The organism is Chthoniobacterales bacterium (assembly GCA_039930045.1).
In the GTDB taxonomy this organism is placed as follows: Bacteria; Verrucomicrobiota; Verrucomicrobiia; order Chthoniobacterales; family DASVRZ01; genus DASVRZ01.
This window is the reverse complement of the sequence record JBDSQB010000007.1, coordinates 1-97,732: the sequence shown is the minus strand read 5'-3', so window position 1 is coordinate 97,732 and position 97,732 is coordinate 1. Positions and strand designations below refer to the sequence as shown.

General features: G+C 57.7%; 70 protein-coding genes and 2 tRNA genes. 47 read left to right on the top strand and 25 right to left on the bottom strand.

What is annotated here, in order from left to right:
* Positions 1 to 155: 155 nt before the first annotated feature.
* The 4 genes from ABIT76_06700 to ABIT76_06685 all read left to right on the top strand — a co-directional run bounded on the left by ABIT76_06700 (position 156) and on the right by ABIT76_06685 (position 3,544).
* Entirely contained in the window at positions 156 to 914 is a 759-nt protein-coding gene (locus tag ABIT76_06700) for a hypothetical protein (GenBank protein MEO7932829.1), read from the top strand.
* Between the two features lie 197 nt (positions 915 to 1,111).
* Complete coding sequence (locus tag ABIT76_06695) at positions 1,112 to 1,498, top strand: hypothetical protein (protein ID MEO7932828.1); 387 nt, start codon at positions 1,112 to 1,114, stop codon at positions 1,496 to 1,498.
* An 888-nt stretch (positions 1,499 to 2,386) separates the two neighbouring features.
* Positions 2,387 to 2,596, top strand: coding sequence for a hypothetical protein (locus tag ABIT76_06690; protein MEO7932827.1), 210 nt, complete (start codon positions 2,387 to 2,389; stop codon positions 2,594 to 2,596).
* Between the two features lie 546 nt (positions 2,597 to 3,142).
* Positions 3,143 to 3,544 (top strand): hypothetical protein, encoded by a 402-nt coding sequence (locus tag ABIT76_06685; protein ID MEO7932826.1) that lies wholly within the window; start codon positions 3,143 to 3,145, stop codon positions 3,542 to 3,544.
* Between the two features lie 570 nt (positions 3,545 to 4,114).
* Here ABIT76_06685 and ABIT76_06680 read toward each other — a convergent pair.
* On the bottom strand, positions 4,115 to 4,654 hold the full coding sequence (locus tag ABIT76_06680; protein MEO7932825.1) for a transposase: 540 nt from the start codon (positions 4,652 to 4,654) through the stop codon (positions 4,115 to 4,117).
* 51 nt (positions 4,655 to 4,705) lie between these two features.
* A complete protein-coding gene (locus ABIT76_06675; GenBank protein ID MEO7932824.1) occupies positions 4,706 to 5,140 on the bottom strand; it encodes a transposase in 435 nt (144 codons plus the stop codon).
* 365 nt (positions 5,141 to 5,505) lie between these two features.
* Between ABIT76_06675 and ABIT76_06670 the strand changes: the two genes are divergently transcribed.
* Positions 5,506 to 5,880, top strand: a complete 375-nt coding sequence (locus ABIT76_06670; GenBank protein MEO7932823.1) for a hypothetical protein — start codon at positions 5,506 to 5,508, stop codon at positions 5,878 to 5,880.
* 165 nt (positions 5,881 to 6,045) lie between these two features.
* Here ABIT76_06670 and ABIT76_06665 read toward each other — a convergent pair whose 3' ends face one another.
* Complete coding sequence (locus ABIT76_06665; protein ID MEO7932822.1) at positions 6,046 to 6,735, bottom strand: response regulator; 690 nt, start codon at positions 6,733 to 6,735, stop codon at positions 6,046 to 6,048.
* Positions 6,736 to 6,871: 136 nt separating this feature from the next.
* Here ABIT76_06665 and ABIT76_06660 point away from each other — a divergent pair, with 136 nt between their 5' ends.
* The 4 genes from ABIT76_06660 to ABIT76_06645 are packed head-to-tail and all read left to right on the top strand — an operon-like array spanning position 6,872 to position 11,417.
* The gene (locus ABIT76_06660) at positions 6,872 to 8,479 is read left to right on the top strand and encodes a POTRA domain-containing protein (GenBank protein MEO7932821.1); all 1,608 of its coding nucleotides are present in this window, start codon (positions 6,872 to 6,874) and stop codon (positions 8,477 to 8,479) included.
* Between the two features lie 8 nt (positions 8,480 to 8,487).
* Positions 8,488 to 10,293, top strand: a complete 1,806-nt coding sequence (locus ABIT76_06655) for a DUF2341 domain-containing protein (protein ID MEO7932820.1) — start codon at positions 8,488 to 8,490, stop codon at positions 10,291 to 10,293.
* The gene (locus ABIT76_06650) at positions 10,294 to 10,695 is read left to right on the top strand and encodes a biopolymer transporter ExbD (GenBank protein MEO7932819.1); all 402 of its coding nucleotides are present in this window, start codon (positions 10,294 to 10,296) and stop codon (positions 10,693 to 10,695) included.
* Between the two features lie 2 nt (positions 10,696 to 10,697).
* Complete coding sequence (locus tag ABIT76_06645) at positions 10,698 to 11,417, top strand: TonB C-terminal domain-containing protein (protein ID MEO7932818.1); 720 nt, start codon at positions 10,698 to 10,700, stop codon at positions 11,415 to 11,417.
* A 6-nt stretch (positions 11,418 to 11,423) separates the two neighbouring features.
* Here ABIT76_06645 and ABIT76_06640 read toward each other — a convergent pair whose 3' ends face one another.
* Positions 11,424 to 11,864, bottom strand: coding sequence for a hypothetical protein (locus ABIT76_06640; protein ID MEO7932817.1), 441 nt, complete (start codon positions 11,862 to 11,864; stop codon positions 11,424 to 11,426).
* On the opposite strand from ABIT76_06640, the gene ABIT76_06635 reads away from it, so the two are divergent.
* The 5 genes from ABIT76_06635 (at position 11,863) to ABIT76_06615 (ending at position 27,819) form a co-directional block, all read left to right on the top strand.
* Positions 11,863 to 13,563, top strand: coding sequence for a putative porin (locus ABIT76_06635; GenBank protein MEO7932816.1), 1,701 nt, complete (start codon positions 11,863 to 11,865; stop codon positions 13,561 to 13,563). The two genes, ABIT76_06640 and ABIT76_06635, sit on opposite strands and share 2 nt — an antisense overlap.
* 5 nt (positions 13,564 to 13,568) lie before the next feature.
* Positions 13,569 to 14,183, top strand: a complete 615-nt coding sequence (locus tag ABIT76_06630; protein MEO7932815.1) for a phage major capsid protein — start codon at positions 13,569 to 13,571, stop codon at positions 14,181 to 14,183.
* Positions 14,184 to 14,255: 72 nt separating this feature from the next.
* Complete coding sequence (locus ABIT76_06625; protein MEO7932814.1) at positions 14,256 to 25,976, top strand: filamentous hemagglutinin family protein; 11,721 nt, start codon at positions 14,256 to 14,258, stop codon at positions 25,974 to 25,976.
* A gap of 112 nt (positions 25,977 to 26,088) precedes the next feature.
* The gene (locus ABIT76_06620; GenBank protein MEO7932813.1) at positions 26,089 to 26,871 is read left to right on the top strand and encodes a tetratricopeptide repeat protein; all 783 of its coding nucleotides are present in this window, start codon (positions 26,089 to 26,091) and stop codon (positions 26,869 to 26,871) included.
* Positions 26,872 to 26,946: 75 nt separating this feature from the next.
* Positions 26,947 to 27,819, top strand: coding sequence for a tetratricopeptide repeat protein (locus ABIT76_06615; protein ID MEO7932812.1), 873 nt, complete (start codon positions 26,947 to 26,949; stop codon positions 27,817 to 27,819).
* Between the two features lie 12 nt (positions 27,820 to 27,831).
* Here the strand turns inward: ABIT76_06615 and ABIT76_06610 are convergent, their stop codons facing one another.
* From ABIT76_06610 to ABIT76_06590, 5 genes are all read right to left on the bottom strand, one after another.
* Complete coding sequence (locus tag ABIT76_06610; protein ID MEO7932811.1) at positions 27,832 to 28,329, bottom strand: hypothetical protein; 498 nt, start codon at positions 28,327 to 28,329, stop codon at positions 27,832 to 27,834.
* A 78-nt stretch (positions 28,330 to 28,407) separates the two neighbouring features.
* Positions 28,408 to 30,018: a hypothetical protein gene (locus ABIT76_06605; GenBank protein ID MEO7932810.1), complete on the bottom strand. Its 1,611-nt coding sequence runs from the start codon at positions 30,016 to 30,018 to the stop codon at positions 28,408 to 28,410.
* A gap of 84 nt (positions 30,019 to 30,102) precedes the next feature.
* A complete protein-coding gene (locus tag ABIT76_06600; GenBank protein MEO7932809.1) occupies positions 30,103 to 30,864 on the bottom strand; it encodes a PEP-CTERM sorting domain-containing protein in 762 nt (253 codons plus the stop codon).
* 687 nt (positions 30,865 to 31,551) lie between these two features.
* Positions 31,552 to 31,779: a type II toxin-antitoxin system RelE/ParE family toxin gene (locus ABIT76_06595; GenBank protein MEO7932808.1), complete on the bottom strand. Its 228-nt coding sequence runs from the start codon at positions 31,777 to 31,779 to the stop codon at positions 31,552 to 31,554.
* Between the two features lie 7 nt (positions 31,780 to 31,786).
* On the bottom strand, positions 31,787 to 32,065 hold the full coding sequence (locus ABIT76_06590) for a type II toxin-antitoxin system ParD family antitoxin (GenBank protein ID MEO7932807.1): 279 nt from the start codon (positions 32,063 to 32,065) through the stop codon (positions 31,787 to 31,789).
* A 267-nt stretch (positions 32,066 to 32,332) separates the two neighbouring features.
* On the opposite strand from ABIT76_06590, the gene ABIT76_06585 reads away from it, so the two are divergent.
* Positions 32,333 to 32,902, top strand: coding sequence for a hypothetical protein (locus ABIT76_06585; protein MEO7932806.1), 570 nt, complete (start codon positions 32,333 to 32,335; stop codon positions 32,900 to 32,902).
* Between the two features lie 486 nt (positions 32,903 to 33,388).
* Positions 33,389 to 33,805, top strand: coding sequence for a hypothetical protein (locus ABIT76_06580; protein ID MEO7932805.1), 417 nt, complete (start codon positions 33,389 to 33,391; stop codon positions 33,803 to 33,805).
* 80 nt (positions 33,806 to 33,885) lie between these two features.
* Here ABIT76_06580 and ABIT76_06575 read toward each other — a convergent pair whose 3' ends face one another.
* Positions 33,886 to 34,410: a YetF domain-containing protein gene (locus ABIT76_06575; protein MEO7932804.1), complete on the bottom strand. Its 525-nt coding sequence runs from the start codon at positions 34,408 to 34,410 to the stop codon at positions 33,886 to 33,888.
* A gap of 28 nt (positions 34,411 to 34,438) precedes the next feature.
* Complete coding sequence (locus tag ABIT76_06570) at positions 34,439 to 34,714, bottom strand: heavy-metal-associated domain-containing protein (protein ID MEO7932803.1); 276 nt, start codon at positions 34,712 to 34,714, stop codon at positions 34,439 to 34,441.
* A gap of 270 nt (positions 34,715 to 34,984) precedes the next feature.
* On the opposite strand from ABIT76_06570, the gene ABIT76_06565 reads away from it, so the two are divergent.
* From ABIT76_06565 to ABIT76_06535, 7 genes are all read left to right on the top strand, one after another.
* Positions 34,985 to 35,947: a DMT family transporter gene (locus tag ABIT76_06565; GenBank protein MEO7932802.1), complete on the top strand. Its 963-nt coding sequence runs from the start codon at positions 34,985 to 34,987 to the stop codon at positions 35,945 to 35,947.
* A 104-nt stretch (positions 35,948 to 36,051) separates the two neighbouring features.
* Positions 36,052 to 37,227 (top strand): beta-galactosidase, encoded by a 1,176-nt coding sequence (locus ABIT76_06560; protein ID MEO7932801.1) that lies wholly within the window; start codon positions 36,052 to 36,054, stop codon positions 37,225 to 37,227.
* 138 nt (positions 37,228 to 37,365) lie between these two features.
* Positions 37,366 to 38,619, top strand: a complete 1,254-nt coding sequence (gene hpnH, locus ABIT76_06555) for an adenosyl-hopene transferase HpnH (protein ID MEO7932800.1) — start codon at positions 37,366 to 37,368, stop codon at positions 38,617 to 38,619.
* Positions 38,577 to 40,535, top strand: coding sequence for a squalene--hopene cyclase (gene shc / locus ABIT76_06550; GenBank protein ID MEO7932799.1), 1,959 nt, complete (start codon positions 38,577 to 38,579; stop codon positions 40,533 to 40,535). The genes hpnH and shc overlap by 43 nt, the downstream gene beginning before the upstream one ends.
* Positions 40,536 to 40,587: 52 nt before the next feature.
* Entirely contained in the window at positions 40,588 to 40,986 is a 399-nt protein-coding gene (locus ABIT76_06545) for a hypothetical protein (protein MEO7932798.1), read from the top strand.
* On the top strand, positions 40,983 to 42,827 hold the full coding sequence (locus ABIT76_06540) for a hypothetical protein (GenBank protein ID MEO7932797.1): 1,845 nt from the start codon (positions 40,983 to 40,985) through the stop codon (positions 42,825 to 42,827). The genes ABIT76_06545 and ABIT76_06540 overlap by 4 nt, the downstream gene beginning before the upstream one ends.
* Positions 42,828 to 42,848: 21 nt before the next feature.
* Complete coding sequence (locus ABIT76_06535; protein ID MEO7932796.1) at positions 42,849 to 43,727, top strand: MBL fold metallo-hydrolase; 879 nt, start codon at positions 42,849 to 42,851, stop codon at positions 43,725 to 43,727.
* Here the strand turns inward: ABIT76_06535 and pheT are convergent.
* The 8 genes from pheT to ABIT76_06495 form a co-directional block, all read right to left on the bottom strand.
* Positions 43,711 to 46,050: a phenylalanine--tRNA ligase subunit beta gene (gene pheT, locus ABIT76_06530; GenBank protein ID MEO7932795.1), complete on the bottom strand. Its 2,340-nt coding sequence runs from the start codon at positions 46,048 to 46,050 to the stop codon at positions 43,711 to 43,713. The genes ABIT76_06535 and pheT overlap by 17 nt on opposite strands.
* On the bottom strand, positions 46,047 to 47,060 hold the full coding sequence (gene pheS, locus ABIT76_06525) for a phenylalanine--tRNA ligase subunit alpha (GenBank protein ID MEO7932794.1): 1,014 nt from the start codon (positions 47,058 to 47,060) through the stop codon (positions 46,047 to 46,049). The genes pheT and pheS overlap by 4 nt, the downstream gene beginning before the upstream one ends.
* 96 nt (positions 47,061 to 47,156) lie before the next feature.
* Positions 47,157 to 47,540: a 50S ribosomal protein L20 gene (gene rplT, locus ABIT76_06520; GenBank protein MEO7932793.1), complete on the bottom strand. Its 384-nt coding sequence runs from the start codon at positions 47,538 to 47,540 to the stop codon at positions 47,157 to 47,159.
* Positions 47,541 to 47,700: 160 nt separating this feature from the next.
* Positions 47,701 to 47,910 (bottom strand): 50S ribosomal protein L35, encoded by a 210-nt coding sequence (rpmI, locus tag ABIT76_06515; protein MEO7932792.1) that lies wholly within the window; start codon positions 47,908 to 47,910, stop codon positions 47,701 to 47,703.
* 106 nt (positions 47,911 to 48,016) lie between these two features.
* Complete coding sequence (locus ABIT76_06510; GenBank protein ID MEO7932791.1) at positions 48,017 to 48,889, bottom strand: polyphosphate kinase 2 family protein; 873 nt, start codon at positions 48,887 to 48,889, stop codon at positions 48,017 to 48,019.
* A gap of 36 nt (positions 48,890 to 48,925) precedes the next feature.
* A complete protein-coding gene (xseA, locus tag ABIT76_06505; protein ID MEO7932790.1) occupies positions 48,926 to 50,263 on the bottom strand; it encodes an exodeoxyribonuclease VII large subunit in 1,338 nt (445 codons plus the stop codon).
* A gap of 144 nt (positions 50,264 to 50,407) precedes the next feature.
* Positions 50,408 to 51,358, bottom strand: coding sequence for a phosphotransferase (locus ABIT76_06500; protein MEO7932789.1), 951 nt, complete (start codon positions 51,356 to 51,358; stop codon positions 50,408 to 50,410).
* An 8-nt stretch (positions 51,359 to 51,366) separates the two neighbouring features.
* Positions 51,367 to 52,302 (bottom strand): nucleotidyltransferase family protein, encoded by a 936-nt coding sequence (locus ABIT76_06495; GenBank protein MEO7932788.1) that lies wholly within the window; start codon positions 52,300 to 52,302, stop codon positions 51,367 to 51,369.
* On the opposite strand from ABIT76_06495, the gene ABIT76_06490 reads away from it, so the two are divergent.
* Entirely contained in the window at positions 52,303 to 53,019 is a 717-nt protein-coding gene (locus ABIT76_06490; GenBank protein MEO7932787.1) for an acyloxyacyl hydrolase, read from the top strand. It abuts the gene before it with no gap.
* 57 nt (positions 53,020 to 53,076) lie between these two features.
* Positions 53,077 to 53,153 (top strand) — tRNA-Pro (locus ABIT76_06485).
* Between the two features lie 37 nt (positions 53,154 to 53,190).
* On the opposite strand, the gene pbpC is transcribed toward ABIT76_06485, so the two are convergent.
* The gene (gene pbpC / locus ABIT76_06480) at positions 53,191 to 55,413 is read right to left on the bottom strand and encodes a penicillin-binding protein 1C (GenBank protein ID MEO7932786.1); all 2,223 of its coding nucleotides are present in this window, start codon (positions 55,411 to 55,413) and stop codon (positions 53,191 to 53,193) included.
* Positions 55,410 to 61,052, bottom strand: coding sequence for an MG2 domain-containing protein (locus ABIT76_06475; protein ID MEO7932785.1), 5,643 nt, complete (start codon positions 61,050 to 61,052; stop codon positions 55,410 to 55,412). The genes pbpC and ABIT76_06475 overlap by 4 nt, the downstream gene beginning before the upstream one ends.
* A gap of 64 nt (positions 61,053 to 61,116) precedes the next feature.
* Between ABIT76_06475 and ABIT76_06470 the strand changes: the two genes are divergently transcribed.
* The 3 genes from ABIT76_06470 (at position 61,117) to ABIT76_06460 (ending at position 65,457) form a co-directional block, all read left to right on the top strand.
* A complete protein-coding gene (locus tag ABIT76_06470; protein ID MEO7932784.1) occupies positions 61,117 to 61,728 on the top strand; it encodes a sigma-70 family RNA polymerase sigma factor in 612 nt (203 codons plus the stop codon).
* Positions 61,729 to 61,848: 120 nt separating this feature from the next.
* Positions 61,849 to 64,098, top strand: a complete 2,250-nt coding sequence (locus ABIT76_06465; GenBank protein ID MEO7932783.1) for an SUMF1/EgtB/PvdO family nonheme iron enzyme — start codon at positions 61,849 to 61,851, stop codon at positions 64,096 to 64,098.
* Between the two features lie 249 nt (positions 64,099 to 64,347).
* Positions 64,348 to 65,457, top strand: coding sequence for a DNA topoisomerase IB (locus tag ABIT76_06460; GenBank protein MEO7932782.1), 1,110 nt, complete (start codon positions 64,348 to 64,350; stop codon positions 65,455 to 65,457).
* On the opposite strand, the gene ABIT76_06455 is transcribed toward ABIT76_06460, so the two are convergent.
* Complete coding sequence (locus tag ABIT76_06455) at positions 65,454 to 67,640, bottom strand: glycoside hydrolase family 3 C-terminal domain-containing protein (protein MEO7932781.1); 2,187 nt, start codon at positions 67,638 to 67,640, stop codon at positions 65,454 to 65,456. The genes ABIT76_06460 and ABIT76_06455 overlap by 4 nt on opposite strands.
* 86 nt (positions 67,641 to 67,726) lie before the next feature.
* On the opposite strand from ABIT76_06455, the gene ABIT76_06450 reads away from it, so the two are divergent.
* The 13 genes from ABIT76_06450 (at position 67,727) to ABIT76_06390 (ending at position 86,580) form a co-directional block, all read left to right on the top strand.
* Positions 67,727 to 70,207: a glycoside hydrolase family 2 TIM barrel-domain containing protein gene (locus tag ABIT76_06450; protein ID MEO7932780.1), complete on the top strand. Its 2,481-nt coding sequence runs from the start codon at positions 67,727 to 67,729 to the stop codon at positions 70,205 to 70,207.
* A gap of 52 nt (positions 70,208 to 70,259) precedes the next feature.
* On the top strand, positions 70,260 to 71,990 hold the full coding sequence (ispG, locus tag ABIT76_06445; protein ID MEO7932779.1) for a (E)-4-hydroxy-3-methylbut-2-enyl-diphosphate synthase: 1,731 nt from the start codon (positions 70,260 to 70,262) through the stop codon (positions 71,988 to 71,990).
* Positions 71,991 to 72,015: 25 nt separating this feature from the next.
* Complete coding sequence (locus tag ABIT76_06440) at positions 72,016 to 72,558, top strand: L,D-transpeptidase family protein (protein ID MEO7932778.1); 543 nt, start codon at positions 72,016 to 72,018, stop codon at positions 72,556 to 72,558.
* Between the two features lie 9 nt (positions 72,559 to 72,567).
* Positions 72,568 to 73,008 carry a thioredoxin family protein gene (locus tag ABIT76_06435; protein MEO7932777.1) on the top strand — a complete coding sequence of 147 codons (441 nt, stop codon included), beginning with the start codon at positions 72,568 to 72,570 and terminating at the stop codon, positions 73,006 to 73,008.
* Positions 72,914 to 74,209 (top strand): sulfite reductase subunit alpha, encoded by a 1,296-nt coding sequence (locus ABIT76_06430; GenBank protein ID MEO7932776.1) that lies wholly within the window; start codon positions 72,914 to 72,916, stop codon positions 74,207 to 74,209. Before ABIT76_06435 ends, ABIT76_06430 begins: the two co-directional genes overlap by 95 nt.
* A complete protein-coding gene (locus ABIT76_06425) occupies positions 74,206 to 75,633 on the top strand; it encodes a glycosyltransferase family 39 protein (GenBank protein MEO7932775.1) in 1,428 nt (475 codons plus the stop codon). The genes ABIT76_06430 and ABIT76_06425 overlap by 4 nt, the downstream gene beginning before the upstream one ends.
* Complete coding sequence (locus ABIT76_06420) at positions 75,630 to 76,523, top strand: alpha/beta fold hydrolase (protein ID MEO7932774.1); 894 nt, start codon at positions 75,630 to 75,632, stop codon at positions 76,521 to 76,523. Before ABIT76_06425 ends, ABIT76_06420 begins: the two co-directional genes overlap by 4 nt.
* Before the next feature lie 92 nt (positions 76,524 to 76,615).
* Positions 76,616 to 77,413, top strand: coding sequence for a hypothetical protein (locus ABIT76_06415; GenBank protein ID MEO7932773.1), 798 nt, complete (start codon positions 76,616 to 76,618; stop codon positions 77,411 to 77,413).
* A 23-nt stretch (positions 77,414 to 77,436) separates the two neighbouring features.
* Positions 77,437 to 77,862: a hypothetical protein gene (locus ABIT76_06410; GenBank protein ID MEO7932772.1), complete on the top strand. Its 426-nt coding sequence runs from the start codon at positions 77,437 to 77,439 to the stop codon at positions 77,860 to 77,862.
* A 151-nt stretch (positions 77,863 to 78,013) separates the two neighbouring features.
* Positions 78,014 to 83,188 carry a DUF1800 family protein gene (locus ABIT76_06405; protein MEO7932771.1) on the top strand — a complete coding sequence of 1,725 codons (5,175 nt, stop codon included), beginning with the start codon at positions 78,014 to 78,016 and terminating at the stop codon, positions 83,186 to 83,188.
* A gap of 18 nt (positions 83,189 to 83,206) precedes the next feature.
* Positions 83,207 to 84,763 (top strand): DUF1501 domain-containing protein, encoded by a 1,557-nt coding sequence (locus ABIT76_06400; protein ID MEO7932770.1) that lies wholly within the window; start codon positions 83,207 to 83,209, stop codon positions 84,761 to 84,763.
* A 15-nt stretch (positions 84,764 to 84,778) separates the two neighbouring features.
* Positions 84,779 to 85,324: a hypothetical protein gene (locus ABIT76_06395; GenBank protein MEO7932769.1), complete on the top strand. Its 546-nt coding sequence runs from the start codon at positions 84,779 to 84,781 to the stop codon at positions 85,322 to 85,324.
* Positions 85,325 to 85,407: 83 nt separating this feature from the next.
* Complete coding sequence (locus tag ABIT76_06390) at positions 85,408 to 86,580, top strand: hypothetical protein (protein MEO7932768.1); 1,173 nt, start codon at positions 85,408 to 85,410, stop codon at positions 86,578 to 86,580.
* Between the two features lie 29 nt (positions 86,581 to 86,609).
* Here the strand turns inward: ABIT76_06390 and ABIT76_06385 are convergent.
* Positions 86,610 to 86,682, bottom strand: a tRNA-Lys gene (locus ABIT76_06385).
* A 121-nt stretch (positions 86,683 to 86,803) separates the two neighbouring features.
* Between ABIT76_06385 and hisH the strand changes: the two genes are divergently transcribed.
* The 6 genes from hisH to ABIT76_06355 are packed head-to-tail and all read left to right on the top strand — an operon-like array spanning position 86,804 to position 92,940.
* Positions 86,804 to 87,406, top strand: coding sequence for an imidazole glycerol phosphate synthase subunit HisH (hisH, locus tag ABIT76_06380; GenBank protein ID MEO7932767.1), 603 nt, complete (start codon positions 86,804 to 86,806; stop codon positions 87,404 to 87,406).
* The gene (gene hisA / locus ABIT76_06375; GenBank protein MEO7932766.1) at positions 87,406 to 88,173 is read left to right on the top strand and encodes a 1-(5-phosphoribosyl)-5-[(5-phosphoribosylamino)methylideneamino]imidazole-4-carboxamide isomerase; all 768 of its coding nucleotides are present in this window, start codon (positions 87,406 to 87,408) and stop codon (positions 88,171 to 88,173) included. The genes hisH and hisA overlap by 1 nt, the downstream gene beginning before the upstream one ends.
* Positions 88,170 to 89,729: a nickel pincer cofactor biosynthesis protein LarC gene (gene larC, locus ABIT76_06370; GenBank protein MEO7932765.1), complete on the top strand. Its 1,560-nt coding sequence runs from the start codon at positions 88,170 to 88,172 to the stop codon at positions 89,727 to 89,729. The genes hisA and larC overlap by 4 nt, the downstream gene beginning before the upstream one ends.
* A gap of 1 nt (position 89,730) precedes the next feature.
* The gene (gene ilvA, locus ABIT76_06365) at positions 89,731 to 90,936 is read left to right on the top strand and encodes a threonine ammonia-lyase (protein MEO7932764.1); all 1,206 of its coding nucleotides are present in this window, start codon (positions 89,731 to 89,733) and stop codon (positions 90,934 to 90,936) included.
* 4 nt (positions 90,937 to 90,940) lie between these two features.
* On the top strand, positions 90,941 to 92,167 hold the full coding sequence (locus ABIT76_06360; protein MEO7932763.1) for a hypothetical protein: 1,227 nt from the start codon (positions 90,941 to 90,943) through the stop codon (positions 92,165 to 92,167).
* Positions 92,158 to 92,940 (top strand): hypothetical protein, encoded by a 783-nt coding sequence (locus ABIT76_06355; GenBank protein ID MEO7932762.1) that lies wholly within the window; start codon positions 92,158 to 92,160, stop codon positions 92,938 to 92,940. Before ABIT76_06360 ends, ABIT76_06355 begins: the two co-directional genes overlap by 10 nt.
* Before the next feature lie 261 nt (positions 92,941 to 93,201).
* Here ABIT76_06355 and ABIT76_06350 read toward each other — a convergent pair whose 3' ends face one another.
* Together ABIT76_06350 and ABIT76_06345 are read right to left on the bottom strand one after the other, a co-directional pair.
* Positions 93,202 to 95,136: a hypothetical protein gene (locus ABIT76_06350; GenBank protein ID MEO7932761.1), complete on the bottom strand. Its 1,935-nt coding sequence runs from the start codon at positions 95,134 to 95,136 to the stop codon at positions 93,202 to 93,204.
* The coding region (locus tag ABIT76_06345; GenBank protein ID MEO7932760.1) for a type ISP restriction/modification enzyme at positions 95,133 to 97,732 on the bottom strand (2,600 nt) is incomplete at its 5' end. The genes ABIT76_06345 and ABIT76_06350, both read right to left, overlap by 4 nt.

The following is a 97,732-nucleotide window of genomic DNA, read 5'->3' as shown; positions in this document are numbered from 1 at the left end:
CGTCCAAATGATGCCACCGCAATCGCCTAACCAAGCGCTGCAGCGAACACTCCGGGCGTGTCACGAGCTGTGCTGTCGCACATCTCCCGCCACTTTCCTACGTGTCGCTGAGCTTGTTACGTTAGGCGTTGCTCGCGCACACAACTAATCGAACAATGAACTGGGGCGTGATTGCATTCATTGATGTCCTTGGATTCAAAGGCATCTGGAATCGCGGCCACAGTGCTGACGAAATCCTTTCGACGCTTGAAACCGTTCGGAAGTTCGCCACCGAACTGAAGGAGCAACAAAACCAAATGTCTGGAGGAGATTTGTGGGAGAATCTTTCCTTGGATACGCGAATGTTTTCGGACACGTTAGTTATTTCCTGCCATCTTCCGCAGGGCCGCATCGAGCCTGACTGGCAAGAGGACTATGAGAGTATTCGGCGCTACGTGTTGCTTCGATATGTTGTCTTGATGCTCAGCAGTCTCGTCGCCGCCGCTGCGAACGGGGAGTGTCCCTTACTCTATCGCGGCTGCGTGGCGACGGGTCTGTTCGCGATGAACGACTTTGCCATGCTTGGTCCAGCAGTGGATGAGGCCGGTAGTTTTTTCGAGAGCGCAGACGGCGCATTTGTATTTCTGTGTCCTTCTGCCGCCAAGACATACGAGCAGCGCCCAGGGCTTTTGTCCCGCGCAACCTTTCCATACTTCCTCGAATACGATGTGCCGCTCAAGGAAACCAAGACGCTGCCCACATATACAATCAATCCACTGCTACGCGCCCCGCATGAGATGCGTCCTGATATATCTGCGGCCTTGATGTCCACCTTCGGGCCTGCCACAGAGATACCTCACGCATTGCTGACCAAGCACACCAATACTCAGCGTTTTCTCCATCACGCACAGAAGTCTTTGCCTCCATCATGGTAGTTTTCAACCAAATACCCGCAACGCCTAACCATGCGCTGCAGCGAACGGCTCCGCGTGTCACGGCGCGTGCTTTCTGCGAGCGTAGCGCCATCTACATTTTGGCGTCCTCCGTTCGTTCCACGGTTGGGCACGCGCCGCGCCACGCTCCGCCGTCGCTGAGCTTGGGGTCGTTAGGCATTCTACGCGCACCCTGAATCATGGAACCATTTGACAGCATCGAAAAGCTAATCAACGAGCATGGCTCGGCGGCAATTTTACGCGAGCGGATAGAACTCGCGAAAGAGCAGCACATTGCGCTGGCGAATCGCGTGACAGAACTCACCAAGGAGCTTGAGACGGTCAAGGGCCATAACGAGCTATTGCGCCAAAAGCTTCTCAAGGTTTCCGTGCCAGATGAGTTTTTTCGACAGAACGGATTACTGTGGCGGCGCTCTGATTCCGGTTTCGAGTCTGCACCATACTGCCCCAAGTGTAAGATAGTCATGTTCGATTTTCCTCCTCGGAGACGGATGTTTTGGAACTGCTCTGTATGTGAGATGACGGCGGGTTGGCAGCTCGCGCCCACGGAGCCAGGAGCAGCATGACCGCTTCATTTGTAGCCACAACCTTTGTTACTATGGCCAGAACTTCCGGCGTAAGCTCATGCTCCATATATTCCTTTTCGCCGAGTCGCACATGAGTCATAAAGCATCCTCCAAATTCGACCGATGCCTAACCATGCGATGCAGCGAACGCTCCGGGCTTGTCACGTCCGATGCTAAGGCATCGGGCCGAGCCAAGCCCTGCGCGTCGCTGATCTTGAGGTCGTTAGGCGACTAGCCACGCTGCGTGAAAACTCGCCACTATTTTCCAGACGTTGTTAGTTCGATGGCGGCTTTCATCGTGGGTCTGTCTCTTGCGTATTATCTCCACCAACGATGGTATTACCATGGTTGGATGTCTTGGTTCGGGGATCCACCCGCAGATAATCCGGCATACGCTCGCTTTGCTGATCTTTTTGTTTCGCTCCCGTATTTCACCACTGGCTTAGTGGCAGGACTGCTTTCAGGCTTTGGTCGTTCACATCCGAGTTCCATCGCAATCCGGTCTTGTGGGCTTCTCACGCTCTTTCTCGTTCTCGGTTCCCGGAATTCGCTTCTGACTGTTACTACCTTTTTGCCTATCGCAGTTGCGTCATTTGTGGTCTCGTTCGCATTGTCATTACTGCATCTACGACTCCCCTTTCATGCACCAAAATCCACCGTCGCCTAACCAAGCGATGCAGCGAACACTCCGAGCTCGTCACGAGTTCTGCTTGCGCAGCCCTCGCGCCGTTCCTACGTGTCGCTGATCTTTGTCTCGTTAGGCCCAGCTCGCGCACTATGAAATCAAAGGGCAGAATTATCGGACTGAGTTGCCTCGCTATTTTTGTAGTGTTCGGAGGACTGACTGGTTACTCGTATCGACGTATGCTTGCATTTGAGCACCAGATCATGCCGAACATCACGATGTTATCGACGCGACATGTTCGCGAAGTATCATTTGACGTATTCGCATGGACCGTGACCTATCGCGAGAAGCCGGTGACAGACACCGCTTATACCGACCCCTCGCTCACAATCGATCTGTTTGGGCGTATCGCCGATTCTGCCTCCAAAGGTGTTGCTGATGCGATTGGCACTTACGAACTGCGACACAAATGACCGCTATGCCTAACCAAGCGCTGCAGCGAACACTCCGGGCGTGTCACGTCGGCTGCGAAGCAGCCTTGGGTGCCACTTCCCTCCGTGTCGCTGAGCTTTTACTCGTTAGGCGACTGCGAGCGCATATTCTGCGGATGAACTAAGACAATCGATCTATATGAATGTTCCTAAATGCTTACGGTGCGAGACGGAGATGGAGGACGGCTACATTCCAGACCTCCATCAGGGAGGATCACGGCGGCAGCCCACTTGGGTTCCGGGGCCTCCCCAACGCGCCTGGTGGATGGGGCTCAAGCTCCCGGATCGGCAGATTCCTGTCCGGACGTTCCGTTGCCCTCAGTGCGGAAGACTCGATTCATTTGCGCTTTAGCCGGCATGCCCTCACTATTCATTGATCACTCCCCAAAATCGAATGTCGCCTAACCAAGCGATGCAGCGAACACTCCGGGCTCGTCACGAGTTCTGCTTACGCAGCCCTCGCGCCGTTCCCTACGTGTCGCTGATCTTTGTCTCGTTAGGCGACTCGCACACGGCAATCTCACGCTGATGAAAATTCCCTGGATAAAGCTTATTGTCGCGGCAATCACTGCGGAAGTTACCGCAATTTTAGTCCTCGTGTGCTTGGTCGCTATCTTTGGGCCTAAGGAAGCCAGTCAAGCACAGGTTTACGCCGAGAAACTCGGCTGGTGGGTGGGACCGATTGCCGGAACCGTTCTCAGCTTCATTGGAGCGTTTTGGATTACTCGCCGATTAGCCAACGATCATCTCGTTCAAGGATCCCTCTTTGGATTAATTTATTCTTTGATCGATGTCGCCCTTATTATTGCTATGCAACCACCATTTGAGTGGATTTTCGTCGTCTCAAACGCCGGCAAGATTACCGCGGGGGTTTTGGGAGGTCTTGTTGCTGGCCGATGCCATCGCCGTAATCTCCCTTCAAGCACCTAGCATGTCATTCTCACCGTCGCCTAACCATGCGCTGCAGCGAACCGCTCCGTGCGTCACGGCACCTGCTTCCGCCGCCGCCTTGCCGCCCGCCATGCAGGTGCCGCGCCGCACTCCGCGGTCGCTGAGCTTTTACTCGTTAGGCGTTTTTCCTCTCCGTATCATTTGACTATGCGTTGCTCTGATTGTGGATCGAGAGAGATACTTTTCCGGGGCCGTCGTTATTCCTTTTATCCGTTTTGGCTCTTGGCACTTCTTGGCGTGACTCTTTCGATATTGCATCAAGCTTCTTTGCCGTTTCGCTATCGTTGCATGTCATGTGGCCGCGATTTTTCTCGGACATCCTTTCTCACCGGACTCGTTCGAGGCGGCTTTTTCTTTCTCCTTTTTTGCGCTGCTGCTACTATTCTCCTCAGTCTGCTAGCTGCCCTCCGTTCCTGACCATGTCGCATCACCACACGCCTAACCAAGCGATGCAGCGAACACTCCGGGCTCGTCACGAGCTGTGCTGTCGCACATCTCGCGCCGTTCCCTACGCGTCGCTGATCTTTTTCTCGTTAGATACTCACTTGATTAGCAAGGGGTAAGTGTTGGGTTTGGTTGGTAAAAGAGGAAGGGATTGAAGGGTTGTTGATGGTGGAGGATGCCCCACATGGAATGCAGCAGTTTGCGCATGATGGCGATGACGGCCACTTTTGGTTTCTTGCCGTGAGCCAGCAGTGCTTTGCAGCAGGCTTTGATTGGCGCACTGCGCCGGATGGCAACTAACGCGGGAAGGAAGAGGGAGGCACGGAGGTGGGTGTTGCCGGTCTTCGAGAGGCGGCGCGGTTTGTTGACTGAGGTGCCGCTTTCAAAAGGTCTTGGATCGAGTCCGGCGTGCGCCACCCATTGCGGCGCTTTCAGTCCAGAGGGAAGGACTAACAGTTCTCCTAACAAGCGCAGTCCGCTCTTGTGTGCGATGCCAGGGATGGTGGTAATCAACTCCAGTGGCCGGGCTAGAAGAGGACTGGATTGGGCGAGCTGGAGGGCGGCTTTTTCCATGGTGGCGATGCGGCGTTCCAGATGGGCGATGTTGAGTTTCAGATCGCGTGCGATGATCTTCTGCGTGGGCACTAGCGCGATGGCGTGCAGGCGGTTTTGCTCACGGGTCTTTTCGCCCTTGAGCTAGGTGAGTCGGCGGGTGATCTGCTGGAGGCTGAGCACGTCGGCAGCAGGTGGTGTCCAGGGCACAAAGGGCATGCGGCGCAGGTAGTCGAGGATGCCGAGGACGTCGACGCGGTCAGTCTTGGCCCGGGTCATGGTGGCGCGGATGAAGTCTTTGATCGCGCGTGGGTTGACGATCATGACTTCGATCTGGGGATGGCTTTGCAGGTGCAGGGCGACGCCCAGACCATAGACGCCGGTGCTTTCGAGTGCGACCCGGTTGCGGTCGCCCTGGCGAGTGAGCTGAAGCAGGAGCTGCCGGTGCCCGGTAGCGGTGTTGGGATGGGTTTTAATCGACGGCGGCTGGGGATCGGCGTTGGCGATGGCGACGACTAGCTCGCTGGCACTGACGTCGATGGAAGCTAATAACAATGGAGACTTGTCTTGTTTTTTCATGGGTTTGGATTTAGGTCTGACTCCGGTTCCCCGACCTTGTGCAAATGACCTCGCCCGACCTTGTGCAAATGACCTCGCCCGACCTTGTGCAAATGACCTCGCCCGACCTTGTGATGCAGGCTCACACCGAAAGGTGCGGCCTTCGATACTCTGCGGGATGGATCAAAAAGGCGGGGAGCCAATCTAACGATCAAGGTCAACGCACGAACTTGCGCCCGTGCAAAGCCTTCAGGCGCTTGCGGCTTCCCCAGAGTCATTGCCAACCTTGTCCCTTCACCACTCTGCTGTCGCTTTCCTTTCATCGCTTTGTTCAGATACAAGGCCAATGATGTTGCCGTGCTACTGAAAGCGATGAACAATACGACATGAGGTTGCAAACCCACTCATGGACTTTTCGCATTACAGTTTTTGCGGCATTCTTGTTTCTGTCGATTCCAGTTTTGGCAGATGTTCTATATGCGTTGGACGAAATGAGTGGCGAGACCAACGTGTATCTCCATGTTTATGCAGGTGTGCTCACAGCACTTGTGGCATTTCCAGCAATGCTCATTCAGGTTATGATTTCTAGCGATCCCACGCACCAGATTACGTTTAAAACGGCACTCGTGATTGAGAACATTATCTATGTGCTTTTTGGTGCAGCACTCGGTGCCATTATCGGCCTAGTAGTGCAGGCGTTAACTTTTTCCACAAGCACTCCACATGCTGACTCGTATGGAGTGCTTTTCGAAAAAAGCTGAGGTAGTTTTCTATTTAGGCCATAAAGCGATTTCCATTTCGCGGTGAGAAATGATTTTCCGACAGGCCCTGGAATTGGTTTATCGTTCGAAGAACGTGCCGCTTTACCACATTTGCTCTGACTAAAGCCCTCTATCTTAACCACTCCAAATTGAAAGTATATTGAATCACTGATCAATCTCCAGATTCACCCGATAACCAAAGCCTCTAACAGTCTGCAAATAGCTGCCGTATTTTCCTAGCTTTTCGCGCAAGCGTCGCATGTGGGTATCCACGGTCCGACTGTCCATCTTCGCTTCGTAACCCCACACATCGGCAAGTAAGCGGTCGCGGCTTTGCACTATACCCTGTCGTTCGACTAAGGTCGAGATCAGCTTGAACTCCGTCGCCGTGCAATCAATTACTTTGCCTGCTACTTCGACCGAGTGCTTCATCAGGTCCACAGTGACCTTGCCTGCGACCAAGCGGTTCGGTTTTGTCTCAGCCCGGTTTCTGCGCACCACGGCATCGACTCGCAGCACGAGTTCGCGCGGGCTGAAGGGTTTAACCACATAATCATCCGCACCCAGCTCGAATCCCACGATCCGATCCGTTTCCCCGGCTTTGGCTGTTAGCATAATGATCGCTATGCGCGCGGTGTTGGAATCGCCTTTTAGGGTCCGGCAAATCTCTAACCCGGAGATGCCCGGCAGCATCAGATCCAGCACCACCAACGCGGGCATCTCGGCGCGAATCGTGGCCAATGCCTCCACCCCATCGGCGACAGTGGACACCTGGTAGTTCGCTTTTGTCAGGTGAAAAACTATGAGTTCGGCCAGGTCCGTTTCGTCATCGACGACTATTATTTTCTCATTCATATCAGGTCGCTGGTGTCCCGATATAGATGGGGTTGGGACATCCGCAATGGCTGTCACGCAATTGTAACGGTAATCCTTTTGCCGCTCTGACGGTTGGTTCGTAACGTGGCGACCCTCGAAAATTTATCGGGGCTTCATGCAAAAAAACGGACAACGCAAACGACTAATGTTTCATCTCCTGATGGCGATCTTCGCCTTCAGTGGAAGCGTTCTGTCCGCCGCGCAGACTTCGCCGGAGCCGGGGGCTGGGCCGATGTATATCCGGGAATATCGTGTTTCTGGGGCGCAAGTCTTGCCGCGCATTGAGGTGGAAAAAGCGGTCTATCCGTTCATGGGTCCGGGGCGTTCGGAGGAGGATGTCGAGCAGGCGCGGGCGGCGCTGGAGAAGGCTTACAAGGACAAGGGCTACCAGACCGTCGAGGTGCAGGTGCCGCAGCAAACCGGACGCGGCGGAGTGGTTTTCCTGAAAGTTGTCGAAGGAAAAGTCGGGCGTCTGCGTGTGAATGGCTCGCGCTATTTCTCCCTCGCCCAGATTAAGCGCATGGCTCCGTCACTGGCCGAGGGAAAGGTGGTGAACTTCAACGACGTTACCCGCGACATCGTGGCACTCAACCAGCTTCCTGACCGACGCGTAACTCCCGCTTTGCGCGCCGGGATCGAGCCTGGAACGGTGGACATTGACCTGGAAGTGAAGGACACGTTTCCGCTCCACGGCAGCTTGGAACTCAACAACCGTTACAGCGCCAACACCAGCGAGCTGCGCGCGAATGGCTCGATCAGTTACAACAATCTCTGGCAGCTCGGGCACTCTGCCGGATTGAGTTTTCAAATCGTTCCGCAGGAGCCGGATGAAGCCAAAGTCATCTCAGGTTACTATCTAACTCGACTCGAAAAAACGCCCTGGCTCAGCTTCATTTTGCAGGGCACCAAGCAGGACAGCAATGTCTCCACATTAGGTGGCGCGGCAGTGGCCGGACGTGGCGAAATCATCGGCGCGCGGGCCATGATCACGTTGCCACCGGGAAAGGACTTCTACCATTCCGTCAGCCTCGGGCTCGACTACAAACACTTCGACCAAAACGTGAACCTCGGCACCGGCCAGATCCAGTCGCCGGTGAGTTATTATCCGATCAGCGCCGCCTACACCGCGAGCCGGGTGGGGAAAAATTCGCAGACCGAGTTCAATGCAGGCGTCACCATGCATGTTCGAGGCACTGGCAGCAGCGAGGAGCAATTTTCCAACAGCCGCTTCAAATCCGACGGGAGTTTCATTTATATCCGGGGCGACCTTTCGCACACCCACGAATTCCTCGGCGGCAACCAAATCTACGGCAAAATCCAGGGCCAACTTTCCGACCAGCCACTACTCAGCGCGGAGCAATTCAGCGGCGGCGGAGTGGGCACCGCACGCGGCTATCTGGAGTCCGAAGTGCCGGGTGACAACGCCCTTTTTGGCACGCTGGAACTGCGCACGCTGAATCTCTTCAAAGTCCTCCCGTGGCTGCGGGATCGCGGCAACGAATGGCGCGTTTACGCCTTCGTGGACAGCGGGCTCCTTACCATTCACGAGCCGCTGCCCGCGCAGGAATCGCGCTTCGAACTGGCCTCCATCGGCGTCGGCACGCACATGCAACTGGCCGACCATTACAACGGCTCCATCGACCTGGCCATGCCGTTGATTAGCCAGGGCCAGACGCAGGCGCACGATGTCCGGCTCAACTTCCGTTTGTGGGCCGACTTCTAACCTTTTTTATGAAAACCTTCCTGCTAACCATTCTCGCGATCATCGCCCTTTCCAGTTCATCCCATGCCTGGTGGAAACCGGAGTGGACCCTTCGCAAAAAAATCACCGTTGATACGAGTTCCAATGCTATCAGCGAACCGATTGGAACTGCGCCCGTGTTAGTTCGCCTGCACGACGGCAACTTCCAGTTTCTGGCGGCGAAAGAAGACGGGAGTGACATTCGATTCGTGGCCGGTGACGACAAGACTCCGCTAGCCTTTCACATTGAGAAATACGACTCGCTCCTGAACGAGGCCTTTGTCTGGGTGAAGATCCCCGAGCTCAAACCTAACATTGCGACTAACATCTGGCTCTACTACGGAAACGCTGCCGCAGAGAAATCTGGTGACGCCAAGGCGACCTACGACGCGGACACCGTTCTCGTTTGGCACTTCGCGGAAAAAGGCTCTGCCCCGGCCGATTCCTCGGCATCGGCCATCACGGCCAACACCTCGGGAATCCCCGTGGAAGGTTCGATCATTGGCAGCGGATTGCGGCTCGACGGAGCGAAGGATATTAGCATCCCGGCGGCACCGCAGTTGAATACGACTGAGGGCGGAAACCTCACTTGGTCCGCTTGGATCAAGCCGTCCACACTGGCCCCCAGCGCTGTCATTTACAGCCGCAAAGACGGCGTGAACGCTCTCTTGATTGGCGTGGACAACGGCGTTCCCTATGTCGAGGTGAGCAATGCCGCCGGCACCCAGCGCAGCGTCGCCACAGGCCAGCCGCTGGCTGTTAACATCTGGCGCCATCTCGCGATTGTGGCGGGCGGTTCACAGATCACGCTCTCTCTCGACGGCGAAAGTTACGCCATGCTCGGCGCGGCGCTTCCGGCCTTGACCACGGAGTCTTTATTAGGTGAGGAAAAAACCAGCGCGTCTCCTGGATTCATTGGCGAACTCGACGAACTCGAAATCTCCAAAGTCGCGCGGCCCGTCGGCTTTCTGAAGCTTGCCGCCATTTCCCAGAGCGGCAGCGACAAAGCGGCGAAACTGTTAGTCACCGCACCCGACGAAGCCAACGAGCACAGTGAAAACGAACTCACCAAACAGCTCTCGCTCATCACCGACATCTCGAAATCGCTCACGCCCGACGGCTGGATTGTCATTATTCTCTGCGCGATTCTTGCCGCCATCGGCTGGTGCGTGACCATCGTCAAATTTCTCTACCTCGGCAAAATCAAGAAGGCGAACAACGTCTTCCTGAAACAATGGGGGCACATCGCCGGCGACCTCACCGCGCTCGACCACGGCAACAAGGAAAACATCCAGAGCATCGGCGGCAAGGCCAATCCGAAGTCGCAGCGCCTCATGCGCCAGTCGCCGCTCTACCACATTTACCATGTAGGCTCCGAGGAAATTCATCAGCGCGCCAGCAAGGCCGACTTCAAGGGACTCACCGCGCGCTCCATGCAATCGATCAAGGCCGCGCTCGACGGCGGGCTGACCCGTGAAGTGCAGGATCTGAATAAGAGCCTCATCTTCCTAACCATCGGCATCGCGGGTGGGCCCTACCTCGGATTGTTAGGAACCGTCATCGGCGTCATGATTACCTTCGCGGTCATTGCCAAGACCGGCCAGGTCGAGGTGAACTCCATCGCGCCGGGTATTGCAGGCGCTTTGTTAGCAACGGTGGCCGGCCTGGTCGTCGCCATTCCCGCGTTGTTTGCCTATAGCTTTGTTAGTTCCAAGATCAAGGATGTCGTCACCGAGATGCAGATCTTCATCGACGAGTTTCTCGCCAAGATCGCGGAGTTTTACCCTGAGAAATAGATGCAGGCCGGCGACAACAAATCCTACGACGACATCAACGTCACTCCGATGGTGGACCTCTATCTGGTCCTCCTTCTCATCTTCATCATCATGACGACCGCGGGCGTGCAGGGCGTGAAAGTGAACCTGCCCAAGGCCAGCAAGGCGCCTCCGATGAAGGAGAAAAAAATGCAGGCCATCACGATTGATTCCGAGGGCAAGATCAAGCTCAACGCCACCCCGGTTTCGCTGGCCGATCTGGAAACGCAGCTCACCGCATTGAAGGCCAGCAACCCCGACATGCCGGTCGTGGTTCGCGGCGACAGCGCCACGCAATACCAGGGCGTGATGAACGTCCTCGACGTGCTTGGTCGCCTGAGCATTTCCCAAGTCGGTCTCGCCACCCAGGGACCGAAGAAATAGCGATGTCCAGAGGCGAGTTCCATTCCAATGACGACGACGAAACTTTCTGGGAAAAGTATCGGGCGCTGATCATTATCGCGATGCTAGTACTAGCAGTCGGCGGATGGATTCTTTCGCAGGTTCTCGTACACAAGAAAGCCGCGCCCGCGAAGCTGGAGACCTTCACCATGGTCACGCTTCCGCCCCCCCCTCCACCGCCGCCGAAGCCAACGCCTCCTCCGCCACAAGCCACGCCGCCGCCGGTGGATCAGAAAATGGACCAGCGCCCGATGGAGCCGCAGGAGGAAGTTAAACCCGACGAGGCTCCGCCCAAACCCGACACGCCCCCCGATCAGCCGCTGGGTACTAACAACACTGGCCCCGGTCCCGGCGACAATTTCGGACTCGGCGGCCCCGGCGGCAGCGGTGGTTTTGGCGGCGGCGGCAAAGGCGGCTCGGGCAGCAAATATGGTTGGTATGCCGGGCAGGTGCAGCGGCGCGTTTCCGATGCGTTGCAAAAAAACCGCGCCACCCGCACCGCGAGTTTGCGTGTCGAGGTTCGCATCTGGCCCGACTCCACGGGCCGCGTGACGCGGGCGGAAATGAAGACTTCCACCGGCGACGCAGCGCTCGATGCCGCCATCCAATCCAACGTCCTGAATGGACTGCAACTCGACTCACCGCCGCCCTCCGGCATGCCGCTGCCGATCGTTCTCCGCCTGACCGCCCGCAAAGCGATCTAACTCCGCTCACTTTCTTATGTCCACACACCCGCTCTTACTCATCGCCGCCTGCGCCATGGCCCTCAGCCAGGGGTCAACTTTTGCCGCCGATCCCTCAAAGTCTGCCTCTCCTGCCCTAACGTCGGCCTCTGACGCTCCAACGGCGACCTCTCTTTCCCCAACGGCGACCCGCGACGTTCCAACGGGGGGCTCCGACACCCCAACGGAGACCAGCGATGTCTCAAAGTCGAGAAGCGGCCTCTCAACTTTGAGAAGCGCCCCCCTAACGACAGCCGTCGATGTCTCAAAGTTGAGAAGCGATGATCCAACGGGTAGCGTAGGCGTTCCAACGGCAAGCGCCGATAGCCCAACTGAAGGCGTGGGTAATGCAACGACGGGTGCTGTCTCGGCATCATCGGCGGCAAAAAGCCCGTCGACCAATGTCACGATCAACCTGATCAATCGCATGGTCGAAAAAGGGCTCCTGACCAAGGAAGATTCCGCTGATTTGATCAAACAGGCCGAGGCCGATGGGGCGATAGCCCGTGAGCAAACTGAAGCCGTGCAGGCGGCTGTCCAGCAGATTGCCTCCGTGCAAAATGTGCCCACCGATTCGTATGCAACTCCGCCCCAGCTCGATCCGTCGATGCCGCAGCAGGAGCTGCCCGCAGCCTATCCGGGGCCCGACGACACGATGCGCGTTTCCTACATTCCCGAGTCGGTGAAGGACGAGATGCGCGAGCAGATCAAGGCCGATGTGCTGGCCCAAGCGCGCGACGAAAACTGGTCCTCGCCCCGGATGTTTCCCGACTGGCTGACGCGCTTTCGTTTGCTGGGAGACTATCGCATTCGCTATCAGTCGGATCGGTTTTCCACCGGCAACGACAACACGGGCGCGTTTCCTAACTTCAACGCGATTAACACCGGCGCGCCTTTCGATGTGAGCGGGACGGTTTTTTCGCCGCAGCTCAATGTGGATGAAAACCGCAGCCGCTTCCGTTTGCGCGTGCGTTTCGGGGCCGAGATTAGTCTGCGCGACAACTTCACCGCTGGCATCCGCATCGGCACGGGGGAAAACAATTCGCCCGTCTCGCAGAACCAGACGCTGGGGGCTGCTAACAATGGACAGGGTGGCAATTTTTCCAAATACGCCATCTGGCTGGACCGCGGATTTCTGCGCTACGACTTTACGGGAGTTCCCAACCTGAGCTTGTCGCTGACGGCCGGGCGCTTCGACAATCCATTCTTCGCGACGACGATTTTGTGGGCGAAGGATCTAGCCTTCGATGGCTTTGTTTTGAAAGGAAAATACAAGTTAGGCGATGGCGCGGTGACGCCGTTCCTAACGGTGGGCGCGTTCCCGATTTTCAATACCGATTTCACCTACTCGTCGAACCAATCGGCGAAGTTTAAGAGCCAGGACAAGTGGCTCTACGCCGTGCAAGCCGGGCTCGATTGGAAGATCGCGAAAGACTTCACCGCGAAGATGGCTGTGGCCTATCTGGACTACGACAATGTGGAGGGAAAACTCTCCAGTCCCTTCACTCCGTTAACTTCTTCTGACCAAGGTGATACCGATGCAACTCGACCCGCTTTTGCGCAGAAAGGAAACACGTATTTTGCGCTTCGGAACATTGTGCCAAACGCGTCTAACAACTTCGGGACGACGAACCAGTTTCAGTATTTCGGACTCGCCTCGAAGTTCACCCAAGTCGCGCTCACGGGGAAACTGGACTACAGCCACTTCGAGCCGTTTCACGTGATTCTGAGCGGCGAATACGTCAAGAACACGGCCTTCGACGCGCAGGACATCGAGGCCAAGGCGGTGAACAATCGCGGTCCGTCCGCGTCAGGTCCGGGCAAGTTTGAAGGCGGCGATGTTGCCTGGATCGTGAATCTTCGACTCGGCAGCCCAACTCTGGAAAATCGCGGCGACTGGGCGGTCGAACTCGGCTATCGCCACGTTGAAAGCGACTCTGTGGTCGATGGATTTACCGACTCCGATTTCGGCGGCGGTGGCACGAATTTGGAAGGCTATACCTTTGGCGGCATCATCGCCCTCTCGCCCGATGTCACCCTCGGTCTGCGCTGGATGAGCGCGAAGGAAATCGCCGGTCCGCCACTAAAGACGGACGTCCTGCAACTCGATGTTAACAGCAAGTTCTAACTCTCATGCGCTACTTCCTTCTCCTAACATTCCTAACGACTTTCATTCCACTGCAAGCCCAGCAAACGGCTGATCCGGCTGTCACCCGCCTGCGCGAGACTTTGAAAAGCACCATGCTGCAACTGCGCTCGGCACAGACCGACCTTGCCACTGCGCAATCCGACAAGGCCGCCTTCGAAACCGAGAAGCAAACGCTGACGGATCAAGTCGCCACGCTCACCAAACAAGCTATTGCCGACAAGGACGCCAGCACCAAGTCCATCGAGGAGTTGCAGTCGAAAGTCGCCGCGCAGGAAAAGGAAATTACCGCGCAAAAGGAGGCCATCGCGCAATGGAAAGTAGCCTTGGAAAAAATGACCTCCACCGCGCAAAGCACCGAGGCCGCGCGCGCCAAACTGGCCGCCCGCGTCATTGTATTAGACAGGCAGGTTGCCGATCAAAAACTGAAAAACACCGAGATGTATAAGATCGGCAGCGAGGTTCTTACCCGTTACGAGAAGTTCGGTCTAGGCGACGCCCTCACCGCCCGCGAACCCTTCGTCGGACTCACGAGAGTTAAATTTGAAAACCTCGTCCAGGATTACTCCGACAAGCTGAAGGACCAAACCATTCGTCCGTAACGTCTTTGTGACGCAAACGTAACGTGAGTTAACTTCTCTCGCAGGGCATGATGTTGGCCGCACTTTTGCCCGATGGGTCACCTCAAAAACACCTCCCCTTTCCACTCGATAACGCTCGCCGTTAGCCTTGCGCTGGCCGCCGTTCCGTCGTCTTGGGCGGGTGATATTTTGCGCGGAGGCACGCCTGCCGCACAGGCCAATGCGCCGGCCGCCACCTCTGGAAACACCACGGCGCAAGCAGCCAGGGCGCAGGCCAATGCAGCCGATGCTCTGGCCCGCACGACAGCGGCGATTCGTTCCGTGCAGGCCATGCAGGCGAGTGCGCGAAAAGTGGCTCTCACTGGTTCTAACAATTTTGGACGGAACCCAAATTTCCCCGGTCAGACGCTGCCAAATGTTCCCAACGGGCTAGGCGTGGGCGCACTGCAAGTCGCCCCTGGCGTTCCCATCAATCTGACGCATCCGACTGTGGCCGAAAATCCCGCGCTCTGGACCGGAGCCCGGCTCCCGACGCAGACAGTTTTCGGTGGCAAAACGCGGGTGACTATCGTCCAGACGCAATCGCAGGCATTGCTGAATTGGAAAACCTTCAACATCGGCAAGAAAACCGCCGTCACCTTCAACCAAACCGCTGGCGGCAAGGACGCCAACAAATGGATCGCCTTCAACCAGATCAACGATCCGACCGGCAACCCAACTCAAATCCTCGGGAGCCTCGACGCCGTCGGCCAGGTTTATCTCATCAACCAAAACGGCATCCTCTTCGGCGGCAGCAGCCAGGTAAATACCCGCAGCCTGATTGCGTCCGCTCTGCCGATCAACAGCAACTTGGTCAATCAGGGGTTGCTTAACAATCGCGACGCGCAGTTTCTATTCTCTGCGCTGCCTCTGGCCGGTGGAGCGAGTGGCACGCCCGCCTTCAATCCTATTACTAGCGATCCTGATTTTACCGCATCTTCGATAGATCCTACTTATGTCTTTCAACAAAAGGTCGCGCTAACTAGTTCTAAAGCTCTGGTCGCCGCTCCGATGCTCAGTTTCCGGGCGAGCGACGGTCGGAGTTCCAAACTTATCGCCGGGACAGATTATCAGGTTAGCACCGATCCGGTTCTAACTCGGGCTTCAGTCACATTCACCTCGGCGGGACTCCTCAAGATAGATGGAGCTGCGGTCACAGTGACTTACACTCCTACAATGGCGAAATCCGGAAATATTTTTGTGCAATCCGGCGCACAACTCTCCAGCCCTGTCACGGCGGAAGGCAATGGCGGACGCATCATGTTAGTCGGTGCCAATGTGACCAACGCTGGCAGCATTTCCACTCCTGCCGGACAGACCATTTTGGCTTCGGGTCTGCAAATCGGAATCAGCGCGCACGCCTCCTCCGATCCGAGTTTGCGTGGGCTCGACGTCTCGGTCGGAGCCGTCGGTGATCGCGCAGGCACGACGCTCAATTCCGGGCTGATCTCGGTCGAGAGCGCCTCGGCTATTTTGACCGGAAAAACCGTCAGCCAGCAGGGAATCATCAGCGGCACAACCTCGGTCGGACTGAATGGACGGATTGATCTCAGAGCCAGTTACAACGCCGTCACCAACACGACTTACGATCCAATCGTTCGGCCCGATAACCCGCCTTTTCTTTTCAAAAACAGCGGCAACGTTACCCTCGGTGCGGGCAGCGTGACGCAGATTCTCCCGGAACTGGCCAGCACGCAGACTCTCGCCAGCACGACGCTGCCATTGCGCTCGCAAATCAACCTGCAGGGCGCGGCCATTCACCTCGCGCCCGACTCGTCGATTCTCGCGCCAAACGCCATCGTCTCGTTGCGCGCCGGACTCTGGGACTATCAGGAGGTCGCTGGCAACCAGACGGCCAATTTCATCTTCACCAGTGCACCCGGCATTGCGCCCCAGATTTTCATTGATCGCGACGCCACGATCAATGTCGCCGGAAGCGCGGGTGTCTCCGTTTCCACGACGAAAAACATCCTCTCCGTCGATGTGCGCGGCTCGCAGTTGGCCGATTCACCACTGCAACGCACCGGGCCTATTCGTGGCACCACACTCGCCGTCGATCTCCGCGTTCACGGGCCTTGGGACGCGACGCTCAACGACGGCGCGGGCGATTACACCTGGGTCGGCACGCCGCTGGCCGACGCGCGCGGCTATCGCGATCTGATTCAAAGATCCGTGGGCGAACTCACCACCGGCGGCGGCTCGGTGGAGTTGAAAGCGGGCGGTTCTGTCGTCTTGCAAACCGGCTCACTGGTGGATGTTTCCGGCGGCTCGATTAGCTATGAAGGCGGCGCGGTTCAAACCAGCCGACTGCTAACCAACGGTCAACTACTGGATATTTCCCAAGCCACACCGGATCGAGTTTACGACGGATTTTACACCGGCCAGTTTCAGCAGATTTATCAAAAATACGGCATCGCCCAGATCTTCAGCCACGCGCTGGCTCTCACAGGCTCGCACTACGAGGCGGGTTACGTCGAAGGCGCGCGCGGCGGCAGTATTAGCATCACCGCCCCGGCAATGGCGTTGGATGGGAAATTGCTGGGAGCCACCTCTGCGGGTTCGCGTCAGAGAAATGAAGCTCCCGCCCCTGGCTCGCTGTCACTTTCCTTTCAGCAGCAGGATGCTAACATTCAGCACTTCAGTTTTTCGCCAACGCCGCCCGTCATCACCTTTCAAACATCCAGCGCTCTGCCCGCTGTGCGCTATGGAATGGATGAACTCGGCAACCCGCTTTTGTTAGATCCGCGACGTGCGAGTCAGGTCGTTCTCTCGCCGGAGCTGCTAACCACCGGCGGCTTTGGAAAAATCTCCATCGAAAACTCCGATGGCGACATCGTTGTTCCAGAAGACGTCTCACTAACGGTCGCAGCGGGTCGCGGTGCGGGGGCTAGCACGATCTCGCTCACCGCCAAAAATATCACCATCGATGGGCGCGTTTCCGCTCCGGGGGGCAGCCTGAACTTCGTCGTTTACGACACCACGCCATTCCGCTCGCACTTCTATCCGCCGTCCGACGTGATTCCTCCCGACCCGTCTGTGGACTTCATGCGGGGAAATTTCCAATTGGGTTCCAATGCCATCCTGGACACTGCCGGGCTGGTCATTGACGACCGCTCGAACCGCTACCAACTAGCACTTCTCAACACCGTGGGAGGCAGCGTCTCGATCGACACCTTCAGCGCGAACCTCGCAGCCGGCAGCATCATCGACGTTTCCGGCGGCGTGAACATCAGCACCACCGGACAGCGAACTTACGGCAAGGCCGGCTCGATCAAAATCAAGACCGGTCAGGACCCGAAATCACCGGCGCTTACGGGCGGATTGCTAACATTGGGTTCGGATTTGCGAGGCTATTCGGGCAGCCAGGGCGGCAGCCTGAGTTTGCAGGCGACTTTGATTCAAATCGGAGGCAAGGCTCCTAACATCGTCCTCAATGAAGGAACCCGGATGCTCGACTTCGACGGGACGCTGGTTCCGCAAAACGCGTTTCTCCTGCTGCAGCCGGAATTCTTTAACTCCGGCGGATTTCAAAACTTCAGCCTCACCGGTATCGGCATGGCAGGTGGCGCAGTGGATGCTTTTCTGCCAGCGATTTCGATTGCGCCCGGAACGCTCCTGCAGCCTCAAGCCCGCAGCCTCGTCGCCAGCATTTTCCCCGATTCGTCAGAGAAAACCAGCCTTTCTTCGACGCTTTTGCCGCAGGCACAAAGATCGGGCGTGGGTCTCACTTTCATCGCGCAGGGAGCCACCGATTTTTCTGGAAGACTGGTCGTTCGCGGCGACTTCGTACTCGGAGCGAATGCAAAAATCGTGAGCGATCCTTTCTCCGCTCCCTCCCGCGGAGTTAGCATCTCCGCGCAGACGGCGGACATCCTCGGTTCCATTAGCGCTCCGGGCGGCAAAATTAGCATCTCGGGCGGGACAAATTCCTCCACGCTCTTCACCGTGGCCGGCGCCGACCGGGCTGTGGCCACCGTGCATCTGGGTCGCCAAAGCGTCCTGTCTGCGGCTGGAGCATCCTCCATTTACGAGGATGGCCTGGGTTATCGCACCGGGTCGGTTTTCGACGGTGGAATCATTCAGCTTACGGGAAATATCATCGCGGAAAATGGATCGCTGCTCGATGTCTCTGGAACGAGCGACACGCTCGACCTCTCGCCACAATACACTCAAACTCGACTGGAAACGGGCGGCATCAACCCGCTCAATGGCTCCTTCTTTGGACGACCGCGCATCGCGACCACCGTGGCAAGCAATGCCGGCTCCATCGTTCTGCAAGGCGGGCAGCTTCTGTATTCGGACGCGACTTTGTTAGGAGCCTCGGGCGGCGAACGCGCGCTGGGTGGATCGCTAAGCGTTTCTTCTTCGATTTTCCCTGATCCCAATATCCCTCAAACTCCGCTGGACGTGACTCTGACCGTTCAGCAAAACGGACGTGTCCTGCCGCAGTCTGCTCACATCGGCCAGCCGGTGGTGAATGTTGCCGGGCCCGCCTCCGGTGGAGGTCATCTAGCGGTCTCCAGTTTTGATCGCGGCGGCTTCGACTCCGTCACTCTGGGAGGTGTGGTGTCCTTCCAGGGACCCGTCTCCATTTCCGCAGGCCATGAACTGCATGTGGGCGACGGCGGCGTGATTTTTGCCAACGACCAAGTGCGCCTGAAGGCTCTCTACGTCTCGCTTGGAATGGCATTTCAAACGCCTCAAACCGTCGCCCAGCAGGATCAGGTTCAATCGATTTTCACCCTGAATGGCCCCTACTTTTTCAGCCCAACGTATGGGGCGGGTCACCTTACTGTCACTGCCAATTTGATCGATGTCGGTAGCCTGTCTTTGCAGGGAATCGGAAAGCTCGATCTGATCGCAAACAACGGCGACATCCGAGGCAATGGCATCCTCGATGTGGCGGGCGACATTCGCCTCCAATCGGCCCAGGTTTACCCCACCACCGCGTCCAGTTTCACGATTGCCGCCTATGATAAAAACATCGTCGTGGCGGCGAGTTCCACGGGCACGAATCGAGTCACACTCGCCTCCAGCCAGTTGCCTCCAGGCTTCGGAGTTGGCTCCGCTTTGTTAGGTTCCACCGTCGCGAGCATCGACGGAACTACAGTCACGCTTCAGGGTCATGCAAGCGCCACGATTGCCACGAATACCCCGGTGGTGTTAGCGCCCGGTTCTGGATCGGTCAGGATCGTTGGCTCTGGGCAGGCAGCGCTGCCGCTCTCTGCGGGCGGCACCCTCAGCATCTATGCTTCTAACATTCAGCAAGGTGGCGGTTTGTTTGCACCCGGAGGCACGATCAATCTCGGATGGAATGGCCAGGGTGCGACTCCGCAGGATCTCATCTCAGGTGCAGGTCTGGCCGGAAACGGATCGCTGCAGTTGCACGCGGTAAACATCACGCAGAGTCTGGCTCTTCTACGCGGCAGCACGACTTCGGTTTCGTTGGCCGGAGCACTGGTTCCATTTGGGTTAAATGCGAATGGAAGTCGCTGGATCGATCCTTCGGGCACAGACATTACCGCTGGCGGTTTGCCAGCCAAAGCGATCCATTTGTCCAGTCTGCAAATCAACGACCAAGCCGGCTCGATCCTTGATCTTCGCGGCGGCGGCGACTTGTATTCCTATCGCTGGGTGCCGGGTATTGGCGGAAGCCGGGACATTCTCGACAGCACCTCGGTCTTCGCGATCATCCCCGGTTACGGCTCCGATTTTGCGCCCTACGCGCCGTTCAATGCCAATCCCTCCACCGACAATCTCGGCGGCGATCCGGGTTATGTGAGCACGTTGCGCGCGGGTGAAAAAATCACACTGCAAGGTGGTGGCGGATTGCCTGCCGGGACTTACACGCTGCTACCGGCCCGCTACGCGCTCCTCCCCGGAGCCTTTCTCGTGAGTCCCCAAAGTGGAACGCCGGTTGGCAGCTTCGCCATGCCGGAGGGCTCCCGTTTTGTCTCCGGCTATCGCAGCGGACAATCCCTTCTCCAGCGGTTCGAAATCGCTTCGTCCGGCGTCGTTCGCGGGCGAGCCGAGTATCAGGACTTTCTCGCGGGCGATTTCCTAACCAACGGGGCGCTGACTAACAATGCTCCCGCTCCGAGACTGCCGCAGGACGCGGGTTATCTTCTTTTCCAAGCCAGCAACGATCTCGCTCTGCAAGGCTCTGTTCTCGCCACCGGTGCGCACGGATTCCATGGCGGTCAGATCGATATTAGCAGCTCCTCCGACATTCTTATTTCGGGAGGCAAAACCGATGCGGGCGGCATTGTACTCGATGCCAAAAAGTTGTCGCAGTTTGGCGCGGAGAGTTTGCTGATCGGTGGCGAGCGCACTTTCGATGCGGGGAAAGTTTTCGTCACCACGACGACCGGCCATCTCACCATCGATAACGCCGGGTCGCCCCTGCGGGGCTCCGATATTATTCTCACCGCAAGTGGGCAACTCACGGTGGCCGACGGGGCCAGAATTATCCAATCGAGCAGACCGGCAGGTTCCGCCGACACTCTCCGTCTCGGCGATGCCACCCAGCCTGGCAGCGGCGATGGCGTGTTACTCAGGGTCAGCAGTGATTCGGACGCACAAATCGTTCGCCTGGGGTTGAGTTCCAACCAAATCACACATCCCGGCCTCACCGTCGGCTCGCGCGCGAAACTCTCTGGATCGAGTGTGATTCTCGATTCCACAGACTCCATGACGCTCGATCCGCAAACGCGAATCCAGAGCGACCATGTGACGATCGACGCAGGCCAGATTGCGATCCAACTCGACTCTACTTCTGCGCCCCTCACCGGACTGGTCCTGCGCGGCGCTGTGCTGCAAAACCTGGAAACTTCCCAATCTCTTTCCCTGCTGAGTTACGGCTCCATCGACATTTATGGCAGCGGAACTTTTGCCCTCGACGGCACACTTTCCCTGCACACTTCGGAGATTCGTGGCTTCGAGGCTGCCGATGGAATCGCCCGTTTGCAGGCCACCAGTATCCTAGTGGACAATGCCGCCAATCGCATGGTTAGCAACGTGCCATCGGTAACGTTCGCGGGCACTTTGCAGCTCGATGCGAATACGATCCAACTCGGCTCTGGCGCAGTGCGGATCGATCAATTCGACACGCTGAATCTAACAGCGTCCGAGCGCCTCGTCTTCACCGGCAGCGGCAGCCTCACCACCAGCGCTTCCATCGGCGGCACCACGCCGCTGATCACGGCGGCGAACAAAGTTAGCTATTCCCTAATTTCCACGCAGGCTCTCACCTTCAACTCCAGCAGCGGAAAAGAATCCAGCTCAGAGGGACTGGGCGCGAGATTGAATCTTCAGGGTTCCAGCGTCACCGTGAACAGCGACGTCATTCTTCACAGTGGATTGCTCTCCATTTCGGCCACCGGTGGATTGGCTTCAGATGGAGTTTTCATCGGTGGAAAACTGGATGTCAGCGGCACAGCGCGACGGTTTTTTGACCTGATTCGTTACACGACCGGCGGCGAGATCGAACTAACATCGCAGACAGGCGACATCGTGGTAGATAGCGGTTCCGAGCTAAACATTTCGGCTGAAGGAAATGCCGGGACGCTGTCTGTGAGTACTCCGAAAGGGAATTTCTTGCTGGCTGGAAAACTTCTGGGAACTGCTGGAAGTGGCGCGACCTCCGGCTCGTTCTCTCTCGATGTTAGTGAAATGCCAGACGCGGATTTGCTCTCGGCCAGCCTCGATGTGGGAGGTTTCGCCAACTCGCGCTCCTACCGCGTGCGCAATGGCGACGTGACGCTCGGCGGCTTCGTGCGGGCGCAGTCCTACTCGCTCTCCACCGATCACGGCTCGATCTTCGTTAGCGGCTCTGGGGAAATTGATGCATCGGGCACTATCGGCGGTTCCATTCGACTCGTCGCTTCCGAGGATGTCGTGCTCGAAAGTAGCTCACTTCTAACCGTCGAGGGCGACACGTTTAACCATGCTGGCAAGGGCGGCTCCATTTCATTGGAAGCCGGCTCGGGCGTGCTAACCAACGGCGTTTACACGCAGTCCGGCACGGGTACTGTCCAGATTCAGAACGGCGCAATCCTGAACCTCGGTGTGAAGGCCACTTACAACGCCGATGGCAGTGTGAGTGCCATGAAAGTCAGCGAAGCCGCCACACTGGGGAACTTCACCGGCACGCTTCATTTGCGCGCGCCACAAAATGTCGCGGGCACCGATCTCGGGGTCGATCCATTGTTAGGCACACTGTTGGGTTCCCCGAGCAGCATCGTGGTCGAGGGCTTCCGCATCTATCAACCTGCTGGAGGCCAGATCGACAATGCCGAAGGCGACATCTTTAATAACGCAAGCCAGTTCACCAGCAACAGCGCCGCCATTTCCCAGCGAATCTTCGGCGGCGCGGCCCCTTTCGCGGCAGTCATCACCGCAGGCGCGGAGATTGTGAACCCCGCGGGCGACCTGACTCTTTCCAACGACTGGGATTTGTCCTCCTACCGATTCGGTCCACGCAATGCCGCCGGAGTACTAACGATGCGTGCGGCGGGAAATCTGGTCTTCAATGGTGCGCTGAGCGACGGCTTTGATGTGAATCTCGCCACGGAAATCCCCGTTCTCTACGCGGCTCCGCTCATGGCCTACAACAGCCAGTTGCCGGCCAACGCGCAGTCGTGGACCTATCATTTGTCCGCCGGTTCCGATCTCAGCGCGACGGATTTCCATCAGGTAAAGTCGCTCGCCAGCCTGTCTCCTAACATGGGCTCACTCCGCCTCGGACAGGACTACACCCGACTTCCAAACGATCCAGAAAACCTAACCTTAATCGCGCTGCTGGAGCAAAATGTCTATCAAGTCATTCGCACCGGCTCGGGCGACATCGACGTCGCCGTGGGTCGCGACGTGCAGCTTCTGAATCCGTTTGCCACCATCTACACGGCTGGTACCCAGTTGGCCAACGCCACCCAAGTCGCAGCGGCGGGAGATTTCGAACTGCCGACTCCATTTGTGGTTTCTCAGGGCGAATTGGGAGCTTACCAAGAGCCGGCTTGGGCTCCCCAGTATAGCTTGGGAGGCGGCAATGTAACTATCACCGCGCAGAGGGACATCCGACATCAAACATCCACGGGCCAGGCTGATTCCGAGCGGCAGATTCCCACCAACTGGCTCTATCGACGCGGCTACGTGCAAGCCGATGGCCGATTTGGCCGGAGCCCATTTGGAGAAATCGCCTCCACAACTTGGTGGATCGATTTTAGCAATTTCTTTGAGGGTATCGGCACCCTTGGCGGCGGTAATGTGAGTTTAGTCGCTGGCCGCAATGTCGAAAATGTGGATGCTGTCGTGGCCACGAATGCAAGGGTCGCGGGAAAAAATTCCACTGGAGCCATCCTAGCTGCGAATGCTCCGATGGTGGAACTCGGCGGCGGCGATCTTCTGGTCAACACCGGTGGCAACATTGATGCCGGAATCTATTATGTGGAGCGCGGCCAGGGCATCCTTAATGCCGGCGGAAGCATCACGACCAACTCCACCCGCGCACCGTCCAGTGCCGTCGTCAGCGGAGTTCCAGTGAAATCTCCCGAGACCACCTGGCTGCCGACGACGCTTTTCCTTGGCAAGGGAAGTTTTGATGTGGCTGCTAACGGCGACATTCTGCTTGGGCCTGTCGTCAATGCGTTCCTCGCCCCGGGAGGAGTCTCGAATAACTATCAATACCGCACCTACTTCTCCACTTATGCCCAAGATGACTCGGTGGAAGTGTCATCTCTCGGCGGAAATATCGATCTGCGGGAGAATGTCTTCATGGGTTCCAGCCAGCCCGTTCTTCTAGCCTGGCTGCGTCAGGTCTCGCTGCTGCAAGTCGGAGCCACAGGTCCCACGGCGGCCTACTCGGAGCCTTGGATTCGCCTGGATGAAACCAATCTTCTCCCTTTCTCCACGGTGCTCTCGCTTCTGCCCGGCACTCTGAAGGCCACCGCGTTTACGGGAAGCATCAACATCGCGGGAAATCTCACTCTCTCTCCATCTGCGCGAGGCACATTGGAAATGGTGGCCGGGGAAGCGATCAATGGACTGCGTCCGCAGGGAAACAATATTTTCTACACCATTTGGAACTCCAGTCAGATCAACCTCTCAGACGCCGACCCTTCCCGGCTGCCGGGCATATACACTCCGCTATCGGCCCAGGCAATAGCCGTCCTCGCCGGCTCGTCACCTCAGGAAACGAGGGGAGCAGTCCTCCTGCCACTCGATGCCTTGTTTGCTGAATCGGGATCCACCGTGGGCAATCGCGCCGTGCTCCAATCCAAACTCTCGCTGCACGACGCCACCCTCCTGCACGCCGGCGACACCGAGCCGCTGCGTCTGTATGCCAGCACAGGCAACATCGCTGATTTCACCATTTTCAGCCCCAAGGCAGCCCGCATCCTGGCAGCCAATGATGTCACCGACATCGGCCTCTATATTCAGAATCTAACGGCGCAAGACACCTCCGTCGTTTCTGCCGGGCGCGACATTGTGGCCTACAATCCCAACGCTCCGCTTTTGCAGGAAGCCCAGCAAGTCGGCAATTCCACTCTGCTGGCTTTCAATAATTCCAATTCCGCGCAATCGGGTGACATTCAAATCGGCGGGCCCGGTTCACTGCAAGTGCTCGCCGGGCGCAATCTCATCCTCGGCAATGGGCGCAACGCCGATCTCGCCAGCGATCTGGGCATCGGAGTTAGCACCATCGGCAATCAGCGTAATCCGGCGCTGCCATTCGATGGCGCCCGCATTCTTCTAGCTGCGGGAATGGGCGGGCCGTCAGACCTGGCGGGTAGCCGTCTCGATTTTGCCAGCTTTGTTAGTAACATGCTTACTACGGCAAACCTCGCGTTGTATCTGCCGCAGCTTGCCACCGCAGATTCCGATCTAACTCCGCTCAGTTTCTCGAAACTAACATCGGAGGAACAGGCTGGCATCGCGCTCGACATTTTCTACCTCATGCTTCGCGATGCGGGCCGCAGCCACAACGACCCGGCCAGCCCCGACTTCGACACCTATGCACCGGGTTATGCAGCCATTCAAAGCCTCTTCCCCACCTTGGGTCTCGCGGGCGACATCGACCTTTCCTCGCGCAGTGTGAAAACCATCGCCGGGGGTTCCATTGATATCCTGGCGCCCGGCGGCGGACTTACCCTTGGCTACGACATCCCCGGTCCCAACGAAGTCCCGCCGGGCATCATCACCGAGGCTGGCGGCAGCATTTCCATCTTCACCGACCAGAGCGTGCAAGTGGGAGCGCTACGCATCTTCACCTTGCGCGGCGGCGACGAAATCATCTGGTCCACCAATGGTGACATCGCTGCGGGCAACGCCTCGAAAACTGTCAAAACAGCGCCGCCGACGCGCGTCGTGATCGACGCACAAACGGCCACCGTGGAAACCGATCTCGCGGGTCTGGCCACGGGCGGCGGCATCGGTGTTCTGGCCTCCGTTAGCGACGTCGCGCCGGGCAACGTCGATCTCATCGCACCCACCGGCACCGTGGATGCGGGCGACGCTGGCATTCGTGCCACCGGTAATTTGAACATCGCCGCCGTTTCCGTCCTGAACGCGGATAATATCCAAGTTACCGGTAGTAGTGGCGGTGTGCCCAATGTCGTCGCACCGACGGTGAATCTCGCGGGACTCGCGGCAGCTTCTAACACTACGGCGGCCTCTAGCAGCGCCGCCAGCGACACGGCCAAGGCTGGGCAAACGCAAGGCCAGCAGGAGGAGTTGCCCTCCATTATATCGGTCGAGGTTTTGGGCTACGGCGGATAAAGTTTTGTCGCGCAGTTGTGACGGGATGGGTACAGAGACGTAACGTGTTAGTAGCGGGCGATCTGCTCTAGTGAATTTCGGGAAAACCGCAGGGTCTTTCCGACCTCATTCTATGAAGATTCGTTTCCGTCTTTTTCTGCTCCTGATTGGTTCTGCTAACATCGCTCAGGCTACCAGCCTGCTCGCGGATGATCCGATGTTAATCACAGCCCATCCGGCTTCTTTGTTAGACGCTTCCAACTCGTTTCCCACCGATACCGCCGCCCAATACGATCTGGCCCGCAAGCTTCTGAAGAGCGACAGCCAGAAAGCTTTTACCCTCATGAAAGCCGCGGCCGACCAGGGCTACGCCGAGGCATTTGCCGGCATGGGTTTCTTCCACGGCAGCGGACTTGTGGTGGAAAAAGATACTGCCGCCGCTCGGGAATGGTTTCAAAAAGGAGCCGACCGGGGCAGCGCCAGGGCGCAACTCAATCTCGGTATGCTGCTGCTGGATTCAGCGACGACTGCCAACGACAAAGCAGCCGCTCTGAAATGGGTGGAAGCCGCCGCCAGCCAGCAGCTTCCGCAGGCCCAAAATGCGATGGGTGAAATGCTGGAAACCGGCACCGGCTGCGAGAAGAACACCACTCGCGCCATCGAGTACTATCGGCAGGCGGCGCAACGGGGATTTTCCCCGGCGGCCAGTCATCTGGGGAAAATCCTCGATCCGGCCACCAACCCCGACCCGGCGCAAAGAGTGGAAGCCATTTCCTGGCTGATGATCGCCGCGAGCTGCCACGATCCCGCCTCGGAGGAAGCGCTGGCCAATCTTCCCTTCAAATCCCACGAGCAGGAAATGTCGGAAGCCCGCAAAAAGGCCGTCGCATTGTTAGCAGGGCTCGCTGGAAATTAGCCGCCGATCCGGGTGATTGGTCTGTCACCCAAATGTAACGTGATCCGCCTCGCAGGTGACGTTTATTAACTGCGTATGTTTAGATCGATACTTTGTCTGGCCGTGTTTCCGCTCTCCATTGCAATGGGACTCGATTCAAAAAATACCCCCGTTGCGACGCCCTTCGAGCTAGGTCGCGCTTACGCAAGGGGCGAGGGAGTCGCAAAAGATGAGGCCCAGGCGATCGAGTATTTCAAACAGGCGGCGGCGCAAGGGGATGCGCGTGCCTGTGTGCAGTTGGGGGCGATCTATACCGCGCCGAGCCATCTGCTGCAGGACGATGTGGAGGGGTTTTCGTGGTTCAAAAAAGGGGCCGACCTCGCCGATCCCGTGGCCCAATACAATCTCGGCTGGTGCTATGCCGGTGGCCGCGGCGTGAAGCAGGATTTCGCGAAGGCGGTGCAGTGGTATCGCCGCGCCGCCGAGGCTGGCCAGGTGCAGGCGCAATTCAAGCTCGGCACGATTTATTTCAATGGTGAAAACGGCCAGCCTCGCGATCTGGAACAGGCCCGGAGGTGGTTCAGCCAGGCTGCCGAGGCAGGAAATGCGCCCGCCCAAAATAGTCTGGCGGTGCAATATGAGATGGGCTTGGGGGGAGAGAAAAACTTTGCAGAGGCCGTGCGCCTGTATCGCGCCGCCGCCGAACAGGGAGAAAAACAGGGCGAGGCGAATCTGGCTCGCATGTATGAATACGGATTGGGCGGTCTAAAGAAGGATTACCAGCAGGCTCTGCTCTGGTATTCGCTCAGTGCCAGGCAGGAGGAGATCACTGCGATCAAGGGCCTCAATGGACTGGTGGAAGCCGGAGCCGTGACGAAGGAGCAGGTGGAGGAAGGGAAATGGATGGCGGAGGAATATATCAAGACTCATCCGACCGCAGCCGGGCCGAAGCCACTGCCAGGGAACTGATGAAAAATCCCTCTACTGACCCGGCTGGTGGAGCTTATTAAAATCATCGGGCCCGAGATAGGCCATGAGTTTTTGATCGGCGAGTTCCTGTTCCTTTAACCAGCGCTCCAGATAGAGTGCGCTGGAGGGGCTGCCCGCAGTTTGCATGGCTTTTTGGAATTCTTTCTGGACGGCTTTGACGGCCACTACCTGCTCCGGTTTTAGAAAACGCCAGGGTTGCTCCTGTTGTAAGGCGACGGGCAGCGCGGCCAGGATCTCTGGCTCATCCTCTTGTTTGGATGGATGCAGATCAGCGTCTGAGGCTTCGAAATAACGGCTTTGGCTCGAGGGCTGACCAGCGGATGAATGGGCTGCAGCCGCCTGATGGGAAAGGTGATTGGGTGGTAACTCGACTTTACCTCGCAAGGAGTCGTCGCTTTCTTCAGAAGTGAAGCGGCATAGAATAAGGGCGATTAGAATCAGGGTGGTAAGGAGGCCCGCAATGGCGGCCCATGCTTTGGAGTAGATCATTCCGATGGTCTTTCTAAAACGAAAAGGCTGGTGCAGACATTTTCATCCGCACCAGCCCTCATCGTTATGTAACTGGTATTAGTAGCTGATCGGACCGCCTTCGACAGAGCGGGTTGCGTGCATCGTGCTCAACGAGATGGTGCCGCCCGGTGCGCTCTGGGCCAGGATGTTTGCTGCGATGGCGTCCAGCACCGTGTCGGTGGCGCCGCCGTCTGGAATCGTGGCTTTCTTGAAGAAATGCTCAAATTCCCACGCTTGGTAGTTGCCCTCGCGCACTGCGGTGTCGTTGTAGCCGCTGACTGGTGTGCCATCGACGTTGAAGCTTGTGCCATTCCAGTCTTGCTGACCGTTGAAGGTGAGACGCTTGGCTGTGTTTTGGCCAAATGTTCTGGCGCAGGCGTCGCGAGCGTCGTTGCGTCCGAGATAGCCGATCATCCAGCCGGGATTGAATCCGCTCAACGTAGCCGCGTCCATGGTGGCCGAGGTGCTGCCAGGAGAGCTTAACGCTCCCGCCAGATCACCACCACCTGTGTAGCCACTTTGGCCCGAGGTATAGACTACGCTCAGGACACTCTCAGTCGGCCATTTTTTAAGTCCAGTCACCAAGTTGCCAGGAGCGCCACCTTTGCCGCTGCCCGGACCGGCAGGAGTGAAAGTGGGCTGCAAGTGGAACGAGGGGCGCGCCGTGATGCCACGACCGCTCTCTCCAAGGAAGGAGATGCGTGTGCCTGAATCCGCATTGCGTCCATAGAGATAGACCCCGACGCCCGCGTCACTGGCATTGCCGGTGAAGAGGGAAAGCTTGCCACCGCCCTGCGCCAACTGGTTGGCTTGGTTGGCGGTGATGTTGCTGATGGGAGCCACAGCCGTATCTGCCGAGCTGATGGAGGTGAGAGTCGCGGTGTTGGCTGCAGTGGTGTTGGCGGAAATCGTCAACACAGTGCCACTGTCAGCCGTGATGGTCGTGCCAATGGGGATGCCTGCTCCGGCAATCACCCGTCCGATGTTGCCAGTGGTGAGATCGCCTGCTTTCGACGCGTAGGTGATTTGATTGGAACCCGAACTAAAAGTAGGAGTCACATACTTGGTCACCGAACCCGGAGTGACGCCGTTGCAAACAACGAAATCAAATGGAATGACGCCGATTTTACCTGTGGCAGTATCGGTTCCTAGACCGACTGCGTCACCAGCCGCACCACCGAGTGCGGAAGCTTGGAATGCGTCGGAGAAAGCAGCCACCGGCTTGGCGGCCCCTGCTCCCCGTTCAAAGGATTTCGCACCTGAGCTATCAGCGGCCAAGATGGTAAAGTTGGTGCTGTCTTCCGTTCCCGCAAAGATCACAGGACTGCCGGCCACGCCATTGCCCGCTGGCAGCGCGGTGTCTGGAATCCAGCCCAAAACACCCGGCTGACTGTCGATGTTGAAGGTCGTGGTGGATTGAATCAATTTAACGCCACCCACAGAGCCGCCCCATGCGGCCTTGATGGTTACCACACCCAAGCCTGGGTTGGCTACGGACGTGCCGCGGAAGGCTACATTGGCCGCATTCGATTCACTGGTCACACCGGTTTTCGCCCCGTAAATGGCGACGTAACCGCCGTCGAGGAACGATTTGAAGGCAGAGATCGCCGGACCGCGATAGGCGGTGGCTCCGGTGATGTAAACAGTCACGTCCGCGTGGGCTGACATTGAGAAAGCTATTGCGGAGGCAACAGCCAGGATAATTTTTTTCATATTAGTATTTTAAGATTGGGATTTAAGTAGTGATTGAAGTTACGCGGCGTTCTTGTTGCGGCGAGTGGCTTTGAAGAGAAGTCCAAGGGCACCCAGTCCGAGCAGGGCGTAAGTGGAGGGCTCTGGGACTGCCGTGAAGCTGAGGTTGCCATTGGCAGTGTTGAACGTGAAATTACCAAGGTAGGTGGCATTCCCTGTTCCGTTGATGGTCGCCGCATACAGATCTAGAGTCTGCGAAAGTGAGCCCTCTGGATTAGTGTAGCGCTCGTAAGCTTGGGTTGGACTCAGAGAACCAAAAACGAATTTCCCGTAACTCGCATCATCACCAGTGCTCTGCGAAAAGCTATTGGATGCAGTCGTGGTCGTGGCAGTAGTCCCTAGACTCAGGAACATTTGCAGCATATCGCCGTTGGCGCCGCCCGTGGATCCATTGCCAAAAGCAACTGACTGCGTGCCGCTGCTAGTACGAGCTTTGCTCAAGGTCAGGCTGCTATCGTCGAAGTTAGCGCTTTGGATGCTGAAGGTGGCCGTGCCTAAAGAAATGCTGGCAGCAGCTAGATCAGCGAGATACGCGCTACCTTGTCCGGCATTCACCACATGTGTGCCAGTGGCATAAGCACCCGCGCCAATGAAGTCGCTCAGGTTTCCAAAATCCACCAAATAGGTGTTTCCGGTGTGAGGCACCGTAGAGCTGGTGCTGAAGGCGATGACTAGGTCATCGGAGTTGTAAGTAAGAGCAGCGAAGCTGGTGGAGCCGGAGACGGCTGCGGCAGCCAAGGCTGTGATAATAAATTTTTTCATAGTTAGTTAGCGATTAAGGGGAAGCAGCCCGCCTGTGCTAACTGACCACTCGGTCACTCACTCCAGCTCGGCTGATTCGTCCACCAGAGTAAGGACGGAAAACATCCAATCAACCTCGCTAATGTAACAATCACGTAACGCCTGCTATTCTTATAATGCATTGCGATACAAGCACTTACAGATCGAGCAAATAAAAAGTTCTTTGTTTTGAAAAAAACACCACGGCGTTGTAACGCAACTGTCATCTAACTGTAACATGTGATGCGAAGCTTCCACCAACAGAGATACACTGCCGCTTTCCAAATGGGTGCGAAAATGATGCCTCTAGCTTGGCTTTCTCGCTAATTCACAATATTAAAAAACCCGACCAAGCTAAGAGCTTGATCGGGAAGTATTAAGGGAGAAGACCCGCTGCTTTGAAGGAGAAGAATTTCCTGCGTCCCACAATGACGTGATCGTGCAGGTGGACGCAAAGAATCCTACTGCCCTCCACGAAGCGTTTTGTCATGATTCGGTCTGCATCGGATGGCTCTGGATCACCGCTGGGGTGGTTATGCATCAATACGATGGCATAGGCACCACCGATAACGGCGGCGCGAAATACTTCTCGCGGTTGCGCCATAGTCTCGCACGCTGACCCGATGGAGATCATTTGATGTCCTCGAATGCGGTTCTTGACGTTTAAGATCAAGACCGCGCAACACTCATTTTCTGGTGAGAAATGCGGTGCTGTCGCAGATTGGTCGCGAGTTCTTCGACGGTTTTGCCCAAATGAGGTTGCATCGAGAGCGAGGTAAAGATCTCGTCAAACGTTTCCAGAAGATGGTCGGCGGCGGGCGGATTATCTCGGGCGATGTAAGCCCATATTTCCACCGCGTCTCTTTCCGCTTGGGCAGAACGAATAATCTGAGCCATTCGGAATTTAGGCAGCCGCCTGCTGGCTGGCCAGTAACGCCCGACCTTTGGCTTTCACTTCATCGACATTCCAAACCGCGCTTTCGCCCCGATCGAGTTCATCAATTCCCACTTGGATTTTCGCCTTGAGACTGGCGAGGCGTTGCTTGCGAATTTCCTCTTGCACCTTGAATCCTGCCAGAGCGTCAGCCACCACTTCGCTCTCCGTCAAATAACGCCCGGATTTTACGACGGTTTCGATAAAGCTCTTGTCCTCGTCTTGCAGTGTGATGCTCAAGGTTGTCATACCATCAGAATATCAGACTCCCCTCATACCGGCAAGCGCTGCCTCGTGTGCCACCTGTTCATTTCCTCTGTCTTTTGTGATAAAATCATTGCAGTGGCTCCACCTGCGGAATTTCGGAAAGAGGCAGCCTTTATTATTCGCTAATTTAATCATCATGAATGATCCCATTTCGGAAGGCTTCGGCACTGTTCCGAACGCTTCCGAACCCTTCGGAAAGCTGCCGAAAGAACCGGACACCACACTCTCAGTGTTCGGGAAGTAGCTCGGATGTTTGAGCAAGCGGGTGTGCCAAGAACGGAACGCAGCATCATCAACTGGTGCCAGCATAACCGACAGGGTATCGCCCGGTTGGATGCTTTTTTTGACACCAATGAACGCAGGTATCTCATAACCGAGCAGAGCATCCACCTCGCCATCAAAGAGGAGCAAGCCAAGGCATCGGCAAACGGGCACCCATCGAATCAGCCAGAAAAACAGGCATATCAGAGTCCGAAAGCTGCGGAAAGCGAGACGAGACGTGCGGAAAGAAACGAGGACTCGGACAGCCTGGAATACAAGTTGCGTGATTTGGAAATTTCCAATCGCGCCAAGGATTACTTCATCGAACAACTTCAAAAAGAGCGGGACACTTTCAACGACGAGCGACAGCAATATGTGGAGAAGCTGATCGGCTTTAGCCGAAAAGTCGGGGAGCTTGAAACTCAGCTTGTCCAACTTGATTCACCCATAACGGAGAACAGGAAATCGCTTCCCTTAAGTTCTGAACCCTTCGGAAAGAAGGATGCGGAAAACCATGCAGACATCCTGTTCGCAACAGAAATCCATCCGAACGAATAAGTGGGATAAATATTGGAAATTCAAGGAGTTACGGAGTTGTTTGCAACTGACAAAAGCCCAACAAAATCCTATTCTGACTCAGGTGTTGGATTTTGGGACGACCGGCGAGGATCTTAACCTAAAAACTGGATAATCTTCTTCTGATTGTTGGGCGCGATTGGCCGACGATTACATTCCCATCTTTGGATTGTTTGGTAAGCCACACCCATGATTTCAGCGACTTGCACATTGCTTAGTCCCATATCGACGCGCTTCCGCCTCAAATGCTCGCCCAAAGTCTTTGGGGCATTGAGGACACCTCGCAGCATTCGTCGGTGAAGTGAAATTTGTGGAATATTCACGACTAATGTCCGATGACAAATACCCAGCAGTCCCAACGTCGGCTGCGGAGCAGCCTTTGGCGCCACTCCCAGAGCGTCGCTGAGCTTTTACTCGTTAGATACAAGGCCACTCAGATTACATACATCCTATCCACCAACAGCAACTATGCGCAAAGCACCTCTTTTCATCCGAATCATCAGTTACTTCTTCATCTTCATGGGTATCGTTGCCATTGGCACGCTGGGAGTGGCAGGGTCGAACCCAAGTGAAACCCAAAAAATGAGCGTCAGCTTTCTTACCAACTCATTTTCCTACAACCAGAATCCGACTCTTTTTGCCGCCACGTGCTTACTGTTCGTATTCGCAGGGATTACCGGACTCGCTATCGTTTTTCGGCGCTCATACGCATACGATCTGGGGATAGTCTATTGCGTTTGTAGTCTGGTGTTCTTCACCACGCTAATCATTCTTAGGGTCGGCCTCATCAATCATCCAGCGATTAGCATTACAATACAGTTTTTGCTATTTGGCGGCTTTCTGGCTTACCTGATTCGCAATCGCTCTAAATGGAAAAACGCCTAACTCCTATGAAAGGTGTCTAGTTCAGTTGTTGTATGAGATTCCCTTTCTCCGCAAGGCCATTGTTTAAGTAAGGTTGTTAGTCAGTGCCCGGACACGATGGAGATGCGCCCGTTGCGCTCCAGGTTGGCGAGGGCGATTTTGGCAATGTCGGGCGGCTCGCCTTGCTGGCGGAGCGCCTCGTGCAGGTCGTGCTCGGTGATCTGGCATCGCCTCATGGCGTCCACTTGCGCGATGCCCTCGCGGACTAGCAGCGTGGGATGGCCTTTCCAGAAGTATCCCAGGCGATGCGAACGACAGGCGAGGGCCGACGCGATCCAATGGCAGGCGACGAGGACGCACGATGCGGCGAGGGTTTGCACGAAGGGCGCGGCGCCATTGATCGCCCGGCTGAGGACGGAGCCAAAGACGATGCCCAGCATGGCGTCCATGACGGTGCTGTGGCCCATGAAACGTTTGTTGGCCAGTCGCATGAGAACGATGGCGAAGAGGAAAACGACGACCGTGCGCGTGCAGGTCTGCCCGATGGTGAGGGTATCGACTTTCTGGTGCAGGCCGAGGGCGTGATCGAGGAGGGTGTCGAGTGTGGAAAGAAGGGTCGTCGGCATGTTACCGGAATGGCTGAGGAGAATTGGGCTAGTCGGCCACGGTGCCGTCGGCCTGATAGCCGGCTTGGAGGATAGTCTCGTGAAGCAGCGCGACGTCCGTTTTTCGAGAGTCGAAGGTGATGACGACGCGGGCGTTTTCCGGTTCGGCGCGGACTTCATCCACGCCATCGCGGCCCTCGAGCAGTTCGCGGATTTTGCGGGCGTGCGCGTCCGGTTGCGCGCCCTCGGTGGCGATGAGGATGGTCTGGAGAATCTCGTGTTCCGGGCTGGCGAGATTGTGAGGATCAGCGGGGTCTGGTTGCATACTAGGAATAACGAAATGCCGTCGCCATGAAGAGGTCAGGGCCGGGCCTGATACGATTGGAAGTCGAATGGCTATGGAACTATCGACTATGCGGTCTGTGAGTTGGACTCCCATCAGAGGATCATCAGCCCATAACGTCCGCCGACGGGCCGCCCGCGCTCTCCGCGCCTGGACGTTCCTTTGTCGCTCCGAGTCTGGGACGGTCGCGTCACTGCAACATCGGATTTCGCTGGAAATGCAAGGGGCGGGAAAGCAAGTTCCTCCACCGCCATGACTGACCAACGCCGCGCCTCTCTTTACCTCATCGGGGCGACGCTTTTCTGGGGATTGAGCTTTCCCCTCACCCGCGCGCTAGCGGTGGCCCAGCAGGCAAATCTGCCGCTGGCCTCGACCTGGTTTCTGACCGCGCTGACGGTGGCCGTGCGTTTCGGGGTGGCGGGGGTGGTGATGCTCGGCCTGGCGCTGCGCGGCGGGATGCGGCCGACGCGCTCGGAGTGGGTGCAAGGTCTAGGACTGGCGTTTTTTGCCAGCGGCGGGCTCATTTTTCAAAACGACGGGCTCTTTCGCACCACGGCCTCGGTCTCGGCGTTTCTCACGCAGTCGTATTGCGCCATTTTGCCGCTCTACACGGCGGTGCGGCTGCGGAAATGGCCGCGCGCGGTGGAGATATTTGCCCTCGGGCTGGTGATCGCGGGGGTGGCGATCCTCTCGGGGGTGCGCTGGGGCGACTTGCATCTGGGTCGGGGCGAAATCGAGACGCTGGTCTGCTCGGTTTTCTTCGCGGGCCAGATTTTGTGGCTGGAACGGGCGGAGTTTCAGTCGAATCGTCCGGTGGTTTTCTCGACGATCATGTTTCTCGCGATCGCGGCGGCGATGTCGGGTGTGACGGGGCTGACGATGGCGCAGGCGTCGGATTTCTTCCAGGCTTTCCACGGGTGGCCGAGCTGGTTTCTGGTGGCGGCGCTGACGGTGGGCTGCACGCTGGTGACGTTTACGGCGATGAATCGCTGGCAGCCCCACGTGTCGGCGACGGATGCGGGGCTGATATACTGTCTGGAGCCGGTGTTTGCGGCGGTGTTTGCGCTATTTTTACCCGGCGCTCTCGCGATATGGATGGAACTCGACTTGGAGAATGAGCTTTTTACGAGCGCGCTAGTGCTCGGCGGCGCGGCAATCCTGCTGGCGAATCTGGCGGTGTTGCTGGCTCCGAAAAGCAGGCTGGAAGTTCCTTGAAAACTTCTTTAACGTCCCTACGCTGCCCACAGGTTTGCGCCTGATCCCGTGCCCACCGATTAGTAAGCACGCAATGGTTAGGCGAGCGCCGAATGACAAGGGAAATGATGTCGCCGCCTTCCACAAATTCCTCGCAAAACCTCATTCCCGGCTTCCTGATGGGCGGCTTTGAATGCTCCACCCACCGCCTCGGCTCGGGGCGGCGGCTGGATCTGATCGCCTCGACGAAGCACGATAAATTTGTCCGAGAGGATTACCAGCGGCTGCGCGAGATCGGAGTGCAAGTCGTTCGCGACGGGCTCCGCTGGCACAAGATCGAGCCGGAGCCGGGGCAATATGATTTCTCGTCGGTGCTGCCGATGCTCCAGGCGGCGGAAGAGACGGGTTTGAAAGTAATCTGGGATGTGTGCCACTACGGCTGGCCGGACGATGTGGCGATCTTCAAGCCGGCCTTTGTCGAGCGGATGGGGAAATTTACCCAGGCTTTTGTGCGGATGCATCTGGAGGTGACCGGGCGCGCACCGTGGATCGCGCCGGTGAACGAGATTTCGTTCTTCGCCTGGGCCGGGGGTCAGATAGCGATGTTCAACCCCGGCAGCCGGGGACGGGGCGACGACCTGAAGGCGCAACTGGTGCGTGCCACGATTGCCAGCATCGAGGGCGCTTGGGAAGTTTCCCGCGAGACGCGCATCGTTCATACCGATCCGCTGATCCGTGTGCTGGGCGATCCCCAGAGCAAGCGCGCCCAGAATCGCGCCGACGCCTATCACCAGGCGCAGTATCAGAGTTTTGACATGATTTCCGGCCGCTGGAAACCGGAGTTGGGCGGCAAGCCGGAGTATCTGGACATCATTGGGTTGAATTATTATCCAGCCAATCAATGGATGGTCCACAAGAGTGCGCCGGGGAAGAAAAACCCGCCGCAATTGCGCTTGGGGCACCCGGCTTACAAGCCACTGCGCGAGTTGCTGGCGGAGAACTGGCAGCGTTATCAGCGACCGCTCTTTCTGGCGGAGACGGGGACGGAGGGAGACTTCCGTCCGAAGTGGTTTCGCTATGTCTGCGACGAAGTGGCCGCAGCCATCGAGGCGGGTGTGCCGGTCGAGGGCCTCTGCTGGTATCCCATTGTCAATCATCCCGGCTGGACGAACCACCGACATTGCCACAACGGACTCTGGGATTATGCCGACAAGTCGGGCGAACGGGAAGCCGCCGAGTCACTGCTGGAGGAATGGGGTGAGCAAAAGGAGCGGTTCGACCGGCTCCTGGCTGGAATCTGAATCCTGGAAATCGCGTCGCGTCCGGCCTCTTTTACGACATGATCCAGCGGGATAAATTCTAGGTAACTGTCTGCAACGCATCCACTTTCGCCGTTGACACCTCTGACCTCCCCCATACCGTTTGCACAATCGTAACCCATGAGATTTCCTCTGCCGCTGACTCTTAAATTCGCTTCCCACATTGTCCGGCACAAGCTTCGCAAAACTCCGAAGTTCGCCACCGTGCTCCAGCTCGAGCCGCTCCACACCTGCAACCTTTCCTGCACCGGCTGCGGGCGCATTCGCGAATATTCCACGTCGATGAAAGACGTCATGCCGCTGGCCGACTGCCTCGCCGCAGCGGCGGAATGCGACGCGCCGATGATCTCCATCTGCGGCGGCGAACCGCTGATTTACCCCGAGATCGAGCAGCTGGTCGCAGGATTGCGCGAACAGAACCGGATCGTTTACATCTGCACGAACGGCGTCTTCATGCGGAAGAAAATGCGCCAGTGGCTCGCGGCTGAATTCGTTCGCCGCCCCGATTGGGTGAACCAGCGCATCGCGGAACTCCTCACCTCGCAACTCATCAGCGACGACGAGGCGACTTCCATTCGACTCGGACCGAAAAAATTCAACTCGCCCACCATCGCCCCGAGCGGCTGGCTCTATTGGAATGTCCATCTCGATGGATTGGAAGCCACGCACGACATCATCGTGGAACGCGAAGGTGTTTTCAAGGAATGCATCGCCGCGATTCGCATGGCGAAATTGTTAGGTTATCAAGTCGCTACTAACACAACCGTCTATCAAGAAACTAACATGACCGAGATCGAGGATTTGTTTGCGTTTCTAGCCACGCTGGGCGTCGATGGACACACCATCAGCCCCGGCTATGAATACGACGCGGCGAAGAAGGACATGCAGAAACGACTCGGACTCGCCCCCGAGGATTTCTTTCTTACTCGCAAGCTAACCATCGAGAAATTCCAGAACATCGAACGCTGGGCGCGGGAGTATAATTTGCTGGGAACTCCCATTTACTTCGAGTTTCTCAGCGGCAAACGCCAGTTGCGCTGCTCGGCCTGGGCCATCCCCACGCGCAACATTCGTGGCTGGAAAGCGCCATGTTATCTGATGACCGACGGCCACTATCCTAGCTATCAGGAATTGCTCGACAAAGTTCAGTGGGAAAAATACGGAGTGGTCGATGGTCAGGCCCGCGATCCGCGCTGCGAGAATTGCATGATGCATTGCGGCTACGAACCTTCCGCCACTTTAGGCATCGACTCTCAACCCGGCGACAACTGGAAGAACATCAAATTCAACTTCGGCGCGAAGCCTAATCCAATTCCGCGCGAGGTGAATCCGTGGAAACCCGTCTCGCAACCGACTCTGCTGCCGCATCCATGAACGCCGCCGGGCGGCAGGCTGCTAACAACGAACCTGCCAGTCTTTTCCCGATTGATGAGGCCATTGCCGCCGCGCAAGATTACCTTCTAACTCGACTGCAACCCGAGGGTTATTGGATTCACGAACTGGCCGTCGATGCCACGCTTTGCGCTGACTGGATTCTCTATCTGCATTGGTCGAATCGAATGGAACTCGACTTGCAAACGAAGTGCGCGGACCATGTTAGGAGTCGCGCTCTCGAGGGTGGCGGCTGGAATATCTATCACGGCGGTCCGCCGGAAATCAACGCGACGATCAAGGCTTACTATGCACTCAAGCTGGCAGGCGATTCGCCTGATGCGCTGTGGATGACCGAGGCGCGCAATCAGATTTTGCGGCTCGGCGGCATCCCGGCGATGAATACTTACAGCAAGCTCTACCTCGCCTTGCTGGGACAATTCCCGTGGGAATATCTCCCAGCCATTCCGCTGGAGATCATGCTTTTTCCCGACTGGTTTTTCTTCAACCTGCACAAGGTCTCCGCCTGGAGCCGCACGATGTTAGTGCCGCTGGCCATCATCAATCATTTCAAGCCCGTGAGAAATCTTCCGGCGCACTTGCAACTGCACGAGTTGTATCCGGTCGGCCACGAAAACACCGATCTCTCACTCCCGCGCGACCGCAAGCTCCTCGCCTGGCGCAACTTTTTTCTCTTCTGGAATCGCGCACTCAAGCTCACCGAAAAACTGCCCCCGCCACCCTGGCGTGAGTCCGCCCTAACTCGTGCCAAAAACTGGATGATCGAGCGCATGGGCGAAGGTTCCGACGGACTCGGCGCGATTTTCCCAGCGATGCTGAACTCGATGATCGCCCTGCAATGTCTCGGCTACGAACGCGATCATCCCCTCGCCCGCAAAGCCGACGCCGACATGCGCGGACTCTTCATCGACGAACCTAACAACTTCCGCATCCAGCCGTGTCTCTCGCCAGTTTGGGACACTGCGATCAATCTCATCGCCTTGCGCGAATCGGGCATTTCGGAGAATGATCCGCGTCTAACTCGCGCTGTGAATTGGTTAGTTTCTCGCGAGGTTAGATTCGCGGGCGATTGGGCGAAGCGCATTCCTAACATTGAGTCCGCAGGCTGGGCCTTTGAGTTTTCTAACATCTACTATCCCGACACCGACGACACCGCGATGGTGTTGTTAGCACTCGCCCGTTTCCCAGAATGGGATGGAACTCCGCTCACGGCTCGCGCGATGGATTGGTTACTGGCTTTTCAATGTCGCAATGGCGGCTGGGCGGCCTTTGATCGCGATGTTACCGATCGCTGGCTGGAGGAAGTGCCGTTTGCGGATCACAACTCCATCATCGACCCCGAGTGCAGCGACCTCACGGCACGAGTCCTGGAAGTGTTAGGACATTGCCCTGATACGGATGGAACCCGGATCAAAAAGGCCATTGCCTATCTGCGCCGCACGCAGGAGGCCGATGGCTCGTGGTATGGACGCTGGGGCGTGAACTACATTTACGGCACGTGGCAAGTCCTCCGCGGTTTGGCCGCCTTTGGCCACGACATGCGCGAACCGTGGCTTGTCCGTGCGCGCGACTGGCTGGAGAGTTGCCAGAACGAAGACGGGAGTTGGGGAGAAACGGCGGCGTCCTATCTCGATCCCACCACGCGCGGCAAAGGCACCGGCACCGCCTCACAAACCGCTTGGGCGCTAATGGGACTCTGCGCCGCCCACGAGCCCGACCGTTCCCGCATCCTGCGCGGCGCGCACTGGCTCCTCCGAACCCAGCAACCCGCCGGCGACTGGCACGAACCCGACACCACCGGCACCGGTTTCCCCGGCGTCTTCTACCTGCGCTACGATTCCTACCGCATCAACTGGCCGCTGCTTGCGCTGGCCGAAGTGCGGCGCATTTTAGTCTGAACAACCGGATTGCCACCCGGTGCCACGTTGGCTACTTTGGTTTCATCCCCTCATGTCACGCAGAGCCAGTTCTAAAATTCATCCCGGCTGGATCGCCGCCAGCGTCTTGCTGGTGGTGCTCGCCATCGCCGGCGGTCTCACCCTTTTCCGCAATGTGCAGGACCCGTATCGCACGACAGCGATCCTCGACACGCAGCTCTATCTCGAAAATGCCAATAGTCTGCGCGGCAACACTTATCGCGTAACGGGCACGATCCGCAATTTCATTCGCGGCAACCGCTCCGGGCGGCTCTTTTCCATCGATGTGGACGATGCCAATAAAAGTGTGCTGCCGGTGCTCGTGCCGCAGTCGCTGAACAGCATGAACATCCAGCGCGGGCAGACCTTTGCCATTCGATTGACCGTCGATGAAAACGGCATTCTGCACGTGGACGAACTCCGAAAAGTATGAAAGTCGCCCCCGTTTTTCTAGGTTCGAGTTGGATGCTGATGGCGGTCGTTTTCGCTCAGGCTCCCTTGGAGGCTCCGCCGGCCCAGCCTGCGCCTGCCGCACAATCCGCCCCGGCTTCCGGCGGAGCGAGCAGCGCTCCGAAAGGCAACGGCGACATCCCCAGCTTCGATCCGCACACGGAGGTTTTTTCATGGAATGGGAAGTCGTGGAACATCAACGACAACCGGCTCTTCAACGCCCGCTTCGAGAAATATCTCAATGCCCCGGAGGAAACCACGGAGGCGGACAAGAAATATCAGGCGATTCTGGCCTCCATCCTCGACAAGCTCGCCCCGTCCAAAGTCAATCCGCAGAGTCTGGATGAGGCGTTTCGTTTGCTGCCGCAAGCGAGTGCCTTCGACACCGACGCGCGGCTTTGCGACTCGATAGCGGACGCAGTTTATTCAGCTTGGAGCGCGCAAAATGAGCGCCAGCGTCTGCAACAGGCCAATGATGCCCTGCTGACGGAGCAAAAAGCCGTGGAATGGAACGCCGGCATGGCTTCCCAGATGGCCCTCACCGATGCGCCGCCGACCAGCGCCAATGCCGCGACCCAGGAGGTTTACAAAAAAAATCAGGACATGAAACGCGATACGCGGATGCAGCCGTATGTGACGCGGCTCGCCGAGATCAAGGCGCTCGTGCTGGCGAATCAGGCCAAGAAGGAATTGTCGGCGTTGCAGGCGAAGATCGAGATGCAATCGCTCTGCGCTCAGTTGTTTTTTCAGCGGCGGTATCAGCATGTCCTGATTGCGACGCGGTTTTATCGCAATGTTTTCCGCGATGGCGACACGACGATGCGAATGGGCAAAGACGCCAAGAATCTATTCTCCAAAACGACCGGGATGCCGCCGACGGTGGGCACGCTCGATAGCATGGCCAACGAAGCGATCCGCGACTGCCGGGAAAGCATTCAGGCGTATGAATTTCTTCTGACGAAAGACGAGCTGGAAAGCGCCACCAAACGTCTCGGCGAGGGCTTTATCGTCGGCGAGTACATGCCGGAGTTCCGCACGCTTTCCCGCGATAAAAAACGGCAGGCGCTGAAGTTTAGCCAGTCGAGTTATCAGCTCGTCTCCGCGCTCGATGTGAAGGATTACGCGCTGGCCGAAAAGCTTGTGAAGGATCTCGAAACGATGGCGCACGACTTCGATTCCTCGAAGCCGATGGCTGCCATCCAGACCGCCAAGACCGTCGCCGGAATGCATCTCGCCAAGGCCAAAAACGCCGCCGCGAGCGGTGATCGCGTGACGCTGGAGTCGGAGCTCAAGGAGGCGACCGAGCTTTGGCCGCGCAACCCTGCGCTCGCCGAGGTTTCCGGGATCATCTTCAAACAGGCCGACGTGCAACTCGAGGCGCTCGACCTCCTCGACGAACTCCTTGGCCGCAAGGAATATCGCCGGATTTACGACGACCGCGTCCGCTTCATCGCCGCCGCCGCGCTCTATCCGGAGCGTCAGAAACAGCTCCAGGAAGTGCTCGACGCCATGCAAACCATCGAGGGCGCACTCATGAGGGCCGAGGAAATCGAGAAGCGCGGCGACTACGCTGGAGCCTGGGAAAACGTCGAGCAGGTTTACCAGAAATATCCCAATGACAATAAACTCAACCAAGTCCGCGCCAACCTCACCACCGAGGCCTCGGACTTCGTGAAAACCCTCCGCACCGCTGAGCAGCTCGAGAAACAAAACCAGCCCGGCTCCAGTCTTTCGTGGTATCTCAAGGCGCAAAGCCTCTACCCCGGCAGCGATTATGCCCGCGCCGGCATCGACCGCCAGGCCGCGCTCATTTTGCCCGAGTAAGTGTGCTAGGTTGCGCCGCCCATGGCCCGCACCCGCATTCTTCGCCAGCTTTTTCTCGACAGTTTTCGCTCCGTTCCACCCGCGCCGCATCGTCCCACGCCGGCGTCGTGGTCGAATGAGAAAATCACCGGTGCCTGCCTCGGCCACTCCACCGTTTTGCTGAATTTCCTCGGCTCCTGGGTGCTTACCGACCCGGTTTTTTCCATGCGAGCCGGACCCGGCTGGAGCCCGTTCGTTCTCGGTCCGAAACGCTATTTGCGCCCTGCTCTCTCCATTCGCGAACTCCCCAAGATCGATCTCATCGTCCTCAGCCACGCGCATTTCGACCACTTCGATCTCTCCAGTTTGCGGCACTTTCCGCGCGACACGCAGATCGTCACCGCCCGTCACACGTCCGATCTCCTGCGCCGTTTCCACCACGTCCACGAGTTGCATTGGAACCAAACCCTCACGCTCAAGTTACAGTCGGGTTCCATCGCCATCACCGGCATCGAGGTGAAACATTGGGGAGCGCGGATGTTGCGCGACGAGCATCGCGGCTACAACGGCTATGTGTTGGAGAAATCCGGCCGCCGCGTCTTTTACTCCGGCGACACTGCGATGACCGACGCCTTCCGCCACCTCGGTGCCAATGGCCAAAATATCGATCTCATCCTCATGCCCATCGGCGCTTACGACCCGTGGATTCGGGCGCATTGCAATCCCGAGCAGGCTCACGCCATGGCTGAGGCTGCGGGCGCGAAACACTTCGTCCCCGTCCACCACCAAACCTTCAAACTCAGTTCCGAGCGGATGGACGAACCGGCCCACCGCATCCGAGCCGCCTTTGCCAGCGAGCCCGAGCGCCTCCTGTCCGTCGATGTCGGCGAGACGTTTGTCGTGCCTATTCCCGCAGCGTGACGCCGCACGATTCCACCAGCCGATTTTTCAGCCGGGCGTGGGCGGTATTGACTTCGTCCTGGGTGAGGGTGCGGTCGTCGGCGCGGTAGGTGAGCGAGTAGGCGAGCGACTTTTTATCCGCCGGAATTTTGGCTCCAGTCGAGTCGGTGAAGAGATCGAAAATGGCGACATCGCGAAGCAACGGATCGTTGGCCCCGAGCAATGCGGCTTCGACTTCGGAATGCGTCAGCGTCAGCGGAGCTAACATCGCAATGTCGCGCGTGACTGCCGGATATTTTGGCAACGCAGAAAATAGCCGCGTCGCGGGCAACGCTCCTAACAATGCGGCCAGATCGATCTCCGCCACGTAAACGGGAGTCTTCACACCGGAGTCGCGAACGAGTGCGGGTTGAAGCTGTCCGATCCAGCCGATTTTTTTTCCGGCGATGGAAATGTCTGCGGCGAGAACGGCTGCCGGATGGGTGGCTGCGACGAACTCCAGCGGAGCCGCAACCAGGCTGCTAACATCGGCTTTCAAAGCGAAGAAATCGAGCGGCTGCGATGTTTTGCGCCAGTCGCTCTGCGTGTCCTGACCTGTAACTAACAAACCCAGCGTGAAGATTTCGATGGAACTCGACGCAGTTTTTTTGAAGACGCGACCCGTCTCAACGAGTCGGATGGAACTCGCACCCATGCGCTGATTGAACTCGGCGACGGTTAGCAATCCAGCGACGAGACTCTCGCGAAACCACGTCTGGTCTTCCGTCAGCGGATTACGCACTCTCAGCGCTGCCTCAGTTCGGAGCGCCGTTTCATTCGCCGGACGCAGCGATAACGTGCGTGCCTCGGAAAAGCCACGAGTAGCCAAAGCGCGCTTGAGACCCATCTGGAAATCATAGAGACGATCCACGTCGGAAATCGGAGCAGCGAATCCGCCTGATTTTCCCGGGATGCTCTGGATGCCTTGGACGCGCGCGACTTCCTCGATAAGATCGACTTCGCGAGTGAGATCGGCGCGAAACGAGGGGATTTTCCATTCGTTGCCAACGCCAGATTGCAATCCAAGTCCGCTCAAAATTTGCTGAATGCGCTCGTCAGAAATCGGTGCTCCTAACAATTGGCGGCAGCGGTCGTTGCGGAGACTAACAGTCCATTCCAGCGGCGGTAATTCGCCAGCCATGGAAAGTACAGGTTCAGCCTGGCCACCGGCAATCTCTTCTAGTAATTGGCAGGCACGCGCCGAGGCGGCGAGAAGCTGGCCCGGATCGACGCCGCGCTCGAAGCGATACGAAGAGTCGCTGGCGAGCCCGAGCACGCGCGAAGTGCGACGGATGTTAGTAGAGCGAAAGAGGGCGCTTTCTAACAGCACATCCGTTGTGGAGGCGGAAACGCCGCTGTCCTGACCACCCATGACTCCGGCGATGGCGAGCGCTTTTGATTCGTCAGCGATGACTAAGTCCAGCGGAGTTAGAGTGTATTCACGGCCATCGAGGGCGAGGAATTTTTCACCATCGGCGGCGTTTCGGACAACAATGCCACAATCCACTTTGGCCAGGTCAAACGCATGGAGCGGCTGGCCCATTTCTAACATCACGAAGTTGGTGACATCGACGACGTTGTTGATCGAGCGCAGGCCGACGGATTGGAGTTTGTTAACCAACCACTCTGGGCTCGGGCCGACTGTTACGTTTCTAACCATGCGCCCGCTATAAAAGAGAGCGGAGTTAGATTCGATTCTGACTGGGAAGCGAGCATTCGACGGGACGTCGTTTTTTGAGGGAAGTTCGATTGGAATCCCGAGAATCGCACCTAACTCGCGTGCAATCCCACGATGACTGAGCAAGTCGGCACGATTCGGGGTGATTTCCAAATCGAAGATCGTGTCTGCTGGAAACAATTTCCCGATTTCAGTTCCGATTGGAGCGTCGGGCGAGAGGATGAGCAGGCCTGCGGATTCTTCGGAAATGCCGAGTTCCTTGGCGGAGCACATCATGCCTTCGCTTTCGATGCCGCGCAGTTTGCCGACTTTGATTTTGAAATCTCCAGGCAGGATCGCACCGGGAAGTGCGAGTGGGATTTTGTCGCCGACTTGATAGTTTTTTGCGCCGCAAACGATCTGACGAGGGACGCCGCTGCCGTCATCGACTTTGCAGACGCTCAGGCGGTCGGCGTTTGGGTGTTGCTCGGATCTTTGGATTTGGGCAACGACGACGTTCGCGATGTTGACGCCTTTTGTTTCGATGCCCTCGACTTCCACTCCGGCGAAGGTGAGGAGGTCGGAAATTTCGGCGTTGGTTTTTGTCAGCGGGAGAAATTCCCGCAGCCAGTTGAGTGAGACTTTCATGACCGGAATTGCTGGAGGTAGCGCAGGTCGTTTTCTACTAACATGCGGATGTCGGTGGTGCCGGTGAGGATCATAGTGAGGCGGTCGATGCCGAAGCCAAAGGCGAAACCGGAGACGCGTTCCGGGTCGAAGGCGTTGTCGCCCCGGCGTTGATTGATGGCCTCAAAAACCGCCGGATCGACCATGCCGCAGCCAGCGAGTTCGAGCCATTTGTTGGTGCCGGGCAGCTTGGCGTCTACCTCGAAACTGGGCTCGGTGAACGGGAAAAAATGCGGACGAAAACGAATCTCGGTCTGCGCGCCGAGGAGTTCGCGGAGGAAGTATTCCAGCGTGCCCTTGAGATCGGCGAGGCTGACGTTTTCCGCAACGTAGAGGCCTTCGATCTGGTTGAACTGGTTGAGGTGGGTCGCATCCACCTCGTCGCGCCGATAGGCGGCTCCGGGGCAAATCACCCGCACAGGCGGCGGCTGATTTTCCATGGTCCGAATCTGCACGGTCGAAGTGTGTGTCCGCAGCAATCGGCCATCGGGCAAATAATAGGTGTCGGTCTCGTTGCGCGCGGGGTGGTCGGCGGGTGTGTTCAGCGCGTCGAAGCAATGCCACTCGTCGTCGATGTCGGGGCCGTCGGCCATGGCGAAACCGAGCCGGCGAAAAATCTGGATGACGCGGTCCTGCATTTGCGTGACCGGATGCAATGCGCCGGGCTGCGGGTGCGACTGCGCGGGCAGCGTGACGTCGATGCTGGAGACGGCCTGCGCGTCGCGGGCAGCGTTGAGTTCGGCCTGTTTCGATTCGAGTGCCAATGATATGGCGTTGCGCGTGTCGTTGAGCAATTTCCCAAAGACCGGACGCTGCTCTTTCGGCACCGTTTTCATCTGCTCGCCGATCACGGAAACGCTCCCGGAGCGTCCCATGAGGGCGACACGCAGGGTTTCCAGCGCGGCCAAATCAGCAGCGGCGGCGATGTCGTTGAGTGCACCGGTTTGAATCTCCCTAAGGGCGTCTTCCATGAGTGAAAAAGAGGTGGAAACGAAAACCGAGTCAGTGTGAGTGACTCGGCTTCAAAGTTTCAGATGGCCCGGTGATGACCGGGTTTTTCAGTCGAGTTAGGCCGCTTGTCTCGCCGAGTTCTTCTTATCCAGAGCGGCTTTCACCTGCTCAATGATGGATTTGAACGCCGAATCGTCCGTGATGGCGATGTCCGAGAGAACCTTGCGGTCCAAGTCGATGTTGGCGGCTTTGAGGCCTTCCATGAATCGGCTGTAAGTCAGCCCCTGCTCGCGGGCGGCAGCGTTGAGGCGTTGCACCCAGAGGGAACGGAAGTTCCGTTTCTTGGTTTTGCGGTCACGATATGCCCAGTATTGGGCCTTCATGACGGCGTCTTTGGCGTAGCGGAAAAGTTTCGAGCGGCGACCGCGGAAACCTTTGGCTTTTTCGATGACCCGGCGGCGGCGTTCGCGGCTGGCGGGTGCGTTAGTGGCTCTTGGCATGTTCTAAAATCCGCTTGGGCGCGGTCTCCACGAATGAACTGTTGGTTTGGTTGATGATTTCCCGACCCCGTTCATTCGGTGAAGAGGACCCCAGCTAAAAAAGCGGTGGAGTGTCTCTTGGGTGGAAAATCCGATGGCTGCCTCTACGAGACCCATGGGTCTAGTGGAAAGGCAGGCAGTCTTTGACCCGTTTCATGTCCGTTTTATCAACGAGACAAGACTTGGCGGCCTGGCGTTTTTGTTTTGGGCTTTTGGCACTCAACAAGTGGCGTTTATTGGCAGAGGAACGGAGAATTTTCCCAGTTCCAGTGATTTTAAAACGCTTCGCCGCTGCTTTCTTGGTTTTGCGTCTGGCAATTGACTTTGGCATAAGAGGACCGCGAAAATACACGGGTTCAACCCCTGTGCAATGAGAATGTGGTGATTTCACTCAAACTCCAACGCTTTTTCGACGGAATCGCGGAGATCGGCAGCCGCTACTTTTCCGAGGCAAGGATTTTCCGGGCGGCGAGGTTGTCTTTTTTCATCGCCTCGGTCACTGACGGATACTCCAGATCGAGCGACTCCAGGGCATCGATCACAGCCGCGACCACCACCAGCCGGGTGAACCATTTCTTGTCCGCCGGAACGACAAACCACGGCGCGCTCTCCGTCGCGGTGTGACGGATCATGTCCTCGTAGGCCGCCATGTATTCGTCCCAATGACCGCGCTCGGCGACGTCGGCCGCGGAAAATTTCCAGTTCTTCGTCGGATCATCCAGCCGCGCCAGAAAACGCTTCTTCTGCTCCTCCTTCGAGACGTTCAGGAAAAACTTCCGGATGATCGTTCCATTGCGAGTTTGAGTTCTTTCAAAGTCGTTGATGTCCTGAAAACGATTCTCCCAGATGTCTTTGCCGACAAGCTGGCGCGGCAGTTTTTGCTTCGCGAGAAACTCTGGATGCACGCGGACGACGAGCGTTTCCTCGTAATAGGAACGGTTAAAAATCCCGATCCGTCCGCGCTCGGGGAGACATTTCTGGCAGCGCCAGAGGAAGTCGTGGTCGAGATCCTCGCTGCTCGGCTGCTTAAAGGAATACACCTGGCAGGCCTGTGGATTGGTGCCCGACATGACGTGTTTGATCACGCTGTCCTTGCCCGCCGCGTCCATCGCCTGAAAGACGAGCAGGAGCGACCATTGATCCTGCGCGTAGAGTTTTTCTTGCAACTCGGCGATTCGCGCAACGCCGGCGGCGAGCCTGTCCTTCGCGTGCTCCTTGTCTTTAAAATCGCCCGTGTCGGATGGGTCGCAGCTTTTGAGGAGAAATTTTTTCCCGCTGGAAATTTGATAGGGAGAGATCAGGGACTTCATGGATTTTCGGTTGTGCATAGAAATCGAAGTCAAATGTTAGTTGGCCGTGGAAATGATCTCGCCGTCGCTCAAGCGGTTGCGCAGGGTCTCGCCAGCCGCGACCGCCGCCGCACTCGTGACGACCGATCCGTCCGCCCGCGTGAGAATGCTGTAACCCCGCTTCAGCGTGGATTCCGGCCCGAGCACGCGCAGGAGGCCGCCGCATTGTTCGAGCCGGTTTTTGCGGTGCGCGAGGGATTGGCGCGTGATGGTTAGAAACTGCTCCCGCTTCTGCTGAAACGACTGCCGCTTGAGCGCAAGAATCTGATCGGGCCGATGCTGTTGCAGCGAACCGAGCGCGCGCGCAAAACGTTGTTCCAGCGCCGACATTTGACGCTCCAGATTCAGCGCCAGATCGCTCGCCAGAAAATCCGCGGATTGCTGGTGTTGCTCGACGATCCGCAACACCTCCCGCTGCAACGCCGGGGCGAGACGTCCGGTGAGTTTCTCTTTTTCATGAGTGATCGTGGCCTGGAGACACTGGCGCAGACGCGAGGTTAGCACGCGCAGCCGGTGAGCCAGTTCCTCCCCGTCCGGCACGACCATTTCTGCGGCGGCGCTCGGAGTCGGCGCGCGCAAATCGGCGACGAAATCGGCGATGGTGAAATCGATTTCATGCCCCACGGCCGACACGATAGGAATGGAACTCGCATGGATGGCGCGGGCGACGATTTCCTCGTTGAACGGCCACAAATCCTCGATGCTCCCCCCGCCGCGTCCGACGACTAAGACATCGATGGAACTCGCATGATCGGCGTTGAACTGCCGGATCGCGCCGGCGATTTCCGCAGCGGCTTCCGCGCCCTGGACTTTCACTGGAATCAGCAGCCATCGCAGCCACGGCGCACGACGCGCAAAGACGTTCACCATGTCCTGCAAGGCGGCTCCGGTCGGCGACGTGACGAGTCCGATGGTTCTCGGAAATTTTGGCAATGCTAGCTTCCTGCTAACATCGAACAAACCCTCCGCATCCAGCTTGCGCTTTAAGGCCTCGAACTTCGCCTGCAACGCCCCCTGCCCTCGCGGCTGGACCTTTTGCACGATCATCTGATACTGCCCTCGCGCCTCGTAAACCGTCACGTTGCCAAAGACTTGCACGGCCATGCCGTCGGTGAGTTTTTGCCTCGTCGCCGTCCGCGCAAACAGAACGCAAGCCAGTTGTGCACGATCATCCTTTAGCGTGAAATACTGGTGTCCAGAAGCCTGCTTGCGATGGTTGGAAATTTCCCCTTCCACCCACACATCCCCAAGGCGGCCTTCCAGCAAATCGCGAATGCTGCGCGTGAGTTCGCCAACGGTTAGAACCTGGGGTTCGCTGGTGAAAAGCTCATCCATAGTTAGTTAAACGTGGATGCACAGATTCTTTGGGAGCGCACGCGTCTCGCGTGTTCCCTTTTGCGTCTCGCGAAAGGGCCGGCTCTCGAGACGTCCGCTGGAGCACGCGAGACGCGTGCGCTCCCGAAGAATGCGCCGCAGGATTCATAACGCTTCGAGAATGTTCGACAGCTTCTCCATGCCCTGCATTTCGCCAATGACTTCCCGCAACGACGCGAGCGCTTTGGGAATGTGGCGCAGGAACTCCGGCTTGCCTTTGTGATGACCGAGAAATCCGTAGGCGCCGAGGGCTTGCATGAGACGTTGCAAGGCGCAGTCGTGGAAGGTTCGCGTGAAGTTAGGATCGGCGATGTCAGCGACCGATTGATAGTATGTTAGCATCTCACTCCGCTCACTTTTGGTTAGATCGACATACGGATCGTAGAGCAGTGAAGCGAGATCGTATTGAAGCAACCCCGGACGCATTCCCTGGAAATCGATCAGCCAGGCGTCCTCGTCGCGCACCATGATGTTTTGCGACTGGAAATCGCGATGAATCAATACTCGCGGCTGCTCAGAAAGACGCTCGCGAATGGTTTCTAACATGGGAATGGAACTCGCCTCAAACTCGATTCCGAAGTGAAGTCCGAGGCAATTCTCGAAGAAATAATTTTGCTCCCACTGATAGAGATGCGAGTCGAAAATGGGCTGGAGTTGCAGCGATGTCTGCGGATCGAGCGCGTGGAGCCGGGCGGCCTGGTCGAGCGTTTTTTGATAGTAAACTTTCCGCGTTTCCCAAGGTTCGTTGCGGTGCGCCCAGAGGTCGATCTCGCCGAGGTCCTGCATCCAGATAAGGCCTTCGCTGGCGTCGTGATGGTAGATCTGCGGGATGTTGATTCCGCGGTCGGCGAGAAAGTGCGCGACTTCGACGTAGTGCCGGTTTTCCTCCCGTTGATCGCCGTATTTCACGAGGATGAGGGAACGTCCGCCGCCCGTATCGATACGATAGAACTTGCGGTCCGATCCACCTTTTTCGAGCGGAGTTACAGCGATATCTTCGGGCGCAAAATCGGGGAATTTCGCGCAGGTGTGATCGAGAAGCGATGTGGGGAGCATGAGACGTTTCAGGCGGTCAAAAAGCCGCGTGGAGTTAGAATACCGTTGCTGTAATGGACAGGCGAAGAAAATTTTGTCCCCTGCCAGACGATCATATCCTTCAGGCTGCTACCGGGGGCGAGTTCGACATTTTTTCCAATGCTCACCAAGCCTTCCAGAGCGACATCCACCATGCAGGCAGAGGGCTGGATCGGCATCGGCCAGTCGAGTTTGGCTGGATTCTCAGCATCGAGATATTGATCGTAGAAATGGCGGTGGACTTCGAGGTATTGAGCGGGCGTTCCGAGGTCCCACCAATGCCCTTCGTCGAGGACAATGCCGCCGACGCTGCCGGGTTGATCGCGAATCAGATCGCAGAGAATCGGGATGATGGAAATCTGCGTGTCCGCCGGAATGTGGGCAAAGATTTCCGCCTCCAAAATGTAGATGCCGGTGAAGAGATAACGTGGCGCGTCTGGGGCGACACCGAGGCGTTGCGCGATGTCGATGATATGACTGGAACTCGAATCAAAGGCGACCTGCAACGGCCCGCCGGATGAGCGCAAAATCATGGTGGCGAGCCGCCCGCTGCGCTCGTGATCGGCGAGGGCTTTTTCGATGGGAAGATCGGTTAGAATGTCGCCGTTATAGACGAGGAGCGGCTCGCCGTGGACGAGGTCCTCAATGTTTTTAATGCCGCCGCCGGTTTCGAGTCGGCGCTTCTCGTGGCGAAAGACGATTTCTTGTTTTCCATAGCGATAATCGGGAAATTCTTCGTCGTAGCACTGAGGCAGATGGTGGGTATTGACGATGAATTGATCGAATCCCTGCGCGAGCAAATGATCGAAGGCGAAGGTGATGAGCGGCTTGTGAAAAACAGGGATGAGCGGCTTGGGCAGGAGCTCGGTGAGGGGCTTGAGCCGGGTGCCGAGTCCGGCGCCAAGGACGAATGCGGTGCGAATCATGTGGAGCCGACCAGCCAACACGCGCCGCCATGGGAATACAACTCGAATGAGGCCCGGCTCGCTATTTCCGGTGGCAAATGGCGCAAAGCTGTGTCCATTCCAACGATGAAAATGCGCGCCTGGCTGCTGTTGTTCCTGGGGACTTTCTCGACGCTGCAGGCGGGCGAGCCGATGCCGGTGGTGGAGCATGGTTTGCCGAGCCAGCTCGAGCGCGAAAGCTGGACGCTGGATCTCAGCGGGGCGTTTCTGAAGAAAATCATCTCTCCGCTGGCGAATCATCCATACCGCATGGCCCCCGCGCTCCTCACGCTGAAGTCGCCGGGCTGGATGCACTGGCCGCTGGGCTCCGGGACGTTTTGCATTCGCAACACGGCGACGGTGATTGCGGAACCGATCTTTGGCGGCCCGGAAACGCATTATTTCGGACTGGCCCTGCGGCCTTCCTTTGAATGGTGGCGCGGCGACGAGCGACTTTCATTTTACTTTAGCCCGGGTGGCGGGGTTGGGGCCATCGACAGCCGTGGCGTGAAGGGCGGTCAGGGCCAGGATTTCACCCTCAACATTCTCGCCAGCGCTGGTGTCGGCTGGAAAGTGGCCGACCGCGTCTCACTGCGAACTGGCGTGCTTTTCCAGCACCTGTCGAACGGCGGCCAGACCAACCCCAATCCGGGTCTGAATGCGATCGGGCCGGAATTGGCCCTTTCATTTTCCTTCTAGTAACCTCAAAAAATTCGGATGCAGCGAGCCGGAAAAATGTTTAAGATTTAGTCACATCGGGCTGTGGCTCAGCTTGGTAGAGCGCCTCGTTCGGGACGAGGAGGCCGCGGGTTCGAATCCCGCCAGCCCGACCAGTTTTTTCCACGCGCAGAGAGAACTATCTAACTCCGCTCAGCCAGCGTTTCCGACGACTTCGATTTGGATCTTCGCCACGTCCTGCCGTCCGTTTTGGTCGATGACCACGACCTGATGCGCACCCGCTCCCGGCGACCAATGGAGCGAGGCTTCCGGCGCGCAGGCTCCGATGAATTGTGCGCCGTCGAACCAGAAAAGACGCTTCGTTTCCGGGGAAAAATTCGCGCGCAGGGCGAGTTCGCGCACACCGTTGGATTGGCGCGTATAAATCGTCCCGGCTCGCGGCGAAATGATCTTAAGGGTCGAGCCAGTGGCGTTCAACGTCTGATCCGTCGGTGCAAATGGCGGCGGCTGGCGGCGCGGCAAACCCGCCTTCGCGAATAGTTTCTGGATGTCACTCGGCCAAAACTCGAAAATTTCCCTCCGCACCGGGCGCGATCCTTGGTCCGTGAGCAGGCGCAGACCCGACTCGCAATCGATGAAAATTTCCTGATGCACCGCACAAGTCTCTATCGGCGACACCCCGGGAATGAACCAGCCGGGGCGGTGCGACTTGCAGTGCGACCCGGGCAGTTGACCGGAGACGGAGCAGAGTTCGACTTGGCACAGATTCGCGCCTGCTGGCGGCAGATGCGGCACGGATGGGAGCTGGCCCGCGTTTTCCAGCGTCTCCAGGATTTGGAAAAAGAGCGGCGCCGCGGCGATGCGTCCCATCAACGCAGGATTGGCGTGTCCGTCGAAATTCCCGACCCATACCGCCAGGACATACGGGCCGCAAACGCCCACCGACCAGGCATCGTGATAGCCATGCGAGGTGCCCGTTTTCCAGAAGACGGGCTCGTGCAAAGTGTAGCCATTGGGCGGCGCGGTCTTGCGCAACATCTCCAATGTTAGAAACGCCGCCTCGGGAGTTAGATTCTGATGTCCGTTCATCTCGCCATTGCGAGCTAACATCGCATAGAGCCGCGCCAAATCCTCCAGTCTAGCCTCGCCGCCCCCGAGCGGCAGACTTAGTCCATACCACGTCGCTGGTTTCGGAAAATGCACGCCGCACTGTCCGAGAAATTGATAGAGATCGGGCTCGTGCAAACGCGATGATAGTTCCACTGCGGGAACATTTCGGCTGCGGGCGAGCGCATCCGATGCGTGAATCGGACCGGCAAATTCGCGGTCGCTGTTCTCTGGGTTGTAACCGGCAAACGAACGCGGCGCATCGAGCAAAATCGAGTCGGGATGAATCAGTCCCTGCTGCATGGCCAGCGCGTAAACCAGCGGCTTCAACGTTGAACCTGGCGAGCGCAGGGCACGCGCGCCATCGACCTGGCCGCTGATCGAGCGATTGGAAAAATCCGCAGAGCCGAGATGCGCGACCGTCTGCATTTTTTGCCAGTCGAAGAGGATCACCGAGGCATTCTGAAGATCGAGACGTTGCTGTGTGCGGAGATAGGAGGAAGTCACTTCGACTAACATCCGCTGCGAGTCGCGGTCGATGGTCGTTTTCACCTCGCGTCCGGTGCTTTTTCCAAGAATGCTTCTCACATAATGCGGCGCCTCCGTGGCAGGCATTCCGCGATAGATCACGCAAAACTGCCCAGCCTCGCTTCCGCCTTTTCTAACCATTTCCGCTTGCAACGCTGGGTTCTCCCGATCTCGCAGCGGACCGCGCCGAGCCGGACTCTGCGGGATCACGCTCAAGGCCAGCGCCTCATACTTGGAAATCTCCGCAGGCGACTTGCGAAACAACGCAAGACTCGCGGCACCGACTCCCTCTAGATTGCCGCCGTAGGGCGCGAGGTTGAAGTAGGCTTCGAGGATTTCCTCCTTGGAATAATGACGCTCCAGTTCCAATGCGTGGAGAATTTGATTCAACTTGCCGCCGATGCTGCGTGTGTGCAGCCCGTATCGCAGACGCGCGAGTTGCATCGTAATCGTGGACGCGCCGCCGCGTTTGTGGCCGCTCATATAACGCCCGGCGGCGCGTACTAGCGACACGGGATTGAAACCCGGATGCGTCTCGAAATAACGATCCTCGTGCTCCAGTGTCGCTCGAATGACTTCGGGTGCAATCTTCCGCAGTGGAGTGTATATCCGGTATTTTTCGTCAGCGGAAAGCGTCACCGCCAGCCGCTGTCCATGGGAGTCAAATACCTCTCTGGAAAACGAAATGCCATCCAGCAGCGACGGCTTTGGCAGAAGCAGCCAGAGCGCTCCTAATGTCAGCAGGAGTTGCAGTGTTCTAGCTAACAAACGCTTCCTCATGGCTGCACGACCTCAATGCTACTGGCCACGCCATGCGACTGGAGTGTGCGGTCATACATCGACTCCGCGTAGGCTGGTGGAACGGTGAATTTCCCCTCGCTGATCGGGCGCAACTGCCACTTCCATTCGCTCGTGTCTTTTCCTAGCTGTCCGAAGAGAATCACGCGATCCTCCCTTACCTCGACATAGTCGAGACCGGGTAGATTGGAGCGTCCGGGCTTGATGGAATCCGCCACGATTTCAAAGCCGCCGGGCACCAGGTCGATGATGGCCACATTGGCGATGCGGCTCTTCTCCATCGAGCGGGCAACCACACGAACGGTGACGGGTTTTCCCAAGGTGATCTTCGTCACAGCCGCGCCATTTTCATCGATCAGCTCGTGCCAGACTTCCATGCCTTTGTTCACAGCCTTTTTAGAAGGCTGCACTTGGAAGCCTGCTTCCCAAGTTTGCGCAAAAACTCCCAGCGGTCCTGGCTGTCCCTCGACGGCGAAGAGAAGCTTTTTAAGTTCCTTGGGAATCTCACCGCGCTGCACCAGATTGCCTTCTAACTTAACTCCGGGAACACTCAGTTTCGGTGGATGCTGGGCTATGAGTTGCGAGTAACTCTTCAGCGCCAGCACCGCATACGCCGCAGAAATCGTGCTGTAATGTCCCTCGCCGATGGGTGCCAGATATTTGGCGTATTGCTCAGGAGTTACCTTCTTCAATCGTTCTGGAAAGTGGCGCGCCAGCAATGCCAGATAACGAGAGTCGGCGGAAAGCTCGTCGTAGAAATCGCAGCGATCCTCATCGGGAATGTCGCCCAACTTGTAGCCGCCGATCAGGTCGTCGCCTTTGCTGGTCTTGAGCATTTTCCAAGTGGCCGCGAGATAGGCGGAGGTTAGATCAGAGTGCCATTTCTTTTTCCAGCGGCGTTCCAGAGTGTCTTGCAGATTGAGGGCTTGGTTAGTCGTCACTTGCTCCTCCCTCGTGAGAAGATAGATGGAGTAGGCAATCGCCCGCGCCTGCTCCAGATCACGAGGTTCCATCGCCGCCACATCGCGCAGATGACGCAGTCCATTTTCCAGCAAATCATTTGGCGGGTTGAAGCCGGCAGCCTTCGCCTCGATCAGGAAATGCATCACGTAGGCGCTGATGAAATCCGGCCCTTTGCTTTCCTCCGCCGTCCAGTAGCCAAAAGAACCGTTGCCCGCCTGACGTGTCCGCTGCCTGGCATAGACGAGTTCCATTTGACTCTGCACGAACTCGCGCGACTGGCCGAAATCCGCCTCGTCCGCCAGCACTAACCTCGCAAACGCCCCGCTCATGATCTGCTCGCTGCAACCATAGGGATAGTTCTTCAAGTAGAAGTCCAAGCCCTTGGCGAGTCCGAGTGGAACTGCGGAAATCGTCGCGTTGCCCTGGCGATATTCATCGAACCAGCCTCCCAACAATGGCATTTCCTGCGTTCCTTTTTTGAAACTGGCCGAGCGCAACTCGACCATAAACGGAGTCGCTGGACGTACGCTTAAGGTCGCCGCCAGGTGACTCGATTCACCGCCTTGCGACGCGATAAAGTTCAAACTCGCCGCACCCAGGCTGCGTTTGACTCGCACCCGAATCGTCGTGCTCACCTCTTGATTCTCCGGGATTTTCAAGTCCACGGACAGCGCTCCGACCAGCTCCAGTTGCGCGGAAGGTTCGACTTCCAATCGAATCACGGCATCGGGACCAGAACCAGCGCGATTGTTAGCTACGGTCACGCCTGCGGTGAATTCATCACCCGGAGCCACAGCCAGCGGAACACCGGGTGTGATGATGAATGGTCCGCTTACTAGCACCGGCAGCTCGGACGAGCCCACGGAGTCGCCGCTGATCGCCACGGCCATGACTTGCAGCGTGCCGTTGAAGTAGTCTGGAACGTCGTAGTCGATTGTCTGGTCGGTGGTGTTGGCATCGATGATGCCCGACCACCAGACGACTGGTTTCTCCGTCATGCGGCGGAATGGATTGAGCTTGTTGTCCTCACCGCCACCGGGCGCTGATAGCTGGCGCAGGAGTGAAAATTCCGGGATGAGCAGATCGACAATCTGGGACGTTTGCGTCTCCAGCCGCGTCTTGCGAAAGAACCACGCCAGCGGATCGGGCGTCTGGTAGTTGGTGACTTGCAAGATGCCCTTGTCCACGGCGAAGAGGACGATTTTTGACTGGCGATCCGTCTTGTAATGAATGGTTAGTTTTTCACCCGGCTTGACTTCTGACTTGGTGTTAACCTCGATCTTCACGCGGCGTCGGTCGAAGTTGGCTTTGAATGGAACCACGCCATAACTCAACGGCGACGTGAATATTTCTTTCGAGTCGAGACCGCGAATAAACGCGACACTTACATAGCCCGTGCCCTCAAAATCAGCCGGGATTTGTATCGTCTGCACGCTGCTCGCCGCGTCTGCCTTGAACCACGCGAAGCTGTGCACGTGATTGCTCTCGATGGAGATCAGACCGCTGCCGGTGTAGGGCGCGCGCAGGCTCACTTGCATGGTGTCGCCCGCGTTGTATTCAACCTTGTCGAGCTGGATTTGCAGCTCCGCGTTGCGATCCAACCCACGTGTTAGCTCCCCTGCCCCGACGACGCGAAACTCCACGCGGGAAACGCGCTCACCGGCTTCGTTCCAGAGCTCGCAGATGAAGTCGCCGGGACGTGTTGAGGGCGTGTTCCAGGAAAATCCGTCGAATGGAAATGCGATCCTGTCGCGGCTGAGTTCCTCGTCCTGCGTGACGGATTCGTAGGCATAGTTTCCATTTTCTTTTTTGACTAACATCGACAAATGTGTTTGCTCGATGAGTCGCATTTCGATGTTAGTCAGCTCTATTTTTTCGAGCTTGGGATTGACCGCAATGAACTGCACGGCGCGCTGGGTGCCAACTTGGATGAAACTCAGATCACCGTCTGATTTGTGGCCGATCAGCCACGGTTGCGCGGAGACAATCGCCGACGCACGGCCGGTGACGCAGCGGCCGCTGTTTCCCTCGAAGGCCTCGGCATAGTAATCCATCTGCCAGGTCGCGTTGGCGTAGCTTTCCAGCCCGAACGGCACATGCGCGACACCGTCTGGTCCTGTGGTTTGATCGGACACCTCGACCTCGTGCAGACGCGGTTCTTTTTCCTGGTCGAGCAGCCGATCGTAGAAGGTGAAGTCGGCGTATTCCGGGAAGGAAAATCCGCGCGGGGAAATTTGCAGCGTGCTAACAATCCGCCGGTTGGTGGCGGGAGTTCCATAGAGATTGCGCAAGGTGAGTTCCGCCTCGATCTGGTCGGGCGTGATCCAGCCTATTGCGGCGGTTTTGTTGAGCTTCGTTTCGAGTTTCATTCGGTCGGGCAGAAACTCTTTCACGGTGAAATTGGCACCGCCGAGACGGATGTCTCGCCAGCCATTTCTAACCAGATAAATGTCGCAGCCATATTGTCCCGATGGCGACTCGTTGACTGTGGCAAAATCGAGCGAGGCAAACGCGTCGCGGGTGAGTGACATTCGTTTCACCAAAGCCGATTTGCCTCGCGAATCGGTGACTTCGATCTCGATGGGCAGGCCTTCCAGATTGCCCAGCCAGTTGCGCTGTTTGATCGCCCAGGCGAGGTGAACGGTGTCGCCGGGACGATAAATTCCGCGCTCGGAAAAGACAAAGGCGTCGAGCGTTTCCGGGTGAATGTTAGTCACGCCGCCGATGTCGAAGCGCGAGAAATCCAGCTTCCGGTCTTCGCGGTTGCAAGGGAGAAAGGAAACGTCCTCGCCGAGCCGCGCGACGAAGGCGACAGGCTCTTTCTCGCGGCGCTCGTCGGTGAGTTTTGGGAAGGAAACGCGTCCATCGCCGCCGGTGATTTGAGTTAGAAGCGGCTCACCGTTTTTGCCTAGTAGTTCGACTGTGACTCCGGTGGCGGGTAATCCGGCTTTGATGCTCATGACGAAGACATCGCGGCTGCCATCGGAGTTATATTTTGTTAGCAGCCCGAGGTCGGTCACGAGGATGAAGCGCATCGCGGCGCTCGTGTCCTCGATGGCATCATTTTTCGGATTCCAAGCTTGGGCGCGGAGGAAGAAAAGCCCTCGCTCGCTGCCGCCGTCGGCAGGCATGGCGAGATGACTCGAGAAGTCGAACGTGGAATAGTTAGCAGAGAAACGGCTGGTCAGTGCGACGCTCTGTTTCTCCTCGGCGATGCGGGATATATTCTCCTCGTTGAAGTAGTCGCCGAGAAAATTCGGGTGCTGAAAATTACCCTCGGTCTGGCTGATGAGATGGTTGATTTGATTCGACTGAACGCGGGCGAGTTCGTAGCGAATGCCAGGGATGCCGCGCGATTTTACGGAGAGTTTTCGCTCGCCGCTGAGGGCCAGCAAACCGCCCTCGCTCTGAAAGGTTAGCTCCTTGGGCGGCTCCGGCACGGCGAGGACCGTGCGGTAGTCATCCTTCAGCGGATAACCGCCGAGCGCCTCGATATTTTTGTGAATCCTAACAAAGAGCTGCCCATTTTGCTCGATCTTGAATTTGAATGAAACCTGCGTCGCCGTCGGACGCCCCGCTGGCAGGAGTGTAAGTGGAATGTTAGTCGATTGCGCGAGAATCTCAGGTGTGATTTCGCTCGCGCTTTGCCAGCGAGGCAGATGACTCGGGCGCGGTGGGAGCAGGAACATTTCCAGAGCGGAAGCGACGGTCTCGGGCTTGATTTCGGCGGTCGTGTCCACGAGGAGAATTTGCTCTAGCTCACCGTCGGCTTTCCTAACAATGTCGCCGTGAATCGTGTCGATGCGGAAAAAGCTGTAGCGATCCGGCACTTTCACCTTGGCAATCACGTCTTCGCTGGCGGAAGTTTTCCCGTGCATCGGACGGATCTCGTTGGATAGAAGCAGGCGCGCAAAGTCCTCCACGGGCGGGAGCTGAACCGGGGCGCTTCGCAGGTAAACAACGCGGTCCTGCAAGCCGTATTCGAGGGTGAACTTGGGTTTTCCACTGGCAAAAATCGGCGCGCCTCCGATGAGGCTGAGATCGATCTGATTCTCCAATTCGCCGCGCAGCACCGGGTGGGTAAATTCCAGCGTGGCGACGAGTTGCCGGATCGCCGGGTCCTTGGGATTTTGATAGAAGCTAAACTCGCGCACCCGGCTCGCAAAGGCGGGCGTGGTAATGGTTAGTTTCGTGTGATCCAGCGGCAGATCCTGGCGGACGAAGCCGGGTTGGAAACGAACCTTGTAGGTGACTCCCGCAGGCCACTCGGTTTTGGGCTGAAACTGAAGCGTTCGATCCGATTCCCAACTCCATTCGCCGGGCATGGCGGGTTCCATTTCAATGCCGGTTTTGATGACTTTCCCGACGTTCGACAACGGAGCCGCAGAACGATCGAAGTCGATTCGCAGCGGCGGCGGCGTGGCTTTTTCCACGAACGGCATGAGCCCGATTTCTTGCGCTGTGACATGGATCGCGAGCGGCTTAGGGCGGTGTTGCAGCCAGTTTGCGGTCCAGGCGAGTGAGACTCCGATGAGGAGGACGGCGAGGCTGGCGAGGCGATGCCGACCGATCCAGCGCAACCAGCCGGGCGGCGACCAGTCGAGGTTCCCGAAGAGGGTGTGCAGCAGCTTTTTGAAGAATGATAAAATGTTTCCCATGAGATTCCATACGGAGACATTTCGGGAATCTTTCAAAAAACTTTGCGGACGCTAGACTGCGGCGATGAAACACAGCTTTCTCCCGACGCGCCGCAGTCTCGTGGAGAAGCTCGCCAACCACGACGATCACCGGCTCTGGCACGAGTTCCATGCCACTTACCGGAAGCTGATTCACCACGCGGCACGACGCTCCGGCTTAAGCGAGTCGGAGGCGGATGAGGTGGTGCAGGAAACGCTCATCACCGTCTCGAAAAACATCGGTCGTCTCCGCTACGATCCCGAGATCGGCTCCTTCAAGGGTTGGCTGCTGAACATCACCCGCTGGCGAATCGCGGATCAATTTCGGAAGCGCGAACCGGGTTACAACGATCTCTTAAAAGAAGAAACCGGACGCACCGCCGCACTCGACCGGCTGCCCGATGGCGCGGGCCGGCTCAGCGAGGTCTGGGAAAAAGAATGGCGCACGCACCTGCTCGAAGCGGCGCTGGCGAACATCAAAAAACGAGTCGAGCCGCGTCACTATCAAGTCTTCGACTGCCACACGTTGAAGGAATGGCCGGTGCAAAAAGTCGCCTCCGAATTGCAGGTGAACATCGCGCAGGTTTACCTCATTTGTCACCGCATTCGGGGACTGCTCAAGGCCGAGGTGAAACGGCTGGATTCGGGTAAGATTTAGCCACGGGCGGAGCGACCTGATTTTCCTCTGTGAACTCTGTGTTCTTTGCTCCTCTGATGGAGAAAAATAAATAAGGAGCTATCTCGTCCGACTCGGTTGTGGCTAAATCTTTCTTAGCCGATGCCTCCCACGATTCCAGACCACGAGATGCTGCGCGTGATCGGACGCGGCGCCTACGGGGAAATCTGGCTTGCGCGAAGCATCACCGGAGCGTGGCGGGCGGTGAAAGTCATTTGGCGGGCCAACTTCGATCACGAGCGGATTTTTCAACGTGAATTTGGCGGCATGACCGCCTTTGAACCCGTGTCGCGGGCGCATCGCGGCTTCGTCCATTTGCTGCATGTCGGGCGCGATCCGCACAACGCGTTTTTTTATTACATCATGGAGCTGGCGGACGACGTCGGCGGCGGGAAACAGATCGAGCCGGAGACGTATCAGCCGCGCACTTTGGCGAGCGAACTCACCCGGGAAACGCGCCTTCCTGCGGCGGAATGCATTCGCCTCGGAGTCGCATTAACGTCGGCTCTGGCCGAGTTGCATCGTCATGGGCTGGCGCATCGCGACATCAAACCAGCGAACATCATCTTTGTCGGCGGCGAACCGAAACTGGCCGACATCGGACTCGTCGCGGCGACCGGCCAAAAGTCGTTCGTCGGCACCGAAGGCTACGTTCCGGCGGAGGGACCGGGCTCGAATTCGGCCGATCTCTACAGCCTCGGCAAAGTGCTCTACGAGATCAGCATGGGCCGCGACCGGATGGATTTTCCCGATCTGCCGGACGATCTGGATGAACGCGACGACCGCGCGCTCCTGCTGCGGCTGAACCCGGTTTTGCTGAAGGCCTGCGCCAACGATCCGAAGCGCCGCCACGCCAGCGCCGCCGCGATGGGACACGAACTCGCCTTGCTCGACGCCGAGCGCAAGAAGCGTCCGGTGAAACGAATGCTGGCCGCGCTGCTGCTCCTGCTCGCGGGCTGGACCGCATTTCACTTCACCAAAAGTGCGCCGAACGAGAAGCCGGGAAGCGTCACGATTCTGACCGAGCCGCCGGGAGCCACTGTGCTGCTCGGCGAGAAAGTGCGCAGCAGTCCGGCGAAATTTTCCAGCGTCGAGCCGGGCGATTACCGGCTGCACATCATGCGCGACGGGTTTGCGCCGGTGGACATACGAATGAAAGTCGAGCCGGAGCAGAATGCGGCCCCGGCCGCCTTTGTCCTCGCTCGCAGCCACGGCGATCTGGAGATCACGTCCGAGCCCGCCGGAGCCGCCTGCACGCTGGAGGGGCCGCTTCATTTCCGCGATGAAAAACCCACTCGCCAGCAGGGCGTGACGCCGTTTTCCTGCAAGAATCTGCCCACGGGCGAATACCGCATCGTCGCGCAAATCGCCGCCGCCACCGTCGAGCAAACAGTCGAGTTGCAGCCCAATCTGGCAAACACGGCGCAACTCCGTTTCACCAACGGCAGCGTGAAAATCATCAGCGCCCCGAACGGCGCGCGCGTCCTGCACAACGGCGTCGAAATCGGCCACACGCCCTGCCTCCTCGACGACATCACGCCCGGCGAAGTGGACTACGAAATACAGCTTCCCGGCTGGCGCACGGCGCACGTTCAGGGGAAGGTCGAGGCCGCCAGCCAGACCTTTCTCGCCGCGCGTCTGGAGCGTGAGCGGATTGTAACTCCGGGCCAGCCGTTTACGAATTCGCTCGGGCAAAAACTTCTCCCCTTGCCCGACGTGGCCGATCTCTGGGTGGCCGACACCGAGACGCGCGTGCGGGATTGGCTGGAATTTTGCGCGGCGACCGGGGCGGTTTGGCAGAAGCCCGACTTTGCCTCGACCGATCTCTACCCCGTGGTGAGCGTGAATTGGAACGACGCCAACGCCTTTTGCCATTGGCTCACCGCCCGGGAACAGGCGGCGGGTCAGATCGATCAGACGCTGGAATATCGCCTGCCGACCGACGCCGAATGGAGCGCCGCAGCCGGTCTGCCCGTGGAGCCGGGCGACACTCCCGAGAAGCGCGACGGGCGCAACAAGGAGCTTTTCCCGTGGGGCAAAACCTGGCCGCCTCCGCCTGCGATCGCGAATCTGGGTTTGCCGAAATACGCCGACGGTTATCTGCAAACGGCGCCCGTGGCTTCATTTCCACCTAACTCAAATGGCTTTTACGACCTTAGCGGCAATGTCTGGGAATGGTGCGCCGACAGTTACAACGCCAGCGAGCGCGGCTGGGGCCTGCTGCGGGGCGGCTCCTGGGGAACGAAGGATCGGGCGGAAATCCTCAGCGCTTATCGGAATGTCACGGATCGCAACGAGCGCGACGTGGTTTATGGATTTCGCTACGTGTTGGCTCCCGTAACTGCTCCGTAAAGGATCACGCGCTGTTTTTAGCTCCGTCGCTCCGGTTTTTAACGTGTCCGCGCCACTTTTTAAGGCCTCCCCGCTGCTTTTTAGCGTCTCCACGCCACTTTTTAGCACCTCCACGCCGCTATTTAGCGTCTCCACGCTACTTTTTTAGACCTCCACGCTGCTTTTTAGCGCCGTCGGTCTGCTTCTTAGCGTCGTCGGTTCGTGTTTTTCCACGCTCGTGAGTCGAGTTAGAATCGAATCAGAGGTGTGATGAATGGCCCCTCCGCCGAAATCCCGAATCCGTTTGTGGACGCCCTTCAGGAAGAGGCCAGGGAGGCCGGGCTACGCTACACGCACGACGATCGACCGGGCATCCGGCGTGAGAAACGGGGCGAGGAAATCGTTTACCTCCATCCGAATGGAACTCCCGTGGACGATGATTCGACCCTGACTCGGATCAAGCGGCTGGCGATCCCGCCTGCCTGGACGGACGTGTGGATTTGCCCACTCGAAAATTGCCACATTCAAGCCACCGGACGCGATGCCCGGCGGCGGAAGCAATATCGTTATCACCCGAAATGGCGGGAGCATCGGGATGAGAATAAATTTGGCCGCATGATCGCTTTTGCGCGGGTGCTGCCGAAGATTCGCCGCCGGGTGAAACGCGATCTCGCCCGCCGTGGAATGCCTCGCGAGAAGGTGCTCGCGACGGTGGTGAGCCTGCTCGAAGGGACTTTGATTCGTGTCGGCAACGACGAATACGTGAAGCAAAACGGCTCCTATGGCCTGACCACGATGCGCAACCGGCACGTGCGCGTGCGGGGGGCGAAGATCGAGTTTGCCTTCAAGGGCAAGAGTGGGGTGCGTCACGAGATCGCGGTGAAAGATCCGCAACTGGCGAAGATCGTGCGGCGTTGTCAGGAGATGCCGGGTCAGGATTTGTTCGAGTATGAAGGCGAGGACGGCGAGCTGCACACGATCACCTCGCAGGACGTGAACGAATACCTGCGCGGGATCGCCGGCGAGGACTTCAGCGCCAAGGATTTCCGGACGTGGGCCGGGACGGTGCTGGCGGCGATCGCGCTGCGGGAGTTTGAGGCGTTTGACGCGCAAGCCGAGGCGAAGAGAAACGTCGTTTCCGCCATCGAAGCCGTCGCGAAGATGCTCGGCAACACGCCCTCCGTTTGCCGCAAATGCTACGTGCATCCGGTGATCCTCGACAGCTATCTCACCGGCGACACCATCGCCACGGTCCAGCAGCGAGTGGAGGGAAAAATCGACCGGTCGCTCTCGAAGTTAAAGCCCGAGGAAGCCGCCGTGCTCATCTTGCTTCAGCAGAAATTGAAGACGAACCGGCGCTCGGTGAAGGCGCGGAGTTAGGGTCGAATGGTGAGTTGATCCTGCACGCGAATGTCTTCGGAGGAAGCGCCGACGAGCACGTCGAAGGGGCCAGGATTGACGACGAAGCCGTGGGTTTTCTCGTCCCAATAGGCGAGTTTTTCGGCGGGCAGGCTGAGGCTGACGGTTTTCTTTTCGCCGGGTTGGAGCGCAATGCGGCTGAAGCCCCGGAGTTCTTTGGCTGGACGTTTGACGGCGGGTTTCAACTCGTGAACGTAAAGCTGCACGACTTCGTCACCCGCGCGCTGGCCGGTGTTTTGGACATCCACGGTGACCCTGACTTGGTCACCCGTGGCAACTTCTTTGGCCCTTAACCGCAGGTTGGAATAGGCGAATGTGGTGTAACTCAGCCCGTGGCCGAAGGGATAGAGCGGCGCGCCGTTGAGATACATGTAGGTGAAGCCTTTGGTGACGTCGTATTCGTCGAGCGGCGGCACTTGCTTTTCGGAGGCATAGACGGTGTGCGGCAGGCGTCCGGCGGGGTTGACGTCGCCGAAGAGCACGTCGGCGATGGCGTGGCCGCCTTCCTCGCCGGGCCACCACGCCTGGAGGATGGCGGGGATGTTTTCTTTCAGCCACGGAACGGTCAGCGGGCCGGCGCTCATTTGCACGACGACCGTGCGAGGGTTGGCGGCGAGGACGACTTTGACGAGTTCCTCCTGATTGCCGGTCAAGCCGAGGGTTTTGCGGTCGCGGCCCTCTTGCTCGACGGCTCCGGTGGTGCCGACGAAAACGATGGCGACATCCGCCTGTTTGGCGAGTTCGACCGCCTTTTTCAGCTCGGCGTCCTTGTCGATCTTGTCCTCGGGCGTCACTTTGACCCACCGCTTTGGTCCGCCATCGACCACGTCCCCATAGGTGGTGAGTATCTCTGTGCCGCCGGCGGCACGGTCTTTGATGCCCTGCAAGGCGGTGATGACATTACTGGTTTTGCCGTTGTAATTGTTGGTCAGAATTTGGTCGGCCAAGGGGCCGAGCACGGCGATGCGCTTGAGCTTGGTTTTGTCGAGCGGGAGGAATTGCTTGTCGTTTTTGAGCAGCACAATGGATTGTTGCGCGGCCTTGAGCGCGATGGCCCGGTGCGCGGGGCTACCGACGACGTCGGGCGAGATTTTGCTGTAAGGGCCGGAGTCGAATGGATCGAACTCGCCGAGGCGGAAACGGACGCGCAGCACGCGGGTCACGGCGTCGTCGAGGCGCTCCTCGGTGAGCTTGCCCTCGCGCACGGCGGCGGGGATGTTTTCCTCGAACTCCTTGTCGGAAAAGTCACAACCAGCCATCAGCGACTGGGCGACGGCATCGACGTAGGTCATTTTGCTTTTCTCATGGCCCTCGACCATGGTTTTCACGCCGCCGAGATCGGAGACGACGAAGCCGTCGTGCTTCCATTCGTTTTTGAGCAGATCGGTGAGCAGCCAGTGGTTAATATTGTTCGGTGTGCCGTTGATGGCGTTGTAACTGGCCATCAGCGAGCAGGTCTTGCCCTCGACCACGGCATCGCGCCAATGCGGCAGCCAGTATTCGCGCAACATCCGCTCGGAAAGATTGGCGTTGAGCTTTTGGCGGTCGGTTTCGACGTTATTGACCGCGTAATGCTTGAGTGTGGCGGCGAGTTTGAGATGATTCGGATCGTCGCCCTGCAAGCCGCGGACATAGGCCACGGCCATGCGGCCGGTGAGGAACGGGTCTTCGCCGAAGGCCTCGTGGTTGCGGCCCCAGTAGGGGTTGCGTTCGATGTTGATAACCGGCGCGCGGTAGATCAGTCCTTTATGCTCGCCGGGAGCTTGGGGGTCGAGATGCCAGCCGTTGTAAATGGCGCGGGCCTCGTCGGAGAGAACGCCCGCGATTTCGTGCTGCACGAGGTCGGGGTTCCAGGTGGCGGCCATCGCGATGCAGATGGGAAAAAGCGTCGCCGGTCGGTCCCATTTCACGCCGTTCAGACATTGGTTCCACTGGTCGGCGCGAATGTTGAAACGAGTTACAGTCGAACCTTTATGGTTCAGGAGCTGGGCTTTTTCCTCCAGGGTCAGGCGCGAAACCAGATCGCTCACCCGCTTTTCCAACGGCTGCTGCGGATCGCGAAAGAGCTCGGGAGTTGCATCCGGTTCTGCCCGGAGAATTTGGGCACCAAAGCAGAGAGTGAAAAACAGCAGGGGGAATCGCATGGCCGCATCTTGGATAGAAAACGGGCTCGTTTCCATGAAAAAGGCCATTTAACATTGCCAACTTTAAGGTCACTCTCTCATCCACCATGATTCTCCCCCGACTCCTTTTTTCCATTCTGACGCTTGCCGTTTTCTCCGCAAACCTGGCCGCGCAGACTCCACGCCAACAGATTTCCCTTGCCGGTCCCGGGTGGAAATTCCTCGGCGGAATGGACGCCGACACGCTGCCGCAAGTCGGCACGCCGGAATTCGCCCAGGCGAGTTGGATCGATATCGAAGTCCCGCATAATTTCCAAGCTCGCGGCGCTTACGACATCCTCAGCAAGGGCGTTTACCGGCGCTCGATTTCGGTCGATCCGGCGCTCGCTGGGAAACAACTTTATCTCGTCTTCGAGGGCGCGGCGGCCATTGCCGATGTCAGTGTGAATGGACTGCACCTCGGCCAGCATCGCGGCGCTTACACGCGGTTTGTTTTCGACGCCACGGCGGCGCTTCATGCCGGCGCGGACAACGATCTCGTCGTTTATATCGATGATTCCACGGCGAACACGGTCGATCTCCTGCCGAACATGAGCGGCCTCTACAAAGTCTGGGGCGGGCTCTATCGCAAGGTCTGGCTGCTGGCCGTTGCGCCCGTGCATATCGATCCCACGGACTTCGCCGCGCCGGGCGTTTACCTCACGCCGCACGATGTCAGCGCCGATTCTGCGGGCTTGAAGATTCGCGTCCTCCTGCGCAACGCCTCCGACCGCCCGAGCCGGGTCGAAGTCCGCTCTAAAATCCTCGATCCAGCGGGGCACGAAGTGAAAACCGTCACGGCGTCAGTCGAGTTGGAGTCGAATGGACGCGGCGCAGCGGAGCTGTCGGCGACCGTCACGAAGCCGCAGCTTTGGGAACTGGGCGAGGGGAAACTTTACACTGTCGAGACGCAGCTTTTCGTCGGCGGAAAAATGGTGGATGAGGTCACGGAAAGGACCGGATTCCGCACAGTCGAATGGAACTGGAATGAAAAAAACGTGAAGGTGAACGGACGCCAGGTCCTGCTCGCCGGATCTAATCTGCACCAGGAAATCGAGCGCAAGGGCTCGGCGGTGACCGACGATGATCTGCGGCAGAACTTCGACGTCATCCGCGATCTCGGTTTCAACTTTCTCCGGCTCCCGCATTATCCTCATGCCCGGCTCGAATACGATCTTTGCGACCAGAACGGCGTCCTTTGCTGGGCGGAAAACGGCAACAGCAACGGTATGTGGGTGAAGAACGGCGACATCGCGAGTCCGACTGCGATCCAGATCACGACCGAGATGGTGAAGCAGAATTACAACCATCCCTCCATCGCGCTTTGGAGCGTGGGCAACGAGGCCGCGCCCGAGCCCGCAGACCAATGCGTGCCCATCGTCCGCGCGCTCGATCCGTCGCGTCCAGTGGTGGTCGCAAACATGAAACGAGGCATTGCCGACTTCAAATGCGAGAACATTTACCCCGGCTGGTATGGCGACCAGATGGAAAAATACCAGCCCCAGGGTTTCATCAGCGAGATCGGCGCGGGCGGCATGGTCACGACGCATTGCCACTACGCCCAAGCCACATGGAAGGTGAATACATACGAGCCCGAGGAATATCAGCAACTTGTGGCAGAGCACCATTTCCAGCAAAGTTTCCACGGCGACAACGCCCGGCTCGGGCTGTTTCTCTGGTGGTGCATGAGGGATTTCAGCGACGTGAAATATAAGAAACCTGTCGGCATCAACACGAAGGGACTCCTCACCTACGCGGGCGACAAAAAGGACATCTACTATCTCTACCGCACGTTTCTGCGGCCTGCCGAGCCGACGGTGCACCTGACTTCGCAGCGCTATTTCCTGCGAATGGGCGCGATTGATAACGGGATCAAAGCCTACAGCAGCGCGAAGCGGCTCACGCTCACACTCAACGGCCAGACCGTGTCCACGCTGGAGAACGGACAATACACGCAGGCGCGCAACGGACAGCATGTGGACAATGTTTTCTACTGGCCCGCGCCGTTGCGGACCGGGAAAAACATCGCCGTCGTGGCCGATGATTCGGGTCACAGTGATATGGCGGTGATCTATTTTTACGGAGCCGGTGGCGCACCGGAAGTGGCCGATGATTCGCTGCCGATCACAGCGTTGCAGTCGTCGAATCCGAAAAACCCCGCCTACTTCATGGATATGCCGGTGCAGGCGCAGTGGCCGATTTATTACGACTTGGATTCGACTGCCGACAACTCGTTCGACGTCCTGCCGCCCGAAGTCGAGGGTACCCGCTGGATCGCCACCCGGCGAGTGACGAAAGACGGCCAGGCGACGGCTCTTTCCTTCCGGCTGACGCGTCCGGCGACGATCTATATCATGGCCACAAAACTGCCGGACTCGCCTGCGTTTGTGAAAACGGGCGACTTCCAGGAAGTGAATACTCCCCAACTCCAATGGCGCAACAACGACCTGCTCCTCGTCCCGGCCCAACTCTTTTCGCGTCAGGCTGGAGCCGGGGAAATCATCCAGCTTTCCGAGGCCGACCGCGACCAAATCGTGCTCATTAAATAGCCGCGCGTCCCCTGGTTGCGAAAAACCGCGTTTTGGGGAACACTTTGCGGCCATGTCCGAACTTCCCTCCCCTGCCCGCCGCCTGTCCCGCGAAGTGATGGTCGGAAACGTCGGCATCGGCGGCTCGAATCCGATCCGGGTCCAGTCGATGATCACCTGCGACACGATGGACACCGCGGCGTCGATCCAGCAAACGCTCGACCTCGTGGCGGTCGGTTGCGAGATCGTGCGGATCACCGCGCCGACCGTGAAGGACGCGGCCAATTTGCAGAACATCGTCGCCGGGTTGCGCGCGGAAAATTGCCAGGTGCCCATCGTGGCCGACATTCATTTCAAGCCCGACGCCGCCCTGGAAGCCGCCAAGTGGGTTGAAAAAATCCGGGTGAATCCGGGCAACTTCGCCGACTCAAAGAAGTTCAAGATTCTCGAATACACCGACGCCGAATACGCGGCCGAGTTGGAGCGGATTCGCGAGCGTTTCACTCCGCTGGTCCAGCTTTGCCTCAGCCGTGGCGTCGCCATGCGTATCGGGACAAATCACGGATCACTCAGCGACCGGATCATGAATCGTTACGGCGACACACCGCTCGGCATGGTCGAAAGCGCGCTGGAGTTTGCGCGGATTGCGCGCGATCTGGGCTATCACAATTTTACGTTCTCGATGAAGTCGAGCAATCCAAAGGTGATGATCAATGCCTACCGATTGTTAGTCGCGCGGCTCGACGCCGAGGGGCCAGACTGGAATTACCCGATTCATCTCGGTGTCACCGAGGCAGGCGATGGTGAGGATGGACGCATCAAGTCGGCCATCGGCATCGGCAGTTTGCTGGCCGACGGCATCGGCGACACCGTGCGCGTGTCGTTGACAGAAGACAGCGTTCACGAGATTCCCGTGGCTCGTGCCTTGGTGGAAAACATCGTGCTCAATGGCAAAACCGACGCGTCGGCCTGCGATCCTTTTGCCTATCGGCGGCGCGCCAGCAGTCGAATGGAACTCGGCTCAGTCTCGCTGGGCGGAGAAGAAACGGTGCGCGTTTTCACGACGCAATCCAAGTGGGACGCGCTCGCTCACAAGCTCGACAAACTGGGCGATTACCAGCCCGAGATCGTGCTGGAAACAAGCGGCGTCCGAGCCATTGATCCCCGCGACGAGGCGGCGATTGCCGAGCTACATGCGAGTTCCAGTCCAATGTTAGTCACGGTGGCCGATGACGTCGCGCTGCCGGTGATCGAGGCGTTTCGTTTGCTCGCCTCGCGCATCTCGGAGCGACACCCCATTTTGTTGAAGGATCCACTCTCCCAAACTCCGCGCACCGACTTTTTGAAGACGCTCCTAACCTCCGCGACTAACATCGGCTCGCTTCTCTGTGACGGCATCGGCGACGCGGTCCTCGTTCGCGGCGAGGAAGCGCCCGGACAATCGCTGCGGCTCTCGTATAACATCCTGCAAGCAGCCGGCGCGCGCATCTTTAAGACGGACTACGTCGCCTGCCCGAGTTGCGGTCGAACCTTGTTCAACCTCCAGACCACGACCGCGAAAATCAAGGCCGCCACCGCGCATTTGAAGGGTGTGAAAATCGCCATCATGGGGTGCATCGTCAATGGTCCGGGCGAAATGGCGGACGCTGATTTCGGCTACGTCGGCGGCGCTCCCAACAAGATCAATCTTTACGTCGGCAAAACTCCCGTAAAATTTAATATCCCCGAAGTCGAGGCCGTCGAACGCCTGATCGACCTCATCCAGGAACACGGCAAATGGGTCGAGCCCGCCATTGCTGTCTAACTCCGTTCTAAAAACTAAAAATCTTATGTCACTCGCCTCTAAATTCCTCCGCTTCCTTCCGCTTTTATTGCTAGCTGCCCTCACGGGTTGCAGTGCGCTAGAAGACCCGATGGTGAACCTCAATCCATTTCGCAATCCCTCTGGCAAGGCAAAGATCGTGATCGATCTCAGCCAGCAAAAAGCCTGGCTCTATCGCGGTCGTGAAGTCGCCGCCGTCTCGCGCATTTCCTCGGGTCGCGAAGGTTACGATACTCCCACGGGCAACTTTTCTGTGATCCAGAAAGATGCCGATCATCGCTCGAGCGTTTATGGTGCCTACGTGTTGAAAGGCACGCGTAAAATCGTCGTTGCCGATGTCGATACACGCAAGACCAAGCCGCCCGCTGGCACGACTTACATCGGTGCGCCTATGCCGTATTTCCTGCGCTTCCAAGGCGGCCACGGATTGCACGCGGGGAACGTTCCTAACTATCCCGCATCCCATGGTTGCATCCGACTGCCCGGTTTCATGGCGAAGAAATTTTACGACGGTGTTCGGCTCGGCACGCCGGTGATTGTTCGTCGCTAGTTCTCTCGCATGAGGCGGCTCGCGATTTTCCTCACCTGCGCGGTTTTCTGCGGGACAATGTTAGGCGCCGACATTTACGACCCGAAGGCCGATGGAAAAAAACTCATCGCCAGTGCGCTCGAACTCGCCAAAAAAGAGAACCGCCACGTGCTCCTCGACTTCGGCGCGAACTGGTGTCCGCCCTGTCATTCACTGCATCAGTTGTTCCAGTCCAACACCGCGATTCGCGAGAAACTCGCCGCCAGTTATGTGCTCGTGATGATCGATACGAACGAGGACCGCAACCACGATGTGAACCTCCGCTACGGCACGCCGACCTTGCGCGGACTGCCCGTGCTGGTCGTTCTCGACTCCGGTGGAAATCAGGTTTTCACCCAAGACACGAGCGGCTTCGAGAGCGGGAAAAACTACGACGCGAAGAAGGTCCTCGCCTTCCTCAACAAGTGGTGACGCTCGACCCACGCTTGACCCATTGAAGCAATCTGCTAACTCTTTGGGCCTTATGTCCGCCGATCCAACCGCTCTTTATTCCCGCAAAAATCCGTATCCAGCGAAACTTGTCGTCAATCGCAAGTTGACCGCCGAAACTTCGCAGAAAGAGACCCGCCATTTCGAGATCTCGCTGGCTGGTTCCGGAGTGGTTTACGAGGTCGGCGATTCACTCGGCGTTTTCGCCAGCAACTGCCCGCAGCTCGTCGAGGAAATCATCCACGCTCTGCATCTCACCGGGGACGAGGAAGTGCTGAATCCCGACAAAGCCACCACCACCCTGCGCAGCGCGTTGTTGAAAGATTGCGTCATCACCGCTCCATCGAAACAATTTCTCGAAGCCATCGTCGCCAAGGCCGAAGCCGCACCTCTGATCGCCGAACTCCTGCAGCCCGATCTCAAAAAGGACTTGGAGGAATATCTCTGGGGCCTCGAGATCATCGATTTCCTGCTCGATCATCCGTCGATCCAATGGACGGCGGCGGAATTTGTCGCCACGCTGCGCAAACTTCAGCCGCGTCTATATTCCATTTCTTCGAGCCTGAAGGCGCAGCCGGAGCAGGTTCATCTAACCATCGCTGCCGTGCGTTACGAGAGCCACGGACGCCAGAGAAAAGGCGTTGCCTCGACCTTCCTTTGCGACCGCGTGACCGACGAAGTTCCCGTCCCGGTATTCGTTCACACGGCGAAAGGATTCCGCCTGCCCGAGGACAAAACGCTACCCGTCATCATGGTCGGACCCGGCACTGGCGTGGCTCCATTTCGCGCGATGGTGCAAGAGCGCGAGGCGACGGGCGCAACGGGTAAAAACTGGCTGTTTTTTGGCGAGCAACGCTCGGCCTCCGATTTTTTCTACAAAGACGAATGGGAAGCCGCCATGGCGAAAGGCGTTCTCACCAAACTCACCACGGCTTTTTCGCGCGATCAGGAACAGAAAATCTACGTGCAGCATCGGATGCTGGAAAACGCCCCGGAAATCTGGCGCTGGCTCGAGGAGGGCGCGCATTTCTTCGTCTGCGGCGACGGCGCACGCATGGCCAAGGACGTGGATTTTGCCCTGCACCAGATCATTGAAAAAGAAGGCGGCAAAACCCCCGAGGAAGCGGCTCTCTATATGGAGGCTCTGAGAAAAGACAAACGTTACAAGCGCGACGTCTATTGAAATCCTCGCGCTGGCTCGCCGTCCTCTGGTTCGCCCTCATCGTCGGCGTCTGGATCGCACGCGGGCTGCCGTGGAATCTGGACGAATACGACCAGGCGAAACAGGCTTACACGTCCTATGAAATGATCGGGCGCGACGCGTGGTGGTATCAACACACGCCGCGCCAGGACTCCGCCACGAAGCCACCGCTCGTCGGCTGGATCTCGGCTGGCCTCTACAAGATCAGCGGAAATTGGGACGCCGCCTGGCGGTTGCCCTCGCTGCTCGCGGCCATCGGGACTTTGATCCTTCTCTGGCAGGGCGGCCTGAAAGTCGCGGGCATCGGCGGCGCATATCTGGCCACGGCGGCCTTTGCCTGGAACCTGCTCGCGATCCGCCTGGCGACGATGGTGCGCACGGACATGGTCCTGGCATTTTTCATTTTCGCTAGCGGTTGGCTGATCTGGCGGCGTCTGCAAAACGATGAAAAATGGACCGTCCGCGGCACGCTCTGGCTTACGCTTTTGCTCACCGCCGCCACCATGACGAAGGGGCCGATCTACCACGCCTTTCTGCTACCGGGCCTCGTGGCGTGGCTGATTTTTGCGGAGCCGCAGGAAAATAAATCGCGCATCGTCGCCGGGTATTTCGTCGCATCGCTGGCGTCGTTACTGCCCTTTCTCCTCTGGACTTGGCTGCGAATGCGGCAGGACCCGGCATTCTACGATCAAGTCGTGGTGAAGGAATTTCTCGGGCGTTTCACCGTCGGCGCGAAGGCGGTGCACAACAACCAGACGTGGTATTTTTATCTGCCGCATCTCCTCACCAAGACCGCGCCGTGGAGTCTGCTTTTCCTCGCTGCGCTCGTCCTGAAACGAATGCAACTCGACTGGAAAAAAAACTCCGCCACGCTCTGGCTCATCTGCTGGACGCTGGGCGGCGTGATCGCCATGAGCCTCGTCCCATCGAAGCGCGTGGACCGCATTTTCCCAGTCATCCCAGCGGCAGCATTGACTTTGGCCGCGCTTCTTCCTGTCTTGCGGGCACGATTCTCCCCTCGCCTGCTCGTGACTTTGGGTGCGCTGGCGGTCGCTGGTTATGGCGGATACACCATTTTCGTCGTGCGCGAAGGGTATCGTCACGAATTTGATCGGCTCGTCAAATTTGGCTCCCAAGTTCGGCAACTCTGCGCCACGAATCACTGGAACTACGCCCTCGTCGAAGGTCGCGACGAAGGTCTTCTCATGTATGCCGGAAAAATGTCGTTTACCGAGCTAAAGACGACTGCAACCCAACTCAAAAACGGCACGCTTCAGGCCGCGGTAGTCGATTCGAGCGACTTGAAAAAACTCACCAAAAACACAGGCGAGTTGCATTCGATTCTGGAAATCGCTCATCCGACAGACACCGATTATTCCTATTATCTGGTGCAGCCAGTGCGATGAAACTCCCCGCTTTCGTCACGCGCTGGGTGCTGGCGATCGGCGCGCGGTTTTTCCGAAAAATTCAGCAACCGCGCGTGCATCCGCCGGTGCCCGACTGGCCGGGTTGCATTCCATTGGAAGTCCGCTCGCGCGACGGTTGCACGATTCGCGGCTGGTGGCAGCCGGAGTCGCGGAAAACCGGGACGATTGTTTTCGTTCACGGCATCACGATTGATAGTTTTCGCTACGTCGAACAGGCGCGCTATCTCAGCCAGGAAACGGGACTTTCCGTCGCCGCATTCGACTTGCGGTCGCATGGAATTTCGGACGACGCGCCGTTTACTTTCGGTGCCGCCGAATCGTGGGATGTGCGCGCTTTTCTGAATGCATTGGAACTCGCCCGCGCTCCCCGGCCTTACATTTTGATCGGCGACTCCCTTGGCGGACTCGCCACGCAACGCGCCGCCATCGAGGACTCACGAATCGACGGCGCGGTGCTCATGCAGACGCCCGGCTGGTCGTGGAATGCGATCCGCTGCGCCGCTCGGAAGAAGTCCGTGCTCGCCCGGTTTCTGAACGCGCATTTCGGCAGCGACATCCTCAACGACGGCGACTTGCGGCGTTTCCCGGCGCAGCAAATGCATCGTCCGCCGGTCTTTTATGTGATGGGAGATCGGGATTTCTACGACTGGCGCGCGACTCGCCAGATTTACGACTGGTGGGACACGCCGAATGCCGGTGAGTCGAATGAAACTCCGCTCACCTTTCCAGAGCGCTCGCGGTGGTTTGCGCTCGTGGAAGGCGCGGTGCACGACACGGGTCTGCCGGATTGTTACAACGTCTGGCGCTGGCCCCTGATCTGGCCCAACATCATTCGTTTTGTGGAGATCGTCTGCCAGCGGCACGGCTGAGGGCGGGCGTGTTTTCATTTGCCTTGCGCCCCGGCATACGGCTAATTACAGGGCCAACGACTCGCCTGTTGGAGAAGATTTTTCATACCGTCATGCATTACTTTCGCCCCGCCGCCCTCCTCGTCCTACTCGCCTCCGCCATGCCTCTTCGGGCTGCGGCGCCCCCGGCCCAGATCGATCTCAGCCAGTTTCAGCAAGCGACCCAGATCGACAACGTCATCGTCCCCGTTCCGGCGGAAATTTTTCTCGTCCTCGATAAGATTGGAACTCCCAACTGGAAGGCCGAAATGCGCGAGGCCGACCTGAAAATTGGCGAGCGCCATCAGATCGCGCTCCTTCTCGGGACGGTGATTGCCGACGGTTTTGTGGCTGTCGAGGCGACCGACCGCGAGAAAGTGAAGAACATTGGCCGCGACGTTTTGAAACTCGCCGGAGCCATTGGCGTGCGCGATTCCGTTCTCGGACGCAGCAACAGCATCATTGAAAAGGCCGACAAAGGCGACTGGCTGAACGTGAAACGCGAGCTCGACGGCGCGCTGCAAGACGTGCGCAACGCCATGTCCGAGCTCAACGACGACCAACTCGCCCACTTGGTCAGCCTCGGCGGCTGGCTGCGCGGCACAGAGGTTCTCACCTCCGTCCTGAACAAAAGCTACTCCAAGGACGGCTCCGACCTGCTGCATCAGCCGCAGCTTTTGGAGTATTTCAATGCCCAGATCAAGGCGATGCCGCCCGAACTGCGGAAGACCTCCTTGATCACTCAAATTCGCCGCCGCCTGCTGGAAATCAGCCCGTTGATCGACGAGCCGGAGATTTCCAAGCAGTCAGTGGACAAGGTTCATGCGATTACCAGTGACCTTGTAAAGTCGATCTTGCAAAAAGACTCCTAATCGCGCTTACTCCACACTCTCCAGTGAAAAAATTCGTTCACCTCCTCATCGTCTGTCTTACGCTGATCACTCCAGCGCTGGCCACGGTCGATGACGCGATTTCGGCGGCCATGGAGGCGGCTGATCCTTACGTGAAACAGGGTTTCACCGTGCGCGAGGATCAATGGGGCGGCGACCTCGGTGTGGGTGAAAAGAAGGCGTTTCAGCACACACTTTTCAAGGGCAACGACTACTGGTTTTTCATGGCTACGGACACGCTGAAAGCCAAGGTAAACGTCCATATTTACAATGGCGAAGGCAAGCTGGCCGACCAGGAAGGCTGGCAAAAAGGCTCCTACGCAGGGATCCGTTTTCGTCCGCCGAGCACGGGCAGCTATTACCTAATCGTCGAGGTGGAGAAATCGCCCGAGGAGCGAACGCATTGGGCGCTGGTTTACGCCTACAAATAGGAGTGCAAGGCCAAGGTTTGGCTCTGAATACGTTCGGCTTTTAGACGCCTGTTGGCCATCTTCGGCCAGATGGACTTTTGAACAGATCGACCTTGACGACGTTCTGGGTTGGAGTTAGGTAGCTATCCGCTCGCTTTCAAATCTTCCCCCTATGCGCCGTCCTCTCCAAATGCTTCCGTGCATTCTGGCGTTGCTTCACTTTTTTTGTGCATCAATTCCGATCTACGCGCAGATCGATCCCCAGATTGACCAGACCGTTTGGAAAATGCTTTACGGCGTGACGGATGCGCAGATTTCAGATCCCGCCTGGCTGGCCGGTGATGATGATGGAGACGGCACTAGCAATGGCTCCGAGCTAGTCGCGGGAACGAATCCATTTACCACGAATTCTACTTTTAGAATTACCTCGGCTTTAGCCAGTGCCGACAGCCCGTCGATTACCTTTCCATCCATCACCGGGAAGCTTTATGCGCTACAGTTTTCAACCGATCTGACGGATGCATCCAGTTGGTCTGCATTTTCTCCCCCGATGCAGACGATGGGCAACGGAAGTCTCCTGACGTTTGTCCCGCCGTCACCTGACTTGGATCGGAATACTTTTTATCGAATCAATGTTCAGAACGTGGATAGCGATGCCGATGGAGTGAGCGATTGGGCGGAGACGATCACCGGTTTTGATGCGTCCGCTGATCACACCCACGGGGCTTTGGAAAATGATCATGCGGCGTTGCTCCACGATTTTATGCAGGAAAACGTCGTGACCGTCCGTGCGACGAAATCGACCGCCACTCAACCGGTCGATTCCACTACTCTCGCGACAGACACGGCTTCGATCACAATCACGCGGGGCGGCACCCTGCATTTCAGCGCCATTACGGTTCCGATCACCGTCACCGGCACGGCGGTGGCAGGAGTGGATTTCGCCTCACTACCCTCATTTGTCACGTTCCCCGCGAGGGTTGGCTCCATCACTCTAACCATCACGCCGCTGGCAAACTCCAGCCAGCAGACCAGCTCAACGGTGACCATTTCCGCCATGTCAGGAGGCGGCTACACGCTGGGTGGAACCAGCAGTGCCAGCGTCGTGATTGCGCCCTCGGGAAAACCGGCAGGGTCGGGCCTGACCGGGATGTATTTCAACGGCACCAGCACGGGCGCCAAGGCGGTGTCGCCTTACAATCCGGCGTTGTTTACCGGCACGCCAGCGTTGACGCGGGTCGATCCAACGCTCGACTACGTCTGGAGCAGCACAGCCTCGCCTTCTCCAGGGGTGGTGAATCCGACTTACTTTGGCGTGCGCTGGCAGGGACAAGTGCAGCCGCAATATTCGGAAACTTACACCTTCGATGTGGTGTCGGACGACGGTGTGAAATTGTGGGTGAATGGGCAGCTCATCCTCGATAGCTGGAGTTACATTGGGGCGGACCGTCTGGCCAACATTCCGCTCCAGGCGGGGGTGCTCTACGACATCCGGTTGGAATATTATCAAGCCGCCGGGGGTGACCAGATTCACCTCTATTGGTATAGCAACAGCCAGCCCAAACAAGTCATCCCGGCTTCACGACTTTATCCGTTGGCGACCACCGCAGCGCCTCCAGCGATCACGAGTCCAGCGACAGCGGTTGGGTTTGTTAACCAAGCCTTCACCTTCAACGTCACCGCCAGTGTTTCTGGTGGGCTGCTGGCCACATTTGCTCGAGGGATTGGGAGCGGACCTTTCCCGCCGGGGCTGACTTTGAATCCGACCACGGGCCAGATCAGCGGCATTCCGACCGCGGCGGGCAACTTCCAAGTGACTCTCACTGCCACGACTGCCAATGGCGTGGGTGCGTCGGTCCTCGACATTCAAATCCTTAATCTCGGCAGCGGCGTGACGCGCGAATTATGGCCCGGTCTGCCCGGAGCCAGCATCTCGGACATTCCACCAGCATTGTCCTCGCCGCCGCAGCCACCGGATAATGCGCTCGTCGCTCTGGAAGATTCCGCAGCCTACGGGAATAACACGGGTGAGCGGCTGCGCGGATATTTCGTCGCCCCAGCCACGGGAAATTATTATTTTTGGATCGCGGCCAGCAACAACGCCGAACTCTGGATTTCCAACGATGCGGAACCCGTCAATCTCGTGCGCCGTGCCTGGATCACCGCTCCGGGGACTACTTCGCAAAACTGGGCCGACGCCACACAGCCCCATCAAAAATCCCCATGGATCGCCCTCACAGCGGGGCAGAGTTATTATTATGAGGTGCTGCATAACACGGGCGGCTCCGGCGATTCCAGCCACGTGTCTGTCAGTTATCTGCTGGATCCTTTGGGAGCCACGGCCAATCCGCCTGCGGGTGCGACGCCGGCCCCGGGGTATTTGCTTTCCAAGTATGGCTATCCCACAACCGTGGGGGCAGAGGGTGATCTTTACGTCACCAATCTCTCGCCGCAAGGTTCTGCCGCCACCACGGCGACTGGTTCCGCCAATCTGAGAATGATGCCAGGCAATGCTCAGGCTATTCTTCACTTCAATTACAGTGGACTCTCCTCGCCACGCACGGCGTATCACATTCATATCGCGTCGGATCATTCCAGCAGCGGCCAGATTGTTTTCGATCTGGATGACATGGATAAATTCCATCCGGAACTCATCACTGAGGACGGAGGCTATATTTGGAATATCACGGATTCGGGGATCTACACAGCCGCCCAGATTGTGTCGGCCATTCAGCAGGGTCTGGCGTATCTGAATGTCCACACGGTGAATTATCCCTCTGGTGAAATCCGTGGATTTCTCTCCTTGGTCAAAGGCTCGCAGAAAGCACCTGTCCCGGTGCCAGATCCTAGTTTCACAGATGATCATTCCACGGATGCCGGAGCTGCGCGTTTCTTAAACCAAGCCGCCTTCGGGGCTGCGCCGTCCGACATGGCCATTGTGAAGAGCGGCGGATACGACGGCTGGATATCTAACCAACTCACATTGCCTGCCACTCATCTCCTTCCCGACGTGCAGGCACAGGCGGCCAGAATCGCCAGCAATCCCTACGCAAGCACCACGGTGGATAACGCCTGGTGGCGGGCCGCTGTCTTCGCGCCGGACCAGTTGCGCCAGCGCATGGCTTTTGCCCTGAGCCAGATACTCGTTGTTTCCGATACCAGCCAGACTTTGGCTATCCATGCGGATGGCCTCGCCTCGTATTACGATACTCTCGCAGACAACGCATTTGGTAACTTCCGCGATCTGCTCAAGGCCGTCACGCTTCATCCGACAATGGGTTTTTGGTTGAACATGCAGGGCAATGCTCCAGGCAATCTCGCCACGGGTTATCATCCCAATGAAAACTACGCCCGCGAGATCATGCAGCTTTTCTCCATCGGACTCAATCGTCTCTGGCCCGACGGTTCCCTTGTGCTCGACTCTCAGGGCAATCTGGTGCCGACCTACGATCAGGGCGTCATCACCAATGGATTTGCCCGTGTCTTTACCGGCTGGAACTGGAACCAAGCCCTCCAGACCAATGGTCAGTTGCCAAATAGTTTCTCTCCCCCATCCAACTTCACCGCTCCGATGGTGATGGTAAAAAAATACCACGAACTCGGCACCAAAACCTTGCTGGACAACGTCGTGCTTCCGGCTGCTTCCGGCTATAATCCGACTGGCGCTCCCGTCGCTGGCTCGCAGGCCGACCCCAGCACCGCTCTCTACGATAGCTATGGAACCCAGGATCTGGAGAGTACGCTGGACAGTATTTTCTATCATCCCAACACCGGCCCTTACATCTGCCGCCAACTCATCCAGCGACTCGTCGCCAGCCATCCGAGCCCGGCCTATCTCCAGCGCGTCGTCCAAGTCTTCAATGACGACGCATCCCCAAGCCACACTCGAGGAAATCTTGCCGCGGTTGTTCGGGCCATTCTGCTCGATGGTGAGGCTCGCGATGCCGCCTTGGCACAGGCATCCAACACTTGGGGAAAGCAACGCGAACCGCTGCTCAGAATCACCGGACCTGCCCGCACATTTCCTTTTGTTGCAAACAGCGGCACTTACAGCGAATCGGGAACGTCGGTCGTCACCGTTACCACCAACCAGCCGCACCGTCTTAGCGGAGGCGACGCCGTCGGCCTGGACTTCAGCGCCAACACCACAGGGAATCCTCCAGTGGCACCCACGAGCAATCCGTCGTCGGGCAGCTATACGGTCCTTTCCACTCCAGCGCCGACCGCCAACACTTTTGCGGTGACTGCCTCCGGCTTGTCTAACGTTGGTTACTCACAAGCAGCCAACTCCAATACTCTAACAATCAACACAAGCGGACCACCTGTCGGCGAAAAGGTTTACTTAAAATTCATCTCCGGCAGCAGCGTTCCTGAAGGGATCTATCTTGTGGCGAGTGTGCCAGATGCCAGTCACTTTACGATCACGACCGACGCCGCCCCGACTGCGGCTGTCAGCGGAACTGTCATCATGCCCAAGGCGACCGGTTATTACACTGTGACCAACTCCACCGGAAGCACGCTTACCGTGACGACTAGCTACAACAGCAATGTGAATGTGGGCGATCATTTCCAACTGCAAACTAGTCTGACTAAACTGGCGGATGCTGAGTTTGTAGTCAGCGGGATCATAGATGAACGAAAGTTTACAGTTTCCAACTCGACTGTTTACGAGGCAGAAACCAACCAGCCGTGCACGATTTATCCACTGGCTCCCCCGCCTTTGGTTCGCTCGGGAAATGTGAGCTTGGGGGCCAGTAAATTCGACATGGGCAATACCAATGCCTTGATCGGACAAACGCCGCTGAACGCGCCGACTGTATTCAACTACTTCTATCCCGACTACCAATACCCCGGCAGCCTTTCCGCCAATCACGTCACCACGCCGGAGTTCCAATTGACCACGGATACTAACATTGTGAATCTCACAAACACGATCTCCTCCACGATTTTAAGCTCTGCTAACACAAATGGTCTGAGCAGCTTCAAAAGCGGATCCATCAATCTCGATCTTGGCTCTTACATGACGGCCCCCTATGTTAGTGTAAGCACCACCTCTACTACCTCTGGAACGAAAGTAACCAGCACCACAACCACCACGGTGGATGCGACCGCGCTCGTGAATAAGCTGGGCGACATTCTGACGGGTGGAATGCTTACCCAGAGTTCCAAGGACGTCATCATCGCCTTCCTCAACAACACCACTTCGTTTCCACCAACCACGACTGCCACCGGAACCACCACTTCCCCTCCGTCCGCTCCTAGTCTTCCGACTACGAGCGCACGCGACAAAGTTCGTACCGCTGTGCAACTCATCCTTGTTTCGCCCGAATACGCCATTCAGAAATAACTCCAACTCTGCCGCGCCATGAGACCTCAAGACTACCCATCACTTCGCACGACTCGGCGCGGTTTTATTAGACAGGCTTTGTGCGCAGCCGTGGGCACCGCAGCTCTTTCCAACACCATTCGCGACTTGCGCTTTATCAACTCGGCGATGGCGCAGTCGGCTTCCACCATCACCGACTACAAGGCGCTCATCTGCGTCTTCCTGAACGGCGGCAACGATTCTAACAATCTCTTCATCCCGACCATACCATCGGAGTATGCCAACTACGCCTCGATCCGCACGCCTTCTCTCGCCATTCCTAACACCGATGGCAGTGGAGCCACGGCCCTGCCTCTCAACAACCTAACCAATGATGGACACACCTATGGAATTCATCCTGCATGCCCCGATCTTCAGAGGTTGTTCAATAGTGGAAAACTAGCTTCGATCTTCAACGTCGGCACGCTGGTTTATCCCGTTACGAAGGCGCAATACAAAGCCAAGTCCGTCGCGCTGCCGCCCCAGCTCTTCTCCCATGCGGACCAGCAGGTGCAATGGCAGACGTCGATTCCCGATCGGGCTCCCACCACCGGCTGGGGTGGTCGCTGCGCCGATCTTCTGGATACTTACAATCCAAAGAATGGTGCCAACAGCGTCCTCTCGATGTGCGTTTCCCTAGCAGGGGCCAATACTTTCGAAGTCGGCGGCACGGTGCAGCAATACTCCGTCTCCAGCAGCGGAGTGGTTTCCTTGAATAGCGCCCTCGGCCCGGCCAGCGCGCAGGCTGCGCGAACAAGCACGCTCAACGCATTGTTAGGAATCGACAAGGTGCAGCAAAACATGCTCACGGAAAACTATGCACTGGCCCTGGAGCATGCCCTGGCCAGCGGCACGGGACTAACAACGTCTCTCAACAATACCCAACTCGCATCGGCCTGGAGTTCGTTTCCAACGACTGTCACCGTGCCCAATGGAGGTGCCACCTTTGCATCGAGCTTGATGTCGCAGTTAAAGATGGTCGCCAAAATCATCGAGGCCGGTCAGCGATCTGCGGCAGCGGGCGGCTTGGGAATGAAGCGCCAAGTATTTTTTGTCCAGGTGGGCGGATACGATTTGCACACGGGCCAGACTAACAATTCCGGAAGCAGCACAGTTAACAATGCCAAGGTGATCATTGGTGCGCAGGCCAATCTTTTTGCCGAACTCAGCCAGGGTCTAAACGCCTTTCAAAATGCCATGATTCAAATTGGCGCACAGTATGGCGACGCGGATTTTGAGAAACGCGTCACCGCCTTCACCGCGAGCGACTTTGGGCGCACTCTGCCCAGCAACAGCCTCGGCAGCGATCATGGCTGGGGGAGTCATCACCTGGTGTTAGGCGGAGCCGTTCGCGGCCAGCGCTCCTACGGAAAATTCCCCGCTCTGGTAGTCGGTGGACCCGATGATACCAGCACAGGCCGATGGATTCCGACGACTTCCGTGGATCAGTTTGCCGCCACCATGGCCAGATGGTTTGGCGTGGACGATACCCACATGAGCACGGTGTTTCCTAACCTGGACCGTTTCTCAGCTCCAGACTTGGGATTCATGGGCTAGGAATTTGTTAGCATCATGAAGAAACCCACAAAACTCCTGTTGGTCTTTGCGGCGCTAGTGTTGGCGATTTTCCTATTTCTAACTTCGCAAAAAGCACAGCTTAACAAGTCGCCTTCTAAAGAGACTGCACTCACTTCGAAGAGTTCTCCTATTCTCTCCACATCGCAAGATTCACTGGCTACAGCCAAACCCGAAACAAAGAAAGTGCCGGTCGTTGCTGCAACGCAGACCAGCAGCACACCTGCTTCCGTTCTAACTCCAAAACAAATGGCGCAGATCGACTTGGACAAGGTTCGCCACATGATCACCGACTACCACACACTCATGGGAGAAAACCCCGTTGGCACCAACTCCGAAATCATGGCCGCGCTCAACGGAGGCAACCCCCGGCAAGCCAGACTGGGTCCGCCGGAAGGGTCGGAGTTGAATAAGAATGGCGAACTCGTGGATCGCTGGGGCACACCCTATTTTTTTCATCAGTTGAGCAAGGACACTATGGAAGTGCTCTCCGCAGGGGCAGACAAAATCATGTGGAACGACGACGACGAAATGGTTCGCTGATGACACGGCGATTCTTGCCAACATTGGCAGCGCTGTTACTCGGAATTCTATCTGGGCAAGCTCATGTCGCACTGCCGGAGAGCGTGCTGAATCCACGCACCGCAGCGGAAGCCTGGAACGTGATTCGGCTTAGTACTAGCAATGTGGCCCGGCTCCTCCAGGAGGATCGTCTGGCGGAGGTGCCAGACCAGATTTCCCTCTGCAGTCCGGCCTTGCGTGCCCTGGCTGCATTGCCGGATCAGAAGATCGCCAGCGAATCGGTGAAGGCGGCCATCTCCGTTAGCTCTCTGGCTCAGGCAAGTGTCACAGGCGACAAGGTTTTCGCGCGCAGCACCTTCGAAAATCTGCGTTCGACTTTGAGTCAAATGGCGGCGGCCTATGATCCGAAAATAACTAACTGCGACATCTATTTTTGTCCGATGCACCCGGATTTTTGCAGTCCAGACGCGAAGACTCTCTGTGAGAAATGTGGCATGAGCCTGGTGCAGCGCCGCATTCCCTACAGCTTTGTCTATGTGCCGCCTGGTGAGCCGTCGATTCAGATTCAGGCCACTGCTGACAAACCCCTGGCAGCCGGCTCTGAGTCCCACGTCCGCATTCTTCTAACCAAGCGCGACGGCTCCCCGGTTCTACCGGAAGATCTAACCGTGATGCACACGCAGCGGATTCATTTGTTAGTCATCGATCCCGCACTGGAGGACTACCATCACGAGCATCCGGTCTCCACCGGCACGCCTGGGGAATACGCTTTTTCTTTCACGCCTGCGACCAGCCAAAGCTACCGGATTTTTGCCGATCTCACTCCTGCGGAAAACGGCGTGCAGGAATACACTTTCTGCGATCTCGCCGGAACCAGTGCCAGCAAACCGGCGACCACCCACGACAGCACCTTCACCTCCTCCAGCGGCGGGTTCCGTTTCCAACTCACTATCGGGGATTCCAATGCAACTCCAGTCCGCGCGCAACAAGTGTCTGCGCTCCAGGTGAGCGTGAGCGATGCGCAAGGCCAGCCCGTGGCTAAATTGGAGCCAGTGATGAACGCCTTTGCGCATCTGGTTGGTTTCTACGACGACTACCGCACGGTCGTTCACCTGCATCCCGCCGGACCGGAAATTTTGAATCCAGAGTCACGCGGCGGCGCTTCGCTCGACTTCAAGTTCTATCCGCCAAAGGCAGGTTTCCTGCGCTTGTATTGCCAGGTCGTAATCGATGGAAAAACGATCTTCGCGCCTTTTAACGTGAACATTGCACCGTAACCAAGACGAGTTAGGAACGATGCTAAAAGTGGGACGTCCGGGGCTCGAACCCGGAACCTGGCGATTAAGAGTCGCATGCTCTACCAATTGAGCTAACGTCCCGTTTTTGGCGGGGTAAAGGTGTAACCTTCGCCAGTGGAGTTCGCAAGGGGAAATTGCAACCGGCCCATCGGTTCCGAGACATCGCTTGCCGGGGCGCGAGAACGAATGCTAGGTTGCGCGCATGATTGCGTTGATCGATTACGGCAGTGGAAATTTGCGTTCCGTGGAGAAGGCATTGCTGCACATCGGAGCCGAAGTCCGGCTGGTCGATTCTCCGGAAAAACTCGGCGCTCACGACGCGGTCGTGCTGCCCGGCGTTGGGGCTTTTGGCGATTGCGCAATGAACCTCCGGAGCCGCGGCCTCTGGGAGCCGATGCAGGATTGGCTGCACTCCGGACGCCCCTTTCTCGGCATCTGCGTGGGCTATCAACTGCTCTTCGAGGGCAGCGAAGAAAACCCCGGCGTGAGCGGACTTGGATTCTTCCCTGGACAGGTGCGGCGCTTCTCGACGCCACAGTTAAAAATCCCGCAAATCGGCTGGAACACCCTCGAAACGCAGCCCTCGCCGCTCTGGAAAGGGCTGCCGCAGAACCCGTTCGTCTTCTTCGTGCACTCGTTTTTTCCCACACCCACCGACTCGTCTGTCGTCAGTGCCACCACGGAATATGGTGAGTCCTTTGCCGCCGCCGCCTCGAAGGACAACGTCCACGGCGTCCAATTCCACCCGGAAAAAAGTCAGGCAAATGGCTTGCGCATTCTCCAGAATTTCGTGGAATCGGTCTGATGCAACTTTATCCAGCAATCGATCTCATGGGCGGCGAAGTCGTGCGCCTCAAACAAGGCCGGGCCGACCAGAAAACGGTCTATTCCAACGACCCCGTGGCGTTCGCCAAACGCTGGGAAACCGAGGGCGGCGACTGGCTGCACATCGTCGATCTCGACGCCGCATTCACCGGAGAACATCGCAATCTCAACTCCGTAAAAGCCATCGTGGAAGCGGTCGGCATTCCCTGCGAACTCGGCGGCGGGATGCGCTCGGTGAAAGCCATCGAGGCCGCGCTCAAAGTCGGAGTCTCCCGGGTGGTCATCGGCACGAAAGCCTGCGAGTCACCGGATTTCATTTTCGACCTCATTTCGCTCTTCGGAGCCGACCAGATCGCCATCGGGATCGACGCCAAGGACGGCGAAGTCTCCCTGCGCGGCTGGACCGCTGGCTCGGGTATCAAGGCCACGGAACTCGCCCGCCAAATGATCGACATGGGAGTCCAGACGATCATCTACACCGACATCGCTACGGATGGGATGTTGACCGGGCCCAACATTCCCGCGCTTCAGGAAATGCTGGCCGCCGCACCTTGCGAGCTCATCGCCAGCGGCGGTGTCGGCACTGCGGCAGACGTTCACCGGCTGCGCGAGATCCCCGGCATTCACGGCGTGATCATTGGCAAGGCGCTCTACGACGGCGCGTTTACCCTGTCGGACGTCGCCGATCCGGCGGATAATGACGCCGACGCCGACGCCGACGTTGCCACCCACACAGAAATCTTATGAAAGTCCTCTATCTCGACTGTTTTTCCGGCATCAGCGGCGACATGATGGTCGGCGCGCTGACCGATCTCGGAGTGCAGCCGTCCACCTTTGAATGGGAGCTTTCCAAAGTGGAACTCGGCGACTTCCACATGCATTTCGAGCGTCAATCGCGGCAGAATGTGACTGGCATCAAGTTCGGCATTCACGAGGGCGCCACCCACACGCACGCCCAGGATGAACCCTCGGAACACGTCCACACCCCCGGCTGTGAGCAGCATCATCATGAGCACGGAGAGCATTGCGATCACAGTCACGATGAGTCGGTGCCCGAGACGGCTTACGGCCACGAGGAGAGGCCCCACGTGCATGGACCCGGCTGCCATCACGATCATCATGAGGAAGAGGAACACCACCATCACGAGGCAACGGAGCCTCACGTCCATGGTCCGGGTTGCCAGCATGGACATGGCGATGAACACGTTCACCGCCAATACGGGCACGAGGAGCACGAACCCCACGTCCACGGGCCAGAATGCGAGCACGGCCACCACGATGATCATCACGTAGAACACGGCCACGAGCATTCGCACGAGGAGCACGAACATGGCCGGAGCCATCGCGAAATCCGCGAATTGATCACCGCCAGCACGCTCTCCGATTTTGTGAAGGAGAAATCCCTCGCCATCTTCCAGCGCATCGCCGTCGCCGAGGGAAAAATCCACGGCATGGCCCCCGCCGACGTCACGTTTCACGAAGTCGGCGCGCTCGACTCCATCGCAGACATCATTTGCACCTGCGTCGGCATCGAGGCGCTCGGCGTCGAGGAGGTCATCGTCTCGAAATTGTTCGATGGCTCAGGCTGGGTCAATTGCGCGCATGGACGTTTCCCCGTTCCCTCGACTGCCACCTTGGAGATTCTCGCTGGCATCCCCTTCTCGCAGATCGACGAGCCGTTTGAATTTATCACGCCCACCGGCGCGGCGATCGTGGCGGAATTTGGCAGCGGCTTCACCAACATGCCGGAGCTCACCGTCGAGAAAGTCGGCTACGGCATCGGCACGCGAAAACTCGAGTCACGGCCCAATGTCCTGCGCGCCGTCCTCGGCACCTTGGATAAAAAAAAAAGCCCTGACTTAGCGGGTGAGCTAGTCATTCAAGTCGAGACCAACCTCGACGATCTCTCCCCCGAAATCACCGGGAGCCTGGTCGGGCGATTGCTGGAAATGGGCGCTCTCGATTGCTATCTAACTCCGGTGCAAATGAAGAAGAATCGTCCCGGCGTTCTTCTCACCGTGCTCACCACCGCGGAACTTCTGACTAACATCCAGGACTTCATCTTTCGCGAGACGACTTCCTTTGGAATGCGCATGAGCGAAAAGCAGCGCGTGATTCTGGACCGTGAATTTCGCGATGTTAGCACCGCTTACGGCGAGGTTAGAATCAAACTCGGCTCACGCGACGGCCACATCCTTCAGCGCGCACCGGAGTTTGAATCGTGCCGCGTGTTGGCTGACAAAACCGGCGTGCCCTTGCGCGACATTTTCACCGCCGCCACCATCGCCGCGCAGGCTCTCTAACATGATCACTATCCAGGACATTCGCGACGCGCACGACCGCATCGCCGACAGCATTTGCCTCACGCCGTGCCTTGAATCCATCGCGCTCTCGGAGCTCACCGGGTCGCGTGTCTTCGTGAAGTTTGATAACAAACAGCGCACCGGCAGCTTTAAGGAACGCGGCGCACGCAACGCCCTGCTGCTTCTAACATCGGAGCAAAAGCAGCGCGGCGTCATCGCGGCCTCCGCGGGCAATCACGCGCTCGGCATGGCGTATCACGGCGGATTGTTAGGAGTGCCCGTCACCGTCATCATGCCCATCGCCGCGCCGCTGATTAAGATCAGCACCTGCGAAAGCATGGGCGCGCGCGTCATTTTGCACGGACGCTCCTTCGACGAGGCCCGCGACCATGCGCTCGATATCGCCGCCCGCGAAAACCTCCGCTACATCAACGGCTTCAACGACCCGGAAATCATCGCCGGCCAGGGCACGATCGGACTCGAACTCCTCTCGCAAGTCCCCGAGATGGACGCCGTGATCGTGCCCATCGGCGGCGGCGGACTCGTCGCGGGCACGGCCACGGCCATTCATGCGAGCCGACCGGAAGTCGCCATTTACGGAGTGCAATCGGCCCATGCCCCCGGCTACAACGCCTCGCTTTCCAGCCCCGCTCCCGTCGCCGTCGAGACCCGGCCCACGCTTGCCGACGGCCTCTGCGTTTCCGTGATGGGCGACCTCGCGTTTTCCATCGCGCGGCAGCATGTGAGGAAAACTGTGGAAGTCACCGAGGACGAAATCGCGCTCGCCATCCTGCGCGCCGTCGAGAAGGAAAAGGAAGTCGTCGAAGGCGCGGGCGCAGCGGGACTTGCAGCGTTATTGGCTGGCAAACTCCCCGAACTCCGCGGCCGCACCGTCGTCCTCCTTTTCTGCGGGGGAAACATCGACCCGCTCGTCCTCGGCCGCGTGATCGACAAAGGCCTCGCCGCCGACGGTCGCCTCGCCCGTTTTCGCACCAAGGTGATCGACCGTCCGGGCGGGCTCGCGGACCTCTCGCGCCTGATCGCCGACGAGGGCGCGAACATCATCGAGATCTACCACGACCGCACCTTCAGCGGCCCCGACGTCTTTGCCGTCCGCGTCGTTTGCACCGTCGAGACACGCGGGGCCGACCACCTCGCCCGCCTCCGAAATGCACTGGCAGCGGCCGGTTATCCTATGGTTTTGTAGAGGGATGATCCAGGAAACCAGCCCGCCGTGGCTCCAGATTCTTTCGCCGGAATGGTATCTGGCGCGCCACCCGGAAGTCGTTGAGAGCGGTCTGACTCCGCTGGAGCATTACGCGCAGATCGGGTTTCGCAAAAAATGGTCGCCGCATCCCTTGTTCGACGTGAAATGGTATCGTCGCACCTATCCCGACACCGCGTCGAACCGGGTGAACCCCATCGTCCAATACTTCGACCAAGGCGCGGCGAACGGGCGCGACCCGCATCCGCTTTTCGACACCGCCTGGTATCTGGTGCGGCATCCCGAGCTGGCCGACAGCGGGGAAAATCCCCTGCTCCATTACATCGCGCGGCATGGCACCGACTGGCGTCCGCTGGTCCCGGCGTTGGTGGAAAAAATCCGCCGCATCCAGCACGACCCGGCTTCCTGGCCACCGGTAACTCTGCCCACCGCAGAGGCCGGCATCGTCATTTCCGCCTCGGGCAAACTCTTCCGCCCGCTCCATGCCAACCTCCGGCTCATCCGCCGCCAGGGCTGCGCGCTGCCCATCGACGTCTGGCATTTGCCCGGTGAATTCACTGCCACTCAACTCACGGCGCTGCGGCCCCACGCCCGCTTCGTCGAGGCGGCGGGCACTCCCTTCGAGGGCTTGTCCGGGCACCACGAAGTCCATGGGTTCAAGGCCTGGATGCTCTCCCAGTCGCGCTTTCGGAAAACACTCATGCTCGACGTCAATTCGTTTCCCCTGCAAGACCTCGCCGCCCTCTTTGCGTCGTCCCCCGGCTGCCTGCTCTGGCGCGACGGCCCCTGGGGTTGCTGCGCGGAGAAGACCGCTTTTCTGCGTCAATCGCTCGGCCTGCCTGTGCCGGATTGCGAGTTTGAGTCGGGTCAGCTCCTCGTGGACCGGGGCCGGCCCGACGTGCGCGAGGCGTTGCGTCTGGCCGCCGCGCTGAACACCCTCGGAAGCCGCCTTTACGCCTGCACTTATGGCGACAAGGAAACGTATGCCCTCGCCTGCGATCTGCTCGGCGTGCCGTATGCCATCGCGCCGGAGCCGCAGCCCTTTCGTCATGCGGAATCGGTCAAGACCAACAGCGGCGTGCTCCAGCCCTGGCTCGATGGGTCGCCCCTCTTTTATCATCCGCTGAGCGACCGCGAACTCTGGTGGCACTACCACCCCGACTGGGCCGCGCTCGCCGAGGAAGCCCGAACTGCGGAGGCCGCGTGTCTGTAGGCATCATCGGCCTGGGCATGGTTGGCGGCGCGATGTGGCGCGGGTTCTGCTCATTGAGCCGCGAGGTCTGCGGCTATGATATCGATCCGACTCGCTCGCCGGATTCCCTGGAAAAAACGCTCGCACAAGACGTCGTCTTCATCGCCGTGCCCTCGCCGGTCGATGCCGCAGGCGTGTGCGATCTTTCGGCCATTCGCTCCGTGCTCGCCCAGGCTGCGGAACAACAAATCCCCGGCAGCATCGTCCTGCGATCCACCGTTCCCGTCGGCACGACGGATGCCTTCCTGGCGGCATTTCCCACACTCCGGCTCGGCTTCAGCCCGGAGTTCTTGCGGAGCGAACGCGCCGATGCCGACTTCCTCCACCCCGTGCTCACCGTCTATGGCGGCGACCACGCGAACGCCTTTTTCCAAGCGATGGATAGCCTCTGCGATAGCCCTGCCACCCGAATCATTCTCACCACTCGCGAGGCGGAACTGGTAAAGCTTTTCCTCAACAGCTTCGCCACCGTCAAAGCCGTCTTCGCCTCGCAACTCGCGCAATTCGCCGAGAGCCGCGGCCTCGATTGGACCCGCGTCATCGCCGCCGCGCAACACGATCCGCGCGTGGGCCACGGCTATCTTTCCAGCCACGGCCCCGACGGACTCCCCGGAGTCGGCGGCCATTGCCTGCCGAAGGATGGCCGGATGCTCATGAACCAACTCGCCCCCGGCTCCCTCCTGGAAGCGGCTCTGGACATCAACGCCCGATTGCGGGCTTCCTCCTCTCTTTAACAGTATTTAATCGGCGTCTGCCGCCCGTGGAATTGCGATAGATCGGGGTGTGTGACGTAGGGCGCGAGATCGTCCATGTGCGGACAGGGAAGACAGATGGAGAGAAGATCATGCTAAAGAGAATCGCCTTCGAGAAGCCGCTGGTTGCCTGGGATAACGGTAAGTCACTTGGGGTTTGAGCGACTACATTAGCTCCAAATGATAGAAAGAGAAAATCAAGGATTACGGTTAACAACGCCTGTCAGCCTGAATGGAGCAAATCTAAAAATCTGTTCTGAACAACCGTTCCTTTTGATTGGAAGCATCAAGAAGCAAAACCGTTTCTTTAGACTGTTGATATCTTGCTGGTGGTGGCTCCGTAGTTGTTAAAATCACCTGAAATGGGGATTGAAGGGTTTCGCTTTCCAAGCTTTTTAAATGATGAAAGATTCTCTGGTAAGGAATGGGATGCATGTCTGCCTCTCTGGGGCTATCAAAAATTATAAACCGCGGGTGGTGTCCTTTACCAAGGATCGACATACGCAAAACCGCTATATCGAACGCGAGGGTTTTTAAAGTATCGATTGCTCCACTAGATAACTCCCCTCGATAATCGGCATGCAAGGAGATTTCTTCTCGTGTGAATCTACAGCGTGCTTCGATACCGCTGCCAAGAAACGCTTTTAGGGTAGACTCGTAAACGCTGGAAAAATCGGAGAGTTGATTTTTTTGCCGCTCTTGTAGAGCCTCTTGTTTCAGTTTTGATTCTTCTATTTCCACCTCCAACTTCTTTTCGCACGCCTCCAGTTTCTCAATTCGGTCACAAGCGGCCACTGCTTGATCAGCACGAAAAATGGTTAAAGTATGATTCGCTGTGACTTCTGAATATTCGTTCCTTATTTGGCTAGCCTGTTGTTCAGCCGATGCGATTTTCAACCTCAGATCATCAACCGCATCTTCTAACTTGCCTTTAGCCTCTTTAATTGGAACTAGAGCAATCTGGAGGTTCTGAATTATTGATTTCGCTGCCTCTTCAATCGCAAGAAAGTCTGGCTTGAGAGATGACGCTGAAGACTCTGGTTCAAATTCCTGCCGAAGCGGACAGCGAAAGCGTGCTATTGAGATCGGAACCCGACAATGCTGATCCGTAGGTCGCAGGTTTTCCCAAAATCGATCATATGCCGCCTCTGTCCCGTCATTTTTTGCTTCTTCCAAACTCGTTTGCTGCTTTTCTAGATAATCTTGAAGCTCTTTTTCCTGAAACTTCTTGGCTCCAAGGTCTTGATTTAACTCGTTCAGTTTCCGTTGAAGTTCTCCAACGTTCAAAGCCTGTTCCGAAATCTTTAACGGCAATAATTCTGCATCACGTTTTGTTTGCGCAAGTCGTCGTATGGTGTCCACAAACAAGGAACCTGCAACATCAGGAACTTCCTGCGGGTATAGCGCACTACGCAAAGAGGATAGTCCCTGTTGCAAGTTACGACGCTCAAAGTCAAGTTCATCTGGAATAGCGCTGAGTTCCTTTTCCAGCGGTGAGCGCTTTTCGATTTCTTTCCTAACAAGATCGTCCACAAGATGTAGAGAGTCTCGAATTAGAAATCTCTTTTGGGCTGCTGACATTTCTGGACTTCCGTGGTCGCTGGATTGATGGCGCCAATCCAAAAGGCCTGATAAACGACATTCTTGATCCCGGCTCATCCATTCTAGGAGATGTCCAAATGTGATCGGCTCCTTTTCTGACGGAAACTCGTGCAATGGAAAGGGCGCAATCACAAGTTCTTCAAGTGCCTTGCGAAACTCTGCGAAGGGAAGCAGATCCTCTTCACCTATGAAAATGCTCTCTACCGTATCGGTTTGAAGTGCAACCGGGTGAGGACCGGAACGAAAAGCGCGGGCGACAATCCATGAAGTTTGGTCCACCCAAATTTTGGCTACCACCCACCCATTCTCAAACGCTTTCAGAATTCGATCGCGCATAAATCGCGATCCATAGTGTCTTTCACCAAGAACAAATCGAATCAAACGGCACAAGGAAGTTTTGCCTGCGGCATGCCCGCCGAAGCCCGGCAATTCGGGCTCCGTTTCCGAAGAGACGGTAGCCCAAACAATGTTTAGCCCTTGCCGAAAGGTGATCTTTCTAACTTCCTCTTTGACGTCCGGCGAGAACGAGCGGAGGATTCGTAATTCTTCTATCCAGATTATTGGGGAAGTATTCATGCAAGCAGTTTTTCCAGTTCATAGAAATCCGTTGACGCATTGTGCATAAATTCCTCCATGTCTACGATCTCCGGTCGTTGTTTAAGCATGGCTAGGATTGCCGCTGCATCATATGCGCGCCATTTCCCCGGCGTAACGAAAAGATTTTTGGACAGTGTTAAGCAGATGCAGCCATTTACTTCCTCACGTTTCAGCTGTCCGTTAATCGCAAGTGATTCCAAGACTTCACGAAAAACTCCCGGGTTGATGGGCTCCGTTGCAAGCGACGTTTCCCATATGGTAGTATCGCTGCCTACCACAACCTCAAGTTCCGTGCGATATTTTGAAATCTCAAGGACGACAAGATGGGCCTCCCAGAGAAGCGGCAAAGTAAGTTTATTGCGGGAGTACCTAACGGCGGCGACCACAAATTCGAGCCAGTAGTTGCGAGAAACAGTGAGAGGTATGCGTTTTTCCGTGGGAAGTTTGAGAGTGTCTGCTGCAAATGCGCCCGGCCAACCACCATGATGCCCAATTACTATATCGATTTCGACCATGAGGCGGATGGTTTCGGCTAGGGCGACGACGATTTTTTGGTAATGAGCGAGGTCTTCTTGGGTGAGTTCCCGGCCTTTACGGTCTTTGAGCCATTTCTGGCAGACCTGGTAGCCGCCGATGTGAAAGTTCCACACCTCCTCGCGCACGCCGCGAAAGCCGGTAGTCTGGGTTTTGTCGAGCCAGACGGTGTTTTTGGACCACGAGATTTTTTCGACCTTCGGGTTCCGGTCGCCGATGAACTCGGTGATGGGCTGGGCGAGCTTGGGCGATTCCAGCAGGTGCAGGGCGGTGAGTTCGCCGCCGAGCCGGGCCAGCGCGCGGAAGAGCTGCTGATTCCCGGTCAACGGCAGGCGCGGGAAATCGATCTTCAGAAACTCCGCGTAGCGGCTCCGGTAGCCGGGACTGTGAAACACCGCGTAGGCGTAGTGGAAGATGTCTTCGGGCGTCAGGCCGGTGGGTAGGCCGTGCGGCTTTGTCTGCTGAAGTCCGAGATTTGCTGCCAAAGCTTTCAAGAAAGAATGCGAAAAGTTTGGCTGCTTAGAAGCAGATAACTTCAAGGCCTGATCGTCAAGTAACAGGTAGAGTGGAAAGGATGAACTAGCGTCATAGACGGCAGCAATTTTCCTCTCCGGAATGTCGGCGGTGCAAAGAGCCGCGAAGTCCTCTTTGGATTGCCGGTTTGTGATGAGACACAGATTCGGACGCAGCATGTGACCGAGGACTTCGGGGCGCGGCCAATCAACCATTCGCTTGTCGTAAAGGATAACCCTCGAATCGAAAGGACGGTAAAGGCACTTCCTAATGCGTCTCCGCCAATCCGGATCTGCACGCAGAACGCGACGTGCATTTGAGAGCGACCATTGTCTTGTGTCTCCGGCTGCGTAGTCAGCAACGACCTTTCCTGGGAACAACTCGTTGCGAACTTCTGTATCGGAGCGCTCCTTTGCTAGAAACCACTCTAGTCGCTTCTCTAACTCGGCTTTGTCGAAGGCCACAACAAGGTGATCGCGCGAGCTTTGAAAACCGAGGCCGAAGCAAGGCATCGCCTCAGTAAGCTTGAATCCTGCGTCGTATTCAGCGCGACAGTCAGTGTTTTGGGGCTCAAAGAAATAAAACGGAGCGTCAGGTGTTAACTCCGCAAAATTGGTAGTGGTGACCCGATGTTGGTCGAACCAGTCATACTTCGATTGTTGCGACCCCCACACGTCCGTATGTTCGACAGCGGGTAAACCGCCGCCGCGCGTTGCAAGGCAGATAGCGACGCCTTGCCGAATGTCGAAGACGTTCTTGTCGTCAATGCCATCGGGCGGCTGTTCGCGCTTGTTCGCGTTGCCGTGAAGATCGAGCACCCGAAGGCGAGAGAATGTCGCCATGAGGCTCTGCCGCATCCCTCGGAAGGTCGGGTTATCGAGATAGCCATGATTCGTGATGTAGCCAAAGACTCCAACACCAGCGTTGTCGATGGTGGCCTGCGCTTTGCGGATGAATTTAACGTAGTCGTCCTGGAGCCAAAGTTTGCGTTCGTTTAGCGCAGCGCCGTCCACCTTTCTGTATGCGTCCACCATTCGCTGCGCAGTCTCAGACATGTTCGAAGAGACACCCGCATACGGTGGGTTGCCGATGACGACGGTGAAGCGCTTGTGCCGTTTAATTTCGTTCACGGCGGCGGCTTCGTGGGCGAGGGCGTCGAAGCCAATGAGCGGGAGCTGTTTCACCCACGGTTCCAGCGCGTTGGTGAGGTAGATGCGGGCGCGTTCCTCAGTGCCAAAGCGGTAGCCGGTCTCGGCGAGCTTGAGGCCGATTTTCATGTGGGCGATGGCGTAGGGGGCCATCATCAGCTCGAAGGCGTGGAGGCGCGGGAGGAGGTGCTGCGGGACGTAGTCGTTCCACGCGGCGCGCAGCTGGGCGTCGGTGAGGCGCTGCTGCTTCCACTTCGCCGCGAGGGTGCGGTGGATGACGGCGATGACTTCGACGAGGAAGGTGGCGGTGCCGGTGGCCGGGTCGAGGATTTGGACGAAGGGTTCGTCCGGGGAGATGGTGCGCTTTTCGCCCGGCTCGT

Bases quoted from the DNA above. Each gene is read 5' to 3' on its own strand.
- ABIT76_06700 (MEO7932829.1), top strand. From the start codon at position 156: ATGAACTGGGGCGTGATTGCATTCATTGATGTCCTTGGATTCAAAGGC.
- ABIT76_06695 (MEO7932828.1), top strand. From the start codon at position 1,112: ATGGAACCATTTGACAGCATCGAAAAGCTAATCAACGAGCATGGCTCG.
- ABIT76_06690 (MEO7932827.1), top strand. From the start codon at position 2,387: ATGCCGAACATCACGATGTTATCGACGCGACATGTTCGCGAAGTATCA.
- ABIT76_06685 (MEO7932826.1), top strand. From the start codon at position 3,143: ATGAAAATTCCCTGGATAAAGCTTATTGTCGCGGCAATCACTGCGGAA.
- ABIT76_06675 (MEO7932824.1), bottom strand. From the start codon at position 5,140: ATGAAAAAACAAGACAAGTCTCCATTGTTATTAGCTTCCATCGACGTC.
- ABIT76_06670 (MEO7932823.1), top strand. From the start codon at position 5,506: ATGAGGTTGCAAACCCACTCATGGACTTTTCGCATTACAGTTTTTGCG.
- ABIT76_06665 (MEO7932822.1), bottom strand. From the start codon at position 6,735: ATGAATGAGAAAATAATAGTCGTCGATGACGAAACGGACCTGGCCGAA.
- ABIT76_06660 (MEO7932821.1), top strand. From the start codon at position 6,872: ATGCAAAAAAACGGACAACGCAAACGACTAATGTTTCATCTCCTGATG.
- ABIT76_06655 (MEO7932820.1), top strand. From the start codon at position 8,488: ATGAAAACCTTCCTGCTAACCATTCTCGCGATCATCGCCCTTTCCAGT.
- ABIT76_06650 (MEO7932819.1), top strand. From the start codon at position 10,294: ATGCAGGCCGGCGACAACAAATCCTACGACGACATCAACGTCACTCCG.
- ABIT76_06645 (MEO7932818.1), top strand. From the start codon at position 10,698: ATGTCCAGAGGCGAGTTCCATTCCAATGACGACGACGAAACTTTCTGG.
- ABIT76_06635 (MEO7932816.1), top strand. From the start codon at position 11,863: ATGGTCGAAAAAGGGCTCCTGACCAAGGAAGATTCCGCTGATTTGATC.
- ABIT76_06640 (MEO7932817.1), bottom strand. From the start codon at position 11,864: ATGCGATTGATCAGGTTGATCGTGACATTGGTCGACGGGCTTTTTGCC.
- ABIT76_06630 (MEO7932815.1), top strand. From the start codon at position 13,569: ATGCGCTACTTCCTTCTCCTAACATTCCTAACGACTTTCATTCCACTG.
- ABIT76_06625 (MEO7932814.1), top strand. From the start codon at position 14,256: ATGGGTCACCTCAAAAACACCTCCCCTTTCCACTCGATAACGCTCGCC.
- ABIT76_06620 (MEO7932813.1), top strand. From the start codon at position 26,089: ATGAAGATTCGTTTCCGTCTTTTTCTGCTCCTGATTGGTTCTGCTAAC.
- ABIT76_06615 (MEO7932812.1), top strand. From the start codon at position 26,947: ATGTTTAGATCGATACTTTGTCTGGCCGTGTTTCCGCTCTCCATTGCA.
- ABIT76_06610 (MEO7932811.1), bottom strand. From the start codon at position 28,329: ATGATCTACTCCAAAGCATGGGCCGCCATTGCGGGCCTCCTTACCACC.
- ABIT76_06605 (MEO7932810.1), bottom strand. From the start codon at position 30,018: ATGTCAGCCCACGCGGACGTGACTGTTTACATCACCGGAGCCACCGCC.
- ABIT76_06600 (MEO7932809.1), bottom strand. From the start codon at position 30,864: ATGAAAAAATTTATTATCACAGCCTTGGCTGCCGCAGCCGTCTCCGGC.
- ABIT76_06595 (MEO7932808.1), bottom strand. From the start codon at position 31,779: ATGGCTCAGATTATTCGTTCTGCCCAAGCGGAAAGAGACGCGGTGGAA.
- ABIT76_06590 (MEO7932807.1), bottom strand. From the start codon at position 32,065: ATGACAACCTTGAGCATCACACTGCAAGACGAGGACAAGAGCTTTATC.
- ABIT76_06585 (MEO7932806.1), top strand. From the start codon at position 32,333: ATGTTTGAGCAAGCGGGTGTGCCAAGAACGGAACGCAGCATCATCAAC.
- ABIT76_06580 (MEO7932805.1), top strand. From the start codon at position 33,389: ATGCGCAAAGCACCTCTTTTCATCCGAATCATCAGTTACTTCTTCATC.
- ABIT76_06575 (MEO7932804.1), bottom strand. From the start codon at position 34,410: ATGCCGACGACCCTTCTTTCCACACTCGACACCCTCCTCGATCACGCC.
- ABIT76_06570 (MEO7932803.1), bottom strand. From the start codon at position 34,714: ATGCAACCAGACCCCGCTGATCCTCACAATCTCGCCAGCCCGGAACAC.
- ABIT76_06565 (MEO7932802.1), top strand. From the start codon at position 34,985: ATGACTGACCAACGCCGCGCCTCTCTTTACCTCATCGGGGCGACGCTT.
- ABIT76_06560 (MEO7932801.1), top strand. From the start codon at position 36,052: ATGATGTCGCCGCCTTCCACAAATTCCTCGCAAAACCTCATTCCCGGC.
- hpnH (MEO7932800.1), top strand. From the start codon at position 37,366: ATGAGATTTCCTCTGCCGCTGACTCTTAAATTCGCTTCCCACATTGTC.
- ABIT76_06545 (MEO7932798.1), top strand. From the start codon at position 40,588: ATGTCACGCAGAGCCAGTTCTAAAATTCATCCCGGCTGGATCGCCGCC.
- ABIT76_06540 (MEO7932797.1), top strand. From the start codon at position 40,983: ATGAAAGTCGCCCCCGTTTTTCTAGGTTCGAGTTGGATGCTGATGGCG.
- ABIT76_06535 (MEO7932796.1), top strand. From the start codon at position 42,849: ATGGCCCGCACCCGCATTCTTCGCCAGCTTTTTCTCGACAGTTTTCGC.
- pheT (MEO7932795.1), bottom strand. From the start codon at position 46,050: ATGAAAGTCTCACTCAACTGGCTGCGGGAATTTCTCCCGCTGACAAAA.
- pheS (MEO7932794.1), bottom strand. From the start codon at position 47,060: ATGGAAGACGCCCTTAGGGAGATTCAAACCGGTGCACTCAACGACATC.
- rplT (MEO7932793.1), bottom strand. From the start codon at position 47,540: ATGCCAAGAGCCACTAACGCACCCGCCAGCCGCGAACGCCGCCGCCGG.
- rpmI (MEO7932792.1), bottom strand. From the start codon at position 47,910: ATGCCAAAGTCAATTGCCAGACGCAAAACCAAGAAAGCAGCGGCGAAG.
- ABIT76_06510 (MEO7932791.1), bottom strand. From the start codon at position 48,889: ATGAAGTCCCTGATCTCTCCCTATCAAATTTCCAGCGGGAAAAAATTT.
- xseA (MEO7932790.1), bottom strand. From the start codon at position 50,263: ATGGATGAGCTTTTCACCAGCGAACCCCAGGTTCTAACCGTTGGCGAA.
- ABIT76_06500 (MEO7932789.1), bottom strand. From the start codon at position 51,358: ATGCTCCCCACATCGCTTCTCGATCACACCTGCGCGAAATTCCCCGAT.
- ABIT76_06495 (MEO7932788.1), bottom strand. From the start codon at position 52,302: ATGATTCGCACCGCATTCGTCCTTGGCGCCGGACTCGGCACCCGGCTC.
- pbpC (MEO7932786.1), bottom strand. From the start codon at position 55,413: ATGAGGAAGCGTTTGTTAGCTAGAACACTGCAACTCCTGCTGACATTA.
- ABIT76_06475 (MEO7932785.1), bottom strand. From the start codon at position 61,052: ATGGGAAACATTTTATCATTCTTCAAAAAGCTGCTGCACACCCTCTTC.
- ABIT76_06470 (MEO7932784.1), top strand. From the start codon at position 61,117: ATGAAACACAGCTTTCTCCCGACGCGCCGCAGTCTCGTGGAGAAGCTC.
- ABIT76_06465 (MEO7932783.1), top strand. From the start codon at position 61,849: ATGCCTCCCACGATTCCAGACCACGAGATGCTGCGCGTGATCGGACGC.
- ABIT76_06460 (MEO7932782.1), top strand. From the start codon at position 64,348: ATGAATGGCCCCTCCGCCGAAATCCCGAATCCGTTTGTGGACGCCCTT.
- ABIT76_06455 (MEO7932781.1), bottom strand. From the start codon at position 67,640: ATGCGATTCCCCCTGCTGTTTTTCACTCTCTGCTTTGGTGCCCAAATT.
- ABIT76_06450 (MEO7932780.1), top strand. From the start codon at position 67,727: ATGATTCTCCCCCGACTCCTTTTTTCCATTCTGACGCTTGCCGTTTTC.
- ispG (MEO7932779.1), top strand. From the start codon at position 70,260: ATGTCCGAACTTCCCTCCCCTGCCCGCCGCCTGTCCCGCGAAGTGATG.
- ABIT76_06440 (MEO7932778.1), top strand. From the start codon at position 72,016: ATGTCACTCGCCTCTAAATTCCTCCGCTTCCTTCCGCTTTTATTGCTA.
- ABIT76_06435 (MEO7932777.1), top strand. From the start codon at position 72,568: ATGAGGCGGCTCGCGATTTTCCTCACCTGCGCGGTTTTCTGCGGGACA.
- ABIT76_06420 (MEO7932774.1), top strand. From the start codon at position 75,630: ATGAAACTCCCCGCTTTCGTCACGCGCTGGGTGCTGGCGATCGGCGCG.
- ABIT76_06415 (MEO7932773.1), top strand. From the start codon at position 76,616: ATGCATTACTTTCGCCCCGCCGCCCTCCTCGTCCTACTCGCCTCCGCC.
- ABIT76_06405 (MEO7932771.1), top strand. From the start codon at position 78,014: ATGCGCCGTCCTCTCCAAATGCTTCCGTGCATTCTGGCGTTGCTTCAC.
- ABIT76_06400 (MEO7932770.1), top strand. From the start codon at position 83,207: ATGAGACCTCAAGACTACCCATCACTTCGCACGACTCGGCGCGGTTTT.
- ABIT76_06395 (MEO7932769.1), top strand. From the start codon at position 84,779: ATGAAGAAACCCACAAAACTCCTGTTGGTCTTTGCGGCGCTAGTGTTG.
- hisH (MEO7932767.1), top strand. From the start codon at position 86,804: ATGATTGCGTTGATCGATTACGGCAGTGGAAATTTGCGTTCCGTGGAG.
- hisA (MEO7932766.1), top strand. From the start codon at position 87,406: ATGCAACTTTATCCAGCAATCGATCTCATGGGCGGCGAAGTCGTGCGC.
- larC (MEO7932765.1), top strand. From the start codon at position 88,170: ATGAAAGTCCTCTATCTCGACTGTTTTTCCGGCATCAGCGGCGACATG.
- ilvA (MEO7932764.1), top strand. From the start codon at position 89,731: ATGATCACTATCCAGGACATTCGCGACGCGCACGACCGCATCGCCGAC.
- ABIT76_06360 (MEO7932763.1), top strand. From the start codon at position 90,941: ATGATCCAGGAAACCAGCCCGCCGTGGCTCCAGATTCTTTCGCCGGAA.
- ABIT76_06350 (MEO7932761.1), bottom strand. From the start codon at position 95,136: ATGAATACTTCCCCAATAATCTGGATAGAAGAATTACGAATCCTCCGC.